This window comes from Sinorhizobium sp. CCBAU 05631, assembly GCF_002288505.1.
Classification (GTDB): domain Bacteria; phylum Pseudomonadota; class Alphaproteobacteria; order Rhizobiales; family Rhizobiaceae; genus Sinorhizobium; species Sinorhizobium fredii_C.
This window is the reverse complement of record NZ_CP023063.1, coordinates 1-113323: the sequence shown is the minus strand read 5'-3', so window position 1 is coordinate 113323 and position 113323 is coordinate 1. Positions and strand designations below refer to the sequence as shown.

105 protein-coding genes and 1 tRNA gene (1 of these 106 cut by a window edge) are annotated in these 113323 nt (G+C 64.0%); 48 read left to right on the top strand and 58 right to left on the bottom strand.

The window, feature by feature from the left end; genetic code table 11:
* From pyrC to SS05631_RS00515, 5 genes are all read right to left on the bottom strand, one after another.
* A protein-coding gene (gene pyrC, locus SS05631_RS00535; RefSeq protein ID WP_037420575.1) for a dihydroorotase crosses the window boundary here: on the bottom strand, positions 1-672 show its 5' portion. It extends 366 nt beyond the left edge of the window; 672 of the gene's 1038 nt are visible here — the first part of the coding sequence; the start codon lies at positions 670-672; its stop codon lies off the left edge, out of view.
* 145 nt (positions 673-817) lie between these two features.
* Complete coding sequence (locus tag SS05631_RS00530) at positions 818-1438, bottom strand: nucleoside triphosphate hydrolase (protein ID WP_037420577.1); 621 nt, start codon at positions 1436-1438, stop codon at positions 818-820.
* Entirely contained in the window at positions 1435-2217 is a 783-nt protein-coding gene (locus tag SS05631_RS00525) for an ATP-binding cassette domain-containing protein (RefSeq protein WP_037420579.1), read from the bottom strand. Before SS05631_RS00525 ends, SS05631_RS00530 begins: the two co-directional genes overlap by 4 nt.
* Positions 2217-3302 carry an ABC transporter permease gene (locus SS05631_RS00520; RefSeq protein WP_037420580.1) on the bottom strand — a complete coding sequence of 362 codons (1086 nt, stop codon included), beginning with the start codon at positions 3300-3302 and terminating at the stop codon, positions 2217-2219. The genes SS05631_RS00525 and SS05631_RS00520 overlap by 1 nt, the downstream gene beginning before the upstream one ends.
* 303 nt (positions 3303-3605) lie before the next feature.
* Complete coding sequence (locus SS05631_RS00515; RefSeq protein WP_037420581.1) at positions 3606-4631, bottom strand: sugar ABC transporter substrate-binding protein; 1026 nt, start codon at positions 4629-4631, stop codon at positions 3606-3608.
* Between the two features lie 263 nt (positions 4632-4894).
* Between SS05631_RS00515 and SS05631_RS00510 the strand changes: the two genes are divergently transcribed.
* Both SS05631_RS00510 and SS05631_RS00505 read left to right on the top strand, forming a co-directional pair.
* Positions 4895-6127 (top strand): ROK family transcriptional regulator, encoded by a 1233-nt coding sequence (locus tag SS05631_RS00510; protein ID WP_095677898.1) that lies wholly within the window; start codon positions 4895-4897, stop codon positions 6125-6127.
* Positions 6128-6559: an RbsD/FucU family protein gene (locus SS05631_RS00505; protein WP_037420585.1), complete on the top strand. Its 432-nt coding sequence runs from the start codon at positions 6128-6130 to the stop codon at positions 6557-6559.
* 63 nt (positions 6560-6622) lie between these two features.
* Here the strand turns inward: SS05631_RS00505 and SS05631_RS00500 are convergent, their stop codons facing one another.
* Complete coding sequence (locus SS05631_RS00500) at positions 6623-7060, bottom strand: DoxX family protein (RefSeq protein ID WP_037420595.1); 438 nt, start codon at positions 7058-7060, stop codon at positions 6623-6625.
* A gap of 220 nt (positions 7061-7280) precedes the next feature.
* On the opposite strand from SS05631_RS00500, the gene SS05631_RS00495 reads away from it, so the two are divergent.
* Positions 7281-7985 carry a Crp/Fnr family transcriptional regulator gene (locus SS05631_RS00495; protein WP_037420586.1) on the top strand — a complete coding sequence of 235 codons (705 nt, stop codon included), beginning with the start codon at positions 7281-7283 and terminating at the stop codon, positions 7983-7985.
* Between the two features lie 3 nt (positions 7986-7988).
* Entirely contained in the window at positions 7989-9854 is a 1866-nt protein-coding gene (locus SS05631_RS00490) for a CHASE2 domain-containing protein (protein WP_037420587.1), read from the top strand.
* 3 nt (positions 9855-9857) lie between these two features.
* On the opposite strand, the gene SS05631_RS00485 is transcribed toward SS05631_RS00490, so the two are convergent.
* On the bottom strand, positions 9858-10478 hold the full coding sequence (locus SS05631_RS00485; protein ID WP_037420589.1) for a FecR domain-containing protein: 621 nt from the start codon (positions 10476-10478) through the stop codon (positions 9858-9860).
* A gap of 179 nt (positions 10479-10657) precedes the next feature.
* On the opposite strand from SS05631_RS00485, the gene SS05631_RS00480 reads away from it, so the two are divergent.
* Entirely contained in the window at positions 10658-11215 is a 558-nt protein-coding gene (locus SS05631_RS00480) for a sel1 repeat family protein (RefSeq protein WP_095677897.1), read from the top strand.
* Positions 11216-11266: 51 nt separating this feature from the next.
* Here SS05631_RS00480 and SS05631_RS00475 read toward each other — a convergent pair whose 3' ends face one another.
* Positions 11267-12301, bottom strand: coding sequence for a proline racemase family protein (locus SS05631_RS00475; protein ID WP_037420611.1), 1035 nt, complete (start codon positions 12299-12301; stop codon positions 11267-11269).
* Between the two features lie 188 nt (positions 12302-12489).
* On the opposite strand from SS05631_RS00475, the gene SS05631_RS00470 reads away from it, so the two are divergent.
* The 8 genes from SS05631_RS00470 (at position 12490) to SS05631_RS00435 (ending at position 21509) form a co-directional block, all read left to right on the top strand.
* Positions 12490-13296 (top strand): phosphodiesterase, encoded by an 807-nt coding sequence (locus SS05631_RS00470; RefSeq protein WP_037420615.1) that lies wholly within the window; start codon positions 12490-12492, stop codon positions 13294-13296.
* A gap of 50 nt (positions 13297-13346) precedes the next feature.
* The gene (locus SS05631_RS00465) at positions 13347-13676 is read left to right on the top strand and encodes a YkgJ family cysteine cluster protein (RefSeq protein WP_037420618.1); all 330 of its coding nucleotides are present in this window, start codon (positions 13347-13349) and stop codon (positions 13674-13676) included.
* 160 nt (positions 13677-13836) lie between these two features.
* Positions 13837-17544, top strand: a complete 3708-nt coding sequence (putA, locus tag SS05631_RS00460) for a trifunctional transcriptional regulator/proline dehydrogenase/L-glutamate gamma-semialdehyde dehydrogenase (protein ID WP_037420621.1) — start codon at positions 13837-13839, stop codon at positions 17542-17544.
* Between the two features lie 255 nt (positions 17545-17799).
* Positions 17800-18384, top strand: coding sequence for a YigZ family protein (locus tag SS05631_RS00455; protein WP_037420624.1), 585 nt, complete (start codon positions 17800-17802; stop codon positions 18382-18384).
* Between the two features lie 93 nt (positions 18385-18477).
* Positions 18478-19464, top strand: a complete 987-nt coding sequence (locus SS05631_RS00450) for an aldo/keto reductase (protein ID WP_037420627.1) — start codon at positions 18478-18480, stop codon at positions 19462-19464.
* 43 nt (positions 19465-19507) lie between these two features.
* Positions 19508-19936: a DUF1810 domain-containing protein gene (locus SS05631_RS00445; protein WP_037420838.1), complete on the top strand. Its 429-nt coding sequence runs from the start codon at positions 19508-19510 to the stop codon at positions 19934-19936.
* A 328-nt stretch (positions 19937-20264) separates the two neighbouring features.
* Positions 20265-20942: an isoprenylcysteine carboxylmethyltransferase family protein gene (locus SS05631_RS00440; RefSeq protein WP_037420629.1), complete on the top strand. Its 678-nt coding sequence runs from the start codon at positions 20265-20267 to the stop codon at positions 20940-20942.
* 96 nt (positions 20943-21038) lie between these two features.
* A complete protein-coding gene (locus tag SS05631_RS00435; protein WP_037420633.1) occupies positions 21039-21509 on the top strand; it encodes an aminoacyl-tRNA deacylase in 471 nt (156 codons plus the stop codon).
* Positions 21510-22193: 684 nt separating this feature from the next.
* On the opposite strand, the gene SS05631_RS00430 is transcribed toward SS05631_RS00435, so the two are convergent.
* The 5 genes from SS05631_RS00430 to SS05631_RS00410 form a co-directional block, all read right to left on the bottom strand.
* Positions 22194-22270 (bottom strand) — tRNA-Arg (locus SS05631_RS00430).
* A gap of 147 nt (positions 22271-22417) precedes the next feature.
* The gene (locus SS05631_RS00425; protein ID WP_037420636.1) at positions 22418-23899 is read right to left on the bottom strand and encodes a HAMP domain-containing sensor histidine kinase; all 1482 of its coding nucleotides are present in this window, start codon (positions 23897-23899) and stop codon (positions 22418-22420) included.
* 22 nt (positions 23900-23921) lie between these two features.
* Positions 23922-25346: an FAD-dependent oxidoreductase gene (locus SS05631_RS00420; protein WP_037420639.1), complete on the bottom strand. Its 1425-nt coding sequence runs from the start codon at positions 25344-25346 to the stop codon at positions 23922-23924.
* Positions 25347-25365: 19 nt separating this feature from the next.
* Positions 25366-26166 (bottom strand): TVP38/TMEM64 family protein, encoded by an 801-nt coding sequence (locus SS05631_RS00415; RefSeq protein ID WP_037420642.1) that lies wholly within the window; start codon positions 26164-26166, stop codon positions 25366-25368.
* A gap of 288 nt (positions 26167-26454) precedes the next feature.
* On the bottom strand, positions 26455-28452 hold the full coding sequence (locus tag SS05631_RS00410) for a methyl-accepting chemotaxis protein (protein WP_037420645.1): 1998 nt from the start codon (positions 28450-28452) through the stop codon (positions 26455-26457).
* A gap of 326 nt (positions 28453-28778) precedes the next feature.
* On the opposite strand from SS05631_RS00410, the gene rpmH reads away from it, so the two are divergent.
* From rpmH to SS05631_RS00385, 5 genes are all read left to right on the top strand, one after another.
* Positions 28779-28913, top strand: coding sequence for a 50S ribosomal protein L34 (gene rpmH / locus SS05631_RS00405; protein WP_012706673.1), 135 nt, complete (start codon positions 28779-28781; stop codon positions 28911-28913).
* 20 nt (positions 28914-28933) lie between these two features.
* Complete coding sequence (gene rnpA / locus SS05631_RS00400) at positions 28934-29332, top strand: ribonuclease P protein component (RefSeq protein WP_037420648.1); 399 nt, start codon at positions 28934-28936, stop codon at positions 29330-29332.
* Positions 29332-31110, top strand: a complete 1779-nt coding sequence (gene yidC / locus SS05631_RS00395; RefSeq protein ID WP_172900160.1) for a membrane protein insertase YidC — start codon at positions 29332-29334, stop codon at positions 31108-31110. Before rnpA ends, yidC begins: the two co-directional genes overlap by 1 nt.
* A gap of 164 nt (positions 31111-31274) precedes the next feature.
* On the top strand, positions 31275-31928 hold the full coding sequence (gene yihA, locus SS05631_RS00390) for a ribosome biogenesis GTP-binding protein YihA/YsxC (RefSeq protein ID WP_037420653.1): 654 nt from the start codon (positions 31275-31277) through the stop codon (positions 31926-31928).
* Between the two features lie 135 nt (positions 31929-32063).
* Complete coding sequence (locus SS05631_RS00385; protein ID WP_037420656.1) at positions 32064-32603, top strand: DUF1269 domain-containing protein; 540 nt, start codon at positions 32064-32066, stop codon at positions 32601-32603.
* Positions 32604-32732: 129 nt separating this feature from the next.
* On the opposite strand, the gene SS05631_RS00380 is transcribed toward SS05631_RS00385, so the two are convergent.
* Positions 32733-33446, bottom strand: a complete 714-nt coding sequence (locus SS05631_RS00380; RefSeq protein WP_037420659.1) for an anti-sigma factor — start codon at positions 33444-33446, stop codon at positions 32733-32735.
* A 192-nt stretch (positions 33447-33638) separates the two neighbouring features.
* On the opposite strand from SS05631_RS00380, the gene argB reads away from it, so the two are divergent.
* Entirely contained in the window at positions 33639-34526 is an 888-nt protein-coding gene (gene argB, locus SS05631_RS00375) for an acetylglutamate kinase (protein ID WP_037420662.1), read from the top strand.
* 164 nt (positions 34527-34690) lie between these two features.
* On the opposite strand, the gene SS05631_RS00370 is transcribed toward argB, so the two are convergent.
* From SS05631_RS00370 to SS05631_RS00355, 4 genes are all read right to left on the bottom strand, one after another.
* Positions 34691-35467: an isocitrate lyase/phosphoenolpyruvate mutase family protein gene (locus SS05631_RS00370; RefSeq protein ID WP_037420666.1), complete on the bottom strand. Its 777-nt coding sequence runs from the start codon at positions 35465-35467 to the stop codon at positions 34691-34693.
* Positions 35464-36543: a trifunctional transcriptional activator/DNA repair protein Ada/methylated-DNA--[protein]-cysteine S-methyltransferase gene (locus SS05631_RS00365; RefSeq protein ID WP_037420669.1), complete on the bottom strand. Its 1080-nt coding sequence runs from the start codon at positions 36541-36543 to the stop codon at positions 35464-35466. Before SS05631_RS00365 ends, SS05631_RS00370 begins: the two co-directional genes overlap by 4 nt.
* A 74-nt stretch (positions 36544-36617) precedes the next feature.
* Entirely contained in the window at positions 36618-37532 is a 915-nt protein-coding gene (locus SS05631_RS00360) for an EamA family transporter (protein ID WP_037420672.1), read from the bottom strand.
* 49 nt (positions 37533-37581) lie between these two features.
* Positions 37582-38382: a sterol desaturase family protein gene (locus SS05631_RS00355; protein WP_050988278.1), complete on the bottom strand. Its 801-nt coding sequence runs from the start codon at positions 38380-38382 to the stop codon at positions 37582-37584.
* 158 nt (positions 38383-38540) lie between these two features.
* On the opposite strand from SS05631_RS00355, the gene SS05631_RS00350 reads away from it, so the two are divergent.
* Entirely contained in the window at positions 38541-39254 is a 714-nt protein-coding gene (locus SS05631_RS00350) for a pyrimidine 5'-nucleotidase (RefSeq protein ID WP_083854110.1), read from the top strand.
* Between the two features lie 15 nt (positions 39255-39269).
* Here SS05631_RS00350 and SS05631_RS00345 read toward each other — a convergent pair whose 3' ends face one another.
* Positions 39270-40169 carry an LOG family protein gene (locus SS05631_RS00345; protein WP_037378215.1) on the bottom strand — a complete coding sequence of 300 codons (900 nt, stop codon included), beginning with the start codon at positions 40167-40169 and terminating at the stop codon, positions 39270-39272.
* A gap of 303 nt (positions 40170-40472) precedes the next feature.
* Between SS05631_RS00345 and dapD the strand changes: the two genes are divergently transcribed.
* The 3 genes from dapD to SS05631_RS00330 all read left to right on the top strand — a co-directional run bounded on the left by dapD (position 40473) and on the right by SS05631_RS00330 (position 43771).
* Positions 40473-41330 (top strand): 2,3,4,5-tetrahydropyridine-2,6-dicarboxylate N-succinyltransferase, encoded by an 858-nt coding sequence (gene dapD, locus SS05631_RS00340; protein WP_037420677.1) that lies wholly within the window; start codon positions 40473-40475, stop codon positions 41328-41330.
* A gap of 2 nt (positions 41331-41332) precedes the next feature.
* Positions 41333-41716 (top strand): DUF805 domain-containing protein, encoded by a 384-nt coding sequence (locus SS05631_RS00335; protein ID WP_037420680.1) that lies wholly within the window; start codon positions 41333-41335, stop codon positions 41714-41716.
* Positions 41717-41869: 153 nt separating this feature from the next.
* Positions 41870-43771, top strand: a complete 1902-nt coding sequence (locus tag SS05631_RS00330) for a DEAD/DEAH box helicase (RefSeq protein WP_037420683.1) — start codon at positions 41870-41872, stop codon at positions 43769-43771.
* A gap of 15 nt (positions 43772-43786) precedes the next feature.
* On the opposite strand, the gene SS05631_RS00325 is transcribed toward SS05631_RS00330, so the two are convergent.
* Positions 43787-44698: a LysR family transcriptional regulator gene (locus SS05631_RS00325; protein ID WP_037420686.1), complete on the bottom strand. Its 912-nt coding sequence runs from the start codon at positions 44696-44698 to the stop codon at positions 43787-43789.
* Between the two features lie 136 nt (positions 44699-44834).
* On the opposite strand from SS05631_RS00325, the gene SS05631_RS00320 reads away from it, so the two are divergent.
* From SS05631_RS00320 to SS05631_RS00300, 5 genes are all read left to right on the top strand, one after another.
* Positions 44835-45650: an alpha/beta hydrolase gene (locus SS05631_RS00320; RefSeq protein WP_037420689.1), complete on the top strand. Its 816-nt coding sequence runs from the start codon at positions 44835-44837 to the stop codon at positions 45648-45650.
* 44 nt (positions 45651-45694) lie between these two features.
* The gene (locus tag SS05631_RS00315; protein ID WP_037420693.1) at positions 45695-46900 is read left to right on the top strand and encodes an efflux RND transporter periplasmic adaptor subunit; all 1206 of its coding nucleotides are present in this window, start codon (positions 45695-45697) and stop codon (positions 46898-46900) included.
* 127 nt (positions 46901-47027) lie between these two features.
* The gene (locus SS05631_RS00310) at positions 47028-50213 is read left to right on the top strand and encodes a multidrug efflux RND transporter permease subunit (protein WP_037420842.1); all 3186 of its coding nucleotides are present in this window, start codon (positions 47028-47030) and stop codon (positions 50211-50213) included.
* Positions 50214-50372: 159 nt separating this feature from the next.
* The gene (gene dapE, locus SS05631_RS00305; RefSeq protein ID WP_037420696.1) at positions 50373-51566 is read left to right on the top strand and encodes a succinyl-diaminopimelate desuccinylase; all 1194 of its coding nucleotides are present in this window, start codon (positions 50373-50375) and stop codon (positions 51564-51566) included.
* Positions 51553-52149, top strand: coding sequence for a hypothetical protein (locus SS05631_RS00300; protein WP_037420699.1), 597 nt, complete (start codon positions 51553-51555; stop codon positions 52147-52149). The genes dapE and SS05631_RS00300 overlap by 14 nt, the downstream gene beginning before the upstream one ends.
* Positions 52150-52168: 19 nt before the next feature.
* Here SS05631_RS00300 and truA read toward each other — a convergent pair whose 3' ends face one another.
* From truA to def, 3 genes are all read right to left on the bottom strand, one after another.
* Positions 52169-52912 (bottom strand): tRNA pseudouridine(38-40) synthase TruA, encoded by a 744-nt coding sequence (gene truA / locus SS05631_RS00295; protein ID WP_037420705.1) that lies wholly within the window; start codon positions 52910-52912, stop codon positions 52169-52171.
* Entirely contained in the window at positions 52912-53847 is a 936-nt protein-coding gene (gene fmt, locus SS05631_RS00290; RefSeq protein ID WP_037420708.1) for a methionyl-tRNA formyltransferase, read from the bottom strand. The genes truA and fmt overlap by 1 nt, the downstream gene beginning before the upstream one ends.
* Before the next feature lie 82 nt (positions 53848-53929).
* A complete protein-coding gene (gene def, locus SS05631_RS00285; RefSeq protein WP_037420711.1) occupies positions 53930-54454 on the bottom strand; it encodes a peptide deformylase in 525 nt (174 codons plus the stop codon).
* Between the two features lie 116 nt (positions 54455-54570).
* On the opposite strand from def, the gene SS05631_RS00280 reads away from it, so the two are divergent.
* The 3 genes from SS05631_RS00280 to SS05631_RS00270 all read left to right on the top strand — a co-directional run bounded on the left by SS05631_RS00280 (position 54571) and on the right by SS05631_RS00270 (position 59370).
* Positions 54571-55776: a DNA recombination protein RmuC gene (locus SS05631_RS00280; protein WP_037420714.1), complete on the top strand. Its 1206-nt coding sequence runs from the start codon at positions 54571-54573 to the stop codon at positions 55774-55776.
* Between the two features lie 51 nt (positions 55777-55827).
* On the top strand, positions 55828-56727 hold the full coding sequence (locus tag SS05631_RS00275; protein WP_037420717.1) for a ribokinase: 900 nt from the start codon (positions 55828-55830) through the stop codon (positions 56725-56727).
* Positions 56728-57009: 282 nt separating this feature from the next.
* Positions 57010-59370 (top strand): methyl-accepting chemotaxis protein, encoded by a 2361-nt coding sequence (locus SS05631_RS00270; protein ID WP_037420844.1) that lies wholly within the window; start codon positions 57010-57012, stop codon positions 59368-59370.
* Between the two features lie 49 nt (positions 59371-59419).
* Here SS05631_RS00270 and SS05631_RS00265 read toward each other — a convergent pair whose 3' ends face one another.
* Entirely contained in the window at positions 59420-60364 is a 945-nt protein-coding gene (locus tag SS05631_RS00265; protein ID WP_037420720.1) for a nucleoside hydrolase, read from the bottom strand.
* A gap of 247 nt (positions 60365-60611) precedes the next feature.
* Between SS05631_RS00265 and SS05631_RS00260 the strand changes: the two genes are divergently transcribed.
* Positions 60612-61043 carry an Hsp20 family protein gene (locus tag SS05631_RS00260; RefSeq protein ID WP_037378185.1) on the top strand — a complete coding sequence of 144 codons (432 nt, stop codon included), beginning with the start codon at positions 60612-60614 and terminating at the stop codon, positions 61041-61043.
* A gap of 49 nt (positions 61044-61092) precedes the next feature.
* Entirely contained in the window at positions 61093-61350 is a 258-nt protein-coding gene (locus SS05631_RS00255) for a DUF1150 family protein (RefSeq protein WP_012706639.1), read from the top strand.
* Between the two features lie 144 nt (positions 61351-61494).
* Here the strand turns inward: SS05631_RS00255 and SS05631_RS00250 are convergent, their stop codons facing one another.
* From SS05631_RS00250 to lnt, 4 genes are all read right to left on the bottom strand, one after another.
* A complete protein-coding gene (locus SS05631_RS00250; protein ID WP_037420846.1) occupies positions 61495-62193 on the bottom strand; it encodes a tRNA (guanosine(46)-N(7))-methyltransferase TrmB in 699 nt (232 codons plus the stop codon).
* Positions 62194-62425: 232 nt separating this feature from the next.
* On the bottom strand, positions 62426-63694 hold the full coding sequence (gene metK / locus SS05631_RS00245; RefSeq protein ID WP_037420724.1) for a methionine adenosyltransferase: 1269 nt from the start codon (positions 63692-63694) through the stop codon (positions 62426-62428).
* A gap of 224 nt (positions 63695-63918) precedes the next feature.
* Positions 63919-64335, bottom strand: coding sequence for a helix-turn-helix domain-containing protein (locus SS05631_RS00240; protein WP_037420727.1), 417 nt, complete (start codon positions 64333-64335; stop codon positions 63919-63921).
* A 145-nt stretch (positions 64336-64480) separates the two neighbouring features.
* The gene (lnt, locus tag SS05631_RS00235; protein WP_037420730.1) at positions 64481-66076 is read right to left on the bottom strand and encodes an apolipoprotein N-acyltransferase; all 1596 of its coding nucleotides are present in this window, start codon (positions 66074-66076) and stop codon (positions 64481-64483) included.
* A gap of 497 nt (positions 66077-66573) precedes the next feature.
* On the opposite strand from lnt, the gene SS05631_RS00230 reads away from it, so the two are divergent.
* Positions 66574-67149, top strand: a complete 576-nt coding sequence (locus tag SS05631_RS00230; protein WP_037420733.1) for an NYN domain-containing protein — start codon at positions 66574-66576, stop codon at positions 67147-67149.
* A gap of 6 nt (positions 67150-67155) precedes the next feature.
* On the opposite strand, the gene SS05631_RS00225 is transcribed toward SS05631_RS00230, so the two are convergent.
* From SS05631_RS00225 to mutS, 14 genes are all read right to left on the bottom strand, one after another.
* On the bottom strand, positions 67156-68316 hold the full coding sequence (locus SS05631_RS00225; RefSeq protein WP_037420735.1) for a hemolysin family protein: 1161 nt from the start codon (positions 68314-68316) through the stop codon (positions 67156-67158).
* Positions 68317-68328: 12 nt separating this feature from the next.
* Entirely contained in the window at positions 68329-68835 is a 507-nt protein-coding gene (gene ybeY / locus SS05631_RS00220) for an rRNA maturation RNase YbeY (protein ID WP_037420738.1), read from the bottom strand.
* 17 nt (positions 68836-68852) lie between these two features.
* On the bottom strand, positions 68853-69908 hold the full coding sequence (locus tag SS05631_RS00215) for a PhoH family protein (protein WP_037420741.1): 1056 nt from the start codon (positions 69906-69908) through the stop codon (positions 68853-68855).
* 113 nt (positions 69909-70021) lie between these two features.
* A complete protein-coding gene (gene miaB / locus SS05631_RS00210) occupies positions 70022-71422 on the bottom strand; it encodes a tRNA (N6-isopentenyl adenosine(37)-C2)-methylthiotransferase MiaB (RefSeq protein WP_037420744.1) in 1401 nt (466 codons plus the stop codon).
* A 79-nt stretch (positions 71423-71501) separates the two neighbouring features.
* Positions 71502-72317, bottom strand: a complete 816-nt coding sequence (locus tag SS05631_RS00205) for a 1-acyl-sn-glycerol-3-phosphate acyltransferase (RefSeq protein WP_037420747.1) — start codon at positions 72315-72317, stop codon at positions 71502-71504.
* 135 nt (positions 72318-72452) lie between these two features.
* Complete coding sequence (locus SS05631_RS00200; protein WP_037420750.1) at positions 72453-72950, bottom strand: N-acetyltransferase; 498 nt, start codon at positions 72948-72950, stop codon at positions 72453-72455.
* Positions 72951-73033: 83 nt separating this feature from the next.
* Positions 73034-73714: a tRNA (adenosine(37)-N6)-threonylcarbamoyltransferase complex dimerization subunit type 1 TsaB gene (tsaB, locus tag SS05631_RS00195; protein ID WP_037420753.1), complete on the bottom strand. Its 681-nt coding sequence runs from the start codon at positions 73712-73714 to the stop codon at positions 73034-73036.
* Between the two features lie 166 nt (positions 73715-73880).
* Entirely contained in the window at positions 73881-74447 is a 567-nt protein-coding gene (locus tag SS05631_RS00190; protein ID WP_037420756.1) for a NifU family protein, read from the bottom strand.
* A 104-nt stretch (positions 74448-74551) separates the two neighbouring features.
* Positions 74552-75043, bottom strand: a complete 492-nt coding sequence (locus SS05631_RS00185) for a universal stress protein (protein WP_037378146.1) — start codon at positions 75041-75043, stop codon at positions 74552-74554.
* A 52-nt stretch (positions 75044-75095) separates the two neighbouring features.
* Positions 75096-76160, bottom strand: a complete 1065-nt coding sequence (gene trpS / locus SS05631_RS00180) for a tryptophan--tRNA ligase (RefSeq protein ID WP_037420760.1) — start codon at positions 76158-76160, stop codon at positions 75096-75098.
* A gap of 73 nt (positions 76161-76233) precedes the next feature.
* A complete protein-coding gene (locus tag SS05631_RS00175; protein WP_037420763.1) occupies positions 76234-76626 on the bottom strand; it encodes a VOC family protein in 393 nt (130 codons plus the stop codon).
* Complete coding sequence (gene murJ / locus SS05631_RS00170; RefSeq protein WP_037420767.1) at positions 76623-78230, bottom strand: murein biosynthesis integral membrane protein MurJ; 1608 nt, start codon at positions 78228-78230, stop codon at positions 76623-76625. Before murJ ends, SS05631_RS00175 begins: the two co-directional genes overlap by 4 nt.
* A complete protein-coding gene (locus SS05631_RS00165; RefSeq protein WP_037420770.1) occupies positions 78227-81076 on the bottom strand; it encodes a [protein-PII] uridylyltransferase in 2850 nt (949 codons plus the stop codon). Before SS05631_RS00165 ends, murJ begins: the two co-directional genes overlap by 4 nt.
* A gap of 201 nt (positions 81077-81277) precedes the next feature.
* On the bottom strand, positions 81278-84025 hold the full coding sequence (mutS, locus tag SS05631_RS00160; protein WP_037420774.1) for a DNA mismatch repair protein MutS: 2748 nt from the start codon (positions 84023-84025) through the stop codon (positions 81278-81280).
* Between the two features lie 102 nt (positions 84026-84127).
* On the opposite strand from mutS, the gene SS05631_RS00155 reads away from it, so the two are divergent.
* Positions 84128-86413 (top strand): NADP-dependent malic enzyme, encoded by a 2286-nt coding sequence (locus tag SS05631_RS00155; RefSeq protein ID WP_037420777.1) that lies wholly within the window; start codon positions 84128-84130, stop codon positions 86411-86413.
* A gap of 394 nt (positions 86414-86807) precedes the next feature.
* On the opposite strand, the gene SS05631_RS00150 is transcribed toward SS05631_RS00155, so the two are convergent.
* From SS05631_RS00150 to SS05631_RS00130, 5 genes are all read right to left on the bottom strand, one after another.
* Positions 86808-87698, bottom strand: coding sequence for a GNAT family N-acetyltransferase (locus SS05631_RS00150; protein ID WP_037420780.1), 891 nt, complete (start codon positions 87696-87698; stop codon positions 86808-86810).
* Positions 87699-87810: 112 nt separating this feature from the next.
* Positions 87811-90063: an ATP-binding protein gene (locus SS05631_RS00145; RefSeq protein WP_037420783.1), complete on the bottom strand. Its 2253-nt coding sequence runs from the start codon at positions 90061-90063 to the stop codon at positions 87811-87813.
* Between the two features lie 47 nt (positions 90064-90110).
* A complete protein-coding gene (gene lspA / locus SS05631_RS00140; protein ID WP_037420785.1) occupies positions 90111-90611 on the bottom strand; it encodes a signal peptidase II in 501 nt (166 codons plus the stop codon).
* The gene (locus tag SS05631_RS00135) at positions 90611-91468 is read right to left on the bottom strand and encodes an RNA methyltransferase (protein WP_037420788.1); all 858 of its coding nucleotides are present in this window, start codon (positions 91466-91468) and stop codon (positions 90611-90613) included. The genes lspA and SS05631_RS00135 overlap by 1 nt, the downstream gene beginning before the upstream one ends.
* The gene (locus SS05631_RS00130; protein WP_037420791.1) at positions 91465-92607 is read right to left on the bottom strand and encodes a class I SAM-dependent rRNA methyltransferase; all 1143 of its coding nucleotides are present in this window, start codon (positions 92605-92607) and stop codon (positions 91465-91467) included. The genes SS05631_RS00135 and SS05631_RS00130 overlap by 4 nt, the downstream gene beginning before the upstream one ends.
* Before the next feature lie 293 nt (positions 92608-92900).
* On the opposite strand from SS05631_RS00130, the gene SS05631_RS00120 reads away from it, so the two are divergent.
* Entirely contained in the window at positions 92901-93353 is a 453-nt protein-coding gene (locus tag SS05631_RS00120) for a carbon monoxide dehydrogenase subunit G (RefSeq protein WP_037420794.1), read from the top strand.
* Positions 93354-93375: 22 nt separating this feature from the next.
* Here the strand turns inward: SS05631_RS00120 and SS05631_RS00115 are convergent, their stop codons facing one another.
* The 3 genes from SS05631_RS00115 to sppA form a co-directional block, all read right to left on the bottom strand.
* Positions 93376-93717 carry a LapA family protein gene (locus SS05631_RS00115; protein WP_037420795.1) on the bottom strand — a complete coding sequence of 114 codons (342 nt, stop codon included), beginning with the start codon at positions 93715-93717 and terminating at the stop codon, positions 93376-93378.
* Between the two features lie 121 nt (positions 93718-93838).
* Positions 93839-94141, bottom strand: coding sequence for an integration host factor subunit beta (locus SS05631_RS00110; protein WP_037378120.1), 303 nt, complete (start codon positions 94139-94141; stop codon positions 93839-93841).
* 117 nt (positions 94142-94258) lie between these two features.
* Entirely contained in the window at positions 94259-95218 is a 960-nt protein-coding gene (sppA, locus tag SS05631_RS00105) for a signal peptide peptidase SppA (RefSeq protein WP_037420798.1), read from the bottom strand.
* A gap of 260 nt (positions 95219-95478) precedes the next feature.
* Here sppA and lptC point away from each other — a divergent pair, with 260 nt between their 5' ends.
* The 8 genes from lptC to SS05631_RS00065 all read left to right on the top strand — a co-directional run bounded on the left by lptC (position 95479) and on the right by SS05631_RS00065 (position 102870).
* Complete coding sequence (gene lptC / locus SS05631_RS00100; RefSeq protein ID WP_037420801.1) at positions 95479-96147, top strand: LPS export ABC transporter periplasmic protein LptC; 669 nt, start codon at positions 95479-95481, stop codon at positions 96145-96147.
* 16 nt (positions 96148-96163) lie between these two features.
* Complete coding sequence (locus SS05631_RS00095) at positions 96164-96727, top strand: LptA/OstA family protein (RefSeq protein ID WP_037420804.1); 564 nt, start codon at positions 96164-96166, stop codon at positions 96725-96727.
* Between the two features lie 14 nt (positions 96728-96741).
* Positions 96742-97554 (top strand): LPS export ABC transporter ATP-binding protein, encoded by an 813-nt coding sequence (gene lptB / locus SS05631_RS00090; protein ID WP_037420849.1) that lies wholly within the window; start codon positions 96742-96744, stop codon positions 97552-97554.
* 140 nt (positions 97555-97694) lie between these two features.
* Entirely contained in the window at positions 97695-99257 is a 1563-nt protein-coding gene (rpoN, locus tag SS05631_RS00085) for an RNA polymerase factor sigma-54 (protein ID WP_037420807.1), read from the top strand.
* Between the two features lie 190 nt (positions 99258-99447).
* The gene (raiA, locus tag SS05631_RS00080; protein WP_037378109.1) at positions 99448-100020 is read left to right on the top strand and encodes a ribosome-associated translation inhibitor RaiA; all 573 of its coding nucleotides are present in this window, start codon (positions 99448-99450) and stop codon (positions 100018-100020) included.
* A 171-nt stretch (positions 100021-100191) separates the two neighbouring features.
* Positions 100192-100656 carry a PTS IIA-like nitrogen regulatory protein PtsN gene (gene ptsN, locus SS05631_RS00075; RefSeq protein WP_037420810.1) on the top strand — a complete coding sequence of 155 codons (465 nt, stop codon included), beginning with the start codon at positions 100192-100194 and terminating at the stop codon, positions 100654-100656.
* 200 nt (positions 100657-100856) lie between these two features.
* Positions 100857-101624: an SDR family NAD(P)-dependent oxidoreductase gene (locus SS05631_RS00070; RefSeq protein WP_037420813.1), complete on the top strand. Its 768-nt coding sequence runs from the start codon at positions 100857-100859 to the stop codon at positions 101622-101624.
* A gap of 10 nt (positions 101625-101634) precedes the next feature.
* A complete protein-coding gene (locus tag SS05631_RS00065; protein WP_037420817.1) occupies positions 101635-102870 on the top strand; it encodes a D-arabinono-1,4-lactone oxidase in 1236 nt (411 codons plus the stop codon).
* A gap of 124 nt (positions 102871-102994) precedes the next feature.
* Here SS05631_RS00065 and SS05631_RS00060 read toward each other — a convergent pair whose 3' ends face one another.
* The 3 genes from SS05631_RS00060 to hrcA form a co-directional block, all read right to left on the bottom strand.
* Positions 102995-103351 (bottom strand): hypothetical protein, encoded by a 357-nt coding sequence (locus SS05631_RS00060; protein WP_050988277.1) that lies wholly within the window; start codon positions 103349-103351, stop codon positions 102995-102997.
* Positions 103352-103363: 12 nt separating this feature from the next.
* Positions 103364-103990: a nucleotide exchange factor GrpE gene (gene grpE / locus SS05631_RS00055; protein ID WP_037420822.1), complete on the bottom strand. Its 627-nt coding sequence runs from the start codon at positions 103988-103990 to the stop codon at positions 103364-103366.
* Between the two features lie 159 nt (positions 103991-104149).
* A complete protein-coding gene (hrcA, locus tag SS05631_RS00050; protein WP_037420824.1) occupies positions 104150-105220 on the bottom strand; it encodes a heat-inducible transcriptional repressor HrcA in 1071 nt (356 codons plus the stop codon).
* Positions 105221-105376: 156 nt separating this feature from the next.
* On the opposite strand from hrcA, the gene rph reads away from it, so the two are divergent.
* Genes rph through hemW form a run of 4 tightly spaced genes read left to right on the top strand, consistent with a single transcriptional unit; the run spans position 105377 to position 108437 of the window.
* Positions 105377-106096, top strand: coding sequence for a ribonuclease PH (rph, locus tag SS05631_RS00045; protein ID WP_037420854.1), 720 nt, complete (start codon positions 105377-105379; stop codon positions 106094-106096).
* A 52-nt stretch (positions 106097-106148) separates the two neighbouring features.
* Positions 106149-106565 (top strand): VOC family protein, encoded by a 417-nt coding sequence (locus tag SS05631_RS00040; protein ID WP_037420825.1) that lies wholly within the window; start codon positions 106149-106151, stop codon positions 106563-106565.
* A 34-nt stretch (positions 106566-106599) separates the two neighbouring features.
* A complete protein-coding gene (gene rdgB, locus SS05631_RS00035; RefSeq protein ID WP_037420828.1) occupies positions 106600-107244 on the top strand; it encodes an RdgB/HAM1 family non-canonical purine NTP pyrophosphatase in 645 nt (214 codons plus the stop codon).
* 11 nt (positions 107245-107255) lie between these two features.
* Complete coding sequence (hemW, locus tag SS05631_RS00030) at positions 107256-108437, top strand: radical SAM family heme chaperone HemW (protein WP_172900183.1); 1182 nt, start codon at positions 107256-107258, stop codon at positions 108435-108437.
* 114 nt (positions 108438-108551) lie between these two features.
* Here the strand turns inward: hemW and SS05631_RS00025 are convergent, their stop codons facing one another.
* The 5 genes from SS05631_RS00025 to dnaA all read right to left on the bottom strand — a co-directional run bounded on the left by SS05631_RS00025 (position 108552) and on the right by dnaA (position 113221).
* Positions 108552-109409, bottom strand: a complete 858-nt coding sequence (locus SS05631_RS00025) for a nuclear transport factor 2 family protein (RefSeq protein WP_037420830.1) — start codon at positions 109407-109409, stop codon at positions 108552-108554.
* A 14-nt stretch (positions 109410-109423) separates the two neighbouring features.
* Complete coding sequence (locus tag SS05631_RS00020; protein WP_037420831.1) at positions 109424-109900, bottom strand: SRPBCC family protein; 477 nt, start codon at positions 109898-109900, stop codon at positions 109424-109426.
* A gap of 73 nt (positions 109901-109973) precedes the next feature.
* Positions 109974-111242: an RNA polymerase sigma factor gene (locus tag SS05631_RS00015; RefSeq protein WP_037420833.1), complete on the bottom strand. Its 1269-nt coding sequence runs from the start codon at positions 111240-111242 to the stop codon at positions 109974-109976.
* Positions 111239-111613 carry a YciI family protein gene (locus tag SS05631_RS00010; RefSeq protein WP_037420835.1) on the bottom strand — a complete coding sequence of 125 codons (375 nt, stop codon included), beginning with the start codon at positions 111611-111613 and terminating at the stop codon, positions 111239-111241. Before SS05631_RS00010 ends, SS05631_RS00015 begins: the two co-directional genes overlap by 4 nt.
* Positions 111614-111778: 165 nt before the next feature.
* A complete protein-coding gene (gene dnaA, locus SS05631_RS00005; protein ID WP_234819747.1) occupies positions 111779-113221 on the bottom strand; it encodes a chromosomal replication initiator protein DnaA in 1443 nt (480 codons plus the stop codon).
* Positions 113222-113323 lie beyond the last annotated feature (102 nt).

Genomic DNA, 113323 nt, shown 5'->3' with positions numbered 1-113323 from the left:
CCGCTTGGCGACCGGCAGGCAGTAATAATGCGGCTTGATGCCGCCGACGAGGATGGCGTTGCGGTTGATGATCAGGTGATGCGTGGTGATCGAGCCGGCAAGGTTGGCCGCATGCTCCTTGATGTAATCGATGCCGTCCTTCGTCGTCACATGCTCCATGGTGATGCGGAGATCCGGCAGCCGCCGGCGAAGCGGGTCGAGGACCGTTTCGATGAAGACGGCCTCGCGGTCGAAGATGTCGACCTCCGGTGTCGTCACCTCGCCGTGGACGCAGAGCGGCATGCCGATCTCGGCCATGCGCTCGAGAACAGGCATCGCCTTGGTGATGTCGCGGACGCCGCTGTGCGAATTGGTGGTCGCGCCGGCCGGATAGAGCTTCACTGCCTTGACCAGACCGCTCCTGAATCCGGCCTCGACGTCGGCGGGGTCGGTTCCTTCGGTGAGATAGAGAGTCATCAACGGTTCGAACCGGTCACCGGCCGGAATGGCGGCGAGGATGCGTTCGCGATAGGCCGCGGCGTCGGCAGAGGTCACCACCGGCGGCACCAGATTGGGCATGATGACGGCGCGGGCGAAATGCCGGCTCGTGTCGCCGATGACACCGCGCAGCACGCCGCCATCGCGCAGGTGGAGATGCCAGTCGTCCGGGCGGCGGATAACGAGCTCTTGCATTTCAGCTTTCTCCCGATGCTCGCGCCCGATCGGCGCGGGCGGCGTCAAAGCCGGCCAGTGCGCTTGAAGGCGTGGTAACTCATGTGGTGAAACCGCGCCTCGATACCATCATTGCGCCGCCGAAGACAATGGCTCGAAGTATATTTCAGAAATCCCCGATCACCACATCGCTGGCGCGGCGGCTGCCGACGACGCGGCGAGCGTTCGGGATATCGTTGCCGAACGCCTTTGTCCGGGCGGTCTCCTCATCGTAGCCGTGATCGTGCCAACGTTGCAGCAATCGCTGTTTGAGTACGTCGATCCCCGGATCGATGAAGATCGAGTAGTCGAAGGCCCCGTCGAGCCTGCTCCACGGCAGTTCGTCGAGCAGCAGGTAGTTGCCCTCGACCAGCACGATCCGCGTCTCCGGGGCAATTGCCCGGGCCGAGGCAACCGCCAGTTCCCGGGTGCGGTCGAACACCGGAACGAGCACCTCGCCGTCATTGTCGCGCACCGCGGCGAGCGTCGAAAGGAAGGCCCGCACGTCGAAGGTTTCGGGCGCGCCCTTGCGCGCCAGCAGGCCCTTGTCGGCGAGGACCGCATTGTCCATGTGGAAGCCGTCCATCGGCAGCACCGCCACGCGCTCCCCCGCTTCGGCGATGGCCTCGGCGAGACCGTCGGCAAGCGTCGACTTACCGGCCCCCGGCGGGCCGGCGATGGCGACGATGAAACGGCCGGCGCCCGCCGCCCGTTTCAGGATTTCGTCCGTCAAGGACTGCACATTCATGCGGCGACTGCCTCGCCGGGCGGCGCCTTGGCGCCGGTCATGAAGGCGACCGCGTCGGACATGGTGTATTCCTTCGGATTGATCACACAGAGCCGGCGGCCGAGGCGGTGGATATGGATCCGGTCCGCAACCTCGAAGACGTGCGGCATGTTGTGCGAGATCAGCACGATCGGCAGGCCGCGGCGGCGAACGTCGAGGATCAGTTCCAGGACGCGCCGGCTCTCCTTGACGCCGAGCGCCGCGGTCGGCTCGTCCATGATGACGACCTTGGAGCCGAAGGCGGCGGCGCGCGCCACCGCCACGCCCTGGCGCTGGCCGCCGGACAGCGTTTCCACCGCCTGGTTGATGTTCTGGATCGTCATCAGGCCCAATTCGGAGAGCTTGGCCCTTGCCATCTTTTCCATGGCCGAGCGGTCGAGAGTGCGAAACAGCTTGCCGAACAGGCCCTGCTTCCGGATCTCCCGGCCGAGGAACATGTTATCGGCGATCGACAAGGCGGGCGAAAGAGCGAGGTTCTGGTAGACCGTCTCGATGCCGGCGGCGCGGGCGTCCATGGGCGAGCGGAAGTGCACCGGCTGGCCCTCGAGGCGGATCTCGCCCTCGTCGGGGGTGACGGCACCGGAGATCGCCTTGATCATCGAAGACTTGCCGGCGCCGTTGTCACCGATCACTGCGAGGATTTCGCCGGGATAGAGGTCGAAATCGGCGTGGTCGAGGGCGGTGACGCGGCCATAGCGCTTGACGAGACCGCGGGCGGTGAGAATGGGTTCCTGTGCCATTACGCTGCTACCTTTCTGATCCACTGGTCGATCGCGACGGCGGAGATGATCAGGACGCCGGTCAGGAAGACCTTCCACTGGGGGTCGGCCCCAAGCATGTTGAGGCCCATCGACACGACGCCGACGATCATCGCGCCGATCAGCGTACCTAGGATCGAGCCACGGCCGCCGAAGAGCGAAATGCCGCCGATCACGGCCGCGGTAATGGCCTGCAGGTTGTAGTCGGTCACCGCCGCCGACGGGGAGATCGAACCGTTGCGGCCGATCGAGACCCAGGCGGCGAGAGCGGCGATCAGGCCGGCGATCGTGTAAGCGCTCAGAAGCACCTTGCCGACACGGATACCGGAGAGCTTGGCGGCCTCAGGATCGTCGCCGACCGCATAGAGATGGCGTCCCCAGGCGGTGTGGTTCAGCGCGTACCAGAGACCGAAGACCAGAAGCACCATGCTGATCACGCCAAGGGTCAGGACGGCAGTGCCTATCTTGAAGCTTACACCGAAGACATGCAGCCACTGCGTCACCGCCGTCACGTCCGCCTCGCGGATCGTGGCGTTCTCAGAATAGATGAAGTTCGTCGACATGATCACGTACCACGTGCCGAGCGTGACGATGAAGGGAGGCAGCTTCAGCCGGGAAACCAGAAGGCCGTTCAGAAAGCCGCAGGCGCCGCCCACCAGGAAGCCGGCCGCCACGGCAAGCGGCGCCGGGAGGCCGTAGGTCACGGCGCAATTGCCCATGACGACGGCCGAGATGACCATGACGACGCCGATCGAAAGATCGATGCCGGCCGTCAGGATCACCAGCGTCTGCGCCGCGCCCAACATGCCGACGATGGCAATCTGCTGGAGGATCAGCGTCAGCGTGTAGGACGAGAAGAACCTGCCGCCGATCGCCAGCCCGAAAACGAGGATCGATGCGACAAGCACGACGAACGGCACCGCGGCCGGCGTCGAATGCAGGAAATGCTGGATTCTTTGGAGCGGCGTCTTGTCGTGCGTGTCGAAGGACGCCACATCCGTCGAACTGTTGACCAGGACCTTTTCGAATTCCTGGGATGGCTGTGCGGCTGTGTTTGGCTCGGCCATGGAGACTCCTCCCATAACCCCCACTCTCAAGGGGGCGCATTATTGCCGGATGCGCGGCCCGCCGGTCGTCGCGGCAGGGTTCAGAACCTTTTTCGGTCACGGCAGGTCCGGGCTATCCATCCAGATCAACCGTGGCAGTTCCGAGAAGCCAGAGCGGTACGCGCGCGAAAGCGCCTCGCGACTTTCGTCTATCCCGCTCTCAAATTTGCGCAGGTTTTGCGCCTTGTCAAAGAGATCGGCGCTTAAGCGAAGGGCGGCCGGGGCCGCCCTTCCCTGTCGGTTGCTTCTGGACCAAGCGGGCGATCAGCCCCAGCACTTCTCCGTGCCGACCTTGGTGTCGATCGATTCGACGCCGGCGGCCGGCTTGTCGGTGACGAGCGCTACGCCCGTATCGAAGAAGTCCTTGCCTTCGGTCGGCTTCGGCTTCTCGCCGGTCTCGGCGAATTTCTTGATCGCCTCGATGCCGAGCGCCGCCATCATCAGCGGATATTGCTGCGAGGTGGCGCCGATGACGCCTTCGGCAACAGACTTGACGCCCGGGCAACCGCCGTCGACCGATACGATCAGCACGTCCTTCTCCTTGCCGACGGCCTTCAGCGCCTGGTAGGCGCCGACAGCGGCCGGCTCGTTGATGGTGTGGATGACGTTGATGTCCGGATCCTTCTGCAGAAGGTTTTCCATCGCCGTGCGGCCACCTTCCTCGTTGCCGTTCGTCACGTCATGGCCGACGATACGCGGATCGTCCTCGTCTCCGATCTTGTTCGGATCCTTGGGATCGATGCCGAAGCCGATCATGAAGCCCTGGTCGCGCAAGACGTCGACCGTCGGCTGCGACGGGGTGAGGTCGAGAAAGCCGATTTTTGCGGTCTTCGCGCCCTCGCCCATGGTTGCGGCCGCCCACTGGCCGATCAGCTTGCCCGCCAGCAGGTTGTCGGTGGCGAATGTCGCGTCTGCGGCCGTCGCCGGATCGAGAGGCGTGTCGAGCGCGATCACCAGAACGCCTGCGTCCTGCGCCTTCTTGACCTGGTCGACGATTGCCTTGGTGTCGGAGGCGGCGATGAGAATGCCCTTCGCGCCATCGGCGATGCAGGATTCGATAGCGGCAACCTGGCTGTCGTGATCACCGTCGACCTTGCCGGCATAGGACTTCAGCGTGACGCCGAGTTCCTGGGCCTTGGCGGTCGCACCTTCCTTCATCTTCACGAAAAAGGGGTTGGTATCGGTCTTGGTGATGAGGCAGGCAGAGACGTCCGCCGCCTGCGACGGCGACGCGAAGGCAACGCCGAGAGCGAGCGCGCCGAGTGCGGTGGAAAGAACAGTTTTCTTCATCAAACCCTCCCAAGGTTCAAATAGGGCCGGTACCGGCCTTCAGGCTTCGCCGCCGCAGCATTCTCCTCCTGCGGGCGGCGCTTCCGAGCGTCAATCAAACACCAATTTCTCGGGGTGTCAATAAATAAATCAAATTGAATTATTATCTGGATGTGGCATTCTCCGTGCAGCAGCCGGTCCTGTGGGGCGGGGCGGCGGCCAGGTGAGCGTACGGAATGACGAGACATTCTGCGCGAAAAGTGCCAACGGGAGGAGACGGTGGCATGTCATTGATAGGGGACCCCCACCGGGGATCCGCACAGCCGGATGTGATCGACCCGAGCGGCGGGGCGAACCAGACGCGCGTGCGCGCCTATAACGAGCGGCTGGTGATGTCGCTGGTGCGTCGCCACGGCAGCCTGTCCAAGGCGGAGATCGCTCGCCGGTCCGGACTTTCCGCCCAAACCGTTTCCGTCATCATGCGGTCGCTCGAAGCCGACGGGATGCTCATCCGCGGCGAACCCGTGCGTGGCCGCGTCGGTCAGCCCTCGATCCCGATGCGCCTCAACCCGGATGCGGTCTATTCCTTCGGGGTCAAGATCGGCCGCCGCAGCGCCGACCTGGTGCTGATGGATTTTCTCGGCACCATCCGCCTGCATCTACACCAAATCCACACTTATCCGCTGCCCGACGACCTCGTCACCTTCATCGTCGAGGGCATCGAGAAGCTCGAAAGGCAGCTCAGCCCCGCAGATCGCAAGCGCATCGCCGGCGTCGGCATTGCGACGCCGTTCGAACTGTGGAACTGGGCCGAGGAAGTGGGCGCGCCCCACCACGAGATGGACCGGTGGCGCAATTTCGACCTGCAGGCTGCGGTCGCCGCGCGCACGCCGCACCCCGTCTTCCTCCAGAACGACGGCACCAGCGCCTGCGGGGCGGAACTCGCCTTCGGCGTCGGCGCCAACTATCCGGACTTCGTCTATTTTTACATCGGCTCGTTCATCGGCGGCGGCGTCGTCATCAATTCCGCGCTGTTCTCAGGCCGCACCGGCACGGCCGGCGCCGTCGGTCCGCTGCCTGTCTCGGCCAAGGACGGCAAGACGACGCAATTGCTGAAGATCGCCTCGGTCTTCGTCCTGGAAAAACTGTTGCGCGAGCGCGACATGGATCCGAAGCCGCTCTGGTATTCGGCCGACGACTGGATCGATTTCGGCGAGCCGCTCGAAATCTGGATCCAAGATTCGGCGGCAGCCCTTGCCCAGGCCATAGTCTCGGCCGTTTCCATAGTCGATTTTTCCGCCGCAGTGATCGACGGCGGCTTCCCGCCCTGGGCGCGGGCGCGCCTGCTGGCCGCGACCCGCAAGGCGCTGCAGGCGCTCGACCTTCAGGGCGTCACGGTTCCGGACCTCGTCGAGGGTGCGGTCGGGAGCCACGCCCGGGCGATCGGCGGTGCGAGCCTGCCGCTCTTCTCCCGCTATCTGCTCGACACCAATGTCCTCTTCAAGGAGCTTACCTAGATGCTAAAGGGAATCGACCCCATCCTGAGCCCGGAACTGCTTGCCGCGCTCAGGGCGATGGGGCATGGCGACGAGATCGCGCTCGTCGACGGGAACTATCCGGGCCAGGAGCATGCCCGCCGGCTGGTGCGGCTCGACGGCCATCATCTGATCCCGATCCTCGATGCCATCCTCAGCGTGCTGCCGATCGACGACTTCGTGCCGGAGGCGATCTTCCGCGCGACGGTCAAGCAGGACAGGGATGCGCTCGATCCGGTGCACCGGGACATCATCGAATGCTGCCGCAGGCACGAGCCGTCGCAGCCAGTCGTTCCGCTTCTCGGCCCGGAATTCTATCCGCGAGTCAAAGCCGCCCACACGGTCGTGCAGACCAGCGAACCGCGCCTCTACGGCAATGTCATTCTGCGCAAGGGCGTGATCTATCCCGCGTGATAATGCAAAGAACCCGCCGACGCAGCCGGCGGGTTCTTCTTTTCCAGGCGAGGAACCGGAGGCCTAAGCGGCGACCACCTTGCCGACGCGGGCGTCAACGGAGAGCGCTCCAGGGCCGAAGCCGGCAAGCACCAGGAAGGCGCCGGCAATGGTGATGTTCTTCATCATCATGATCTGGTTGAACATGGAGAGAAGCCCGTTTGCCGCTTCCGGGAAATCCGGAACGTTGATCGGGCCGCTGTGGAAGACGAAGGCCGTCACGAGGCAGAAGGCGGCGAGCAGATAGGAAGCGATGCGCGTCTGGAAGCCAACCAGAACGGCAAGACCCGCGACCAGTTCGAAAAGACCGGCGAGATAGGCAAGCGCCGTTGCCGCCGGCCATCCGGCATTGGTGATCATGCCGGCGGTGCCTGCCGGATCGGCGAGCTTGCCGAAGCCGGAGACGAGGAAGATGATCGAGAGAAGAACGCGCCCGACGAGGACGATGACATTCTGAGGCATGCGCAAAGGCTCCTGTTCAAAACTGATTTGCAGCAGGAATATCAGCATTTTGCGAATCGACCAGCCGCCATGGCAGAAACACATCGTTCACAATTTCGAGACGATCTCGTGATTTCGTCAACATTTCTCCCGATGCACTGTCCGCCCAATGCTTTTTATGTTGCAACGGCCGCGACTGTGTGAAGAATCTCCGGCGCGTAGGGCACGCAGGGGAAGTCTCATGACCGAAATTAACCGGAGTCCCGCCTTCTGGCGGTCCTTTCCGATTTTCGAAGAGTTCGACAAGGAAACGCTCTGCGAACTCGCCGACATCGCCAGTTACCGCAGGTGGCCCGCGGGCACGGTCATCTTCCAGCGCGGCGACGAAGGCAACTACATGATTGTCGTGGTTTCCGGGCGCATCAAGCTTTCGCTGTTCACCCCGCAAGGCCGCGAGCTGATGCTGCGCCAGCACGAGGCGGGAGCGCTGTTCGGCGAAATGGCGGTGCTCGACGATCAGCCGCGCTCGGCCGATGCGACCGCGGTCACCGCCGCCGAAGGCTATGTGATCGGCAAGAAGGCCTTTCTCGATCTGATCACCCAGAAGCCGAGGATCGCCGAGGCGGTCATCCGCTTCCTTTGCGCGCAGCTGCGCGACACGACCGACCGGCTGGAGACGATCGCGCTCTACGATCTCCACGCCCGGGTCGCGCGCTTCTTCCTGGCGACGCTTCGGCAGATCCACGGCAACGAACTGCCGGAAAGTGCAAATCTGCGCCTGACGCTGAGCCAGACCGACATCGCCGCCATTCTCGGTGCGAGCCGGCCGAAGGTGAACCGTGCCATTCTCTCGCTCGAGGAAAACGGCGCTCTCAAGCGGACGGACGGCATCGTCTCGTGTAATGTGGGGCGCCTGCTGATGATAGCAGATCCACCGGAGGACTAGGCGCTGACGCCATGGCCGCATCGCCGCTTCAGCCCGTTTGCCGGCGGGGTCGTTGCGAGTCTGGTCGCGGCGCTTGTTCTCTACCTCCATGCCGAGGCGGCGTTCCGCACGCCGCGTGAACTCTTCTTCGACAATCTCACCCAGTGGGTCCCCTCGCCGCGCTCGGCAGATATCACCGTGGTCGACATCGATCAGACGGCCTTCGAGGCGCGGTCGGAAAGCTGGGACAGAGGTGCGACCGCCGAACTGATATCGCGCCTGGCAGCCGCCGGCGCCAAGGCGATCGCCGTCGACTTCGTCTTCAGTTCCGACTGCGATCCGGCCTCGCCGGCCAACGTCGCGCTCGCCTCGGCGATCGGCGAAGCGCCGGTCGTCCTTGGTTTTCTCGCAGCCGACCGCACTCTTGAGCACCCCCGGCCCGTTCCACCGCTCGCCTTGCGGCGCCAGCTCGCGGTCCCCGATGAGTGGTTCATACCGGGCGCAGAGACCGCCTGCGCGATGTTCATGGACCGGTCGAAGGGGGCGACGGCGGCCTTCCTGGTGGGAGACAAGGATGCCCGGGTCCGGCGCGCGCAGGCCTACGCCATTCTCGACAACCAAGCCTTTCCGGCGCTCGGCATCGAAGCGGGCCGGCTCGGCGCGGCAAGCAGCACGCCGGTGCTCGGCGGAGAACCCGCCTGGCTGAGACTCGACCATGCCATCATTCCCCTCGATGCGGACGGCAACCTTCGTTTTGTGGCGAGTTCGCAGGCGGAAATCGCTGCCCGGACGGTCTCGGCCGCCGACATCATCGCAGGCAGGTTCGACACGGGCCGTATCGCCGGTAAGCTCGTCTTTCTCGGCAGCAGCATGCCGAGCCTCGGCGGACTGAGGCCGACCGCCTCGATGCCGCTTGAGCCCTCCGTGCAGATCCATGCCGACATCGCCAATGCGGTGGTGACGGGCTTCGTGCCCTACCGCGGTGGCGACCTGCCGCTGATCGAAGCGCTGTTCGGTCTCGCCGCCGGTGTCGTTGCCGCCTATGGCGCAACGAAGCTCCGTCCTTTGACGACCCTGACACTCGGCGCCGCGGCCGTGCTTTCCGTCAGTGCCTTTGCCGGGGCGATCTATGGCACGACCGGCTGGCTCTTCGACGCCGTCGGCATCTCGGTCGCGCTGGTGGCAATCCTCATCGTGACGAGCGCGCTGCAGCTCGCCCGGGTGCGCCGAGCCGAAGCGATCGCCCGGCAGAAATTCTCGCAATATCTGCCGCAGTCGGTGGTGGCGCGCTACATAGACGATCCGGACCGCAGCGGTGCGACGGGCGAAGAGCGACCGGTGACCGCTCTCTTCACCGATATCGAAGGCTTCTCGACGCTGTCCCAAAAGCTAGGGCCACGCGAGCTGGTGGCCTTGCTCGACGTCTATTTCGCGGAGGTGAACGCGCTCGTTGCCCGCCATGGCGGCATGGTCGACAAAGTGGTCGGCGATGCGGTCCATTCGCTTTTCAACGCGCCGGAGGATCTCGCCGACCATGTCGACAAGGCCATCCAATGCGCCATCGCCGTTCACGCCTTGACGGAAGAAATGCGGCAGCGACCGCAATTTGCCAAGCATGGTTTCGGCAGGACCCGGATCGGCATCGAGACCGGACCGGCGGTGCTTGGAGAGGTCGGTGCCGGCGGCAAGCTCGATTATACCGCCCACGGCGACGCGGTGAGCCTCGCGGCGCGTCTCCAGGAGGCGAACAAGTTCCTCGGGACGGCGATCTGCATCGGCCCGGCAGCCGCCGCCGAGTGCAACGTTGCGCTTCGGCCGCTCGGCAGGCACGAAATCCGCAGTTTCGGATCGATGGAATTGTTCACCGTCGTGGACGCCGAATGGCAGTAGCCGCTACCTTAAACCCACGCTCGCATAGGCCTCGCGGATGCGCGCCTGCCCCCATCGCGTCACCGCACCTGGCGCTGCGCCCGGCCGGTCGAAATCCACGCCCTCGCCGGCAGTCAGCGTCCGCGCGACGCCGGCGCCTTCGACGCTGACGGCACCGTGCTCGACAAAAACAGCGAAGGCAGCCGCCCGGCTGGGCCCGCAGAAGAACTTCGTGCCGCGAACGCCGATCATTCCGAAGGCGGTGCGGACCGCGACGTCGGCCTTCGGCAGCCCTTGTGGCCGGTCAAAAACCATGCGGCCGAGGCCGAGCTCGAGCGTGCCACCTTCGCCGGCAATGAAGCTGTCGATCAGCAGCTCCGTTTGGGGTCCCAGTAAGATTCGGGTCTCGCTCAGCGCGAGATCGGCAAAGCTGTTGGTGCTGGTCGTGACATAGTCACGGTCGAGAACGGCGCCGCCTGCGGCAAGCCGCTCATCCGCCTCACCCTGCCGGCGGCGAACATTGCCGCGGATTTTCTGCGCCTTGCCAACGACTGCACCGTTCGCCGCCGCAGCCCTGCGGCCGCCGATAACCGCCGCGAGCAAGCCGCCAAGCACCGCCCTTCTTCTTATCCGTGGCTCAGGCATCGGCTTCTCCCGCTGCGTCTGCAGCCCTCCCTGTTCGAGCCTTCGTTCGAGGATAGACCGAGGCATGGAGGATGCAAGACGTCTCGCTTCGAAGGCGTGCCAAGACCCTGGCTGTTTCGCTCGGAACAGGCACCGGGTCACAACCGTTCTACGATTATGGCCGGAGAACGGAGAGTATCATGAAGACCCGGATCAAACCGACCATTCGCATCGCGAGCGGCCCGCTCATTGCAACGGCGATGCTTCTGTCCATCGCCGCCACGCCCGCGGCTCGCGCCGCCGAGCTCACTGCCGCCGAGCAATGCGATCGGGAGGCCGGCAGCGAACTCGATCTCGAGCGCAACAGGGCCTTTCCGGCTGTCGCGACGCAGGATATCCGCATCGGCGTCGCACTGTCGGCCTGCCGCGAAGCCTATAACCAGAATGGCGGCGCGCGGACGCAGTTTCAGCTTGCCCGCGTGCTCGAACGCGCCGGCGAAAGGCTAAAGTCGCTTCGTATTCTCGGCGAGGCGGCGCAAAACGGCCATGCGCTGGCGATGGCTGTCTACGGCACCCGGCTGGCGGAGCGCGGCGAGCCGGAAGCGGCCTTCGAGCTCTATCAGCGCGCCGCCTCCGAGGGCAATCGCGCCGCCGCCCAGTATCTCGCCGCCGCCTATCGGGATGGTGTCGGCACGCGGGTCGACGGCGTCCTTGCGGCGCATTGGCTGGAGCGGGCGAAGACGAACGATCTCCAGTGAGGACGCTGGCTACGCGAAATCCACCGAAGCCGGCACCTCGTGTGCTTAGAGCTAGCGGATCTCGCCCGCCTGGGGCCCCCAGGTATCGGTCAGCGCAAAACCATCGGCGAGCGGATCGAACGGATCGAGCGCCAGCTGATGCAAGCCGAAGGTCCAGCCGCGGCCGGATATGGTCGGAATGATCGCCTTCCGCCCGGCGACCGTCGTCTCGGCTTCGAGGCCGACCTCGAATTCCGATCCTATGATCGAGCGCGATTTCAGGGCGTCGCCCGGCTTGACCCTGCCGCGCGCATGGAGCGTCGCAAGATTTGCCGAGCTGCCGGTGCCGCAGGGCGAGCGATCGACACGGCCGGGCCACATGGTGGTGCAGGTTCTGACGGCGCCGTCTTCCTCCGTGTCGCGGAACATCACATAGGCAACGCCGCTGATCTCGGGGATTACCGGGTGCACCACCGGTATGGTGCGATTGATGATGGCCTTCAGTGCCATGCCTGCCTCGACGATCCGGCGGGCATTCGCCTTTTCGATCGTCGTGCCGATCTGGCGGACGTCAACCAGAGCGTAAAACACGCCGCCGAAGCAGAGATCGAGCTTGATGCGGCCCCATTCCGGCGTGTCCAGCTCGACATCCAGCTCCTGGACGAACGACGGAACCATGGTGAGCTTCACCCGCTCACAACGGCCGTCGCGGCAGCTGGCCGTCGCCTTCACGAGACCCGCGGCGGTGTCGAGCATCACCACGGTTTCCGGCTCCTTCATCTCGATCATGCCGGATTCGAGCAGCGCCGTCGTCACGCAGATCGAATTGGAGCCGGACATCGCATGCGCCTGGTCGGCCTGCAGGATGATGAAGCCGGCATCGGCCCCCGGCCGCGTCGGCGGCAGCAGCAGGTTGACCGAGCCAATCGATCCGGAGCGCGGCTCGAGGCAGAGGAACCGGCGCAGGCTGTCATCCACCGTGTTGATGTGGTTCAGCTGCTCGGCGATAGAATTGCCTGGGATCTTCGGCACGCCGCCGATCGCCACCTTGCCGATCTCACCCTCGCAATGGACGTCCAGCAACTGGATCGTGCGCTTCCATCTCATGACCGTCTCTCCGGATATCGACTGATATATCAGCGTCAGCAACCCATAGCGCGTTCGCCATCGAGCCGCAAGAGACTGCCTGCCGGCCCAGTCGCAAGCGTGCCTGATCGATCCACCCAAAGATGCCGCTTGACCGGCGGAGCCAAGGGGAGGAGCGTGCCGTCAGATCAGTATTGCGACGCCCCCTCATGACAAAGTTCATCATCTTCACCGATCTTCACATGGTTCCCGACGGCACGACGATCATTGGGATCGACCCCTATCGGCGGCTCGCCAACGGCATCGACCATGTCAATCGCTACCATGCCGATGCCGACCGGGTGATTTTTGCCGGCGACCTCACGCACCAGGCGGACCGTGCCTCCTATGAACGGTTGAAGGATCTGCTTTTCGAGTTGATCCCGCCCGCGGCCGTGATGCTCGGCAATCATGATCGGCGCGAAGTTTTCCTGGAAGTGTTCCGGGAGGCCGCGAGAGACGAGAACGGCTTCGTGCAGCAGGTGATCGATTTTCCCGATTGCCGGGCTGTGTTGCTCGACACGCTGTTTGCACCGCCTTACGACTATCCGATGAGCCATGCCGGCCAACTCTGCGAGAGGCGCCTCAACTGGCTCGACCGGCAGCTCGGCAGCGCCGACGACCGGCCGGTCCTCATCTTCATGCACCACCCGCCGCATGCCAGCGGATTTGCGGGCATCGACATGATCCGGCTGATCAACGAGGAGCAATTCTACGGGCTCGTGAAACGGCACGGCAATGTACGCCACATCTTTGCCGGACATGTGCATCGCACCATCAGCGGCTCCAGCCGCGGCATTCCCTTCTCGATCTTCAAGAGCCCGGTCCACCAGCAGCCGATGCCCTTCGACATCGCGGATGCATCGCTTTCCGTCGATGAGCCGGCGGCCTACGGCATCGCGGTGGTCACCGCCGATGGCGTGCTGGTGCATACCGAAGACTACGAGATCGCAAAGCGCGACGCGGCGGTGGCGTGAGACCCGCTTGGCCAGTTCCGACGCCACCGGCTTCGTGATAGGCTGGCGCCATGACCCTCTCCCTTTCCGCCAGCCGCGACTTCGCCAGTCACGAGTTCGATTGCCAGAGCTGCGGCGCCTGTTGCGCCTATTCGGCCGAATGGCCGCGTTTCTCGCTGGAGACGGACGAGGAACTGGAACGAATACCGGCGGACCACGTCGCCGCCGACCTTGGCGGCATGCGCTGCGAGAACGAGCGCTGCACGGCGCTCGAGGGCACGCTCGGCAAATCTGTCGCCTGCAAGGTCTATCCGGTGCGACCGATCGTCTGCCGGACCTGCATGCCCGGAGACGACGAATGCCTGATGGCCCGACAACGGCTTTTCGGCGCCGCGGCTTGATGTGGAATCGTCTGGACTATTCTTCCTGATCCGTACATTTCACTACCTTGGTGATATGTATAGCGAAACATCCTGGGAGATGGCGAATTTGCCGGATGGAGGTTCGGCACCATAAAGCGTATTGTTCGGCCACGAATTCCCGCGTGGAGGATCGCGTTCGATGAGCCAGACCCGACTTCAGAAACCAACCGTTACGACCGACGCCGACCCGGCGCCGTTTGCGGACTTCGCGCCGCCGATCCGGACCCAGAGCACGCTGCGTCAGGCGATCACGGCCGCCTATCGCCGGCCTGAGACGGAGTGCCTGCCGCCGCTCGTCGAGGCCGCAACACTGCCTCGGGAAATGCGGGACGCCGCCGCACGGACCGCTCGCAAGCTGGTCGAGGCACTGCGCGCCAAGCACAAGGGTTCGGGGGTCGAGGGGCTGGTGCAGGAATACTCGCTTTCGAGCCAGGAGGGCGTGGCGCTGATGTGCCTTGCCGAGGCCCTTCTCCGCATTCCCGACACGGCGACGCGCGACGCGCTGATCCGCGACAAAATCTCCGATGGCGACTGGAAATCGCATCTCGGCGGCGGCCGATCGCTCTTCGTCAACGCCGCCACCTGGGGCCTGGTCGTCACCGGCAAGCTGACGTCGACGGTCAACGACCGCAGCCTTGCCGCGGCGCTGACGCGACTGATCTCCCGCTGCGGCGAACCGGTGATCCGCCGTGGCGTCGACATGGCGATGCGAATGATGGGCGAGCAATTCGTGACCGGCGAGACGATCGACGAGGCGCTGCGACGCTCCCGCGCGCTCGAACAGAAGGGCTTCCGCTATTCCTACGACATGCTTGGCGAAGCGGCGACGACCGCCGCGGACGCGAAGCGCTACTACAAGGACTATGAGAACGCCATCCACGCGATCGGCAAGGCTTCGGCCGGACGGGGCATCTATGAAGGTCCCGGCATCTCGATCAAGCTCTCCGCGCTCCATCCGCGCTATACGCGGGCGCAGGCGTTGAGGGTGACGGAAGAATTGCTGCCGAAGGTGAAGTCGCTCGCGACCCTCGCCAAGAGATACGATATCGGCTTCAACATCGACGCCGAAGAGGCCGACCGGCTGGAACTCTCGCTCGACCTTCTGGAAGAGCTCTGCCTCGACGCCGATCTCGCCGACTGGAACGGCATGGGCTTCGTCGTGCAGGCCTATGGCAAGCGTTGCCCCTTCGTGCTCGACTTCATCATCGACCTGGCGCGGCGCGCCGGCCGGCGCATCATGGTCAGACTCGTCAAGGGCGCCTATTGGGACGCCGAGATCAAGCGGGCGCAACTCGACGGGCTCGAAGATTTCCCGGTCTTCACCCGCAAAATTCACACCGACGTCTCCTACATTGCCTGCGCCCGCAAGCTGCTTTCGGCGACCGAGCTGGTATTCCCGCAGTTCGCCACCCACAACGCCCAGACGCTCGCCGCCATCTACCACCTGGCCGGCAAGGACTTTCACGTCGGCAGATACGAATTCCAGTGCCTGCACGGCATGGGCGAGCCGCTCTATGAGGAAGTGGTGGGCCGGGAGAATCTCGGCCGGCCCTGCCGCATCTATGCGCCGGTCGGCACGCACGAAACGCTGCTTGCCTATCTCGTGCGCCGCCTGCTCGAGAACGGTGCCAACTCCTCCTTCGTGCATCGCATCGCCGATCCGATGGTCTCGATCGACGAGTTGGTCGCCGATCCCGTGGAGATCGTCCGCGCCATGCCGGTGGTCGGCGCAAAGCACGAGAAGATCGCGCTGCCGGCCGAGCTCTTCGGCGCTGCACGCCCCAATTCGGCCGGCCTCGATCTTTCCAACGAAGCGACGCTCGCCTCCCTGACGGAGACGCTGAAGGCGAGCGCCGCGATCGCCTGGACGGCGGTGCCGCAACTCGCGACCGGCGCGGCGGGCGGCGAAACCCGGCCGGTCGTCAATCCGGGCGACCATCGCGACCGCGTCGGCTCGGTCACAGAGACGTCGGAGGAGGGTGCAAGACGGGCCGCTCGCCTAGCCGCCGATGCGGCCTCGAATTGGGCTGCCGTTCCGCCGGCGGAACGGGCCGCCTGCCTCGAGCGCGCCGCCGACCTGATGCAGGCACGCATGCCGACGCTTCTCGGGCTGATCATGCGCGAGGCGGGCAAGTCGGTGCTGAATGCCATTGCCGAGGTGCGCGAGGCGATCGATTTCCTGCGCTATTACGCCGAGCAGACGCGCCGCACCCTCGGTCGCGGCCATAGGGCGCTCGGCCCCGTCGTCTGCATCAGCCCGTGGAACTTCCCGCTGGCCATCTTCACCGGCCAGGTTGCTGCAGCCCTTGTCGCCGGCAACCCGGTGCTCGCCAAGCCGGCGGAGGAAACGCCCCTGATCGCCGCCGAGGGCGTGCGCCTTCTGCATGAGGCCGGCGTGCCGGCAAGCGCGCTGCAGTTCCTTCCGGGCGACGGCCGAGTCGGCGCCGCGCTGGTCGCAGCGCCCGAGACTGCGGGCGTGATGTTCACCGGTTCGACGGAGGTCGCGCGGCTCATCCAGGCTGAGCTCGCCGATCGGCTTTCGCCCTCCGGCCGGCCAATCCCGCTGATTGCCGAGACCGGCGGCCAGAACGCGATGATCGTCGATTCCTCGGCGCTTGCCGAACAGGTCGTCGGCGACGTCATCGCCTCGGCCTTCGACAGCGCCGGACAGCGCTGCTCGGCGCTGCGCGTGCTCTGCCTGCAGGAGGATATCGCCGACCGGACCCTCAACATGCTGAGGGGAGCGCTGCACGAATTGAACATCGGCCGCACCGATCGCTTTTCCGTCGATGTCGGTCCGGTCATCACGGCAGATGCGAAGGAGACGATCGACAAGCACATCGAGCGGATGCGCGGGCTCGGCCGCAAGGTGGAGCAGATCGGCCTCGCCGCCGAGACGCAAAAGGGCACCTTCGTGCCGCCGACGATCATCGAGCTGGAGAAGCTCTCCGATCTCCAGCGCGAGGTTTTCGGGCCGGTGCTGCACGTCATCCGCTACCGCCGCGACAACCTCGACCGGCTGATCGACGACATCAATGCCACTGGCTACGGACTGACCTTCGGCCTGCACACCCGCCTCGACGAGACGATCGCTCATGTGACGAGCCGCATCAAGGCCGGCAATCTCTATGTCAACCGCAACATCATCGGCGCGGTGGTGGGCGTGCAGCCCTTCGGCGGCCGCGGCCTTTCCGGCACCGGCCCCAAGGCCGGCGGGCCGCTCTATCTCGGCCGGCTGGTGACGACGGCCCCGGTGCCGCCGCAGCACAGCTCCGTGCATACCGATCCCGTTCTGCTCGATTTCGCCAAGTGGCTCGACGGCAAGAGCGCCACAGCGGAAGCGGAAGCAGCGCGCAACGCCGGCAGCAACTCGGCTTTGGGGCTCGATGTGGAACTCCCCGGCCCGGTCGGCGAGCGCAATCTCTATGCGCTGCATCCGCGCGGCCGCGTTCTCCTTGTGCCCGCGACCGAGAGCGGCCTCTATCACCAGCTCGCCGCGGCGCTCGCGACCGGCAACAGCGTCGTCGTCAACGCCGCCTCCGGCCTGCAATCCTCGCTCAAGAACCTGCCGCACAGCGTCGCGCTGCGCGTCTCCTGGTCGAAGGACTGGGCCGCCGACGGCCCCTTTGCCGGCGCGCTGGTCGAGGGCGACGCCGAACGCATCCGCGACGTTAACAAGGCAATTGCGGCGCTTCCCGGTCCGCTCGTGCTCGTCCAGGCGGCTTCCGGCGAGGAAATCGGCCGCAATCCGGACGCCTATTGCCTGAACTGGCTGGTCGAGGAGGTTTCCACCTCGATCAACACGGCCGCCGCCGGCGGCAATGCCAGCCTGATGGCGATCGGCTGAGACTCTGGACATACCCCTCCCCACAAGGGCCCACAAGGCGGAGGGGCTTGAGCTGCCGCACCCTTTAGGCCCGCGTTTGGTCGTTGCAGCAGGCGAGAGTGTTCCGGCATGGCAGTCGGCCGCAGCGGAGGCTCAAGCCCCTCCCCCGTGTGAGGAGGGGTTGGGGAGGGGCTAGGTGCGCCTCGGCAGGCAATTCATCACAGATGACGAAGTGCCCCCATTCCGCTATGACCGCTCCCAAACCGGAAACAGCGGATGTTCACCCTTCAGCGCATCGAGACCTCGACACAGGAAATCAAGAAGAGCCGCTTTCTGGCGATCGCCGGTCCGATCGACGACGAGCAGGCCGCAAAGGCCTTTCTCTCTGCCCATTCCGACCCCACCGCCAATCACAATTGCTGGGCCTGGCGCATCGGCCAGACCTATCGCTTCAATGATGACGGCGAGCCGAGCGGCACCGCAGGTAAGCCAATTCTCGCGGCGATCGACGGACAGTCGCTCGACCGGGTCGCAGTCGTCGTCACGCGCTGGTTCGGCGGCATCCTCCTCGGCAGCGGCGGACTGGTCCGGGCCTATGGCGGCACTGCCGCGCTCTGCCTCAGGACCGCGGAAAAGGTCGAGTTGGTCGAGACGCTGCGGGCCACGGTCGCCTGCGATTTTGCCGATCTCGCCCTCATCAAGGCGCGGCTTGCCGCTCGCGGCGTCTCGATCGCCAGCGAGAGCTTCACCGACACGGGCGCGGTGCTGGCGATCGGGCTGCCGAAGGACGCGGCAGACGCAACACGCGCACTCGTGAGCGATCTCAGCCGCGGCAGGGCTATCCTGTCGAGCGAGGACTGAACGCCTTTTCCTCGGCCTCACAATCATCATACAATTGATCGATAAGCACGCACGGCGCCGCTGCGATTTCAGGATAATGGAGGAGACCTGCAGATGAAGACGAGAATTTTGGGACGGACGGGCGCGGCGATTTCGGAGCTTGGCTTCGGCGCCTGGCAGATCGGCGGCTCCTGGGGCGATGTCAGCGAGGAGGACGGCAAGCGCGCCCTGCACGCGGCGCTCGATAGTGGCGTGACCTTCATCGACACGGCCGACGTCTATGGCGACGGGCGCTCGGAAAAGATCATCGCGGCGGTGCTGAAGGAACGCGGCGGTGAGAAGCCCTTCGTCGCCACCAAGGCCGGCCGCCGGCTCAATCCGCATGTCGCCGACGGCTATACGGGCGCCAATATCGAGCCCTTCATCGACCGCAGCCTCGAGAATCTCGGCGTCGAGACGCTCGATCTCGTGCAACTCCACTGCCCGCCGACCGACGTCTACTACCGGCCGCAGTTTTTTGAAGCACTCGACCAGCTCAAAGCTAAGGGCAAGATCCGCCACTACGGCGTTTCGGTCGAAAGGGTCGAAGAGGCGCTGAAGGCGATCGAGTATCCGGGCGTCGCCACGGTGCAGATCATCTACAACATCTTCCGCCAGCGGCCGCACGATCTGTTCTTTGCCGAGGCAAGAAAGAAGAATGTCGGCATCATCGTGCGCGTACCTCTCGCCTCCGGGCTGCTTTCCGGCAAAATCGGCAGGGACACGGCGTTCGCCGCGGACGACCACCGCAACTTCAACCGCCATGGCGAAGCCTTCGATGTCGGCGAGACCTTTGCCGGCGTGCCGTTCGAGGCGGCGCTGGAGGCGGTGGAGGAACTGCGTGCTTTCGTGCCGGCCGGCGTGCCGATGGCGCAGTTCGCGCTCCGCTGGATCCTCGAGCAGGAAGCGGTTTCCGTCGTCATCCCCGGCGCTCGCAATGCCGGCCAGGCGCAATCGAACGCGGCGGCGAGCGCCCTTCCGCCGATCGACGGAGCGGCCATGGAGGCAATCGCCGCACTTTACGAGCGGCTGATCAAGGTCCATGTTCATCAGCGATGGTAGGGGCCGCGACAGCGCCTGCCTGACGGCGGCACAAGGCAAGCCGATGAGCAACGCCTTCAATCTCGAACGTTTCGTCACGGCACAGCAAGGCGTCTATGAAACGGCGCTGGCGGAGCTCCGCGTCGGCGCCAAGCGCAGCCATTGGATGTGGTTCATCTTTCCACAGGTTCAGGGCCTCGGCCATTCCTCGATGGCGCAGCGCTACGCGATAGCGGATATCGATGAGGCGCGAGCCTATCTCAAGCACCCGCTGCTGGGCCGGCGCCTCATCGAATGCACGGAGGCGGTGAACCTGGTAGCAGGGCGCAGCGCGCTGGAGATTTTCGGCCGGCCGGACGATCTCAAGTTCCGCTCGTCGATGACGCTCTTCGAGGCCGCCGACCCGGCCGGCGGCGCCTTCGCAAGGGCGCTCGATCGCTACTACAGCGGCGTCCGAGACCCTCGAACGATGGAAATTCTCGAAAGTATCTGAAGACCGGCCAACATCAAGGCGACGCGCCCGGGATCTGGGTGACGAGAAGGATCAGAAGGGCACAGGCGCCCACCGGCGATGATCAGCATCGGCTCCTTCATCATATAGCGATGCACTCGCGGCCCTCCTTTCTCATCATGGCCTCACAATCGGTTTGCAGACGGAAATCATGTAGGAATCCGCCGGAGCCGTTTTGAGGCCGGTTCCGTGCACAACCGCGTGAACGCGCCGAAAATGCCGCCCGCGCTTGCCGCAAACGTGCCCCACTGCGCCGCTAAGTTCGAGGACACCGGGCGGGGCAGCATGGATGTTGCAAGGGAGTTCACCGATGGTCGCCAGGTTGATCACTCAGACCGTCGTCTGGTTCGGCATCATGGGAGTCGTTCTCTTCGTATCTGCCGGAACCTTCGACTGGACGGCGGCATGGATCTACCTCGCCCTCATGCTGGCACTCTCGCTCGGCACCGGGTTCCTGCTTGCCTGGCACGATCCGGCGCTGCTCAAGGAGCGATTGGCCGCACCCATCCAGAAGGACCAGCCGAGGGCCGACAAGGTGCTCATCTGCGTGCTTGTCCTGTTCCTGTTCGGCGCCTTCGCCTTCATGGCGCTCGATGCCGCCCGGTTCGAATGGTCGGCAGTGCCGCCCTGGGTGCAGGCGGCGGGCGCACTGCTGGTCGTTCTGTCGGTCGGCTTCAGCTACCGGGTCATGCGCGAAAACAGTTTTGCGGCGCCGGTAGTCAAGGTGCAGAGCGAGCGGGGACAACGGGTCGTCACCACCGGACCCTATCGCTATGTCCGCCATCCCCTCTACAGCGGCAGCCTGCTTTTCGTCGCCGGGACGTCGCTGCTGCTCGGCTCCTGGTGGGGACTGCTTGCCGCATTGGGACTCGCGGCTCTCCTCGCCATCCGCATCGGCATCGAGGAAAAGGCGCTGCGCGCCGGTCTTGCGGACTACGACGCCTATGCGGAACGGGTGCGCTATCGGCTCGTTCCGTTGGTGTGGTGACGGTCGTCGCCGCGTCCATTCGCCGTTGACTCCGCAGACGATCAGAGCAGAATAAAATCATTCCTGCGTCACTGCTCAACAGAAGGGACGCCTACGATGACCATCGCCAGGAAACTTCAGCACTATATCGAGACCGAGGGTGTCGACTACGACACTGTCCCTCACCACCGGACCGCAACGACCAGCCAAACCGCCGAGGCCGCCCATGTTCCGGGCAACAGGCTGGCCAAATCCGTGGTCGTACACCACGAGATGGGCTACGTGCTTGCCGTCGTGCCGGCCACGCACCGGGTCGAGCTCTCGACGTTGCAGGATGTGATGAACCGGCGTCTCGGCCTCGCCTCGGAGGAAGAAGTCAGCACGCTCTTCAACGATTGCGAGATCGGCGCCGTGCCGCCCATCGGATCGGCCTATGGCGTACCGGTCATCCTCGACGAGAGTCTCGACAAGGCCAATGACGTCTATTTCGAGGGCGGCGACCACCGAACCCTGGTGCATATGAGCGGCACCAGCTTCCGCAACCTGACGAGGGATGCTCAGGTAGCCCGTTTCAGCCATCCCGGTTGAACGGCGCAGCAGGCCCGTTTCGTCGCAGGGCTACGCTGTTGTCTACGCGCAAGCTAAGCAACTAATTCCGGAGTGGACTTCTGACGATGTGAAAAAGGGCGCTTGAACCCGAGAGCTTGAGCTTGGCGGATGGCTGGCGAGACGCGGTCAGCACAGCCTACTGGAGCATCTGCCGTCGCCTTCGTGCCGCGAAGGCTCAGGACCATGCCGACGAGGAGGAACGAACTGCTATATGATTGTTTTCACAATTTAATTCTTCATCGAAGAAACAACGCTCACGCCAACCGCACTCACTTTGGCCTGCCCCGGCTGAATCGACAATTTCCTTCTGCAAAAGCATTCGTTCATCAGGGGTAAGTTCAGCTTCTACTCTTGGCAAAAATGCTTGCGCGAGCGGATTACCTTACTCGGCGCTCGCCCTAAGCCAACGTGTAGCACGCAGTCGATCGAGCTCCACACCGGCGCCAAGGTGCACCGATCATCGCTTGCGCGCCAGCATGACCTCGTTGAGCCGCTTGCAAAAACCAGAATGCGGCTTGCTTTGGATCCCCCGGACCTGAGAGGTAGGTGGCGTTTCGTACCGAAGACGTGGGTGGGGTGACAATCTCGTGCCGTACGGATTGTGACCCATGTGGCAGGGACATTCCGTCATCCCCTACGTGTCCAGGAGGGACACAGAGAGAATGGCGCACCCGAAGAGATTCGAACTCCTGACCCCCAGATTCGTAGTCTGGTGCTCTATCCAGCTGAGCTACGGGTGCGTGGCTGAAGCGGTGACCACCGCTTGCGTGGCGATCCTCTAAAGCGTCCTTTCGGGGATTGCAAGCGCCTTTCGGCAAAAAACTTCATTTTTGCGACAGCGGTGGACAAGCTGGCGTTGCGCTAACATCCCGGTCGCAGGAGAGGCGTCAGGAGCGTCCCTTGGCGCGGAAAGCATCGAGGCGCACCGGGCGGTCCGGAAGCTCGATGCGGAACAGCGTGCCGGGCGTCGGCTTCTCGACGAGCGCGATCGTGCCGCCATGGGCGAGAACAAGCTCACGGGCGATCGCCAGGCCGAGCCCGGTGCCGCCGGAGCGCGCCGAGCCGCGGAAGGCCGCGAAGAGGTTCTCGCGTGCCTTGGCCGGCATGCCCGGGCCGGTATCCTCGATGGAGATCGTCACGACGCTGCCGGTCCGCACCGCCGAGACGGAGACCACCCTCGGGCGGCCGTTCTCCGGCTGGTGGTTCGTCAGTGCCTGGACGGCATTGCGGCAGATATTGTGGACGACGCGGAAAAGCTGCTCGCTGTCCGCATCGACTAGGATGTCGTCGCGGATCTGGACGTCGAATTCGATGCCGCTCTGGCGGTCAACGGCCAGGAGCTCGCCGACATCCTGGACGAGCGGGCGAAGCGCCACGAAGCGGCGATGCGGTTCGGCCTCCGCAGTCCGCCCGTAGGAGAGAACCTCCTGCGTATAGCCGACGGCGCGGTCGATGGTTCTGAGCAGCGTCGGCGCAAAGCGCTTGACGACGGGATCGTCAACATCGGCAAGCCGGTCCGAGATGAGCTGCGCCGAGGACAGGATGTTGCGCATGTCGTGGTTGATCTTCGACACCGCAAGGCCGAGCTCGGCGAGGCTCTTCTGCTGCTTCAAGGTCTTCTGCAACTCGCGCTGCATGCTAGCGAGGTGCTGACCGGCGACCGCCAGCTCGTCGCCGCCGTCGGGCGGCACGAGGACGCGTTCGGGGCTCGAAGGCTCGTCGGAGAACTCCTGCATGCTTGCCGTCAGGCGTTTTATCGGCACGATCAGCATGCGGTTGATGGCGAGAAAGATCAGCGCCGCGGTAATCAGCGAAATGACGATCGACAGCAGGAAGACGTTGCGCGAATAGACGAGCATGGCCTTGCGCAGGCTCGCATCCTTCATCACCAGCTCGATCGTCGCATCGCTCTCGCCGAGCGGCCCGTAGACGCGCATGATGCGGCTGCCGCCAAAAAGCAGCGTGTCGAACGCGTCGCGGATCGCCCCGAGGGCCGTGAAATTGGCGATGTCGTATTCGCGGTCGATCGCCGGCGGCATGTCGACGGTCGCGATCATCCGCGAGGCATCCTTGCGGCGGATGACGATCGCCTTGGTGCCGGTGGCCATCAGGGTCTCGCGCTGTACGGCGCGCGGCAGCTCGATGTTCTGCAGCCCGTCGACGACGACGGCGGCAGCGGCCACGGTGTTCAGCCGGTCCTCGAGCCAGCGGATGCGCATGTTGGCGACGGAGGGCACGAAGATCAGCACCTCCGCCAACATGACGAAGGCGATCGTCAGCAAGAGGAGCTTGCCGGAGAGTCCGCGCAGAAATCCGACGGCCGCTCGCGGCGGCGCACTCTCTTTGGCCGGACGTGCGTCTTCTACCATCACCAGTGACTATTCCCTGCCCTCAGCCGAAACGCCGCAGGATGCGGATCGCGGAGCGAACGAAGCGATTTCGCGCCAGTGGAGAATAATAGGAGATCGCCGCCTGTTTTCCAATCTCGGAAAGGGTGGGATAGGGCGCGACATAGTCGCGAAAATTCTTGAGTGTCAGCCGGTTGGCAATGGCGAAGGCCCAAAGGTTGATCATCTCGCCCGCACCGGCGCCGGCGATCCCGGCGCCGAGAATGCGCCCGCCGCGGCCGGCCACGACCTTGACCATCCCCCGGCCCAGGCCGTCCGTTCGGGCCCGGTCGTTTCCTGCCAGGTCCCAACGGACCACGTCAATCGCGCTAAAGCTTGCGCGCGCCTCCTCCTCAGTCGGTCCAACCTGGGCAATTTCCGGGTCCGTGAAGGTGACCCGGGGAACGATGTCCCGGATTTCGTGCGCCGGCAGTCGAAAAAGGATTTGCTGCAGGACGAGCCGGGCATGATAGTTCGCGGCATGTGTGAATTGCAGGCCGCCGGCCGCGTCGCCGATCACATAGACGCGGCGGTTGCTGGTGCGCAGGTCAGCGCCGACGAAAATCCGCTGCGCATCGTGGCGGATCCCGGCCGCACCAAGGTTCAGGGCCGCATGATTCGCGCTGCGGCCCGCGGCGAGCAGCAGATCGCTGCCATCGATGTCGAAGGCGGCATTTTCGCCCACGCAATGCAGCCGGATCCCCTTGCCATCGCGCTCGACCGAGCGAATGTCGGTCCTCTCGTGCAGCACTGCGCCTTCAGCGCGGACGGCATCGAGCACGATCGCCTTCAGTTCCGGGTCCTCCCTCGACAAGGCGTCCGCCCTCTCGACGACCGTGATGCTGGCTCCCAATCGGCAATGGGCCTGCGCCATCTCGAGACCGAACGGCCCGGCGCCGATGATGACGAGATGGCGCGGCAGAGGGGTGAAGTCGAACAGCGATTCGTTGGTCAGGAACGGCGTCTCCGCCAGGCCGGCGATCGGCGGAATGGCGGGCGAGGAGCCCGTGGCGATGACGAAGCGCCGGGCGCGGATGAGATGATCGCCGGCGGCGACGGTTCGGCCGTCGACGAAGCGGGCCGGCTCCTGGATGACCTCTACGCCAAGGCCGGAGAAGCGCTCGATCGAATCATGCGGCGCGATGCCCTCGATCACCGAGCGGATGCGCGCCTGCAGCCTTTCGCCGTCGATGAAGGGCTCCGCCGACAGGAGGCCGAATTCGCCGGCCTGGCGCATCGCCTGCGCCCGTCTTGCCGCCGCGATCAGCGCCTTCGAGGGCACGCAGCCGTAGTTCAGGCAGTCGCCACCCATCTTGCCCTGTTCGACGAGAACGACCGGAACGCCGAACGCGGCCGCACCGGCGGCGAGCGACAGGCCGGCCGCCCCGCCCCCGATCACGCAGATGTCCGGATTAAGAAGCTTCCCCACGCCGCCCGCCTTCCCGCCATCAGCCTTGTCGACGTGACTTTATTAGCCTGTAGGCCAGAGGCAATGCCGCAAAAAGGGCCAGCGCGAGAAGGGCGAGCGAAACTTCCTTGGTGGCGAAATCCGAAAGCGACAGCGCGTGGCCGCTCTCGCCGGCGCGGGCGATCACGTCATCGAGTTCGCAGCCCAGCCACGCATAGGCAAAGGTAGCCGGAACGATGCCGATGAGGGTGGCGGAAACGAAGGTGCGCAGCTTCACGTCGAAGAAGGCCGGCGCGATATTGACGATGAAGAAGGGAAAGATCGGCGCCAGCCGCAAGACCAGCAGGTAGAGGAATGCATTGCGCCGGAATCCTCCCGCGAGGCGCTCCAGAAAGCGTCCGGCACGCCGGCGCAAGAGATCGGCGAGGACGCCGCGCGCCGCGAGGAACAGGAGGCTCGAGCCCAAGGTAGCGGCAAGAACAGTGATCGCGCCGCCGAGGAAGGGGCCGAACAGAAAACCGGCGGCAATCGTCAGCACCGACGCCGCGGGGATTGAGAAGACCACCGCCGCGACATAGAGGACGAAGAAGGCGAGGCCCGAGCGAAGCGGATAGGCGTCGACATGGAGGCTCAGCGCCTCCTGATGACGGACGAGCGCCGACAGCGAAACATAGTTCTGCAGCCCGAGGGCGTAGGCGGCCACTCCGCCCGCAAACAACAGCGCCAGCGGCACGACCCGCCAGCGCGACGACCGGCCCCCTCCAAAAACATCGTCCTTTCGGCCCGGCGACACTCTCAGGGCCGCTCCTTCTTCCGCCCTGTTGCTGACATCCTGGCTCATGAACTTTGCTTTCGACGAGACTTGCTCCTGACTTAAAAGGACTCCGAGCCGCGGACCAGTAAAGAATGGTCGCGCCCTCAAACGTCACTGTGAAAGGGCGGCGATGACAACTCACTTTGCCGTGAGACGAAAAGAGCCCGCGGCCGGCGGCCGGCGGCTCCTTGAGATCGCTCGGGTCTGCCGTGCCGACGCTTACAGCGCCCCGCGTCTTTTCAGACGCGCAAAAGACGCTGTAACACTTGAACATCGTGCTTTCCGAAAATCGCCTCCGATTTTCGGGCCGATGCGCTAGAACTCTTCCCATTCGCTGCGGGCCGCGGCGGCCGAACCGGCGCCGAAGGCGCGGGCGACCGTTCCGATCATGCGGCGGGCGGGCGAAGCGACCGGGCGGCTCGTCTCCCTGGCCGGGCTGGCTGCACGCGCCGGCTCGCGCTCGACCTTGAAATAGGTGATGAGCGTGGCGAGAGCGTTCGCTTCGGCGGAAAGCTTGTGCGTCGCCGCATTCGCCTCCTCGACCATTGCGGCGTTGCGTTGCGTCACCTGATCCATCTGGTTGACGGCGGTACTCACCTCGCCGAGCCCTGTCGACTGCTCGCGTGCGGCGGTGGCGATCGAATGGATGTGATCGTTGATCTTCAGCACCCGCGTCTCGATCTCACCGAGCGCGGCGCCGGTCGCCTGCACCAGCTTGACGCCGGTCGCCACCTCGCTGCCGGATTTCGAAATGAGCGCCTTGATGTCCTTGGCGGCGCTGGCGGCGCGTTGGGCGAGTTCGCGGACCTCCTGCGCGACGACCGCGAAACCCTTGCCGGCGTCCCCCGCCCGGGCCGCCTCGACGCCCGCATTCAGCGCCAGCAGGTTCGTCTGGAAGGCGATCTCGTCGATGACGTTGGTGATCTGGCCGATCTCACTCGAAGCCTGCTCGATGCGCCCCATCGCCTCGATGGCATTGCGGACAACCGAGGCGGATTCGGCGGCGTTTTCCTTCGCCTCGGTCACCATGACGGTGGCCTCATGCGCCCGCTCGGTGGAACTCTTCACCGCCGCGGTGATCTCGTCGAGGGCGGCGGAGGTCTCCTCCAGCGCGGCCGCCTGCTGCTCGGTCCGCTTCGACAGGTCGTCGGCTGCCGAGCGCAACTCGGACGCGTTGCCGTTGATCGAATCCGTCGCCGAACGCACCTCGCGCATGGTCTTCTGCAGGGTCGAGAACGTCTCGTTGACATTCTTCTGCAGTTCGGCGAAGGCACCCTGGAAGCGGCCGTCCATGCTTTGCGTCAGGTCGCCGGCGGCAAGGCTCGCGATCACCCGACGCGTTTCGGCGATGCCGCTGTCGACGCTGCCGACGAGCTCGTTGACGCTGGCGGCGAAGCGGTTCAGATCGTCGTTGTCGTAATCCTTGCCGATGCGCTGGGCGAAGTCGCCGGCGGCCGCGGCCGCAACGACGATGCCGATGCTCGACTGGAGGTCGGCGCTCTTTTCGCGCAGCGCCGCTTCCTGGGCATTCAACTCGCGCACGGCGAGCCCGTTCTGCTTGAAGACTTCGACGGCCGCCGCCATGTCGCCGATCTCGTCCTTGCGCCCGGCAAAGGGCACATCGACCAAGAGGTCGCCGCTGGCCAGCAGCTTCATCCGGCCGGTCAGGTCGACGATCGGCCGGCTGAGATGATTGGTGCCGATATAGAAGGCCGCACCTATGCCGGCAGCCATGCCGAGGCCGGCCATGCCGAGGAGGACGAGAACGACGGCGTCTTCGAAGGCGGCGATCTCATCGTTGATGGCTTGAAGCGACTCACGGTCGGCGTCGACGACGACGTCGATCTCCGCCTGGAAAGCCTTGCGGTTGGCGCGGTTCGCCTCGTTGTTACCCTGCTCGTTGGCGGCCTGCGGCGAGACCTCCCGGCCGAGCCGCGCGGTTTCGGTACGGAACGTCTTGAATTCCTCGGCCCGCTTGGCGACCGCATCGAAGGCCGGCAGCCTGTCGGCCGGAACCAGCGGCCGCCAATCCTTCAGCAGCGCGTCGATCTTGTCGAGGTTCTTGAGGATGCCTTCGGCGAAAGGGGTTGCCTTCTCGATCGTCGGTGCGGCGTAGACGCCGCGCGACTCCATCACCACGGCCGTGACCAGGCGATTGAGCCGCTCGCCCTTGAAGCTCCGTTCGGACGCGTTCTGGAGTTGCTGAAGCTCGTCGTTGTATCTGGATACGATCATCAACGACATGCCGGTGATGGCGATCGCCAGCAGGCCCATGATGCCGACGATCAGGTAGATCTTTCCGCGAATTCTCATTTCCTGCTCTCCTCGCCGCCGCCACTCACGCCTAGCGAGCATGGGCACGCGGTATACACGTTTCAGTAAATTCTAAAATACCGGAGGTTAACAAAGACCTCAGCATTTCATGAAATGTGCCGGGACGAGGCGTATCCCTGATCGATATCGCCTTCTGCTCGGCTTTGCGCGGGGGAAAAGTGGCGGGAATTGACTTTACCGGACATTTGTCCTTATAAGCCGCGCACGTCCGGTCAAGCCGCGCGAAAGCGGAGCCATGCCCGGTAACGTAAACGCTCTTGCAAATTGCAAACCCAAGAAGGGCCGCACACCGCGGTATTAAATAAATGAAGCGTACCTACCAACCGTCCAAGCTTGTTCGCAAGCGCCGTCACGGCTTCCGTGCACGCATGTCCACCAAGGGTGGCCAGAAGGTCCTCGCAGCCCGCCGGGCTCGAGGCCGCAAGCGTCTTTCGGCCTGAGCCGAAGCTGCCCGAAAGCATTGTTTGGGCACATGACGTCAGAAAAAGACAAGACCACTGTCGGACGGCTGAAAAGCCGTCCGCAGTTTTTGGCGGTCAGGGCGGGAGAAGCCCGAAAAGGGCCGCACTTCCTCCTTGAAGTGCTTGACCGGGACGATCCGGAAGGCGAGGCCCGCGTCGGCTTCACCGTCACCAAAAAACACGGCAATGCCGTCGAGCGAAACCGCATGCGCCGACGCCTTAAAGAAGCCGTGCGGCTGTCCGCCGGGTTTGCAATGAAACCCGGACACGACTATGTGATTGTCGCCCGACGCGATCTCCTGAATGCACCTTTTGACGCATTGACCCGGGCGCTCAAGGATCGCATCGAAAACAAGCCGAAACCGAAACGGCCGCCGGCCGGTTCCAGGAAACCATGATGGAAAACAACCGCAATTATTTCGTGGCGATAGCGCTCTCGGTGCTGATCCTCGTCGCTTGGCAGTTCTTCTATGTCAATCCACGGATGGAAAAGGAGCGGATCGCTGCGGAAAATGCCCAGCAGACGCAGCACGCGCAGCCCCAGCAGGGCGGCGAGCCCGCCGCGCCCGGCCAGGCACTGCCCGGCGGCGCGGTCCCCGGCGAAAGCCGCGATCAGGCGGTCGCCAAGTCTGCACGCGTGGCGATCGACACGCCGGCGCTTTCCGGCTCCATCAACCTGACCGGCGCCCGTTTCGACGACCTGAAGCTCAAGGGGTACCGCGAGACAGTCGACCCGAAGAGCCCGGTCATCACCCTTTTCAGTCCGGCAGAAACCGCCGACGGCTATTTCACCGAGATCGGCTATATCGGCAGCGACGCGACCGGCTCGGTGCCGGGCCCGCAGACAGTGTGGACGCTCTCGGGCGGCGACAAGCTGACGCCGGCAACGCCCGTCACGCTCACCTACACCAACGACAAGGGCATCACCTTCGCGAGGACCATCTCGGTCGACGATCGCTATATGTTCCAGGTCGTCGACAGCATCAAGAACGCGGGCTCCGCGCCGGCCTCGCTTTCCTCCTACGGCCGGGTGACGCGCTTCAACAAGCCGACGACTCCGAGCATCTACGTGCTGCACGAGGGCTTCATCGGGGTCGCCGGCGAGAACGGCCTGCAGGAAGTCGGCTATTCGAAGGTCGAGGACGACCAGCCGGTCGAACCGGGCAAATCGACCGGCGGCTGGCTCGGCATCACCGACAAGTACTGGGCTGCGACGATCGTGCCGCCGCAGCAGACGCCCTTCGACATCCGCTTCTCTCACTTCGCCGATGGCCGCCCGCGTTACCAGAGCGATTACAAGAGCGATGCGATCACCGTCGCCCCGGGGCAGGCCGCGGAGGTCAAGAACCTTGTCTTCGCCGGCGCCAAGGAAGTACCGGTCGTCGACAATTATGAAGTGGCCTACGCGATTCCCAATTTCGACAAGCTGATCGACTGGGGCTGGTTCTACTTCATCACCAAGCCGATGTTCAAAATGATGGACTTCTTTTTCCGTCTGTTCGGCAATTTCGGCATCGCGATCCTGATCACCACGATCGTCGTCAAGCTGATCTTCTTCCCGCTCGCCAACAAGCAATATGCCTCAATGGCGAACATGAAGAAGGTCCAGCCGAAGATGGAGGAACTGAAGAAGAAGTTCGGCGACGACCGCATGGGGCTGCAGCAGGCGATGATGCAGCTCTACAAGGACGAGAAGATCAACCCGCTGGCGGGCTGCTGGCCGATCCTCATCCAGATCCCGGTGTTCTTCGCGCTCTACAAGGTGATCTACGTCACCATCGAGATGCGTCACGCGCCGTTCTTCGGCTGGATCAGGGATCTCTCCGCCCCCGATCCGACGACGATCGTCAATCTCTTCGGCCTGCTTCCCTTCGACGGGCCGGCCTTCCTGCATCTCGGCATCTGGCCGATCGTCATGGGCATCACGATGTTCCTGCAGATGCGCATGAACCCGACGCCGCCGGATCCGACCCAGGCGATGCTGTTCACCTGGATGCCGCTGGTCTTCACCTTCATGCTGGCGTCCTTCCCGGCGGGTCTGGTGATCTACTGGGCCTGGAACAACACCCTGTCGATCCTTCAGCAGGGAATCATCATGAAGCGCCAGGGCGTGAAGATCGAGCTCTTCGACAACCTGAAGGGGATGTTCGCCAAGAAACCCAAGCCGGCGGAATAGCCGGCACTTCGCTCCCCTGCGCCAGTTTGCGGCCCCGGATCACAAAGGTCCGGGGCTTTCTCATTTCCCGTGAGAGGAACCGCCGCGGCGGCCGAAGGTGCGGCTGCGCTTGACAAGCGGGGCCAAAAGCCCGATGCCGGCCCGGCAAAGAGGAAGGTCAGGACATGTCCGGGAAGAACAATCAGAACGCCTCGAGTGTCTTCGGCCGGCCATGGATCTTCATCCGCGGCGTGCCGGCGATGAAGTTCCTGCCGCCCGAGGGCCCGGTCGAGATCGCCTTTGCCGGACGTTCCAATGTCGGCAAGTCCTCTCTGATCAATGCGCTCGTCGGACACAAAGGGCTCGCCCGCACCTCCAACACGCCAGGCCGCACCCAGGAACTCAACTATTTCGTGCCCGACGGCTATTCCGGCGAGGCCGATGATCTGCCGCCGATGGCGCTCGTCGACATGCCCGGCTACGGCTACGCCCAGGCGCCGAAGGAGCAGGTCGATGCCTGGACGAAACTCGTCTTCGACTATCTGCGCGGCCGCTCGACGCTGAAACGCGTCTACCTGCTGATCGACGCACGCCACGGCATCAAGAAGAACGACGAGGAAGTGCTGTCGCTCCTCGACAAGGCGGCGGTCTCCTACCAGATCGTGCTGACCAAGGCCGACAAGATCAAGGCCGCCGGCGTACCGCGGCTGGTCGCCGAAACGCTCGAGAAAATCAAGAAGCGGCCGGCCGCCTATCCCGAGGTGTTGTCGACCTCGTCGGAGAAGGGCGCCGGGATCGAAGATCTGCGCACGGCGATCGAGCAGGCCGTCCTGCGCTAAAACCGTCATGCGCGGCACCGGTCGCCGGTGCCGCCAAAGACATCTGCCGCAACTCACTACCCGGCGACTTCGGCCGCTCTATCTCCTCGCTGGCGACGACAGGTGCTCGTCGCCTCACGGTCAGAGGAGAGAGAGATGTCCGACTTGATTGTCATTGGTTTCGACACGCCGGAGGAGGCCGACCGGGTCCTCCTGAAGCTCCACAGCCTGAAGAAGGAATATCTGATCGATCTCGAAGACGCGGTCGTCGTGGTGCGCGACGCCGAAGGCAAGGTGCATTTGAAGCAGAGCCTCAATCTCACCACCGTCGGTGCCGCCTCGGGTCTTCTGTCAGGCTCGCTCTGGGGTGGACTTGTCGGCTTGCTTTTCCTGAACCCGCTCGCCGGCTTTGCCATCGGCGGCGCGCTCGGCGCAGGCGCCGGAGCCCTCTCCGGTTCACTTGCCGACTACGGCATCGACGACGAATTCATAAAGTCGCTCGGCAGCACGATCCCGAACAATTCGTCGGCCCTTTTCATCCTAGTGCGCAAGGTGCAGCCCGAGAAGGTTCTGGCCGAACTCTCGGGGCTTCGCGGCCGCGTATTGAAGACTTCGCTCTCGCCGGAGCAGGAGCAGAAACTGCAGGCCGCCCTCTCCGAGGCACAGACGCCGTCGCCGCAGGCGGGGAGCTTTTAACTCTTCAGTTGATGAAGAAACCCCCACTCCCAGCCGCGGCGTGTGCGCGTCCAATTGGACGCGCGGCGCTGGAGAAGGTTGCGGCAGCCGGATGAAGGTCTAAAAGCATTGCCGGCATGTCTCGCGAGGTCAGCGATAGCCGGCAGTGCCGCGGGCGAGGAATGGGCCGCTCGGCAAGCCGGTCGGTGAACCGCCGCGCGGCTCGAGGCTGACGGCAAGCGTCGAGCCTTCGGTTATCTTCGTCCGCATGGCAGGAGGAACCCGGAACTCGCCTTCGCCGGACTGCGGCAACACTCCGAGGGAGATCGCCGGGTCGCTGCCCCGCAGCAGCCAGAACTCGAGGGATCTTTCGCCGTCACCGCCTGCCGCGACCGGCGTCAGGCGCAATCGCCCGGAGCCGACATCGAAGGTTGCGACGAAACCGATCGCATTGCCCTCGCCCGAAAGCTCGGCCAGCAACGGCCGACCGCCCGATCCGCCGCCGAACAGCCCCGCCAAAGAGACCATCAGGACCGCGACGGCGGCCAGCGAGGCAAAGGCGAGGCTGCGCCAGAACGACAAGGAATCCCACAATCCGATGGAATCGTCGGCCCCCGCCTGAGCCTCGAACGCCCGGTGCTCGGCGGTAGGCAAGGCGCGCGCCTGCGCGATCGTTTCATAGGCCGTATCGAAAGTGGCGAGATTGTTGCGCCAGCGGAGAACCATTGCCGCAAAATCCCTGTCCGTCGCCATGCGCGCTTCGACCTTGCGGCGGTCCTCGGCGGACAGGACGCCCAACACGTATTCCCCGGCGATCACCTCATCGCGGCGAGAATCCCCGCTCTCGGGCTTCTGCGTGGTCATCGTTCCATGTTCTCTCACATTCGAGAGATTGCACCGTAGCAGGATCGGTCAAATCACAAATCTCGTCAATCGTGAAGGCGGCCGGTTTTTCGCCATGGACCGGCGCCAATCTTCGGCGACTTGTGTTGCCTGGATCATTCCATCAGCGGGCAACATGCGCTAGATAGCAGCCGGTATATTTCGAGGGTCGCCATGTCCGCATCAGAAAGTGAAATCCAGGCACGCCTGCTGGCTCAGGCCCTGCCCTACATGCAGCGCTACGAGAACAAGACGATCGTCGTCAAATATGGCGGCCATGCCATGGGCAATCCCGAGCTCGGGCGCGCCTTCGCCAGCGACATCGCGCTTCTGAAGCAGTCCGGCGTCAACCCGATCGTCGTCCACGGTGGCGGCCCGCAGATCGGCGCCATGCTCAACAAGATGGGCATCGAATCGAAGTTCGAGGGCGGCCTGCGCGTCACCGACGAGAAAACCGTCGAGATCGTCGAAATGGTGCTCGCCGGTTCGATCAACAAGGAGATCGTCGCGCTCATCAACCAGACCGGCGAATGGGCGATCGGCCTTTGCGGCAAGGACGGCAACATGGTCTTTGCGGAAAAGGCGCGCAAGACCATCAAGGACCCGGATTCCAATATCGAACGCGTCCTCGATCTCGGCTTCGTCGGCGAAGTGGTCGAAGTGGACCGCACGCTCCTCGATCTGCTGGCGCGCTCGGAAATGATCCCGGTGATCGCGCCGGTGGCCCCCGGCCGTGACGGCCATACCTACAACATCAACGCCGACACCTTCGCAGGCGCGATTGCCGGCGCGCTCAACGCGACGCGCCTCCTGTTCCTGACCGACGTTCCGGGGGTTCTCGACAAGCAGGGCTATCTCATCAAGGAGCTTTCGGTCGCCCAGGCGCACGCGCTGATCGCCGACGGCACGATTTCTGGCGGCATGATCCCCAAGGTCGAGACCTGCATGGAGGCGATCAGGGCCGGCGTCCAGGGCGTCGTCATCCTCAACGGCAAGACCGCTCATTCCGTGCTCTTGGAGATCTTCACCGAACGCGGCGCCGGCACGCTGATCGTGCCGTGAGGTAACCGCCCCGCGAGAATTGCCCCTCTCCTCGGGGTTAACCGAGGACTAGCCCTCTTCCCGCGCGCGGGGCGAGGGGACTTAGGAGGGCGCCGCGCGTCTCCTTCGCCCCGCCTGCGGGGAGAAGGTGCCGGCAGGCGGATGAGGGGCAAACTCTTGCCAACCTATTTCCCACCCCCCCCATATACCTTCTCCGCCTCGCCGCGCAGCCAGGCGATCATCGCCCGATAGGGAAACGGTCCGTAGCTGACCCGAGCGACGCCCGCGGCGGCAAGCGTGGCGAGGTCCGGCGCGCCGGGCCGCATCATCACGTTCACCGGCAGCGGCGACGCAGCGCAAAGCTTGCCGATCAGGTCGACATCGACGAGCCACGGCGCGAAGAAGCCGCTCGCCCCCGCTTCGGCATAGGCCTTGGCACGGTTGATCGCACCCTCCAGCAAACCTGCATGGCGCGTCGTATCGTTTTCCTGCAGGAACAGGTCGGTGCGGGCGTTGATGAAGAGCGGCACGTTCTGGCGCTCCGCCATGTCGCGGATCGCCCGGATGCGGGCCGCCTGCTTGTCGATCGGATGAACCCCGCCCTTGCCGACGATCTGGTCCTCGAAATTGATGCCGATTGCACCGGCATCGATCAGTTGCGCCACATTGGCGGCACCCTGGGCCGGGTCTTCCGAATAGGCGCCTTCGAAATCGACCGACAGCGGCAGGTCGGTCGCCGCGACGATCTCGCGGGCGATCTCGACCAGCAATTGCAGCGGGATCTTCTGCCCGTCGCCGAAACCATGCGCGGCCGCCACCGACCAGCTCCCCGTGGCCAGCGCCTTGGCGCCGGCCTCGGCCACGCAATGGGCACTGCCCGCATCCCAGATATTGTAAAGAACGATCGGATCGCCCTTGCGGTGCAGCGCCTGAAAGGCACGCGCCCTTTCCTCCTGGTTCATCGCATCTCCTCCGTAAACAGTCCGACAGGTCTCATCTTTCCTTCATGCCGAAGCAGCCACTGCTTTCGCTCGAGGCCGCCACCGTATCCCGTCAGCGATCCGTCCGCGCTGACGCAGCGATGGCATGGGACAACGATCGCGATGCAGTTGGCGCCGTTGGCTCTCGCCACGGCCCGCACAGTCTCAATGGTAGCGACTTCCCGGGCAATGTCGCTATAGGATCGCGTCTCGCCGATCGGGATTTGCATGAGCCTCGCCCATACCTGCCGCTCGAAGGCGCTGCCGTCGAGAGCGAGCGGCGTCAGAAACTCACCGGACAGTCCGGCGAAATAGGCCTTGAGTTCCGTCTCGATCTGCTCGATGGGCGGCGTCCTGCCCGGCACGACGGCCGACCGCGCCGTTCGCTTCAGCCTCTCCATCTCGGCGGGCAAAGCCTTGCGATCGTGGAACTCGAGCAAGTGCAGGTGCGTCTGGTCGGCGACCGCTACCATCGGCCCGAGCGGCGTGTCGATCCAATCGGCAAAGAGCAGTTCACGGCCCTGCGCCTTCGCCGGCGCCTCGCCGATCAGCCGCGCGAAGGCAGCGCGAAAACCGCTTGGCGACTCGTAGCCCGCGTCGACCTGCGCCGCGATGACGCTCGCCCCGGCGGAAAGCTGCCGCGCAGCCTCCCCCATGCGCCGCTGGCGGGCGAGGTCGAGAAAGGTCACGCCGAGGCTTCGCTTGAACGTGCGGCGGACGGTCGACGGATCGAGACCGCGCCGCACGAGGTCGTCCTCGGTCCAGCGACGGTCCGGATGCCGATCGAGGAGCTTCAGCAGTTGTTCGACGAGCGGCTCCTTGCCGGCAGCCTGCTCCAGCGGCCGGCATCGCTCGCAGGGCCTGAAACCCGAATTGACGCAGGCCGCGATGCTGTCGAAAAACAGGGTGTTCTCCCGCTTCGGCTTGCGGGCCGGGCAGGAAAGCCGGCAGAAGATGCCAGTGCTCTTCACGCAGGCGAAGGCCTGGCCCTCATAGTCGGAACTGCGGGCCAGCAGCGCGTCGTAAAGGATGTCGTCGTTCGGCAAATCGAAAAGCATGCCCGCGTTGTAGCACCCTATGATTGAATCTTCCGCCGAAATTCGGGCGCTTATTCTACATCGGAATGCGCCGACTAGAGCACGAGCAGCATCACGACGCCGAGCACGATCAGCAGGCAACCGACGAGTTCGAGCCTGTTGATCCATTCGCGGAAGACGAAGAAGGACGAGGCGAAGGTGAACAGCATCTCGACCTGCGCCACCACCTTGACGATCGCCGCCTGCTGCAGCGTCATCGCCATGAACCAGCCGAAGGACGCCGAGGCGCCGACGAAGCCGACGATGAAGGCGGGCTTCCAGGCCGCGCCGATCCGCGTCAACTCGTCAGGCTCGCGGGCGACGATCCAAAGGAGCATGACGACGGTCTGCAGCAGGATGACGAAACCGAGCGTGAAGCTCGCCTGCATCATATAGTCCGGCGCCGGCAGGCTGGGCGCCAGCGCCAGCGAGGCCGAACGATAGGACACCGCCGAGAGCCCGAAGAACGTGCCGGAGAGCAGGCCGATCGCCGCGGTCGGGCTGAAGACCGAGGTCAGCAGCGACCGGGCGCTGAGCGTCGTGCGGGCAACGGAGATCAGCATGACCCCGACCACCGAGATGGCGATCGCCACCAGCGTCCCCTGGCTTGCCTTTTCGCCGAGAAAGATCAGCCCAAAGAGCGCCGCCTGGGCCGGCTCGGTGCGGGAATAAGCGGTGCCGACCGCGAAGTTGCGGAAGGAGAAGAGGTGAACGAGCAGGAATGTCGCGGCGATCTGCGCCAAACCGCCGATGATTGCCCAGATAAAGAAGGAGCCGTTCGGCACCGGCAGAGGGTGGCCCGAAACGCGCCAGAGCAGGAGGAGATAGAGGAGCGCGAAGGGCAGTCCGAAGCCGAAGCGCACGAAGGTGGCGCCGGTCGTGCCCATGGCGCCCTTCAGGTGCTTCTGCATGGAGGAGCGGATATTCTGCAGAAAGGCCGCGCCGATGGTGATGAGAACCCAGGTTTCCATGGTTGCGAGCTAGCACGCAGGTCAGGACATTGCCAAGAACTCAGTGGAGCTACGGTGTTTCGGTCCGCTTTTCCTGGACCTCCGCCAGATCGATGGCGTGACCGAATACGAGCGGCGGCCCGTCCTCCTCGAATGTCTTCACGCGCTGGTCGTAGCTCGGCGAGATCGTGCCCAGCACACGATCCCAGAACGAGAAATAGTTGCCGTAGTTGTACCGGAACCCCGAATGATGCTGGTCATGGAACGTCGTGGACAACAAAGGGGACGGATAACGCGTCGTCGATGAGGCGAAATACTCGAAGCCACAGTGCCCGAACATGCCGTTGAAATGCTCGAACAGTCTTTGTCCGATGAGAATCGCCGGCGGAAACGGAACGACGAAAACGATGACGGCTGAAAAGCCCTGCAATAGAAAATTGTCTAAGACATCCTCCGAATAGGTGCTCCAGATCGTTGGTGCGACACTTTTGTGATGGAGTGCGTGCAGGGGATAGAGCCACTTGGTGTGCAGCAGCCGGTGCATGAAATAGAACCAGGTATCGTAGAGGAACATGCACAGGACAAAGAGCGGCACCGCCGTCCACCAACTGAAGGCCCAGGGCGCCGGCGCGCAGCCCTTTTGCTGGGCGTAGAGGCCGATCGTCAGCGGCAGGCAGGCGCTGAACATCGACGCCAGGCTCTGGCGGATTTCCGCCTTGCGGCGCTTGTCGGAACCGCGCCCCTTCTGAATCTTCCGCTCAGGATTGCGGTCGTTGACCCAGGTCAGGCCGTAGCCGAGGGCGAAATAGGTAACGACCGTCGTGGCGTAGAATCCGAACAGAAACATGAGATAGAACAGTTCGTCCGACATCAGCACCTGCATCCCCCGAGCGAAAGCTGCGCCGGGCGGAAGATGCCATGCCTCTTTGACAATTCAAAGTAGAAATGTTCACGGCAGCAGGCGGGCCTCTGAGGCGGGGGACGCATTTTCTCGTTTGCCGCCGCCCATACCCATGTCATAACCCGCTCATGAAAAAGCTCGACCGCCTGCCGACCCACGCCGAATTCGCCCATGTCACCGAGTGGGTCTTCGATCTCGACAACACGCTCTACCCGCATCACGTCAATCTCTTCGCGCAGATCGACCGCAACATGACGGCCTATGTGGCCGAACTCCTGTCGCTCGAGCCCTCGGAGGCAAAGAAGCTGCAGAAGGAATATTACCGCGATCACGGCACGACCCTGCAGGGCCTGATGCTCCATCACGGCATCGATCCGAACGATTTTCTCGAACGGGCGCATGCGATCGACTACAGCGTGGTGCCGGCAAATCCCGATCTCGGCGAGGCGATCAAGGCACTCCCCGGCCGCAAGTTCATCTTCACCAATGGCAGCGTCGCCCATGCGCAGATGACGGCCCGCGCGCTCGGCATTCTCGACCATTTCGATGACATTTTCGACATCGTCGCCGCCGGCTACCTGCCGAAGCCGGCCGGCGATACCTACGACAAGTTCATGAGCCTGCACCGCGTCGACACGCAGCATGCAGCAATGTTCGAGGACCTGCCGCGCAACCTGCTGGTCCCGAAGGCCCTCGGCATGACGACCATCCTGCTGGTGCCGCGCAATCTCGAATATGAGTTCGCGGAAGCCTGGGAGACCTCCAGCGACGCCGACGAGCAGATCGATTACGTCACCGAGGATCTCGCCGGCTTCCTGCGCCGCGTGGTGGCGGCGGACTAAACGCCCGCCCGAACCCTACCGCCTGCCCGACGCCATAGGCACGGCGTGGGGATCCACCGACTCGTAGAAGCGGGCAATGATCTGCCACGCCTCTTCGGCGGTTTCCACGAAATGCAAGAGGTCGATATCGTTTGGGGCGATCGTGCCGAATTCGGCGAGCGCCTCGAAATTGATGATCGAGCGCCAGAACTTCTCGCCGAACAGAACGAGCGGCACGAGTGCCAGGCGACCGGTCTGCATCAGCGTCATGGTCTCGAACAGCTCATCGAGCGTGCCGAAGCCGCCCGGGAAGACCGCCACCGCCTTGGCGCGGAGCAGGAAATGCATCTTGCGAATGGCGAAATAGTGAAAGTTGAAGGACAGCTCCGGCGTGACGTAGCTGTTCGGCGCCTGCTCGTGCGGCAGGACGATATTGAGGCCGATCGACGGTGCGCCGACATCCGCGGCACCGCGGTTTCCGGCCTCCATGACGCCGGGACCCCCGCCGGTCACGATCACATATTCCTTGTGGCCGAGCTTGGCGGACTGCTCGGAACAAAGCCGCGCGAACTTGCGCGCCTCGTCGTAATAGACCGAAGCGGCTTCCAGGTTCTTGCGCTGCGTCTCGTTCTTGGCCGCCCAGGCTTCGCCGCCCGGTTCCGGAATGCGCGCGCCGCCGAACATGACGACGGTCGAGTTGATGCCGCGTTCCTCGAGCATCATCTCCGTCTTCAGAAGCTCGAGCTGCAGGCGCACGGGCCTCAGTTCCTCGCGGCACAGGAAATCGTCGTCGATATAGGCTAGCCGATAGGTCGGAGAGGCCGATTGGGGCGTCAGCGGAACGGTCGAGGCGCGCTGCCTGCTTTGCGAGCTGTCTGCCAGCGGATCCCAAACCCCGCCCTTGCCGCGCAAACTGCGCTTCTTCATGCGTCCCATATGTCCTCGTCCCGTCGTGTTCCGAACAGCCGGCACCTCGTCCGGACATGTTCTTTCATGCTTTTCAGCCATAAGTGCGTCTCTCTGCCGGAAACGGGCAGGCTTGCCAAGTCCCTCGTTCGGAGAGCGGGCCGAAAAGCCCTTCAACTTTTCGGACCCGGGCGCCGCAAGGATGCACTTTTTTCGGGCGTGAATGGGGGCTGCCGCCCTCTGAATTGCCCGCCAAATCCCTCCTTTAATCGGTTCCGATTCGAGGGATTATGCAGTAGAGCTTGCTGGACAACGCGAACATAAGGAAATCCGATGACGAACCACGACCTCGCCTCCCTGTCGCAGACGATCGAGACCGCCTTCGATGATCGCGAGGCCGTCAGCACAAGCACGCGCGGGCCGATACGCGACGCCGTAGAGGCGGCACTGAACCTGCTCGACGGCGGCAAGGTGCGCGTCGCCGAACGCGGCGCCGACGGGATCTGGACCGTCAACCAGTGGCTCAAGAAGGCCGTGCTGCTCTCCTTCCGGCTGAACCCCATGGAGCTCGTCAAGGGCGGACCGGGCGAGTCGGTCTGGTGGGACAAGGTGCCGTCCAAATTCGACGGCTGGAGCGTCAACGAGTTCGAGAAGGCCGGCTTCCGAGCCGTGCCGAACTGCGTCGTGCGGCGTTCCGCCTATATCGCCCCCAATGCAGTCCTGATGCCCTCCTTCGTCAATCTCGGCGCCTATGTCGGCGAGGGAACGATGGTCGACACCTGGGCAACCGTCGGCTCCTGCGCGCAGATCGGCAAGAACGTGCATCTTTCCGGCGGCGTCGGTATCGGCGGCGTGCTCGAACCGATGCAGGCCGGGCCGACGATCATCGAGGACAATTGCTTCATCGGCGCCCGCTCCGAGGTCGTCGAAGGCTGCATCGTCCGCGAGGGCTCGGTCCTCGGCATGGGCGTCTTTATCGGCAAGTCGACGAAGATCGTCGACCGCGCCACCGGCGAAGTCATGTATGGCGAAGTGCCGCCTTATTCCGTCGTCGTCGCCGGCTCGATGCCGTCCGGCTCGACCATGGCCAACGGCCAGCCGGCGCCGAACCTCTACTGCGCCGTCATCGTCAAGCGGGTCGACGAGAAGACCCGGTCGAAGACCGGCATCAACGAACTGCTCCGGGATTGATCATGGCCGAGGAGGGGCGGCAGCCGAGCATGACCTGGCTGTTCTTCAGCCCCTCCGGCCGGATCGGCCGCCTGCCCTTCTTTCTCTCCTGGCTTTTCTGGTTCGTCGTCGGCGGCATCATCCTGATGCAGATGCTGAAATACGAGGACCAGGACGCGGCGCTGGCGCTCTGGACGCTGGCTGTGATCGGCTCCGGCATCGCCTCGACCATTTCGATCGCCATGCTGGCGATCAAGCGGCTGCACGATATCGGCTATCCGGGCCCGCTCGCGCTCTGCCTGTTCATCCCGGTATTGAGCCCCATCGTCTTCATCGCACTCTGTCTCTGGCCCGGCGCGCCAGGCGCCAACGAGTTCGGCGGGCGCCGCAACGGCCCCGCGCGTTGACCATCCGGCCCTGTACATTCCCTCTCCCAACGCGTATGTAGCCCCGCAAATGAACAGGGCCGCGACGTTGGCCGCGGCTATCGACGCCTGAGGACGACCCGACTTATGGTCCGCTCGTCTTCGGCGCGACGACCGAAATCCGAAAGACAGGACATGACAGAGTTCGAAGGGATCGCGCCCTCGATCGCCGCGGCATTGGCGAAACGCGGCTACAACACGCTGACACCGGTTCAGGAGGCGATGCGCGACCCGGCGCTCGACGGCGCCGACGCGCTGGTTTCCGCTCAGACCGGCTCCGGCAAGACCGTTGCCTTCGGCTTGGCGCTGGCGCCGACGCTGCTCGGAACGGCAAGGCAATTCGGCACTCCGGAGGCGCCGCTGGCGCTTGTCATCGCGCCGACGCGCGAGCTGGCCCTGCAGGTCAAGCGCGAGCTTGAATGGCTCTACGAGATTGCCGGGGCGACGATCGCGTCCTGTGTCGGCGGCATGGACATCCGCAGCGAACGACGCGCGCTCGAACGCGGCGCCCACATCGTCGTCGGCACGCCGGGCCGGCTCTGCGACCATATCCGCCGCGACTCGCTCGACATCTCGGCGCTGCGCGCCGTGGTGCTCGACGAGGCGGACGAGATGCTCGATCTCGGCTTCCGCGAGGATCTGGAATTCATTCTCGAGGCGTCGCCGCCCGAACGCCGCACGCTGATGTTCTCGGCGACCGTGCCGCGCTCGATCGCCACGCTTGCCAAGAACTACCAGCGCGACGCGGTGCGGATCGGGGTTGCATCCGAGCAAAAGCAGCACGGCGATATCGAATACCGGTCGCTTCTCGTCGCTCCGAGCGATCGGGAGAACGCCATCATAAACGTGCTGCGCTACTACGAAGCCCGCAACGCGATCGTCTTCTGCTCGACCCGCGCTGCGGTCAACCACCTGACGGCCCGCTTCAACAATCGCGGCTTCTCGGTGGTCGCGCTCTCGGGCGAACTCAGCCAGAACGAGCGCACCCACGCGCTTCAGGCGATGCGCGACGGCCGTGCCCGGGTCTGCATCGCCACCGACGTCGCCGCCCGTGGCATCGACCTGCCGGGCCTCGAGCTCGTCATCCATGCGGATCTGCCGACCAATTCCGAGACGCTTCTGCACCGCAGCGGCCGCACCGGTCGGGCGGGCCAGAAGGGCGTCAGCGCATTGATCGTACCGGTCAATCAGCGGCGGAAAGCGGAGCGGCTCCTGGATGGCGCCCGCATCACCGCCGCCTGGGCGAAGCCGCCGTCGGCAGAAGACGTGACAAGCCGCGACGACGAGCGTCTGATTGCCGACGCGGCCTTCGACGAGGCGCTGCGCGACGACGAGCAAGCGATCGTCGAGGCGCTGATCGCGCGCCATGGCGCCGAGAAGCTGGCCGCCGCCTTCGTGCGGCAGTTCCGCTCGCGGCACTCCGCCCCCGAGGAGCTCTCCGAGGTCTCGCTTGCGGACGATCGGAAGAAAAGCCGCCGCGACGGACCGGCTTTCACCGGCGACGAGGGCCCCGCGCCGCGCGCGGACTTCTCAGACGGCCTGTGGTTCTCGCTCTCCGTCGGGCGCAAGCAGAACGCCGAACCGCGCTGGCTCATCCCGATGCTCTGCCGCCATGGCAAGCTCAGCAAGCGCGACATCGGCGCAATCCGCATGCAGCCGGAGGAAACCCATGTCGAGCTGACTGCCGAGGGCGCCGAGCGCTTCCTCTCCGCAATCGGCCCAAACCGGACACTGGAAAAGGGCATTCGCGTCAAGTCGCTGCCGGGCGCCCCGGACGGCTCGCGGCGGCGCGACGACAAGCAAGAATTCGCGAAAAAGCGGCCGCGGCCGGCAGAGGCTCAGCCGGAGCGTGGCCACAACGACTTTCAGCCGAAACGCAAGTACGAGAAGAAGCCGCCCGTCAGCCAGGACGCGCATCCGGAGAGGCGCGACGAAAAGGCCTGGAGCAAGAAGAAGGGGAAGCCTGACGCGAGAAAGGCGGCCGGCGACTTCAAGCCGAAAGCCAAGCGCAACAACGCCAAGAACCGGCAAGCCTGACTTCGCATTCTCGGGTTACGCGCCGTCGAGCTGCGATTGCGCGACCACTTTCACCACCCAGTCGGCGAAGACGCGCAGCCGGCTGCTCAAATGCCGGTTCGGCGGATAGACCAGATAGATCGGCATCGGGTCGACCTGCCAATCGGCGAGCACCGGGACCATGGTGCCGGCGCGGAGATCGTCGCGCACCATGAACTGCGGCGCCTGGATGACGCCCATCCCCGCCCGCGCGGCCGCGACATAGGTCGTCGCCTCGTTCGCTGCGACTGTATAGCGGCAATTGACCTCGATTTCCTCGCTGCCGCGCCGGAAGTGGAAGGGCATCTGCTGACCGGTGGTCGGCCGGAAATAGCCGACGGCATAGCAGTTCTTCTCGAGGTCGGAGGGATGCTGCGGCGCCGGGTGCCTTTCGAGGAAATCCGGCGTGGCGCAGGTGATGAACTTCATCTCCGTGATGCGTCGGGCGATCAGCGACTGGTCCGTCAGCGCACCGCCACGGATCGCACAATCGACGTTCTCGGCCAGATAATCGACGTTGCGGTCGGACACGCCGAGATCGATCTGGATATCGGGGTACTTGCGGTGAAACTCAGGGAGCGCCGGAATGATGATCAGATTGGCGAAGGCGCTCGCGGTTTCGACGCGCAGCCGGCCCTTCGGCAGGCTCTGGGCACTCGACAGGCTGCCATCCAGTTCGTCAATGTCGGAGAGCAGGCGCGCGGCGCGTTCGTAGTAGAGCGCACCGTCCGGCGTTACCAGAACCCGCCGGGTCGTGCGATTGAGAAGCTTGGTGCGAAGATGCGCCTCCAGGCCTTGAATGAGATTGGTGACGGTCGCCTTCGGCATGTTGAGCGAGGCGGAGGCCCGGGTGAAATTGCCGGTCTCCACCACTCGAAGGAACACGCGCATGGCCGTAAGCTGGTCCATTTTCAATAGCCAATTGTTCGAAATACCGAATAGTGTAATCAACACCCACGGACTATTCCAGAAGAAAGACAATGTTAGGATGTGACCGTCGCGGGTTGTCCCTCATCTAGGGATTCACCCATTGTCGAGGCAAGAGATGGACACGCATTTTACCGAAGAGACGATGCAGACGGGCCAGGGCTCGTGCCGCGCACGCGTCTACAAGGGTGCGTCGTTGCTCGCGCCGCCGCCGGTCGTCCTGCATCTGCACGGCGGAAGCTTCACGGGAGATTCGGTCGCGGCCGGAGAGAAGGTTGCCGGGGCCCTCGCCGCTGCCGGTGCGGTCGTCGTCTCGCCGGAATATCCGTCGGCCTGCCTCAACCCGTTTCCGGCGGCTCTCGACACCGCCTATGCCATGCTGGCTTCCATGCGCAGCCGCTGCCCGCAGTTCGCGCACAAGAAGTCGCTGCTGTTCGTCGCGGGCGAGGAGGCAGGCGGCAACCTCGCCGCCGGCTTGGCGCTGATGGCGCGGGACCAGTTTCTGACCGACCTCAAGGGCCAGATCCTGCTGTCACCGCTGCTCGACCCCTGCCTGGCGACGCCGTCGTTCCGCAAGTTCTGTCCGCAGAGCTCGGTCCAATCGATCGCCGACGGCTGGCAGCAATATCTCGGTGAAGGCAGCGGCCTGACCCACCCTTACGCGGCGCCCGGCCATTGCACCCGGCTCGGCGGTCTCGTTCCGGCCCTCGTGGTCACCAGCGAGGAGTGTCCGATGCGCGACGAGGCAAAGGCCTATGCCGAGCGCCTGCGCGCAGCCGGCGTTCCGGTGGAGATGCACGTCCTGCCCGGCCGTGCCGCCTGGGTCCCGGCCAATGTCTCGGCCCAGAAAAGCTGGCCCGAACAGGAAGAAATCATATCCGGCATTTTCTCCCGCTTCTTCGAGAAGGCGGGAGCGAAGGCCACACAGAAGTAAGCAGACATTTTTTAGAGCCGGCTCCCAACCGGCAAGGAGAGATCATGACGTCGAGCGTTACTCGCCGCGCCCTGTGGGGTGCCGGCCTCAGCATTCTATTGTCCGTCGCCGGCGGCGGTGCCGTCCTTCTCGGCCTGCCTGACCGCCTGCAGGCGGATGCCACAACTGAAGCGGCGCCCGCCGCGCCGCCGGCCGTGCCGGTTTCCGTCGCCCAGGCGGAAACGCGCCGGATCACCACTTGGGAGAGCTTCTCCGGCCGGCTCGAGGCGATCGAGCGGGTCGAGGTTCGCCCCCGCGTCGGCGGGGCGATCCTCAGCGCCCATTTCCGGGAGGGTGCGCTCGTCGAGAAGGGCGACCTGCTCGTGACCATCGACCCCGAACCCTATGCGGCAGCGGTCGAGCGCGCGGAAGCGGAGGTCTCGGCGGCGGAGGCGCGGGTGGCGTTTGCGAAAACCGAGCTCGAACGCGGCCGCAAGCTGGTTTCCACCAGCGCCATTCCGCAGAGCGGCGTCGACCAGCGGCTCAGCGCCTATGACGAGGCGCAGGCGAATGTCCGGTCGGCGAAGGCGGCGCTGCGCTCCGCGCGGCTCGACCTGCAATATACCGAGGTGCGCGCGCCGATCGCCGGACGAGTCGGCAGGCTGGAGGTGACGGCCGGCAACCTCGTCGCGGCGGGCTCCGCCTCGCCGGTGCTGACCACGCTCGTCTCGGTCGACCCGATCTATGCGAGCTTCAACGTCAGCGAGGAAGTGGTCGCGGCAGCGCTCGCCAAGCTCTCCGCTTCCGCCGGTGCCGAGTCGATCGAGCAAATCCCCGTACAGATCGGCACCGCCGCCGACGAGGGCACGCCGATCAGCGGCCATATCCAGTTGATCAACAACGAGGTGGATGCCGCAACCGGCACGATCCGCGTGCGGGCGGCGCTCCAAAATGCCGACGGCCGGCTGATCTCGGGCCAGTTCGTCCGCATCCGCATCGGCGATCCGGCGCCGGCAGAGAAGCTGGTGATCAGCGACCGCGCCATCGGCTCCGACCAGGACAAGAAATTCGTGCTGGTCGTCGGCTCCGACAACAAGGTCGAATACCGGCAGGTCACCCTCGGCCCGACGGCGGACGGCCTGCGGATCATCGAGACCGGCCTGAAGCCCGGCGAGAGCATCGTCGTCAACGGTCTGCAGCGCGTCCGTCCGGGCGTCGTCGTCGCGCCGCAGCCGGCCGAGCAGGCAACCGCGTCGATCGCCAAACCATAGTTAGGCGCGCCCTGCCGCTGAGAGGCAGGGAAGCGCTTCGACATCCAACGGCATGCATCGGCGCGCGGCGGACGCTTTTCCGCCGCAGAAGCTCTTTGTTTGCCTGAAGTTCCCAAGGGGGATCGTTATGAACTTCTCACGCTTTTTCGTCGACCGCCCGGTCTTCGCGGGCGTTCTCTCCGTGCTCATCTTCGTCGCCGGCCTGATCGGCATGACCGGTCTGCCGATCTCCGAATATCCGGAGGTGGTGCCGCCGCAGATCGTCGTTCGCGCCCAGTATCCGGGCGCCAACCCGGCCGTCATCGCCGAAACTGTCGCCACACCGCTCGAAGAGCAGATCAACGGCGTCGAAGGCATGCTCTACATGCAAAGCCAGGCGACCGCCGACGGGCTGATGACCCTTACCGTCACCTTCGAGCTCGGCACCGATCCGGACCAGGCCCAGCAGCTGGTGCAGAACCGCGTCTCGCAGGCCGAGCCGCGGCTGCCGGAGGAGGTGCGCCGGCTCGGCGTCACCACCGTCAAGAGCTCGCCCGACCTGACGCTCGTCGTGCACCTGATCTCGCCGAACGGCCAGTACGACATCAACTACCTGCGCAACTACGGCGTCCTGAACGTCAAGGACCGGCTGGCCCGCGTCGAAGGCGTCGGCCAGGTCCAGATCTTCGGCGGCGGCGACTATTCGATGCGCGTCTGGATCGACCCGGAAAAGGCCGCCGAGCGAGGCCTTGCCGCGAGCGACATCGCCAATGCAATCCGCGGGCAGAACGTCCAGGCGGCCGCCGGCGTGATCGGCGCCTCGCCCTCCGTTGCCGGCCTCGACCTGCAGCTCTCCGTGAACGCCCAGGGGCGTTTGAGGACGCCTGAGGACTTTGCCGATATCGTGCTCAAGTCGGGCGCAAATGGCGAGATCACCCGCCTCGGCGACGTTGCCCGCGTCGAAATGGGCGCGGCGGACTACTCGCTGCGCTCGCTACTCGACAACAAGGCGGCCGTCGGCATGGGCGTCTTCCAGGCGCCGGGCTCGAATGCCATCCAGATTTCCGAAAACGTGCACAAGGCAATGGCCGAGCTGAAGCAGACCATGCCGGAAGGCGTCGACTACGAGATCGTCTACGACACGACGCAGTTCGTCCGGGCGTCGATCGAATCGGTCGTCCATACGCTGCTCGAAGCGATCGCGCTCGTCGTGCTCGTCGTCATCGTCTTCCTCCAGACGTGGCGCGCCTCGATCATTCCGCTGGTCGCGGTGCCCGTCTCGATCGTCGGCACCTTCGCGGTGATGTATGTCTTCGGCTTCTCGATCAATGCGCTCAGCCTCTTCGGCCTGGTGCTGGCGATCGGCATCGTCGTCGACGATGCGATCGTCGTCGTCGAAAACGTCGAGCGCAACATCTCTCAGGGTCTCTCGCCGGTGCAGGCGACCTATCGCGCCATGCAGGAGGTGTCCGGGCCGATCATCGCGATCGCGCTGGTGCTCGTCGCCGTCTTCGTGCCACTCGCCTTCATCACCGGGCTGACCGGGCAGTTCTACCGCCAGTTTGCGCTGACGATCGCGATTTCGACGGTGATCTCCGCCTTCAACTCGCTGACGCTGTCGCCGGCGCTCGCCGCCCTTCTCCTGAAGGACCATCACGCGCCGAAGGACCGCCTGACGCGCATCATGGACGCGCTGTTCGGCTGGTTCTTCCGCGGCTTCAACCGCTTCTTCGGGGCGAGCTCGGAAGCCTATGGCCGCGGCGTCGGCGGCATTCTGACGCGCAAGTCGCTGATCATGGGCCTTTACGTCGTGCTCCTCGGCGTCACCTTCGCGCTGTTCCGCTCCGTTCCTGGCGGTTTCGTGCCGGCGCAGGACAAGCAATATCTGATCGGTTTTGCGCAATTGCCGGACGGGGCGACGCTGGACCGCTCGGAGGACGTCATCCGGCGGATGAGCGACATCGCGCTGAAGCACCCCGGCGTCGAACATGCCATCGCCTTCCCGGGCCTGTCGATCAACGGCTTCACCAATTCCTCGAACTCCGGCATCGTCTTCGTGTCGCTGAAGCCATTCGAGGAGCGGAAGACGCCGGAACTCTCGGGCGGCGCGATCGCCATGCAGCTGAACCAGGAGTTCGGCGCGATCCAGGACGCCTTCATCGCCATGTTCCCGCCGCCGCCAGTTCAGGGGCTCGGCACGACCGGCGGCTTCAAGCTGCAGATCGAGGACAAGAATGGCCTCGGCTATCGGGCGCTGGACGACGCGGCCAAGGCCTTCCTGGCGCAGGCTGCACAGACACCGGAACTGGCCGGGCTCTATTCGAGCTACCAGATCAACGTGCCGCAGCTCTATGCCGATTTGGACCGCACCAAGGCGCGCCAGCTCGGCGTCGCGGTCACCGACGTGTTCGAGACGCTGCAGATCTATCTGGGTTCGCTCTACGTCAACGACTTCAACGCCTTCGGCCGCACTTACAGCGTGCGCATCCAGGCCGACGCGAACTATCGCAGCCACGCCGACGACATCGGCAAGCTGAAGGTCCGTTCGCAGTCGGGCGAGATGATCCCGCTGTCGGCGCTCTTGAAGGTGGAGCAGACGGTCGGTGCCGAGCGGGCGATCCGCTACAATGGCTTCCTCGCCGCCGACATCAATGGCGGCCCGGCACCGGGCTTCTCCTCCGGCCAGGCGCAGGCCGCCATCGAGCGAATCGCCGCCGAGACGCTGCCGCCCGGAATCTCCTACGAGTGGACTGATCTGACCTACCAGCAGATCCTCGCCGGCAATTCGGGCATCCTGATTTTCCCGCTGGCGCTGCTGCTCGTCTATCTGGTGCTCGCGGCGCAATATGAGAGCCTGTTGCTGCCGATCTCGATCATCCTGATCGTGCCTATGGGCATCATGGCGGCGCTCACCGGCGTCTGGCTGACCGGCGGCGACAACAACGTCTTCACGCAGATCGGCCTGATCGTGCTCGTCGGCCTCTCGGCGAAGAACGCGATCCTGATCGTCGAGTTCGCCCGCGAGCTCGAGTTGTCCGGAAAGAGCGCCGTCAGCGCCGCGATCGAGGCGAGCCGGCTGCGGCTCCGGCCAATCCTGATGACGTCGATGGCCTTCATCATGGGCGTCGTGCCGCTCGTCACTTCGACCGGCGCCGGTGCTGAAATGCGCTCGGCCATGGGCGTGGCGGTCTTTGCCGGCATGATCGGCGTCACCGCCTTCGGCATCTTCATGACGCCGGTCTTCTACGTGCTGATCCGCAAGCTCTCCGGCGAGCGGCCGCTGAAGCACGCGGGAGCGCATATCGAGGCGCCGCATCTCGCCCCGGGCGAATAGCCTTCTCCCGGAACACACATCCGACGGGCCGGACGATCGTCCGGCCCGTTGCGGTCTCCAAGCGCGTCGCCCTCTCATCGGGCGTGACAGCCGGGGAGCGATCGGATAAACCAGCAAACCCAGTTCCTTGGCCCACCGGCTCCGCAGGCATTCCGTTCGATGTTCCCGACCGATCCGATCTCCAATCTCTCCGCCCTTATCCGTTGCCCCTCGGTCACCCCGGCCGAAGGCGGTGCCTTGTCGGCGCTCGAAGGCATGCTGGCGCCCCTCGGCTTCACGCTCGATCGGGTAATGGCCAGGGAAGCGGGAACGCCGGATATCGAGAACCTCTATGCCCGCCTCGGCACCGAAGGCCCGCATCTAATGTTCGCCGGCCATACGGACGTGGTGCCGGTCGGCGACGAAGCCGCCTGGACCCATCCGCCCTTTTCGGCCGTGATCGCCGGCGGCGAAATGCACGGGCGCGGCGCTGTCGACATGAAGGGCGGCATTGCCTGCTTCGTCGCGGCGGTTGCCCGCCACATCGAAAAGCATGGCCGACCCAAGGGATCGATTTCCTTCCTCATCACCGGCGACGAGGAAGGACCGGCGATCAACGGCACGATCAAGCTTCTCGAATGGGCTGCCCAAAAAGGCGAGCGATGGGACGCCTGCCTCGTCGGAGAGCCGACCAATCCGGATAACCTCGGCGACATGATCAAGATCGGCCGGCGCGGATCCCTCTCCGGCCGGATCACCGTCCACGGCGTCCAGGGGCATGCCGCCTATCCGCACCTTGCCGATAATCCGGTGCGCGGCATTTTGCAGCTGACGCAAGCGCTGATGGACCCGCCCTTCGACACCGGCACCGAGAATTTCCAGCCGTCCAACCTGGAGGTGACGACGATCGATGTCGGCAATGCCGCCGTCAACGTCATTCCGGCCAAGGCCAGTGCCGCCTTCAACATCCGCTTCAACGACCGCTGGACGGCCGAAAGCCTGAAGGCGGAGATCGTTGCCCGCCTCGGCCGTGCCGGAAAGGACGGTGCGCTTCGGCCCGGCCGCGATCCGGTCAGATACGACATCGTCTGGAACGAGCGCCCGAGCCACGTCTTCCTGACGCGCAACAACGCGCTGATCGATTCGCTTTCCGGCGCGGTCGAGGCCGTGACCGGCCGCCGGCCGAAGCTCTCCACCACCGGCGGCACGTCGGACGCCCGCTTTATCAAGGACTATTGCCCGGTGGTCGAATTCGGTCTCGTCGGCCAGACAATGCACATGGTCGACGAGCGCGTCGCGGTAGCCGATCTCGATACCCTGACCGAGATCTATGAAACCTTCATCGCCCGCTGGTTCGGCCATGCCGCTGCTTGACGAGGTTCTCGCCTATATCAAGGGGCTCTGGCTGCTGATCCAGGGCAACCGCGAAGGCTATAACTGGCTGGACATCAGCGAAAGCGGCTTGTGGCGCTCCTTTTCGGCGATCCTCTGGTCGCTGCCGGCCATGGCCGTTTCCTGGGCGTCCTGGCGCCTCTATTATCTTTCGGCGATGCCGAGCGGCTCGACCGTCGGCATCGGCTTTTTCCTAAAACTGCTCGTCGTCGATCTCGTCAGTTGGCTGCTGCCGGTCATGCTCGTTGCTGGCCTTTCGCGGCCCCTCGGATTTGCCGGATTGGTCGTGCCTGTGATCGTCACCACCAATTGGCTCTCGGTGCCGCTTTCCTATGCGATGGCGATCCCGGCCGCGCTCCTCCTTCTCGCGCGTGGAGGCCATCAGCTCACTGCTCTCCTGTCGCTGATCGTCCTCATTGCGGGCGTCGTCCTGCTCTTCCGGCTGCTGCGCTCGATAACCGGCAATCAGAACCTGCTCGCTTCCGCCCTGACGGCCCTTTACCTGCTGCCGCCGATGATGCTCGCCCAATATCTTCAGCACTTCTTCGGACTGATCCCCGGCTGAGCGGGGTGAGCGCGAGCGGTCAGTAATCGACCTGCATGAAGAACAGGCCATCCGGCGGGGCAACGGGTCCGCAGGCCTTGCGGTCGCGCGCCTCGAGTGCGGCCTTGAGGTCGTCTGGCGTCCACTTGCCCTCGCCGACGAGCTTCAGTGAGCCGGCGAAGGAGCGTATCTGGTTGTGCAGAAAACTTTGCGCCGTTGCGCGAATCTCGATCAATTCGCCGCTGCGGGTGACATCCAGCCGATCGATGGTGCGCAGCGGACTGGTCGCCTGGCAATGGGCGGACCGGAACGTCGTGAAATCGTGATGGCCGACGAGATGTTGTGCGGCCGCATGCATCGCCTCATGGTCGAGCGTCTTCGGCACCCACCAGGCGCGCCGTGCCTCGAGCGCCAGCGGCGAACGGCGGGAGATGATGCGGTAGAGATAATGCCTGCGGACGGCCGAAAAGCGCGCGTCGAATTCCGGCGGAACTTCGGCCGCGTCGAGGATCGACACCCGCTCGGCGGCGAGCGTCAGGTGGGCATTGAGCGCATTGCGCAGCGTGTGGGTCTTCCATTCGCGGGTCAGGTCGAGATGCGCCACCTGGCCCCTGGCGTGGACGCCGGAATCGGTGCGTCCCGCGCCGCGGATCGAGACGGTCTCGCCGGTCAGGGACAGCACTGCCTTCTCGATCGCCCCTTGTACGGAGGGACCGTTCTCCTGCCGCTGCCAACCGACATAATCGGAGCCGTCATATTCGACGGTCAGCCGGTAGCGCGGCATCAGGAAATCCTCGTGCCGGCGGCGATCGGCGTGCCGCGCAGAAAGTCAGGCGCAGCAAGCGCCTTGCCGCCTGCCCGCTGCAGGCGCGTCGGCCGCACCGCCCCTTCGCCGCAGGCGATCGTCAAGCCGTCGTCCAGGATCGTGCCCGGCGTGCCGGCCCCTGCGGCAAGCTCCGACCCCAGCACCTTGATCCGCTCCATCCGCCCGGCGACCTGAAGTTCGAACCAGGCGCCCGGAAAGGGCGCGAGGCCGCGGATATGATTGTGAACGTCGGCCGCCGGCCGCATGAAAACGATCCGCGTCTCGTCCTTCGTAATCTTGGCGGCGTAGGCGACGCCTTCCTCGGGCTGCGGTGTCAGCGTCAGTTCGCCCATCTCGAGCCGCACCATCGCCTCTTTCATGAGCGCCGCTCCGACATGCATCAGCTTGTCGTGCAGCTCGCCGGCCGTCATCGTCTCGCCGATCGGAACAGACTTGACGAGCGCCACGGGCCCGGTGTCGAGGCCCTTATCCATTTTCATCACCATCATGCCGGTCTCACGGTCCCCGGCCATGATCGCCCTCTGAATCGGTGCGGCACCCCGCCAGCGCGGCAGGAGCGAGGCATGGCCGTTATAGCAGCCGTGGCGAGTGCCCGAGAGGATCTCCTCCGGCAGCAGCAGGCCATAGGCGACGACGACTGCCACATCGGCACCGAAATCGCGAAAGATCTGCCGATCCGCGGTTTGCCTGAGGTTGACGGGTGTCAACACCGGAACACCGAGAAGTTCGGCCGCCTGATGCACCGGCGACTTTTGCAGATCGAGGCCGCGCCGGCCGCCGGGACGCGGCGGCTGCGTGTAGACGGCGACGATCTCGTGACGCGCCTCGACGAGAGCAGAGAGCGTCGGCACGGAGAATTCCGGTGTGCCCATGAAGATGATGCGAAGCGGCAAGGCGGTGAACTCCGTCTTTCTCAAATGCCCCAAGCAGGGCAGCGGCTCCGAGTCAAACGCCTCTAGGCGCGGGGCGCGACGGTCAGATGGCCTTGGCGCCGCGCGTCTTGGCCGCCTTGGCGAACTTGCGGATCACCATGTCGCGCTTGAGCTTGGAGATGTAATCGATGAACAGGACGCCGTTCAGATGGTCGATCTCGTGCTGCAGGCAGGTGGCGAGCAAGCCGTTGGCCTCAACTACCTGCTCCTTGCCGCCGCGGTCGAGATATTCGACGGTGATCGCCGCCGGTCGCTCGACTTCGGCATAATAGTCAGGGATCGACAGGCAGCCTTCCTCGTAGACGGAGCGCTCCTCGGAGGATTTCACGATCTTCGGATTGAGGAAGACCAGCGGTTTCTTCTCCTCGCCCTCCTTCGAAACGTCGAGAACCAGAAGGCGCTTCGGCACGCCGATCTGGATCGCCGCCAGTCCGATGCCGGGAGCGTCATACATGGTCTCGAGCATATCGTCGGCAAGCCGGCGAATGTCGGCGTCGATCGTCTCAACGGGCGTCGAAACCTGGCGCAGAAGCGGATCGGGAAGGATGATGAGCGGCTTGATCGTCATGCTCCCCCATAGCCGATCTTTCCGTCGCTGCGCAAGAAAATTGCCGTGTGATGAGTTGAGCCGTTTGTTCTTGTTTTGATCTAGTTTTCAGATGCGAATCTGTTTAGGCTGCCGCCATGGAGCCCACTGCCTTCGCCATCGACCAGCCGCTGTTCCTCATCGGCACCTTTCCCCTAACGGCTGGCCATCTGCTCAGCCTCGCCGCTCTCCTGTTCGTTTTGCTGGCAATTGCGTCGGCCCGCAGGGCGCGGGCGCTTCGCGCCGACGACCGGGACCAGCAGCTATCGGCGCTGCTCGCGGCACAGACCGAAATGCAGGGACGCATCGCCGCGATGGCCGATGTCTTCGGCACACGGCAGGCGGAACTCAACCAATCGCTCAGCCAGCGCATCGACGGCATGACGCACCGGATCGGCGCGTCGATCAGCGAACAGACGAAGGCGACCCACGAGAATTTAAGGCGGCTGCAGGAGCGGCTGGCGGTCATCGACAGCGCCCAGAATAATATCCAGTCTCTCGCCAGGGACATGGCCGGGCTGCAGAGCATTCTTGCCAACAAGCAGACGCGCGGCGCCTTCGGCCAGTCGCGGATGGAGGCGATCGTTGCCGACGGCCTGCCGATGGGCGCCTTCACCTTCCAGGCGACGCTTTCGAACGGGGCGAGGCCGGACTGCATCATCCGCATGCCGAATGCCCAACCGCCGCTCGTCATCGACGCAAAATTCCCGCTCGAAGCCTGGAATGCCATGCGTGATGCGGAAAGTGCCGAGCGGCGCCAGCAGGCGGCGCAAGCCTTCCGACGCGACATGGAGGTCCATATCCGCGATATCGCCAGCAAATATCTGCTCGCCGGCGAGACGCAGGAAACCGCCTTCCTGTTCGTTCCGTCCGAATCGATCTTTGCGGAAATCCACGAGCATTTCGAAGCGACCGTCCAGAAGGCGCACCGCCAGCGCATCGTCATCGTCTCGCCGTCGCTGCTGCTCCTTTCCATCCAGGTGATCCAGTCGATCCTGAAGGACGCCCGCATGCGCGAGCAGGCGCATCTGATCCAGGGCGAGGTGGTGCGCCTGATGGAGGATCTCTCGCGGCTCGACGAACGGGTCCGGAAGCTGCAGGGCCACTTCGCGATGACCCAGAAGGATGTCGAGGACATTCTGATCTCCTCCGACAAGCTGACGCGTCGCGGCGCCAAGATCGAGGCGCTGGAACTGGAGGCCGCACCGGCGAACCACGGCGCCAGGGAGCCGGCCGACAAGAGTGAGCGGGCAGTCGACAACCGCATCGGGCAATTGAAGCTGCGGGTGGTTGACGAAGACTGACGGCCTCGGGCACTCTCCGGCACAATCAGCAACCCGACGGGACATCTCCACATGATCACTGTTCTTGGGTCCATCAACATGGACCTGATCGCCACGACCGCACGCCTTCCGAAGCCGGGCGAAACCGTTGCCGGAACGGGCTTTTCCACCGCCGCCGGCGGCAAGGGGGCGAACCAGGCGCTGGCAGCCCGGCGCGCCGGCGCTTCCGTGCGGATGGCCGGCGCCGTCGGCTCGGACAGCTTTGCGGAAGGCGCGCTTACCCTGCTCAAGGAGGCGGGCACGGACCTTGGCCTCACCAAGACCGTGAGCGAGCCGACCGGGACCGCCCATATCCTCGTCGGCGGTGACGGCGAGAACGTCATCGTCGTCGTCGCCAGCGCCAATGCGACGGTGAGCGAGAGCGACGCGGTCACGGCCCTCGAGAAAATGGCGGCCGGCGACACGCTGATGCTGCAGCTCGAAATTCCGGCGGCCTCGGTGGAGAAGGCGCTGGTGGAGGCCAGACGCCGTGGCATCCGCTCGATCATCAACATCGCGCCGTTAACGCCGGAGGCGGCCCGCCTTGGCCGCATGGCCGACATCGTCATTGCAAACGAGACCGAGTTCGAGCTTTTGGCGGGCAAAAGCGGTATTGCCGGCGCTGAGCGTGAAGCGGCAATGAAGGACCTCCACGACGAAACCGGACAGATCGTCATCGTCACCCTCGGTGCCGAGGGTGTCGCCGCCGTCCATCAGGGCGATATTCACAGCGCCAAGGGGCTGGCGATCGAACCCGTCGATACGGTCGGAGCTGGAGATACGTTCTGCGGCTATCTCGCGGCAAGCCTCGACGCGGGACTCGCCTTCCCCGATGCGCTGCGCCGTGCCGCCGCCGCCGGATCGCTCGCCTGCCTGAAAGCGGGAGCACAGCCGTCCATACCGCTCGCCTCCGAGGTCGCCGCGCGCCTTTGACTGCCGCAGTCTATTTTTGGTCCGTTTCGCGATCTGGATAGGATTTGGCGCGGCAACGATGCTCGCCGCGCAGAATCCACTTTGGACGGCCAGGAATTGGCCCGGATGTTGGCCTTAAATTAATCTTTGATGATCTATCCAGATTGCGAGGCAGCCCGCTCGCATCGGTCCGGCTCCTGCATGCCGGTCGGCATCACGCGCTCCATGATGGAGCTTCACCCACATTTGGAATGTCATGCCGCAGGCAAGAAACCTGCGGACCTCTCAGTGCGTGAGGATTTCATGTTCAACTTCCATGCAAAATCGCTGGCCACCAAGCTGATCGCCGTCACGGGCGGCACGATCGCTCTCGTGTTGCTCGCATCGAATTTCGTTCTCATTTCGCAGACCCAGGATCGTGTCGAAACGCTCGTCTTCGACGGCGCCAAGACGGAGGCCCGCGCGATTGCCGCCGAAATCGCCGGCAGCGTCGGAGAGCTGGCAGCCGCCGCCAACACGATGTCGGGCGTGCTCGGCCGCGGCCATGCCGGAAAATCCGTCGACCGCGCCGGCGCCATCAACCTATTGAAGGCCAACCTCGATCAGCATGACTTCGCCTTCGGCAGCTGGTTCGCCGAGGCGCCGAAGGCATTCGACGGCAAGGACGTCGTCAACAACACCGAGCTTGGCGGCAATGCGGAAGGCGCCTTCACGCCCTATTGGTCGAAGGACCGCAACGGCAAGGCACAGCTTTCGACCTTCCGCGCCGACTACACGGCCGAATGGTACGCGCTAGCCGCGAAGAGCGGCAAGGGTGCCATCACCCAGCCCTACATGGCCGAAGGCACCGACGTTCCGACGACGATGACGTCGATCGCCTATCCGGTGCTGTCCGACGGCAAGATGATCGGCGTCTCGGGCGTCGACATCTCGCTCGCTTCGCTTGCCGACCGGCTCGCGACGTTGAAGCCCTTCGGTTCGGGCCGCGTCTACCTGCTGTCGCAGAGCGGCAAGTGGCTCGCGGCGCCAATTCCCGATCTCCTGATGAAGGATTACGAGGGCGAGGGTGAGGATATCATCCAGAAGGCGCTCTCGTCCGACGCGTCAGGCATGATCAGGAACCTGACCTATGACGGAAACGCGCCCTTCGACCGGGTCGTCTATCCCTTCAAACTGCCCAATGTGGCTGCGAACTGGCTCGTCCTCGTCGACGTGCCGCGCACCGCCATCAATGCACCGGTCAACGATCAGACCTATATGATGATCATCGGGGGCATCGTCGTTCTCGCCGCCGTGCTCGCCGGCCTCCATCTCGCCGTTCGCCGCTTTGTCCAGAAGCCGCTCGCGGGCCTCGTCCGCGACGTCGAAACGCTCAGCAATGGCGACTATGCACAGCCGATCTCCGGGCAAGACCGCTCCGACGAGACCGGCTCGGTCGCCAAGGCCCTCGAAGGTTTCCGTCATCGGTTGGCCGACGCCAAACGCCTAGAAGGCGAAGCCCGCCACGAGCGCGAACAGGCCGAGCTGGAACGCAGCCGCTCGGAGAGCGAGCGCGCCGAGACCGGGGCGCTGCAACGCGACATCGTCGCACGTCTCGGCAAGGGTCTCTCGCATCTCGCCTCCGGCGACCTCGCCTACCGGATTGCGGACGAGTTCCCGGGCGAATACGCCCAGCTGAAGCGCGACTTCAATGCGACGATGGAGAGCCTTGAAGAGACCATCCGCACCGTCAACCACTCGGTCGTCAATATCGGCAGCGGCACCAGCGAGATTTCCAACGCCGCCAACGACCTGTCGCATCGGACCGAGCAGCAGGCCGCAAGCCTGGAGGAAACTGCAGCCGCCCTCGACCAGCTGACGTCGCAGGTGGATGCCAGCGCCGAAAACGCCAAGGTCGCGGCAAAATCCGTCGAACTGGCGAGCAGCGATGCGGAGCAGTCCGGCGCGGTCGTGCAGAAGGCGATTGCGGCAATGCAGGGCATCGAGCAGTCCTCGCACGAGGTCAGCCGCATTATTGGTGTCATCGACGAGATCGCCTTCCAGACCAACCTGCTCGCACTCAATGCGGGCGTCGAGGCCGCACGCGCCGGCGAGGCCGGCAAGGGCTTTGCGGTCGTCGCGCAGGAGGTCCGCGAGCTTGCGCAGCGCTCGGCCAATGCCGCCAAGGAGATCAAGACCTTGATCAACACCTCGGCCGGACAGGTGCGCGAGGGCGTCGATCTCGTCGGCAAGACGGGCGGCGCACTCAAGAAGATCGCCGAGCAGGTGGTGCAGATCAACGGCTTGATCCGGCAGATCTCCAGCTCCGCCTCGGAGCAAGCCGTCGGCCTCAAGGAGATCAACGCAGCGGTCAACCAGATGGATCAGGTGACGCAGCAGAATGCGGCCATGGTCGAAGAGACGACGGCGGCCAGCATGACGCTGAACGAGGAGGCCCGGACACTGAGCGGGCTGGTTGCGCGGTTCCGCGTGGTCCAGCGGGAGCCGGTACAGTCTTCCGCCGAAAAGCTGCGTGGCGCCGCCGCCAGGATGCGAACCGCAGAAGCTCCCCGCCCGGCAGCGGAACCGCCGGCGGCACGCGGCTATTCGAGCTCGACGCAGCGGGTTCTCATCCAGACCTCCGGCGCAAACGCCCTCGCTCAAGGCAATTGGGAAGAGTTCTGATCGAACCAGACAAGACTAAAGCGGCGCCCGACGGGCGCCGCTTTCATTTTCAGAGGCGCGCCAGGCGATCGGTCAGGAGCTCGAAGAATCCCTCGTCGTCGATATGGCGCATCACCTTGGCATTGTGCTTTCGGCCGGTGACCTGCCACCAGTCGACGACGGTCATGCCGGTGGTCAGCGCCGACGCCGTCTCGATCTCGACATTGCAGTCGCGGCCGGTGAAGAGCTCCGGCCGCAAGAGATAGGCGATCACCGTCGGATCGTGCAAAGGCCCGCCATCGGTGCCGTATTTCTCGATGTCGAAGCGTTCGAAGAATTCCAGCATTTCAGCGAGCGCGACCGCCGCCGGGCGGCCGATGGCGCGGATTTTCTCGACCCGGACCTTATGGGTGAGGACGCGATGCGTCACGTCGAGCGGTATCATGACGATGGGAATGCCGGAGCGGAAGACGATCTCGGCGGCTTCCGGATCGACATAGACGTTGAATTCGGCCGCCGGCGTGATGTTGCCGCCTTCAAAGAAGCCGCCGCCCATCATCACCAGCTCCCGCACCCGCGGCGCGATTTCCGGCGTCCTCGTGAGCGCCAGGGCGATATTGGTCAACGGACCCAGCGTGCAGAGCGTCACTGTGTCCGGCGCTTCGGCAAGCAGCGTCTCGATGATGAAGTCGACGGCGTGCTGCTCCTGCAGCGGCAGGGTCGGCTCGCTGAGTTCAGGACCGTCGAGGCCGGTCTTGCCGTGCACATGTTCGGCCGTCACCAGCGGCCGCGCCACGGGCCGCTCGGCCCCGGCAAAGACCTTGATGTCGGTCCTGTTGCAAAGTTCGCAGACGATCCGCGCATTGCGCGACGTCAGCGTCAACGGCACGTTGCCGGCAACCGTGGTGATGCCGAGCACGTCGATTTCCTCCGGACTGCCGAAGGCCAGCATGATGGCGGCCGCATCGTCCTGTCCCGGATCCGTGTCGATGATGATCTTTCTCGCGCTTGTCACTGTCTTCCTCCTGCGAGTCGGATGGTATCGGATCGCCAGGCCATGACCTGGTGAGGTGAGCCGGTCACGGGGAGACTTGAGCAGCCTGCGCGTGCGCCGGGGAATTGGACCTCCGCAGCGGACTATGATTTGCGTCAGCGGCCGAGGCAAGCCGCTTGCACTCGTTGCGCACAGCTACCATATTGCTGTCGAAGGATGCTGCCTGGCAGGTCCGAAAGATGGTCGCTTGAGCTCACAAGGACTTGGAATGAGCAGGATTACGCCCTTTACGAGCCCGCTGCTGGTGGGCTTCGACAGCATGGAAAAGACCCTCGAGCGGATCGCCAAGGCGAACGACGGATACCCTCCCTACAATATCGAGCGCATTCGCGGCGATAGCGCCGCCGGTACGCCGGAACGGCTGCGGATCACGCTTGCCGTCGCCGGATTCTCCGAAGAGGATCTGGAGGTCACGACGGAGGAAAACCAGCTCGTCATCCGTGGCCGCCAGGTCGAAACCGGCGAACGGGACTACCTGCATCGCGGCATCGCCGCCCGGCAATTCCAGCGGACCTTCGTGCTTGCCGACGGCATGCGGGTGCTCGGCGCCGAACTTCGCAACGGTCTTCTGTCGGTCGATCTGGTGCGCCCCGAGCCGGTCCGTATGGTAAAGAAAATTAACATTTCGGTCCCAGAATAGGATAACCGGCGGGATTTTCCTCCCGCGTCGGCGACCACGGAGCATGACCATGGGACTGAAAACCATCACCTCATCGCTGTCGAAAAACGACCTTGCGCATCTCGGCGCCGGCGAAGTCGGCTATATCCGCAAGATGCGGTCGGAGGAGGTCTCCCGCTGCTTTCCGGAAGCGCCCGAGATGGGACCGGGCATCGATCTCTGGGCCCTGTTTGCGGCGGACGGCACGCCGATCCTGTTGACCGACAACCGCTCGAGCACCTTCTTCAAGGCCGCCGAGGACGACCTTCGCACCGTCAGCCTGCATTGAGCGGCTGAGGCGTTCCAGCTGAATCTGGCGCCTCATCCAGCTGCCGCCACCTTCTCCCCGAAGCGACGGGCAGAAGGAACAAGGGGCTATGTCCCACCGCCCATTTTCCGCACTAGCTGGGGTAAGGCCAAAGCGCAAAGTGTCCTAAACGCGCCGAAACGTCAGATAGGCCGAACTTCTGCCTTCCCGTCGGGCCTTGGCCTCGTAGCGCGTGCTCGGCCAGCCGGCAAACGGGGTCAGCCAATCGGCCGATCTTTCCGCCGTCCAGTCGAAGGCGGCGTGGTCGCGGCAATGGATGAGCGTCCAATTGACATAGTTGTCGATGTCCGAGGCGAAGCAGAAGAGGCCGCCGGGTTTCAGAACGCGCGCGAAGCGGTCGAGATTGACCTTTGAGACGAACCTCCGCTTCCAATGCTTCCGCTTCGGCCAGGGATCGGGATAGAGCAGATCGATCTGATCGACGGAAGCCTCCGGCAGCCAGTCCAGCACCTGCGTGGCATCGTCGTCATAGAGGCGGACATTGTCGATCTCCCTCGCTTCGATCTGGCCGAGCAGCTTTGCCATGGAATTGACGAAGGGTTCGACGCCGATGAAGCCGGTGGACGGATCCTCCGCCGCCCGATGAATGAGATGCTCGCCGCCGCCGAAGCCGATTTCCAGGCGAATCCGCTTGACCTCCGCGGGAAACAGCGCCGACAGATCGTCCGGCGACGGTTGCTTGAGATCGAGCCTCAGGACCGGCAGCAGCGTCTCGAGCTGCGCTGCCTGGCGTTCCCGCAACGGCTTGCCCTTGCGGCGCCCGAAGAAGGCCTCCGTCGATCTGGCACCACGCGGTTCGGTCATATTTGTTCTTCCTTGGATCATGACGATTTTCGGTCTCATTCGACCGAAGATCACAAGCATGATCGACTTCATTATGTCCAGACGCCGGCGCCTGACCGCTCACATCTTCCCGCGCAAGCAGAGGGGCGGAGGCTCCTTCGAGCATCCGCCCCGATCTGCTTTTCACTTGCGTTCAACCGCGGCAACACCGTGGCGCTGACGCCAGCCTCTTCGGCCCACCCGTGTGTGAATATCAAGCGGCGCGGCTGCTGATCGGCGCAGAATCGAGCGAGATCGCTTCCTTGAGCGGCTTGACGAGGTCGAGCTTCTCCCAGGAGAAGGAGCCGTCGCGGCCAGCCTTGCGGCCGAAGTGGCCATAGGCGGAGGTCTTGGCATAGATCGGCTTGTTGAGGTCGAGGTGGCGGCGGATGCCGGTCGGCGAAAGGTCCATCGTCTTGCGGATGGCCTTCTCGACCTGGTCTTCCGAAACCTTGCCAGTACCGTGCAGGTCGACATAGATCGACAGCGGCTGGGCGACGCCGATCGCATAGGAAAGCTGGATCGTGCAGCGTTCCGCGAGGTTGGCCGCCACGACGTTTTTCGCGAGATAGCGGGCGGCATAGGCGGCCGAGCGATCGACCTTGGTCGTGTCCTTGCCGGAGAAGGCACCGCCGCCATGCGGTGCGGCGCCGCCATAGGTGTCGACGATGATCTTGCGGCCGGTGAGACCCGCGTCGCCGTCCGGTCCGCCGATGACGAACTTGCCGGTCGGGTTGATGTACCAGGTGCAGTCGTCGGCGATCTTCACGTCGTCGAGGGCCTCGCGGATATAGGGCTCCACGACCTTGCGGACCTTGGCGGAATCCCAGCTGTCGTCGAGGTGCTGGGTCGACAGGACGATGGAGGTGACTTCGCTCGGCTTGCCCTCGACATAGCGTACTGTCACCTGGCTCTTGGCGTCCGGGCCAAGCTTGGCAACGTCGCCCTCGCCCTTCTTGCGGGCGGCGGCGAGCAGATTGAGGATGCGGTGCGAATAGTAGATGGGCGCCGGCATGAGCTCGGCGGTCTCGCGGCAGGCATAGCCGAACATGATCCCCTGGTCGCCGGCCCCCTCTTCGCCCTGCTTGTCGGCGGCATTGTCAACGCCCTGGGCGATGTGCGCCGACTGGAAGTGCAGCAGCACGTCAATCTTCGCCGTCTTCCAGTGGAAGCCGTCCTGCTCGTAGCCGATGTCGCGGATCGCCTTGCGGGCGGCCGCCTTGAACTTCGAGGGGTTGATGACGTCGTTGCCGTTCTTGTCCTTTTTCAGAAGGCTCGGCGGCAGGCGTACTTCACCGGCGATGACGACGCGGTTGGTGGTCGCCAGCGTTTCGCAAGCAATGCGCACGGTCCACGGGTCGACTCCGCATTTCGCCGCTTCGCGGTAGACCAGGTCGACGATCTCGTCGGAGATGCGGTCGCACACTTTGTCCGGATGACCTTCGGCAACGGATTCGCTGGTGAACAGGTAATTTGCGCGCATACGGGAAGTCCCCTCAATGAAAGAAGCATGTTCACTGTTAGTGGTTTTGCCACCGAAAAACAAGCGCACAAGGACATAAATATATCTTTATATCGATATCGCGACGATGATTGGAACGGCATTTCTCCAAGCCGCGCCGACCGACAAAAACAGTCTCAGGAGCCCCCGGCACCTACGAAAAAAGCGGCCCTGGGCCGCTTTTTTCGTAAGGTCGGAAAGTTCTGCTATTCGCTCTCGGCTTCGGCCGCCAGTGCCTTCACCAGATCCACCAGCTTGCGGCGGACCTTCGGATCGGAAATCTTCACGAATGCCCGGTTGAGCTGCAGGCCTTCGGAAGAGGAGAGGAAGTCCACCACATAATTGGAGCTCGGCGCTTCCGCTATGCCTGATCCGGCGCCGCCCTCGCCCGGAGCATCCTCGAAAAAGAACGAGACCGGGACGTTGAGGATGGAGGAGATGTTCTGCAGCCGGCTCGCACCGACGCGGTTCGTTCCCTTTTCGTATTTTTGGATTTGCTGGAATGTGATCCCCAGACTCTCGCCGAGCTTCTCCTGGCTCATGCCAAGCATCGTCCGGCGAAGGCGAATCCTGCTACCGACATGAATGTCGATCGGGTTCGGCTTCTTCTTGTTTTCAACCATAGTCGCGTTCCTGAACACGCTGTTTCGATGGCCACAACCCATCATTGACGCAGCAATTGATGAACAGCCTGCCAGCGAAAGCAGGGCTCCAGTGGCAGGCATGGGTTGATGGTGAAATACACTATGCAATTTTAGGGGTTTTAGGTCAATTCGTCCAAAAATTAAAACCCCTGCGCGAGATTACCGCAACCAACAATAGAAACGCCGCCGTGAACCAGAAGATCCTGCCACGCATCGTGCTGTCGGTCATGGTGGGCATCCTGCCCGGCAGAATTGTGTCCGTCACTCCCTTGTAATTGTATCCTAATCCTACCACTAAAACACCACGTGCATCAACAATTGCTGATATACCGGTGTTGGCGGCTCGGATCATTGGCGTGCCGGTCTCGATTGTGCGCAGCCGAGCCTGATGGAGATGCTGGCGCGGGCCGGGCGTGTCGCCGAACCAGGCGTCATTGGTGACGTTCAGGAGAGCGTCGGAGAGCTGCGCATTGCCGTCGATTTCGTCGGCAAAGATCGCCTCGTAACAGATCAGCGGATAGAATGTCCTGCCGCCGGGCAGCGTCAGGACCGAACGGTTCGGCGCCGCCGAGAAGCCACCAGGCATATTCGCGGCAATCGAACTCAAGCCCCAGGAATTGAGGACGTCCTCGAACGGCAGATACTCGCCGAATGGAACGAGATGCACCTTGTCCGCCGCGCCGACGATCTGGCCGCGGTCGTCGATCACGTAGATCGAATTGTAGTAGCGCGGCGGCAGGCCCGCCCCCGCGTCCTCGGCCCGCACGGCGCCCGCCACGAGGATTTGCCCCTCCTGGAGAACCTCCGCGATCCGGGTCAGCGCGTCGGGATTGTCCGTCAGGATGAAGGGGATCGAGGTTTCCGGCCAGACGATGATATCCGGGCGCTTGCCGCCCGCCTGCGGCGGCGCGGCGGTCAAGGACAGATGCTCCTCGAAGATCGCCGCGCGCTCGCGGTCGTCCATCTTCTTCGCCTGGTCGATCACCGGCTGCACAAGACGAACTGTGCGTTCCGGCATCATCGGCTGCGGCGCCGGCAGGGAAAGCCGGTGATAGCCGTAGCCGATATGCGCAGCGAAGAGCAGTGCAGCGGCGGCAAGGCCGATCCGCGCGCCCCTGCCGGTGCCGACGAGGGCCGGAGCGGCAAACACGAAGACCGCAAGCATATTGATCGTCGCCACATTCAGGACGCTCGCCGATTGCATCATCAGCGGCATCGGCATTGCCGCATAGCCGATCGCATTCCAGGGGAAGCCGGTAAAGAGGAAGCTGCGCAGCCATTCAGAGAGGCCGAAGCCGACCGCAAGCGCAGCAATACGTCCGACGCCGTCTGACCAGAGGCAGCGGGCGATGATCACGGCGAGCGCATAGAACAGGGCGAGCGCGGCGGGAAGGCCGATGACGGCCAGCGGCAAGGCCCAGGCGAAGAGATCCGCCTCCACCAGGAGCGCGTTGCCGAGCCACCAAAGACCGCCGAGGAAATAGCCGAAGCCGAAACTCCAGCCGATCGCAGCCGCCGGCAGGAGCCGCCGGACGACGCCGTCGTCGGGATGGGTCGGTACCCCGTCGATCAGCCAGACGAGCATCGGAAAGGAAATGAAGGCCGCCGCGAAGATGCCGAAAGGCGGCTGGGCGAGCATCGCCAGCACGCCCGCGAGGAAGCCGACCAAGGCGCGAGACGCCCCGGAGAGCAATATGATCCTGCCTGCCAGTTTTTCCATGCAGCCTCCAAGTCGCGCCGGCGAAAGGCCTCGCGCGTAAGATCAATCGAATCAGTGCCGGCAGTTTTCCAAAAAACCGCTTGCTTGTCCCGTGGCCGTGGCGGCGCCGCGCCGCTGCTGCATGGTTTGGCCTTGGGTCGGTTCCGCTTCACGAAATCATGCAGCAGATCGTGGCGAGATGAAGAGAGAGGACAATTACCCGGATCACCGCCCGACTGGTTGAGATAGAAGCCGGATTAACCACAGCCGGCAGAATTCACGCTCCGGCCACCGCTGGTTGTTCCCTCCTGGGGACGATGCCGTTAGTCTGGTCCAACTACTCGGCACTGGGCCCATGTGACGCGTCTACTGCATCACTCCTAAAATTCGAGAATTGATTTGAGGAGGAAATCATGCAGCAATTCAAAGTGCTACAGCGACCTTTGCACGTCTCTTGACCGCGCGGCGTTGTAGGACAGGCGATCCAGAACAGCATCTCGGACAAAAAAGGGGTCCCCATGTTCGATACCCGCGAAAAGATCGCGCTTTTCATTGACGGCGCCAATCTCTACGCGACATCGAAGAGCCTCGGCTTCGACATCGATTACCGGAAGTTGTTGACCGCATTCCACAAACGCGCCTATCTGCTGCGCGCCTACTACTACACGGCGCTCATCGAAGACCTCGAATTTTCCTCGATCCGGCCCTTGATCGACTGGCTGGACTACAATGGCTACACGGTCGTGACCAAACCGGCCAAGGAATTCACTGACGCCCAGGGCCGGCGCAAGATCAAGGGGAGCATGGATGTAGAACTCGCGATCGACGCGATGGAACAGTGCCGCGTCGTCGACCATTTCGTCCTCTTCTCCGGCGACGGCAATTTCACCACCCTGGTGGACGCGTTGCAGCGCAGGGGACGCAAGGTTTCCGTCGTTTCGACGCTCACGACCCAGCCGCCGATGATCGCCGACGAACTGCGCCGCCAAGCTGATCATTTCATCGATCTCATCACATTGCGCAGCGAGATCGACCGCCATCCACAGGCGTCGCCCCAGACCGCCAAGCCGGTCGACGAAACGCTCACCACCTAAAACATATCATTCCGCCGAGCTCGGAGGCGGGGCGTTTGCCTGAGCGCCGCCATTCGCCGGCAGCGCATCGGGCAAGATTTCCTTTTCGGGCTTGACCACTCGCCGGCGTGCCGGCGGCCGCTTGCGCATGATGCGCACCCGCTTTACGCGACGCGGATCGGCGTCGAGGATTTGGAACTCGAAGCCGGGAATGGCCTGCACCACCTCGCCGCGGACCGGAATGCGGCCGAGCGATGCGAAGACCAGGCCGCCCAGCGTGTCGACGTCCTCGAGCTGCTCGCGCACGTCGAAATCCCGACCGATCGCCTCGGCAATCTCCTCGAGCTCGACACGCGCGTCCGCCACGAAAACGTCGTCCGACGAGCGGGCGAACATCACCTCGTCGTCGTCATGCTCGTCCTCGATGTCGCCGACCACCATCTCGACAATGTCTTCGAGCGAGACCAGCCCGTCGGTGCCGCCATACTCGTCGATGACGAGCGCCATCTGAATGCGTGCGGCCTGCATGCGTTGCATCAGGTCGGAAGCGAGCATCGAAGGGGGCACGAAGAGGACCTGGCGAATGATGCCCGCCTCCTCGACCGATTTGTTCAGGTCGACGCGCGATAGATCGAAGCCCGGCCTCGGCGGGCGCGGCGTCTTCTCCACCTTGTCGGCGACGACCGGATGCGCTGCCTTCCCGTTGCGGCGGCGGTTGCGGGCCTGCCGGGTCACATAGGCGAGCAGGTCGCGGATATGGACCATGCCGCGCGGGTCGTCGAGGCCCTCGCTATAGACCGGCATGCGCGAACGGCCGGATTCTTCGAAGAGAACCATGAGTTCGCCGATCGTGATGCTCTGATCGACCGCTTCGATATCGGCACGCGGCACCATCACGTCCTCAACGCGGACCTCGCGGAAGCGGAGGATGTTGTTGAGCATCGCCCGCTCTTCGGGCGAAAAGGCGGTGTTGCTGTCGGCATCCGTCATCAGCGCGTCGGCGAGATCCTCGCGCAGGCTTGACGCACCCGCACCGCGCCACAGGCGGGCCGCACGGCTCCAGAAGGATGAGGTGGATTTGTTGCCCTCTGGTCGGGCGGTGGTACTACTACTGCCCGCGTCGGCGTCGCCGGAGGCATCGGCCTCCTCGCTGGCAACCGTTGCCGGCTGTGTCTTGAAGTCGCTCATTGTTCCAAACTGTCAATCCGGGGTCCGGTCCCCGTAGGGATCAGATAGGCCAAGACGCGCCAAAATGCGAGTCTCCAACCCTTCCATTCTTTCCGCTTCGTCGTCTTCAATATGATCATAGCCGAAAAGATGGAGGAATCCATGGACGAGAAGATGCGTCAGATGCTCGTCGAAAGATTTCTCCAATTCATCGGCTTCGCGCTTCAGCGTCTCGTAGGCGACGATAATGTCGCCAAGCATCGGCCCCGGCATCCTGCCGGGCGTCACCGGGAAGGCGGGGAAGGACAACACGTTGGTCGGCTTGTCCTGGTTGCGCCATTCGGCGTTGATCTCCCGCATAGACCGATCGTCGGTGAAGACCAGCGACAGTTCCGGCGGTTCCGCCGGGAACGGCTGCTTCTCCTCGGTGGCGAGAAAATCCGCGGCCGCGCCGAGAATGCGCGCAGAAAGGGCCTGCAACCGGTCCTCCGGCGGCCAGTCTCCTTCATCGACGCTGATCTGAATATCCAAAGCCGTCATGACTGGTCGCGACCGCCTCAGCGGTCGCTCTGTTCGCTTTCGTCGTGAACGGCCGTATGGCTTTCATAGGCCCTGACGATCCGCGCCACCATCGGATGGCGCACCACGTCGGCATCCTTGAAGCGGATCACCGACACGCCTTCGACGCCCTTGAGGATCTGCAGCGCCTCGACGAGACCGGATTTCACGCCGCGCGGCAGGTCGACCTGGCTCGGATCGCCGGTGACGATCATCCGGCCGTTTTCGCCGAGGCGCGTCAGGAACATTTTCATCTGCATCGACGTCGTGTTCTGCGCCTCGTCGAGGATGACGGCGGCATTGGCGAGCGTCCGGCCGCGCATGAAGGCGAGCGGCGCGATCTCGATCACGCCGGCCGAAATCGCCCGTTCCACCTTGTCGCCCGGCATCATGTCGTAAAGCGCATCGTAGAGCGGCCTGAGATAGGGATCGACCTTCTCTTTCATGTCGCCGGGCAGGAAGCCGAGCCGCTCGCCCGCTTCGACCGCCGGCCGCGACAGGATGATGCGGTCGACCGCGCCGCGCTCCAGCAGCTGGGCCGCATGGGCGACGGCGAGATAGGTCTTGCCGGTGCCGGCCGGGCCGACGCCGAAGACGAGCTCCGCCCGCTCCATGGCCCGGATATAGGCGTCCTGCATCGGCGTGCGCGCAGCAATCGTCTTCTTGCGCGTCGAAATCTGCGCCATCGTCAACTTGGCTTTGCGCTCCATGGTCGGCAACTGCAGCTGGTCGTCGGCCGCGACCGCCATGCGGATCGCCCCTTCGACGTCGGACGTATCGATCGAAGCCCCACTTTGCAGTCTTCCATAGAGATAGTCGAGCGCGCGCCGCGCCTGGTTGGTCGCCACGATGTCGCCGGAGATCGCAACGGAATTGCCGCGCGGCCTGGCATCGACGCGCAGCCGTTCCTCAAGCAATTTCAAATTCTGGTCGAATTGGCCGAAGAGCTCGCTGGCGAACCGATTGTTCTCGAACGTGAGCACGAAGTGATTGGCGTCTGTCGCGGTTGTCTTGGAATGGCGCGATGAGGTTGAAATCATTTCGTGTCCGTTCAAGCGGTTCTGGCTCCTCACTCTCGATCTCGGCACCGCGCGTGAAATGACGCGCAGAGAATGTTCTAACGCCTTAACTCAGCAAAAGCTCCCGAGAAGGCTCTCGTGCCCCTGCTCTATTCGATCTTCTCGGCAAACAGGCTGTTCGGGCCGGCCTTGGTGATTCGTACCTTGATAATGTCACCGATTTGCGATCGTTTTGCATCAACATTCACGGGCTGCAGCCAGGGCGAGCGGCCGACTAGCTGACCCGGCATGCGGCCGGGCTTGTCCAGAAGCAGGTCTATCTCTCTGCCGACGCAGGCGGCGGCAAAGTCGCGCTGCTGTTTGAAGAGCAAAGTCTGCAATCTTTCCAGTCGCTTGGCCTTTACGTCTTCGGGAACCTGGTCCTTGAGATCGGCCCCCGGCGTACCCGGGCGACTTGAATATTTGAAAGAGAAGGCCTGTGCATAACCCACCGCCTCGACGAGACGCATCGTGTCCTCGAAATCCTGGTCGGTCTCGCCCGGGAAGCCGACGATGAAATCGCCGGAGAGCGCCAGATCGGGTTGAACGGTGCGAATCCGCTCGACAAGGGCAAGATATTCGGCCGCCGTATGGCGCCGGTTCATCGCTTTCAGGATGCGATCGGACCCGGATTGGACCGGCAGATGCAGATAGGGCATCAGCTTGGCCATCGATCGGTGCGCCTCGATCAGGCTCTCGTCCATGTCGCGCGGGTGGCTGGTCGTGTAGCGCAGCCGCGCAAGGCCGTCGATCTCGGCGAGGCGCCTCAGAAGGTCGCCGAGGCCCCAGTCGCGTCCGTCAGGCCCCGTTGCGTGCCAGGCGTTGACGTTCTGGCCGAGCAGCGTGATCTCACGCACGCCGCCGTCGACCAGCTTTTCCGCCTCAGCGACGATCTGCGCCACCGGGCGCGAGACTTCCGAGCCGCGTGTGTAGGGCACCACACAGAAGGTGCAGAATTTGTCGCATCCTTCTTGCACGGTGAGAAAGGCGGTGACGCCGCGGGCACGGGTCTTGGCCCTGTCCGGCGCCGGCAGATGCTCGAACTTGTCCTCGATGGCGTAGTCCGTCTCGACGACGCGCTCGCCGCTCCTCGCCCGCTTCAACGCCTCGGGCAACCGGTGGTAGGTTTGCGGGCCGATGACGAGGTCGACCGCCGGCGCACGCCGTAGTATCTCGTTGCCCTCGGCCTGGGCGACGCAGCCGGCGACGCCGATCACCATTTCACGGCCCGCGCTCGCCTTCGCCTTCTTCAGTTCGCGCAGCCGGCCCAGTTCGGAATAGACCTTTTCGGCGGCCTTCTCGCGGATATGACAGGTGTTGAGCAGCACGAAATCGGCATCTTCCAGCACGTCCGTCGCAATATAGCCGTCCCGCGTGAGCGCGTCGGACATACGGTCGGAATCGTAGACATTCATCTGGCAGCCATAGGTCTTGACGAAGACCTTGCGCGCCGGAGCGTGTTCCTCGCCCGCCACGGGCGATTTCGGCAGAAGAGCGGTTTCCTGGGTCATGCGGGTTCTTTAGTGCAAAGCGGCCCAAAGTTGAAGCATTTTCGGCCGGCACCCAAGGCGGCGGGGCGGCTCGTTATCGCTAGGCCGCGGTCCTCTCGCGGGCCGGCGCCCGGCCTCTCAGCCGGTCCGACAACATGTTGCGGATCCGCTGCTCGACGAGGCGGCTGATGGTCTTGCGGCTGGAGTGCCGGTCGTAATCCACCGCCTCGCCGAAATCCACTTCCACGTCGATCGCCCCTTCCCGAAGGACCCCGACGAGGTGCGGCAGCAGCCCGATGTCGCCCGGCCAGGCCGCGATCGGCCGGTAGTAGCGGCCCATGGGCATGCCATGGATGCCCGTATAGGAAATCGCCACCGGCTGGACATGCACGACGCCGGTCGGCGACTGCGGCACGGCCGAGGCGGCTGCGCCGAACAGCGAGGTCTTGATCTCGAGAAGGCGGTTGCCGTCCGAAGTCGTGCCCTCCGGAAAGAGCACGACGACCTCGCCGTCCGCGAGCCGGCGGCCGATCTCGCTTACCTGGTGGCCGGTTGTGCGTTTCTGCTCCCGTTCAATAAAAACCGAGGCCTGCAGGCGGGCAAGGATACCGAAGACGGGCCAGTCCCTGACGTCCGACTTGGCTACGAAAACGACATCGGCAATGGACGACAGGACCATTATGTCCTTCCAGGAGACGTGATTGGCGCTTATCAGCAGCGGCCGCCGCCGATCCAATTCCCCGTGGACCCGAACGCGAAGGCCGAGCAGACGGCAGGCGATGCGATGCCAGAACCGCGGCAGGAAGCGGCGCGGCTTCATATCCAGCCAGAGGCAGACAAGTTGGACCGGCATCAGCAGCAAAGAGACGATCGCCAGCAGGATGGCGTAGAGCGCGACCCGTATCCAGTTGATCATCCGGAAAGACTTTCTGATCCGACCACTTCGACGGGACTGGAGCGGGTGCGCTCAATGCGTCCGCGCCGCCGCTCTATCGGATTGATTTGCCGCATTTATGCGACGGCAGGTGAGTCCACCTGCCTGCAAAATGCTCTAGCGAAGATCGAGCCGCATGACAAGGGCGGCCGTGCTCGACCCGCCCGCTCCCTGATAATAGGCCTTGCGCTCGCCGACCTTCGCGAAGCCGAGCTTGCCGTAGAGTCCGATCGCTGCCAGGTTCGTCTCATCGACTTCGAGGAATAGCGTCTCAGCGCCCTTGACGGTCGCCTCGCGCATCACCGCCTGCATCAGCCGCCAGCCGAGACCGGAGCGGGCAAAACGCGGATCGACGCCGATCGACAGGACCTCGGCCTCACCCGCGGCGGCACGCGACAGCACGAAGCCTCCGAATGCAGGTCGAAACGTGCCATTCGTCTGGCGGGCAGCGAAGCCGAAGACCGTTTCCTGCAGCAGGAGCGCATGAATTTCGCCGTCGCTCCAGGGCTTGGCGAAACGCTGGCTGTGCAGAGTTGCCGCCGCGATCAGGTCCGCCTCCTCCAGTGGGAAGATGTCGAATTCAGTTCGGCGCGTGAAATAGTCGGTGAAGCTCATCTCTGTCCTGCGCATCCGGCTCGACGGTACCGCGCCCTCCTCATCCAGGGCGCCGGCCGGCTGTCTCGATTGGCTGAACGGGTCTATCCTGCCGTCGCCCTCCTGACGGCGAAGCCCGCCTGAGGCTTTGCATCCGGGCCCCGCAAGTAGAGCGGTTTCGGCTTGGCCGAGGCTGGATCGGCCGTAGCGCCTAGCCGGCCGACGAGGCCGATATCGATGGCGATATCGATCTCGTCCGGCTTGCCGACCGTATCGGCCGAGGCAACGAGCGGTGCGCAGGAGCCGCAAATAACGCCGACGAAACCGGAAAAGCGGTCGCGCGCTGTGGCGAGCGGCAGGATTTCGGGCTCGCCTTGCGCCTCGCCGCACGCGCTAAAGGCCTGGACATAGACCTCGTCCCGTTTCGCGTCGATGACCGCCAGCACCGGCTGCCCCGGCTGCTTCTCCCTGGCGCTCTCGGCAACAAGCTGGAGCGTGGTGATACCGAGGGCCGGCTTGCCGAGGGCAAGCGCCAGGCCGCGCGCCGCTGCGACGCCGACGCGAATGCCGGTGAACGACCCCGGCCCTACGGTGACGGCGATCCGGTCTATGTCCGCAAGTTCCCTGCCGGAGGCGAAGAGCGCCTCATCGACGAACTCCATCAGGCGCTCGGCATGACCGCGGCCGATGTCGGCGCCGGCATGGGCCAGCACTTCGCCGGCCGCGCCGTCATAGACTGCAGCCGCGCAACCGCTGCCCGAGGTATCGATGGCAAGGACCAACATTGTGAGACGCCATGACCTCCCTGCGCTGCTTCGCCGGCCCGCGAAGAGGCTCTTCCGCTGCAAGGCGCGACCGCAGCCGTCGCCTGTCGTCGGTGTCCGAAAATCTTGGGGCTGCAACAAGCCTAAGTCGGTACGAACCCTATCCGCCTATCCCGCTCGGCCGGCTTCAGACCGATTCGACCGATTCGACCTCGGGCACGAAATGGCGCAGCAAGTTCTGCACGCCGTGCCTGAGCGTCGCGGTCGAGGACGGGCAACCGGAGCAGGCTCCCTTCATGTTCAGGAACACGGTGCCGTCCTTGAAACCCCGGAAGGTGATGTCGCCGCCATCCTGGGCGACGGCCGGGCGCACCCGCGTGTCGAGCAGTTCCTTGATCGTCGCGACGATCGCCTCGTCGCCCTCGTTATAGAATTCGCCTTCCTGATCCGTCTCTTCGGCTCGGCCGGCGCCCGACATGATCGGCTGGCCGGACATGAAATGCTCCATAATCGAGCCGAGGACCGCGGGCTTAAGGTGCTGCCACTCCTGCCCTTCCTTGCTGACGGTGATGAAGTCGTAGCCGAAATAGACGCCGCTGACGCCGGGAATCGAGAAAAGCCGTGCCGCCAGCGGCGAACCGGCGCGCGCCTCTTCCTCGCTTCGGAATTCGGCGGTTCCGTTCTCCATCACCACCTTGCCCGGCAGGAACTTCAACGTGGCCGGATTCGGCGTGGCTTCGGTCTGGATGAACATGGTTCTCTCCGTTGCGCCGGGAGCACTCTCAACCGGCTCTTTAGAATTGTTCAAAAATATAGGGGCATCGCTCCGGCGCCGCAAGGGCGCGTTCTGCCGCACTGTCAGGTCAGCGCGTCGATCTCCTCGTCGGTCAGAAGATCGGGAATGACCGTGACCGGAATCGGAAAGGCCGCCGCCTTGCCTGCGATCGACGATACGAGCGGCCCGGGCCCTTCTTTCGCCGATCCCGCGGCAAGCACGAGGATGGCGATATCCCGATCTTCCTCGATCAGCGCGTATATCTGCTCCGTGGCGATCCCCTCGCGAATGACGATTTCAGGCTCGATGCCGATCCTCTCGCGTACCGTCTGCGCGACCTTGGCCAGCGTCGCCTCGGCCTCCTCGCGCGCCTCCGCCCGCATGATTTCCTCCACCCCCAGCCATTGCTGGAAGTCGGCGTCGGAGATCACATAGAGCAGCACGAGACCGCCATTGGAGTTCTTGGCGCGCATGCCTGCATAGTGCACGGCACGGCCGCATTCTGGCGTGTCGTCGATCACCGCCATGAACTTGCGGCGATGACCTTCCAGTCGTGAGAGTCGGGTGGAAACCATGCGGCGAACATTACATCGCCGCATGCGTCCCGCAAGCTCTCATTTCGGCGGACTACTGCAAAAAGCCGATGATCTCGCGAACCTCGCGCATGGTCTTTTCCGCCCGCGCCCGCGCCCGCTCGCCGCCATTCCTGAGGATCGAGTCGATATGCGCCGTGTCGTCCATCAGACGACGCATCTCGCCGGTGATCGGCGACAGCACTTTGACGGCGAGATCGATGAGGGCCGGTTTGAAGACCGAGAATTGCTGACCGCCGAACTCCGCGAGAACCTCATCCTTCGTCCGGTCGGCAAGGGCCGCATAGATGCCGACGAGGTTTTCCGCTTCCGGGCGGCCCTTCAGCCCCTCGGCTTCGCTCGGCAGCGCATCCGGATCGGTCTTGGCCTTGCGGATTTTCTTGGCAATCATCTCCGGATCATCCAGCAGATTGATGCGCGACAGGTCCGACGGATCGGACTTCGACATCTTCTTCGTGCCGTCGCGCAGCGACATGACGCGGGGCGCCGGTCCGCCGATCAGCGGCTCCACCGGCGGGAAATAGGCATGGATCGGTTCTTCGCCGACGACAATGTCGACGCCGTAGCCGCGCGTCCGGATGTGCTCCATGAAGTCGATGTTGAACTTCTGGGCAATATCGCGGGTGAGCTCCAGATGCTGCTTCTGGTCGTCACCGACCGGAACATGGGTGGCGCGGTAGACGAGAATGTCGGCCGCCATCAGGCTCGGGTAAGCGAGCAGGCCGAGCGAGGCGTTCTCGCGGTCCTTGCCGGCCTTGTCCTTGAATTGCGTCATCCGGTTCATCCAGCCGATGCGGGCGACGCAGTTGAAGATCCAGGCAAGCTCCGCATGCTGCGGCACCGCCGACTGGTTGAAGACGATATGCTTCTCGGGATCGATGCCCGAGGCGACGAAGGCGGCCGCGATCGAGCGGATCTGACCCGGCAGGTCGTCATGCACCAGCTGCGCGGTGATGGAGTGCAGGTCGACGACGCAATAGATGCAGTCGTTGTTCTCCTGCAGGGCGACGAATTTTCGGATCGCGCCGAGATAATTGCCGAGATGCAGATTGCCGGTCGGTTGAACGCCGGAAAATACGAGCGGCCTGAATTCGTTCATGTCGTCCTCATCGGGCTTGTGGAGGGCCCACCAATTGATATCGCCGCGCTTATGCACGGCGCGCCAAATGCAATCAAGAGGCGGGTTGCAGGAGGTCCCAACGATTGCCGAACGGATCGGTGAAGACGGCGACAATGCCGTAGGCCTCATGGCGCGGCGTCTCGAGGAATTCGACGCCGGCGGCAAGCATCATCGCATGGTCGCGGGCAAAGTCGTCGGTGAAGAGGAAGAAGCCGACGCGGCCGCCGGTCTGATTGCCGATCGCCGCCTTCTGCCGATCGCCCTCGGCCTTGGCGATGAGCAGCGCCGTTTCGGTCGCGCCTTTCGGCCGCACCAGCACCCAGCGCTTGCCGCCGCCTAGATCGGTGTCCTCGATCAGATCGAAGCCCAAGCGACCGCAATAGAAGGCGATGCCCTCGACATAGTCCGGGACGAGAATGGCGACCCGGGCAATGGTCTGCCTCATGGCTCGCCGGTCCCCTCACCCGCCCTCGAGGCAGCCGCCGGAACAGCTTTGCGCTTCAAGCTGCGGTGTATCATCCCCAGGCTGGCGCCGCCGAGCCCAAAGGCGGCGGCGAAATAGATCGACATCGCAACCGCCACCAGGCCGCATACGGTTGCGGCGCGGATCGCCAGTGGCGCGGCGGAGGAAAGGGGGAAGACCAGCCACTGGATGGCGTAGTGGAGCGCCGCCGCCATGATCGCCGCGGCGATCACAAGGCGCGGAATGCGGGTGAGTAGCGGAATGTCGCGGCCCCAGTGGCCGCGCCAGGCGAGCGTCGCAAAGAGCAGGAGGGCGTTCACCCAGCCGGCGACGATCTCGGCGGTGGCGATGCCGCTGGCGCCGAGCGAGGGAAACAGCGCCAGCGCCAAGGACACGTTCACCGCCACCGAGATCGCCGCGAAGATCATCGGCGTGCGCGTGTCCTCCCGCGCGAAGAAGCCCGGGATGAAGGCCTTGATCAGCACGAAGGCCGGCAGGCCGAGACCGTAGATCGCCAGGATATGCCCGACGACGACGGTCGATTCGGGCGAGAACTTTCCGCGTTCGAAGAGCAGCCGGACGATCGGTTCCGACATGACCAGCAGCGCCGCGGCCGCCGGCAGGGTCAGGAACAGGGTGAACTCGACGGAGCGGTTCTGGAGGTTCGACGCCTCGTTGAGATTGCCGGCACGAAGCGCCCGCGACAGTTCCGGCAGGAGCACGGTTGCGACGGCGATGCCGACGACGCCGAGCGGAAGCTGGTAGATGCGGTCCGCATAGACGAGCGACGAAACCGCCCCTTCCTGCGCCGAGGCGATATTGGTGTTGATCAGCAGGTTGATCTGGGTGATGCCGCCGGTGATCGCCGCCGGCAGCGCCAGCACCAGCAGGCGCCGGACATTGGCGGTCAGGCGCGGACGGCGGAAGCCGATCCGGATGCCGGCGTTGCGGACGGCGATCCAGACGATCGCCAGCTGGACAAGGCCGGCCGCCATGACGCCCCAGGAGAGGCTGTAGCCGACGGCAACCGCGTCCTGGCCGCTATACCAGGCATAGGCAAGCGCGCCGATCAGGATGAAGTTGAGGAACACCGGCGCGATCGCCGCGGCGAAATAGCGGTGCAGCGAATTGAGCATGCCCGCCATCATCGCCGCCAGCGACATGCAGGCGAGATACGGGAACATGATCGTCGCGAAGGTGACGGTGCTTGCGAATTTCGCCGGATCGTCGGCGAAACCGGGAGCGATCAGTTCGCGCACGATAAACGGCATCGCCAGTTCCATGGCGATCGTCAGAAACAAAAGGACGGTGAAGAGCACGCCGAAGACTTCTTCGGAGAAGCGGCGGGCGCCGTCCATGCCGCGCGCCTCGATCTCCTTGGCGAAGAGCGGCACGAAAGCCGAGTTGAACGCACCCTCGGCGAAAAGCCGGCGAAAGGTGTTGGGGAGCCGGAAGGCCGTGTTGAAAGCGTCGGCGACCGGTCCGGTGCCGAGGGCGGCCGCCATGAAGGTCTCGCGCACGAAGCCGAAGACGCGGCTTCCGAGCGTCGCGCCGCCGACGGTTGCGAATTTCTTGACGAGGCTCATGTTTCGGCTTTTGTCGTTCTGGAAGCCTGCGACGTCCGCGGCGGATGGGCGGGAGCGATGATGCCGGAGGGCATGCGCTCGCGCGCCTCGTCGACCTCGCCGGCCAGCACTGCCTTGAGGCGCGCGGCAATGTTACTCTGCCGGTTCTCATTGATGATCTTCGCGCCGACCAGGTCGGTCACATAGAAGGTGTCGATGACCTTCTCGCCGAAAGTGGTGATATGGGCCGAGGCGATATCGAGCGAGAGGTCGGAAAGCACCGCGGTGATCTCGGAAAGCAGGCCGGTCCGGTCGAGGCCCTCGACCTCGATGACGGTGAACTTGTTCGACAGCGTATTGCTGATCGTCACCTCCGGCGTCACCGTGAAGGCCTTGCTGCGCCTCTTCGCCCGGGTGCGGCTGGCGATCACCTCCGGCAGCCGCTTGCGGCCGGAGAGCACGTCCTCGATCAGCTTGCCGATGCTCGCCGCGCGCCGCATCTCGTCCTCGTCGACCGAGAACTCCCGGTTGACGAGGATCGTATCCAGCGCCCGGCCATCCGAGGTCGTATGGATCTGCGCGTCTACGATGTTGGCGCCCGCGGCGGCGCAGGCGCCGGCGATGACCGTCAGCAGCCGCGGATGGTCCGGCGAAAGCACGGTGATCTCGGTGATGGCATGGAAATGATGGGTGCGCACCATCGTCGCCAGGGTCTTGCCGGCCTTATCCGCCTCGCGGATGAATTCGGCGTGCCGCACCTGATCCTCGAGCGCCACGGTCAGGAGATAGGGCTGGTAGTGAAGCCGGACATAGGCGTCCCGCTCCTTCTTCGACCAGTCCTTGAGCGCGTCTGCAAGCATATGGGCGGCGTGCTTTGCCCGCTCCTTGCGCGACAGTTCCGAGAAGCCGCCGGAGAGAAGAAGCTCGGTTTCGTAATAGAGCGTGCGCAGCAACTGCCCCTTCCAGCCGTTCCAGACGCCGGGGCCGACCGCCCGGATGTCGCAGACGGTCAGGATGAGCAGCATCTTCAGGCGCTCGAGCGATTGCACGCGCTCGGCGAAGTCGAGGATGGTCTTGCGGTCATTGAGGTCGCGGGTCTGCGCGACCATCGACATGGTCAGATGTTCCTCGACCAGCCAGACCACCGTCTCGGTCTGCTTCGGCGACAGGCCGAGACGCGGGCAGAGCTTGCGGGCAACCTTGGCGCCGGCGACCGAATGGTCCTCGGGCCGGCCCTTGGCGATGTCGTGCAGCAGCACGGCGACGTAGAGCGCCTCGCGATCCTCGATGCCGGGCATCAGCATGGCCGTCAGCGGGTGCGCTTCCTCCTCGAGGCCGCGATCGATCCGCGACAGCACGTCGACCGTGCGCAAGAGGTGCTCGTCCACCGTGTAGTGATGATACATGTTGAACTGCATCATCGAGACGATCTTGCCGAAATCCGGGATGAACCGGCCGAGCACGCCCGACTCGTTCATGCGCCTCAGGATCAGTTCCGGATTGCGGCGCGAGGTGAGGATCGACAGGAACAGCCGGTTGGCCTCGTCGCTTTCGCGCAAATGCGGGGTGATCAGGCCGAGCGAACGGGTCACCTGCTTCAGCGCGTTCGGATGGAACTCCAGCCCGTGGATATCGGCAATATGGAACAGGCGCAGCAGGTTGATCGGATCCCGTTTGAAGACGTCCGGGCTTGCGAGCGCGATGCGGCCGCCATCGTCGACGAAATCGAGCGTACCGGCAATCTTGCGCGTGCGGTGCCGGAAGCGGCTGAAGACGCCCGAGATCCCCGGCGTATCCTTGGCCTGCTGGTCCTCGAGCGCGGCGCAGAAGATGCGGGTGAGATCGCCGACGTCCTTGGCGACGAGGAAGTAATGCTTCATGAAGCGTTCGACGGCCGAGAGGCCCGGATGGTCGTGATAGCCGAGCGCTTCGGCAATCTCGCGCTGGATGTCGAAGGACAGGCGTTCCTCCGCCTTTCCGGTCAGGAAGTGCATGTGGCAGCGAACTGCCCAGAGGAAATCGTCCGATTTCTGGAAAAGCTTGTATTCCTGCCGCGACAGGACGCCGAGCTTGACGAGGTCGGCCGGATCCTTAACCCGGTAGAAATACTTGGCGATCCAGAACAGCGTGTGCAGATCGCGTAAGCCCCCCTTGCCCTCCTTGACGTTCGGCTCGACGAGATAGCGGGTGTCGCCCGCCTTGCGGTGGCGCCCGTCGCGTTCGGCGAGCTTGGCAGCGATGAATTCGGGGCCAGTGTTGCGGACGATCTCGTGATCGAAGCGCTGCTCGAGTTCGCCAGCCAGCGCCTCGGAACCGCAAATATAGCGGCATTCGAGGATCGCCGTGCGGATCGTCATGTCGGCGCGCGACAGTCGGATGCATTCGTCGATGGTGCGCGTCGCATGGCCGACCTTGAAGCCGAGGTCCCACAGGACGTAGAGTGTGAATTCGATGGCAGGCTCCGCCCAGACCGCCTTTTTGGGCGGCAACAGGAAGAGCAGGTCTATGTCCGAGCCCGGCGCCAGGGTGCCGCGGCCATAGCCGCCGACCGCGGTCACGGCGAGCCGGGAAGCCGCCGGCGCATGGGCGGCGTCGAACACCTCGTTCAGCACGAAATCGTGCAGCACGGTGATCAGTTGATCCTGCAGCCAGGATATGCGCTCGGCGCATTTGATGCCGGCCCCGTCGACGGCAAGCAGTTCGCGCGCCTTGGCTCGGCCTGCATTGTTCGCCTCCTTGAAGGCGGCGAGAAGCGCGCGGCGCATCGGCTCGCGCTGCTCGGCATGGGCCGAGGCGATGAAGCCGCACTTGGCCCGAAGTGCGGCGACGTCGAGAATTTCAGGGAAGGAAGTTTCGTGTTTGGCCATTTAGTGCCGGGAGGCGTCCTGTCCGACTGATCGTAATGGTTCGCTGCATGTGCAAGCGCCGGAATCATGCAGCATTTCAAGCACTACCGCATGCCCTCGTGAAAAGGCACGCGGCGCTGTATAGCCTTTTTGCCGGTCGATTGACAGGGAAAATCGGGGCGCTGCGCAACGGCCCGGGCGCGTCGAGACGCGCCTCTCAAGTCAGCGGCCGGCGAGGTCCTTTTTCAAGGCGTAGAGCGCATCCAATGCGTCGCGCGGCGTCATGTCGTCGGGATTGAGCGCCCTTAGCGCCTCTTCGACCCTGGAGGGGCCGGAGGCCCTCGCCGCCTCTTCGCGCCTGACCGCCACCTGGAAGAGCGGCAGGTCGTCGATCAACTGGCTCGCCGGATTCTTGCGGTCGGCATCCTCAAGCTTGGCAAGCACGTCCCTCGCCCGCGCGACGACGGAGGCGGGAAGCCCGGCAAGGCGGGCGACCTGAATGCCGTAGGATCGGTCGGCCGCGCCCGGGCCGACCTCGTGCAGGAAGATCACGTCGCCGTCCCATTCCTTGACCCGCATCGTCGCATTGGAGAGCCGCCCGAGCTTTTCCGACAGCACCGTCAGTTCATGGAAATGGGTGGCGAAGAGCCCGCGGCAGCGATTGACCTCGTGCAGATGCTCGACCGCCGCCCAGGCGATCGACAGGCCGTCGAAAGTCGCGGTGCCGCGGCCGATCTCGTCGAGGATGACGAGCGAGCGGTCGGTCGCCTGGTTGAGGATCGCCGCCGTTTCGACCATCTCGACCATGAAGGTCGAGCGGCCGCGGGCGAGATCGTCCGAGGCGCCGACCCGTGAGAACAGCCGGTCGACAATGCCGATATGGGCAGCGTTGGCGGGCACGAAGGAGCCCATCTGCGCCATGATGGCGATCAGCGCGTTCTGGCGCAGGAAGGTCGACTTGCCGCCCATGTTCGGACCGGTGAGCAGCCAGATGGCGCCGGCCTCCGGACCGTCCGGAGGCGACAGGTCGCAGCCATTGGCGACGAAAGGATTGGCCGCCCGGCGCCTGAGCGCCTGCTCGACGACCGGGTGGCGTCCGCCGTCGATCGAAAACATCCGCGAGTGATCGACGAGCGGCCGGGCATAGTTCTGCTCCTCGGCAAGCACGGCAAGCCCCGCCGAGACGTCGAGCGTCGCGAGCGCCAGCGCCGCCGCCTTGATCGCGTCGGCCTCGGCGACGACCTCGCGGGCCATCGCCTCGAAGGCCTCGAGCTCGATCGCCAGCGCCCGATCGGCGGCATTGGCGATCTTCGTCTCGAGCTCGGCAAGTTCCGTGGTAGTGAAGCGCATCGCATTCGCCATGGTCTGGCGATGGATGAAGCGGGCACGGCCGGCATCGGTGTCGGTCATGGCGCCGGCATTGCCGGCCGTCACCTCGATGAAATAGCCGAGCACATTGTTGTGCTTGATCTTCAGCGACTTGATGCCGGTCTCTTCGCAGTATTGGAGCTGCAAGCCGGCAATGACGCGACGCGACTGGTCGCGCAGCGCCCGCATCTCGTCGAGTTCGCCGCTTGCCCCTTCGCGCAGGAAGCCGCCGTCCCGCTTCAGAAGCGGCAAGTCTTCGGCAAGCATTGAATCGAGGCGCTCCAGCAGGGCTGCCGGCAAGGCGGCGAGCGCGGCTTGCGCTTCGGTAAGCTCCGACGAAAGCCGCGCCTCCGCAAGCAGCGCCGAGGTCGCCGCCGCGGCCCGAAGTCCCGCCTGAATGGCGCCGAGGTCGCGCGGGCCGCCGCGGCCGAGCGCGAGCCTAGAAAGGGCCCGCGGCATGTCCGGCGCGCGCCGCAAGGCGTCGCGGACGTCCATGGCGAAGCTTGGCTGGTCGATAAGGACCTCGATCGAATCGAGACGGTGATTGATCCGCTCCGGGTCGGTGAGCGGCGACATCAGCCGCTCGGCGAGCAACCGCGCGCCGCCGCTGGTGACTGTGCGGTCGAGGGCTCTCAACAGGCTACCGTCGCGGGAGCCGGACAGCGTCTTGACGAGTTCCAGATTGGCGCGGGTTGCCGGGTCGATGAAGAGGGTCGAGGCGGCGCTCTCCCGCTCCGGGATGCCGAGCGCCGGTCGTTCTGCGAGCTGCGTCTTCTCGACATAGGAGATCGCGGCGGAAGCGGCGGCAAGTTCGGCGCGCGAGAAGGTGCCGAAGCCGTCCAGGGTCTTTACGCCGTAGTACCGGCCGATCCGGCCTTCCGCCGTGGCACTGTCGAAGAGGACCGCCGGCTGCGGCACCGCCACCCGGCCGAGCACGTCGAAGACCGGGCGCAGTTCCGGATCGTGGAAGACGGTATCCGGCAGGATCAGCTCGCGCGGCTCGACGCGCAGAATATCGGCGAGCAGCCGGCTTTCCGCCGTCTCGGCAAGACGGAAAATGCCGGTGGAAATGTCGATCCAGGCAAGCGCATAGGCCGGATCCGAACCGCTGCGGATGCGGGCGAGCGCCATCAGATAGTTGGTTTCCGAAGGCGAGAGCAGCTTGTCCTCGGTGATCGTCCCCGGCGTTACCAGCCGCACGACATCGCGGCGTACCACCGATTTGCTGCCGCGCTTCTTGGCTTCGGCGGGGTCCTCCACCTGTTCGCAGACTGCGACCCGGAAGCCGAGCGCGATGAGCTTCTGCAGGTAGTCGTCGGCGGCGTGCACCGGCACCCCGCACATCGGGATGTCTTGGCCGAGATGCTGGCCGCGTTTGGTAAGCGTAATGCCAAGCGCGCGCGAGGCTTCCACCGCATCCTGGAAGAACAGCTCGTAGAAATCGCCCATCCGGTAGAACAACAGCGAATCCGGATTGTTCGCCTTGATCTCGATGAACTGCTCCATCATCGGCGTGGCAGTGGAGCGGCTCTCCTCGCTCGCCAGATCGGACACGGAAAGGACGTCGCCCGTGCGGCTCGATGCGTCAGGCATGAAATTCATGATTGTTCCAAAAAAAGAGATGTCACACTATCCGCAAGCATTTATAGACGACAACAACAAAGAGGCTGATCGAAAGGGTCGCCCACAGGAGGTTGAGGAAACATGCCGGCTACCGACAAGTCCGACCGCACGAGGACGAGCGTGACTGAACAGGAAGCACTCGACTTCCATTCCCAGGGTCGTCCCGGAAAGCTGGAGATCTCGCCGACCAAACCGATGGCGACGCAGCGCGACTTGTCGCTCGCCTATTCGCCGGGCGTCGCCGTCCCCGTCAAGGCGATCGCCGAGGATCCGGCGACGGCCTATGATTACACGGCGCGCGGCAACATGGTGGCGGTGATTTCGAACGGAACGGCGATCCTCGGCCTCGGCAATCTCGGGGCGCTTGCCTCGAAGCCGGTGATGGAGGGCAAGTCGGTGCTCTTCAAGCGTTTCGCCGACGTCGATTCGATCGACCTCGAGGTCGATACCGAGAATGTCGACGAATTCATCAACTGCGTGCGCTTCCTCGGCCCCTCCTTCGGCGGCATCAATCTCGAGGACATCAAGGCACCGGATTGTTTCATCATCGAGCAGCGACTGCGCGAGGTGATGGACATTCCGGTGTTCCATGACGACCAGCACGGCACGGCGATCATCGCCGCCGCCGGTCTCATCAATGCGCTGGCGCTGACCGGCCGCGACTTCAAGACGACCAGGCTCGTCTGCAACGGCGCCGGCGCTGCCGCCATCGCCTGCATCGAGCTGATCAAGGCGATGGGCTTCAACCCGCAAAACATCATCCTCTGCGACACCAAGGGAGTGATCTACAAGGGCCGCACCGAGGGCATGAACCAGTGGAAGTCGGCGCATGCGGTCGAAACCGATCGCCGGACGCTAGCCGAGGCGGTCGAGGGCGCGGACGTGTTCTTCGGTCTCTCGGCAAAGGGCGCGCTGTCGCCCGACATGGTGCGCTCGCTCGCGCCGAAGCCGATCATCTTCGCCATGGCCAATCCGGATCCGGAAATCACTCCGGAAGAGGTCGCCCAGATCCGCGACGATGCAATCGTCGCGACCGGCCGCTCCGATTATCCGAACCAGGTCAACAACGTCCTCGGCTTTCCCTATATCTTCCGCGGCGCGCTTGACGTGCGCGCTTCGACGATCAACGACGCGATGAAGATCGCCGCGGCGGAAGCGCTTGCCAGCCTCGCCAAGGAAGACGTGCCGGACGACGTCGCCGCCGCCTACCAGGGCAACCGGCCGCGCTTCGGAGCGCAATACATCATTCCGGTGCCCTTCGATCCGCGCCTGATCTCGGCGATCCCGATGGCGGTCGCGAAGGCGGCCATGGAGACGGGCGTCGCGCGCAAGCCGATCACCGATCTCAATGCCTACGGGCAGCAGCTTTCGGCTCGGCGCGATCCGATCGCCTCGACGCTGCAGCGCATCTACGAGCGCGTCCGCCGCCAGCCGAAGCGCATCGTCTTCGCCGAAGGCGAGGAAGTGCAGATGATGCGCTCGGCCATCGCCTATGCGAACCAGCAGCTCGGCACGGCCATCCTGCTCGGGCGCGAGGAGCAGATGCGCGAAACCGCCGAACGGGAGGGCATAGACCTCGACCGGCCGGGCATCCAGATCGTCAATGCGCGCCTGTCGAAGCGCGTCGGCGCCTATACCGATTTCCTCTATGCCCGCCTGCAGCGCAAGGGCTACCTCTTCCGCGACGTGCAGCGGCTGATCAACAACGACCGCAACCACTTCGCCGCCTCGATGGTCGCGCTTGGCGACGCCGACGGCATGGTCACCGGTCTCACGCGCAATTATTCGACGGCCCTCGAGGACGTCCGCCGCTGCATCGACGCAAAGCCCGGCCACCGGGTGATCGGCGTGTCGATCGCGCTCTGCCGCGGCCGCACCGTGCTCGTCGCCGACACCGCCGTGCACGACATGCCGTCGGCCGAGGAACTCGCCGATATCGCCGAGGAAGCCGCAGGCCTCGCCAAGCGGCTCGGCTACGTGCCGCGTGTCGCGATGCTGGCCTATTCGACCTTCGGCCATCCGTCGGGCGAGCGCTCCGAGCGGGTGCGCGAGGCCGTGAAGATTCTCGACCGCCGCCGTGTCGACTTCGAATATGACGGCGAAATGGCCGCCGACGTGGCGCTCAATCACCGGGTGATGGAGCAATATCCGTTCTGCCGGCTTTCCGGCACCGCCAACGTGCTGGTGATGCCCGCCTTCCACTCGGCCTCGATCTCCACCAAGATGCTCCAGGAGCTGGGCGGTTCGACGGTCATCGGCCCGCTGCTCGTCGGCTTCGACAAGTCGGTGCAGATCGTCTCCATGTCGGCCAAGGACTCCGACATCGTTAACCTGGCCGCAATCGCCGCCTACAATGCCGGGACCTGACGGGGCGGATGCGCCGTTTCGGCACGGCCCACCCTGTCGTAGTCAAGCGCATTTGTGAATCTGTACAGTAACGGTACAAAGTCTCCAAATAAAACAAGAGCCCACTTCTTGAGAAGGAAGTGGGCTCAATACATTGTGACCAACCTACAGCTTACGTCATCAAAAATACGGAACTTTCCGCGATCGCGGCTCCCTCCAGCCGCAGCGGCGGTTGCCCCCTTCTTTTTTACACCGCTTCGTAATGAAATTGAGATCCAACCACGAGGATATATTTCCGTCTCATTATGTTAGAAGTCAAACATACACTTAATAAGTGGTTAACGGTTAAACTGCGACGTAAAAGGCATGGCTTCGCCGAGCATGATCTTCTTGAACGATCGGCGTGATGGGGAGATCAGGAGACGGATGAAGAAAAACGTCCCGCGTCGGCACCGTAGTAGTTGAGATAGCGACCGGAAATATTGCTGATCGGCAGAACGATCAGCACGTCTGTCGTGCGGAAAGCGTGATCGACCACGGCACCGTCGCCGACCATGGCACCAAGCCGCATATAGCCCTTGATCAGCGGCGGCAGGGCCGCAAGCGCCTTTTTCGGATTGACCGCCTCGGACGGCATCAGATCCATCGTGCGATAGAGCTCCGGCCGGGCGGCGACCGCCCATTCGTCGCGAGCCAGAATATTGTGGTGCAGGAAGGAGAGCGCCAACGCGTGCTCCGCCGGAACCACGCCCGGAAGCGAACCGCAGCCGAACATGGCGTCGATGCCGTGCCTCAGCGCATAGGCCCAATTGCCCTGCCAGAGCAGTTCCACCGTGCGCTTGGTCCGGTACTCCGGCAACACGCAGGATCGGCCGAGTTCCATGAAGCGCTTGTCCGGATGCCGGGCGAGAAGATCGCCGATCGCGAACTCGGAGGCCGAATAGAAGCCGGTCGCGCGCACGGCAACCTCCTGGCGCAGCAGGCGATAGGTGCCGACGATCTGCTCCTCGGCATCGCCTTCGATCGACGTGTCGAGGACGAGCAGGTGGTCGCAGATCGCATCCCAGCCGTCGACATCGCGTTTGCGCCGTTCTGCTTCGGGCGCCACCTGCGCCTTCATCTCCTCGACGAAAACCCGGTAGCGTACCGCCTGCGCCGCATCGATCTCCGCGGCCGTACGGGCAAGGCGCGTTTCGAGATTGACGATACGGCCGAGAACATCGGTTGCCGGTGCCGCAATCGTCTTGCGGACGCAAGCCTGTGAAGTGTCAACCACGCTCGTCGAATCCAGAAGGTCGATCGTCATGCCGTGTCATCCCGAATCGTCAGTGTCCGTCGGGCTTAGACCACGTTTCTGCAACAACATAGTGACACGAAAACGCAAGACAACCCCGAGGCGGGACAATGCCGCGCGGCGGCTAGGCTTGCCCGACCCCAAGCAGCCGAGCGACTTCATTGAGGAACTGCTGCGGTTCGACCGGCTTTGTGAGAACGGCGTCGACGCCGGCCGCAAGCAACAGCCGATGAAGATCGCTGCGGACGTCGGAGGTCAGAACGATCACCGGCAGGCGACGTCCCGTTCCGGGCGCTTCCTCCGCGCGAAGGCGCCGCAGCAGGGCAAGACCGTCGCCGCCCGGCATGTTGACGTCCGTCACGATAAGCGCCGGGGCACCCTTCTCTCGCAACACGGCCTCGAGCGCGGCGAAATCGCCAACAGGGTGGACGGCGTGCCCGGCTCCTTCGAGCATTTTCCGCAGGATCAGGGCGTTCACCGGATCGTCCTCGGCGAGCAGCACCGGGCGGCCGTGATCTCGGACCGTTGCCGCCTTCGGCGGCTCCGCCCTCAGGATCGGCCTGTTGTCGTTGATCCCGTCGCGCCTTTCGATGCCCGTCATGCGGCCGAGCAACACCTCGACCAGCGATTTCTCCCGCAAGGGGCGTATCAGCCAGGCCTCGTAGCCGCCCATCCTGCTGAGCGGATGGCTGCTGCGCTCTTCGGGGCTGATCAGGCAGGTCTTGCGCAATCGCTGCCGCCCGAGCGCCGGCTCTAGGGAGAGGAGTTCGCGCAACTGCGCCGCATGGCGGTGATCGACGATAATATCCGTCAGCGGCAAGCGATCGGCGAGCGCGTCGGCTGCGACAGCGCGCGCGGCCGAGAGGGTTCCGGCAGGGTGGCACTTGCCGCCGAGCGTCTCGATCGTCGCCGCAAGCGCCGTCGAAGCAGGACCGTCGGGAGCGAGCAAGAGTACATGGGTGTCGGCAAGGACACCGCGGCGGGGCTGAGCCGCCGAACCGGCTCCAGCGACCGGGAAGCGAATTTCGAAGCGGCTTCCCTCTCCCGCGATGCTCGACGCGGTCAGGCTGCCGCCGAAAGCCTCCATGATGCGGCGGGATATCGCCAAACCGAGACCCGTTCCCTTGGAGCGCTGGGCGTCGTCGCCGGCCTGTTCGAACTCATCGAAGACACGCGCCAGTTCGTCGGCCGACATGCCGAGGCCGCTGTCGTCGACGCGGATGCGGACGATCCCCGCTTCGAAGCCGGCCGTGACGAGGACGCCGCCGGTCTCGGTGAATTTCACGGCATTGCCGATAACGTTGAACAGCACCTGCCGCAGCCGCGCCGCATCGAAGGCCACGCAGCGCGGCACACTCGCATCGATCGCGGCGCCGATTTCGATGCCTTTCTCATGGGCACGATGCGAGAGCATCTCCACGACGTTCTCGATGACGAGGCGCAGGTCTTGCCCGGACGGATGCAATTGAAAGCGCCCAGCCGAGAGCGAGGAGAAGTCGATCAGGTCCTCGACCAGTTGCACCAGGGCGTGGCCCGACTGCTGCATGTCGGCAAGATAGTTCCGCTGCTCGGCCGACAGTTTCGTCTGGGCGAGCAGATGGCTCATGCCGAGAATGCCGGAAAGCGGCGTGCGGATCTCATGCGTGACGGTCGCAAGCAGCCGCGATTTCGCCTGGCTCGCCTCTTCGGCGCGCTGCCGCGCCTCCTCCCGCCGGCGTGCCGCCTGCGCTTCCTCCGTTATGTCGCGGGCGATGCTGTGGCGCATCAACCGGCCGGTTGCCGGGGCGCGGATCACGACATTGTGCCAATCGAAAAGGCGCAAGCCCGCCGGCGTCGCCAAGCGGACGACGAAACGGTCGGGATCCGGCCGCGTTTCGAACTCGAGGCCCAGCGAGGAGCAGGTCAGCCCCCGCACGTCGGCTCGCCCGCACATTCGCGTGAACACCCGGTTCGCCTGGACGATCCTGCCGTCCATGCCGCGGACGAGAGCAATGTCGCCCAGCGCGTCATGGATCGTCGAAAGCAGCTTCGCCGTCTCGGAACACAGCGCATCGGCTGCGGCCCTGCCCGCCTCCGGAACCTGCCCGGAGGCCGTGCCATGGCTGGAGAGCAGCAGAAAGCCGCCAACAAGGGCACTGAGGGCCGCAAGGACCGGCAGCAGATAAAGATCGGCGCGCGCGCCGACGACCAGCAGAACGCCCGCAGCAGCGAGGCCGGCGAGCGCAAGGAGAAGTCGCCCGACGGATGCTTCGCCGCCGATCGCCGGCCGCAAGCCACCACCGAGCGTAGTCGCCTTCGAGAACGTGATTCCAGCCGCTCCGGATCGCGCGCCCGAGCCGGCTTGGTTCCGATGCTTGACCGATGGAAGCTCGCTCATGCCTTCAACCTGGCATGGCAAGCCTTCCGAATGGCTTCAACGGACGTCTAAAGTTTTAGCGACCGCGGTTTTTTCGCCTGCAACAGCTCGTCCAGAATGATCGCACCGGCCCCGAGGGTGATGAAACTGTCGGCGAGATTGAAGACGGCGAAGGACCAGGTGGCGGTGTGGAACAGGATGTAGTCGATGACATAGCCGAAGAGCAGCCGGTCGACGAGGTTGCCGAGCGCGCCGGCAATGATCATCGCATAGCCGAGATGGGCGAAGAAGCGGTCCTTCGGAGTGCGGCGCCACAGCCAGAGCACGAAAGTGACGACGGCGAGACGAATGCCGACGATGAACCAGCCTTCCATGCCGGAGAGCATCGAGAAGGCGACGCCGTAATTATAGGTGCGGTAGAGCGCGAGCATCGGGATGACCGACACCGCCTCCTGGAAGGGCAGGAAGGCTTCCACCAGATACTTGATCGCCTGGTCGGCAACGAGCGCGACGAGAATGAAAAGCGCGATCGGCAGCGGCCGGGAAAAAAGGGTGTTGCGTTCACTCATCAGCGCTCATCCAATGAAAGAAGATGGCGGCGCGCCTCGAACAGCATGATGCCGGTGGCAATCGCCAGATTGAGCGAGTCGGCCCGGCCCGCTTGCGGAATGCGCGCCAGTGCGCCGGCTTCGCGAGCGAGCTCGACGGGCAGGCCTGCCTGCTCGTTGCCCATCAGCAGGACGACCGGCTTCGACCGGTAGTCTATGGTGCGATAGTCGACGGAGCCCGCCAGATGCGTCGCCACCACCTGGACGCCGGCCGACTTCTGCCAGCGGACGAACTCCTCGGCACTGGCCCGCGCGATCGGCAAGGCGAAGACCGAGCCCATCGTTGCGCGCACCGTTTCGAGCGAGAAGGGATCGGTGGTCTCGCCGACCAGGATGATGCCGGACGCTCCGGCGGCGTCGGCGGTTCGGATGATCGTGCCGAGATTGCCGGGATCGCGCACCCGGTCGAGCGCCACGTAGGTCTCGCCCTCCTGAGGGCGGATATCCTTCAGCGGCCGGTAGAGTTGCTCGAAGATGCCGACCACCATCTGCGGGTTGTCGCGGCGGGTGATCGTCGAGATCACCTTCTCGCTGACCTCGAGGACGAGCCCGCCCTTTGCCACCGCCTTTGCCGCTATCTGCTCGACCTGCGGTTTGCCTTTGGCCGCCTTGGCATAGACGAGCGTCTTGATCTTCCAGCCGAGATCGAGCGCATCGATCACCAGCTTCAGCCCTTCGGCCATGAAGGAGCGCGTCTCGTCGCGATGCTTCTTCTGGGAGAGCGCGCGGATATCCTTGATGATCGGATTGGTGAGGCTGGTGACCTCCTTGACCTGGCCGACGCGCGGCGTGCCGTGATCGCTTCTGTCAGAATTCATTTGGGTACCCAGCGGCTGAAGAGGGAGGTGGACAGCGCCCGACCGGGCGCCGTGCCGTCGAGACCGCCCTCGCGGATGATGAGCTCGCCCGATTCCACCCGGCCGCCGCGCCCGCGCATCGTCTCGCGCATGAGCTCGTGGATCGAATAGAAGCTGGCGCGGATCGAATAGGCGGTGAGCACCAGGCCGCGAGCATCCTCAGACAGGATTTCGCGGCAGATGTCGAGCATCGCCGCCAGATGGTCGAAGAGCTGCCAGACCTCGCCGTTCGGACCACGGCCGAACTTGGGCGGGTCGGTCAGAATGATGTCGTAGCGGCTGCCGCGTCGCTCCTCGCGCTGGATAAACTTCATGGCGTCGTCGCAGATCCAGCGGATCGGCAGTTTCTCGGCGCGCGCCATGGCTTGGTTCTCGCGTGCCCAGCCGATTGCCTTCTTGGAAGCATCGACATGGGCCACCTCCGCGCCGGCCTTCGCCGCGATCAGCGAGGCGACGCCGGTATAGCCGAAGAGGTTGAGCACCTTCAGCGGCCGGCCGGCCGACGCGACCTGGTCTTTCATCCACGACCAGTGGGCAAGCTGTTCGGGGAAAACCCCGACATGCCGGAACGAGGTGAATCGGCCGAGAAAATCCGTGTCGAGAAGCTGCATCGGCCAGGTTTCCCCGAGCGCTTCCTGCGGGAAACGCCAACGGCCCATGCCATCCTCGTCGGTGTCGCCGGTGAAGATCGCATCCGCCTTTTCCCAGACGCCAGAGGGCAGCGCCTTCGGCCACAGCGCCTGGGCTTCGGGCCGGACGATGCGATAGGGCCCGTACTGTTCCAGCTTCTCGCCGTCGCCGCTGTCGATCAGGTGGTAGCCGGCGGTCGGCCGCGTCTCGAGGATGAGCGGCACCGTCTCGGCCGGCTTCGCGCCGCTCCGCGGCTCCACGCGGCGCGGCGGCGTGCTCTCCTGTGCGGCCGAACGCGGCAATTTCTGCGGCGCCGCCTTTGGCGACGGCAGCCCGCCGGCCTTGCCCTTCTGAGGACCGCCCTTTGCCGAAGAATGCCTTTGCTCGTGACGACCGCCACGCGCCTCTGCGCCGCGTCCCTTGGCCGCCGTGACCGAGGCGTTCTTCGATCGCCGATCTTTTTCCTTCACGCGCTGATCCTTGGATTTCGCTCGATCACCGGCACATCCCTTTTGCCCGGCCAGCAGAGGGAATGTGCCCTGGCCGCGCGCCCGGACGGATGCGCGACTTGCTCAGTGCGTGCAATAGCATCGCGGATGCTCTTGGCAAAGCCGTTTCCGGTCTGCGAAGATCGGTGACTTCACTACAGCGTCGCGCGCCTCAGGCGCGCAAAGGTCGCTGTAGCACTTTGAATTGCTGCATGTCTTTGTCCTTAAAATCGAGGTCGATTTAGGGACACATACAGTAGAAGGGAGGAAGCTCTATGGACATTACGGGAGAGGAGCGGATCGCGGCACGGCGGGAAGCGGTTTGGCGATGCCTGAACGACCCCGAGATCTTGAAGCGGTGCATTCCCGGTTGCCAGGCGATCGAGGCGGTCTCGCCGACGGAACTCACGGCCGTCGTGAAGGTCAAGATCGGTCCGGTTTCGGCGACCTTCAACGGCACGGTCATGCTCTCCAACCTGAATCCGCCTGAAAGCTACAGGATATCGGGTGAGGGAAAGGGCGGCATCGCCGGTTTTGCCAAGGGGGGCGCGGATGTCATGCTTGCCGAAGCGAGTGACGAAACGGTGCTGCGTTACGACGTCAAGGCCGAAGTCGGCGGCAAGCTCGCTCAGCTTGGCTCCCGCCTGATCGATTCGACGGCCAAGAAGCTCGCGCAGCAGTTCTTCGCCAATCTGAACCTCGCCGTCAGCGGCGAGCCGGCGGGCTGAAGCGCGCCCGCATCTCGGCCAGTCAGTTCTGCGGCGCCGGCAGGCTCGATTGCGCCAACCTTTCGGCCTCGCTGCGGTGCTTTTCAGCCTCGCGATGCCATTTCAGCGCCTCATGGGCCTCGTTGCGCGCCCGGCGGCGGTACTTGCCCTGGCTGAACCAAACCACGGCGGCCCCAAGGAACAGGCCGAGGACGACCGCCAGAAATAGGAAGAGGAAAAACGGCGCGGATACGGAAAGCACGTTGTCGGCCGGATCGAAGGGATTGAGCGACAATGTAACGGTCTGTCGGTTGGCGACGCTCAAGGCGACAAGGATCACCCCGAGCGGTACGAGCACGACGATGTTGACGATTTTCTTGAACATGCACCGCTCCGGCTATGGCACCGGCTCGGAATGCTCTGCGGCAGGCACGGTGCGCTGTTGGAATGAGAGGGGCGACCGCCGCTTTCAAAACGTACGGCGCTGTCGTCGCTGCGCCTCTCGCTCAGTCTTCATCCTGACCGTTCATACCTGGATTGAGCCGTTCGCGCAGCTCCTTGCCGGTCTTGAAGAACGGCACCCATTTCTCCTCGACGAAGACGGAATCGCCAGTGCGCGGATTGCGGCCCGAGCGCGATGGCCGGTTCTTCACCGAGAAGGCACCGAAACCGCGCAGTTCGACCCGGTTTCCGGCCGCGAGTGCGTCAGTGATCTCATCGAGGACCGCATTGACGATATTTTCAACGTCGCGGTGATAGAGATGCGGATTGCGCGCGGCCACAATCTGCACCAGTTCTGACTTGATCACTTTCGCCCCCTGGTCTTTTGCTTTTTGTGAATGTTTGTGACGCTTGGAAGACCTCACCGGACGCCCGGAGCATGGGTGAGGCCCCATCTCGCCTCAGGGCGGCATTTCTAGCCTTCCTTATTGAGCATCAACCTGCCAAACCGAAACAAGACCGTCAAGAAACAACTTGTCGCCGCCAATCTTTTCGATCCCGTTCATCGCCGGAAAAGCATCATATCCCAACAGCTTGAGCCAATTGGATACGACCGTCGAAAGCCCGAAGGGGAAGGAGCCGCCCGGATCCTTCCAATCGACGACGGGCAGGTCCTTCGACACCTTGCGCTCGGCCAGAAATGCCCTGATCTCGTCGTCGCCACCGATCGTGTCGACGAGTTTGTCCCTGAGAGCCTGCCGCCCGGTGAAGATCCGGCCGTCTGCCAGCGCCAGCGCCTCCGGCCGCGGCAGCTTGCGCCGCTCGGCCACGAGATCGACGAACCAGTTGTAACTGTCGTCGATCATCGTCTGGATCATCGCCCTTGCCTCGGGGCTGGGCGGGTGGAACGGCGAGGGCTCGGCCTTCAGCGGCCGCGACTTTATCGACTCCAGCGACACGCCGACCTTGTCCATCAGTTCCTTGACCTGCGGATACTGGAAGATGACGCCGATCGAGCCCGTGATCGAGGTTTCGCCGGCGACGATGCGGTCGCCGGCAAGCGCGATCATGTAGCCGGCGGAGGCGGCAAGCGTCCTGACATCGGAGACCACCGGCTTCTTGGCTGCGACTTTGCGGATCGCCTTGTAGAGCACCTCTCCGCCATAGGTGGTGCCGCCCGGCGACGATATGGTCACGATCAGAGCCTTGGCGGAATTGTTGTCGGCAATGCTCTCCAGCCTCTCGACCAGCTCCCGATCGTCCTGGATGACGCCCGTCACGGTCACGCGGGCAACGTGCTCGCGGGCCCGTCCGCTGACCTCCGTCCAGCCCGAAAGGGCAACGAGCGCGAAACCGCCCAGAACGAGGATGGCAGCCGCCGCCCAGCGCCAGAAGCTCAGCTTCCGGCGCAGGCTGCGGCGATCGGCAACGGCGAGTTCGTCCATGGGCATCTCCCAAATCTTGGCGCGGGTCCTGTCAGTTTCCTCAGGAACATGCTATCTGCGCCCGCGGTGGCAGGCTAGATAGGCGCGGCTGGCGACGGAGGAAAGTCGAAAGCCCGCGTTTTTCGCAGTCCCTTCAAACTTTTTGCCGCTCCATTGCCGGACGATAACAAAATAACCATATTCGCCGTGACCTACGCCATTGCATGTAAATGCGGATCTTGCGGCTATCGCAAGATCCGAACGGAACCGACAGGCTCTTGATGCTGAACCAAGCGCGTTTTCCCGATATCGTCGCCGATACGGGCACGAGCTCCGTGGATGCCTATGCATCGGCGGCGCGACACTCCGCGCGGGTGAAGCGCCTGAAGATCGTCCTGCCGCTCGCGGCCGGCGTCATCGCTCTCGTCTTCGCGGCCATTTCCTTCATCCGCGCCTTTCTCCCGGAGGAACTGCAGCTCGAAACCGCGACGATCGAAAACGGCAAGATCGTCATGCAGAATCCGGCGATTTCCGGCCGCAACCGGCAGGATATCAGCTATTCCATGAAAGCCCAGCGGGCGCTGCAGGACATTGCCAATCCGGACATCATCACGCTCGAGAAGATCCACGCCGAGATGCCGGTCAATGAGACTTTGGTGGCGACGGTCGACGCGACGAGCGGCATTTACGATCGCGGCGGAAATACGCTCGATATGAACGCGCCGTTCACTATTTCGATGAATAATGGCGTCAATGCCGATTTCCAGTCGGCATATCTGGATATCGACGCCGGCGAAATGGAGACCAAGCATCCGATTGCCATCAGCATGAACGGCGGATCGATCATTGCGCAGTCGCTGCGAATGACAGATAAGGGACGTATTGTAACATTCGAAGGCATGGTCCGGGTCAATGTCGAACCCAGCGCCATCCGCAAGAACGCCAAATAGGACCTGGTGCACCCCCATGTCGGTCACATCTACCGTTTCTTTTAAGGTATCCGCCACCCTGGCTGCCGCCGGGCTCGGCGCTTTGATCATTGCTTCCGGCGCCTTGGCGCAGGCCACATCCAGCCGCATGAAGGGCATGCAGCTTTCCAACGACCAGCCGATCCAGATCGAGAGCGACAAGCTCGAGATCAAGGATCCGGAAAGCAAGGCGATCTTCACCGGCAATGTGAAGGTCGTGCAGGGCACGACGACGCTGCAGGCCGGCAACATGACCGTCTTCTACAAGGCGACCGAAGGCGCGACGATCACCAGCGGCAACGCCGATATCGACCGGATCGAGGTCAGCAACAAGGTGTTCTTGAGCTCCGGCGCCCAACAGGCCACGGGCGATACCGGCCTCGTCAACCTGACCAACCAGACGATCGTGCTCAAGGGCGAGAAGGTCGTGCTGTCGGAGGGCAAGAACGTCTTCGTCGGCTGCCAGTTGAATGTGCAAATGGATACGGGCGAAGCCCAGCTCGAGGCCTGCGGCGGCCGCGTGCAGATTCAGCTCGATCCGCAGTCCCGCAAGCAGAATTGATGCAAGATTCGGACGTGCAGATCCCCTTTCTTCCCAAACGCAAACGGGTCAAGAAACCGTCGGCGGCAGCCGTTGCTGCGCGCACGGTCGACAAGGCGCGCTATGACGGCACGCTGATCGCCCGCGGCCTGACGAAATCCTACCGCTCGCGGCGCGTCGTCAACGGCGTCTCGCTTGTCGTGCGCCGCGGCGAGGCGGTCGGTCTGCTTGGGCCGAACGGCGCCGGCAAGACGACCTGCTTCTACATGATCACCGGATTGGTCCCCGTCGACGAGGGAGCGATCGAGATCAACGGCAACGACGTCACCACCATGCCCATGTACCGCCGGGCGCGGCTCGGCGTCGGTTACCTGCCGCAGGAAGCCTCGATCTTCCGTGGGCTGACGGTGGAGGAAAACATCCGCGCCGTGCTCGAAATCCACGACAAGAATGTCGAGCGGCGCGAAAACAAGCTCAACGACCTGCTTGGCGAATTTTCGATCACGCATTTGCGCAAATCACCGGCCATCGCCCTTTCCGGCGGCGAACGCCGCCGCCTCGAGATCGCCCGCGCCCTTGCAACCGACCCGACCTTCATGCTGCTCGACGAACCCTTTGCGGGCGTCGATCCGATCTCGGTCGCCGATATCCAGGCGCTGGTCCGGCACCTGACCTCGCGCGGCATCGGCGTCCTGATCACGGATCACAACGTCCGCGAAACGCTGGGGCTGATCGACCGCGCCTATATCATCCATGCCGGTGAAGTGCTGACCCACGGGCGCGCCAATGACATCGTCACCAATCCGGATGTGCGCAGACTTTATCTCGGCGACAATTTCAGCCTGTAACCGTGCGTGCAGGCGAATTACCGCTTCACAACGCCTCGGCGCTTGACCAAATCCCAGTAATAAGCAATTTTTGGGCCAACTAAGAAATGGCCCGTCCACGCTAGACCGGCCCGAAGAATTGACGGGAGTTTCGCGTCTGCATGGCTTTGTCCGCCAGCCTTCATTTGCGACAGTCACAGTCGCTGGTCATGACCCCGCAACTGATGCAGTCGATCCAGCTGCTTCAGATGACGCATCTCGAACTCGGCCAATTCATCGCCCAGGAAGTCGAAAAGAACCCGCTGCTGGAGTTTCAATCGGCCGAGGAGGCAGGCTCCGGCCCAGACCGGTCCGAACGCGACGAGGCAGGCCTTGCCAGCGAGACGGGCGGCGGGGCGGAGGAGAGTGGCAGCCAAAGCGACCTCTATGACAGCACCATGTCGAGCACCGGCGAGAGGCTCAGCGAAGAACTCGACGCCGACTTCGCCAACGTCTTCCAGGACGATACGGCTCCGCAGCGCGCGGATGCGCCGGAGCTGCTCGGCCAATGGAAATCGATGCCGGGCGCCGGCGGCGGCGATGATGGCGAAGGATACGATCTCGACGATTTCGTCGCCGGCCGGAAAACGCTCCGCGAGACGCTGCTCGAGCAGATCCCCTTTGCGCTTGCCGCCGCGCGCGACCGGCTGATTGCCCAGCATCTCATCGACCAACTCGACGAAGCGGGCTATCTGCATGCGGAGATCGGGGAAACGGCGGCAAGGCTTGGCGTGGCCGCGCAGGACGTGACGCGCGTCCTTTTCGTCCTGCAGCAATTCGATCCGCCCGGCGTCTTCGCGCGCTCGCTCAGCGAATGCCTTGCCATTCAGCTGCGCTTGCGCAACCGCCTCGACCCGGCCATGGAGGCGCTTGTCGCCAATCTCGAGCTTCTGGCGCGCCGCGACTTCGCGAACCTCAAGAAGATCTGCGGGGTGGACGAGGAGGATCTCGTCGACATGCTCGCGGAGATTCGCAAGCTCGATCCGAAGCCGGGGACAAGCTTCGAGACCAGCATCACCGAGGCGATCATACCCGATGTCGTCGTCCGCTCGGCACCCGATGGCGGCTGGCTGGTCGAGCTTAACCCTGACGCGCTGCCGCGGGTCCTCGTCAATCACGACTATTTTGCCGAGGTTTCACGCCACAACCGGAAAAACAGTGCCGAGCAGGCTTTCCTCAGCGATTGCATGCAAAACGCCAATTGGCTGACGCGCAGTCTCGACCAGCGCGCCAGGACGATCATGAAGGTCGCGAGCGAGATCGTGCGGCAGCAGGACGCTTTCCTCATCCATGGCGTCGACTACCTGCGGCCGCTGAACCTCAGGATCGTCGCCGACGCGATCAAGATGCATGAATCGACGGTGAGCCGCGTCACCTCGAACAAATACATGCTGACCCCGCGGGGTCTTTTCGAGCTGAAATACTTCTTCACCGTGTCGATCGGCTCGGCGGAAAACGGCGACGCCCATTCGGCGGAATCCGTCAGGCACCGCATCCGCACGTTGATCAGTCAGGAAAGCGCCGATGCGGTGCTGTCTGACGACGATATCGTCGATGTCCTCAAGCAAGCCGGGGTCGACATCGCACGGCGCACCGTCGCCAAATATCGCGAAGCGATGAACATCCCCTCCTCGGTCCAGCGGCGCCGCGAGAAGCGCGCGCTTGCCAAGGCAGCCGGGTTCTGATTGGGGTTTTTTTGCGGCTGCAATTGACTCGCTGCGACGCAGGCGATATGAGGCCGCCGCGAAATGCCGAGCCAGTCACTCCACTTCGGCGGCTCCACGCGCCCCGTCCGCCCCCTCGTTGAAACGCTTGGATGACGAAGGCGCTTGGAATAGACTGGATACGCAAGTCACGAACGAGAGAGGAAACTCCATGAGTGTGCGTGTATCCGGTAAACATATGGAAATCGGCGAATCGTTTCGCTCGCGCATAGGCGAGCAGGTCCGCGAGGCCGTAACCAAATATTTCGACGGAGGATATTCAAGCCAGGTCACTGTGGAAAAATCCGGCTCACGCTTCAGCGCCGACTGCAAGCTTCATCTCGACACGGGCGTGGTCTTGCAGGCAAACGGTCAGGCGAATGAACCACAGCTGGCCTTCGACGCGGCTTCGGAGCGCATCGAAAAGAGGCTCCGGCGCTACAAGCGTAAGCTCAAGGACCATCATAACGGCAATGGTCAGAATGCTACCGAGGTGGCCTACAGGGTAATGGACTCGGTTCCTTTCGAGGACGAGGAAGTTCCCGATGATTACGCACCGACCATCGTCGCCGAAAGCACGAAGCAATTGAGGACAATGTCCGTCGCCAACGCCGTCATGGCGCTCGACATGACGGACGAGCCGGTGCTGATGTTTCGCACCCCCGGCAAGGAAGATCTGAACATCGTCTATCGGCGCAATGATGGAAACATTGGCTGGATCGACGCCGCCAATATCAAAGGATGAGGGGGTTCGGGGAATGCCGGCGCGGTCGGCCTTCCCCGCCGCTCCGATCGGCGGGCCAGGAAAATTCGTCTTTTCTGTGAATGCGACCCACCAGCCTAAAGATGGTTGGAGCCATTGCGGCAAATTTGTGTTGAAGTTGTCAGGCTCTGACCGGCAAACGAGGATAAAAGAATGGCATTGGCAGGCTTGCTGCACCAAAATGCGATCATCCCGGCCATGAGGGCCAACTCGAAAAAGCAACTCCTTCTGGAATTGGCAGCAAAAGCATCGAAGCTCACCGGTCTGCCGGAACGGGAGATTTTCGACGTCATCCTGCAGCGCGAACGCCTCGGCTCGACCGGCGTCGGCAACGGCATTGCCATCCCGCACGGAAAGCTCAGCAATCTTTCTTCGCTCGTCGGCATCTTCGCACGGCTTGAAACGCCGGTCGATTTCGAAGCCCTTGACGACCAGCCGGTGGACCTCGTCTTCCTTCTGCTCGCCCCGGAAGGCGCCGGCGCCGATCACCTCAAGGCGCTGTCGCGCATTGCGCGGGTGCTGCGCGACCATGACATGGTGACGCGCATCCGGGCGACCGATTCCGCCAGCGCCATCTATATGCTCCTCAATGAGGACACGACCTCGCACGCCGCGTAAAAGCGGCCGTAGTGGAGCGGGCCGGATTCACTTGCGCTTCGCTGACCGAGACCGATCGTGTTTCCGTCCGCGTCCGGATTGATCAAACAATTCAAGCGTTCCGCTGCTCTCGCCCACCCGAAAAGGGCTATCGACAGCTTCCCCGTCGTCAACAATAATCCACTCCGGCATTCGATCGGCGATGCGGGGAGGACGACATCATGACGGGCAGGCTTTCGGGCAAGGTCGCGTTGGTCAGTGGCGGCGCCGGCGGCTGCGGGCTGGCGGCCTCCGAGCTTTTCGCGCGCGAGGGCGCCAAGGTCGGCATCGTCGACCTGCCGAAGAGCAAAGGCGAGGAGGTTGCAGCCGCCATTCGCGCCCGGGGCGGTGAGGCCGTGTTCGCGGCCGCCGACGTCTCGGTCTCGGCCGACGTGAGTGCGGCGGTCCGCCCCGTCGAGGATGCCTTCGGCCCGATCACCGTCCTCTTCAATCATGCCGGCATTCTCGCCGTCGGACCCTTCCTCGAAACCGAAGAGGCGGAGTGGGACCGGCTGATGGCGGTGAACGTGAAGAGCATGTTCCTGATGACCAAGGCGGTGCTACCGGGCATGATCGGCGCCGGCGGCGGCAGCATCGTCTGCACCTCGTCGATCTCGGCAGTCGCGGCGACGCCGATGGAGGTGCTCTACGACACGACAAAGGGCGCCTGCCACATGTTCGCCCGGGCGATCGCCGTCGAGTTTCGCGACCGCGGCATTCGCTGCAACGCCGTCTGCCCGGGCTTCATCGCCACCGATCACGGCAAGCGCGAGCTCGCCGGCCTCACCAAACACGGCGTCGATGTGTCCGAAGCGGCAATCGCCGCCCAGCAGGGGAGGATGTGCGATCCGATGGAGGTCGCCAATGCCGCGCTGTTCCTGGCGAGCGACGAGGCGAGCTTCGTCAACGGCACGCATCTCTTCGTCGACAATTGTTTCACGGCCGTCTGAGGAGACAAGCATGCTGCAAGCGGGTGGTCATTGGCGCAACTGGGTCGGAAATCAGTCCTGCATCGTCCGTCACAGGGGCGTGCCGGAGAGCGAAGCGGAACTTGCCGAGATGGTGCGGGAAGCGACGTCCGCCGGTCTCAACGTTCGCTGCGCCGGCTCCGGCCATTCCTTCACACCGGTCGCGCTGACGAGCGGCCTGCATCTGACGCTGTCCGGCATGCAGGGCGTCACCCAAATCGACCAAGCACGCAAACGGATATCGGTCAGCGCCGGAACGACGATCAACCAGCTCGGCAAGGCGCTGAAACCGAACGGCCTGTCGCTCATCAACCAGGGTGACATCGACAGCCAGGCGCTCGCCGGCGCGCTCACCACCGGCACGCACGGCACCGGCGCGGCGCTCGGCAACATGGCGTCGCAGATCGTCGGCATGCGCCTGGTGCAGCCGGACGGCTCGATCCTCGTCGTCGACGAGACGACGCCGGATCTCCTGGAGGCCTCCCGCGTCTCCGTCGGCATGCTCGGCGTCATCTCGGAAATCACCCTTCAGGTGATGGACAGCTACAACCTTCATGAAAAGCTGTGGCGCTGCGACTTCGACGAATGCATGGAGCAGCATGACGAGCTCGCCGCGAAGCATCGCCATTTCGGCTTCTTCTGGTGCCCGGTTCCGGAAAGCCGCCATTGCTACTGTCTGCCGGATACATCATCCGTCTCGACGACGGAAAAGACCGCCGATGTCTGCGAAATGAAGGTGATCGACATCACCGAGCGCCCGCCGATGGACGGGGCCTTCGAGCGGATCGCCTATTCCTCGGAAATCTACCCGATCGAATATGTCCCGAACTTCCACGAACTCGAATATGCGGTGCCGGTCGCACACGGCAAGGAGGCCGTCCGCGCTGTGCGCCAGCTGATGCTCGAGAAGCACCCGACCTGCATCTACCCGATCGAATACCGCTTCACCGCTGGCGATTCCGGCTGGATCAGCCCATTCTTCGAGCAGGATTCGATCACGCTTTCGGTCTCCGGCGAACCGGGCACCGACTATTGGGACTATCTGAAGGACGTCGACACGATCCTGCGCCAATATGGCTCGCGCCCGCATTGGGGCAAGCTGCACTTCTTGGGCGCCGAAGACGTGACGGCGCTCTATCCGCGCTCCGGCGATTTCCGGGCGCTACGGGCGAAGGTCGATCCGGAGGGCCGCTTCCTGAACGACCATCTCCGGCAGCTTTTTGGGTAGGACCCCTGCGAGGTCGTTTGCAAGCAAGCAACGTCAAACGCCGCTTCACCTTACGCGGTCGCTCCAAACGCGGGTCGGAGGAATAGCTGCGGCACTGAGCCCGGGCAAGCAGCACACCAAAATATCAGACGCTCAATAACGACCCGTCGTACCAAACATCCTCATAGTTCCCGCTTATCAGAAATCGCCATCCGGGCGGCAAAGCAAGATACTTCTGAATCTCAGGATACCAACCAGCCAAATGCCGCACATGCAGTGGTTTAAAGAAATCCGTGTCCGCAGATAGCATTTCATCGGCCCATATATACCAGCCGGTGGTGTCGCCTTCGGGCGGATGACGCAAGCCATTTATGGGCGTTTTACCATCCCAGCCGTTCAGAGCAATCCCTACCTTCATCCCTGGTGGTGAAAGGTAGTAAGCCGTGCCGTATTTCGCGCAGATTTCTTTCTGCGCATTTTCGACTGCGTCGGTCAGGTCCAACCTCCTCCGCCCTCAGGCGGCAGGCGTCTCGCTTTCCGCGGCGGCGACCTTCGGGCCACCCTTGGCGACGCCGACCATGGCCGGGCGCAACACGCGCTCGCCGATCGTGTAGCCGGCCTGGACCACCTGGACGACCGTGTTGTTCGGAACCTCGGTGTTCGGAACCTCGAACATCGCCTGGTGGAAGTTCGGATCGAATTTCTGGCCGGTCGGGTCCAGCTGCTTGACGCCGTGGCGCTCGAGCGCCGCCAGCATGGAGCGCTCGGTCATCTCGACGCCTTCGATCAGCGCGGCGAGGCCGGCATCGGCGGATTCCCTTGCTTCGGCCGGAATGGCTTCCAGCGCGCGGCGCAGATTGTCGGAGACGGCCAGCATGTCGCGCGCAAAGCCGGCGACGGAATAAGACTTGGCGTCCTTCACCTCGCGCTCGGTGCGCCGGCGCAGATTGTCCATCTCGGCGGCGAGGCGAAGATATTTATCGCGCAGCTCCGCACTTTCAGCCTTGGCGAGCTCCAGCGGGTCCGGCGCAGCGGCAGAAGTCTCGGCCTCCGGCTTCTCCACCGCGTCCGGCGCGGCGGCCTTTGCAACCTCTTCCGGCGCTGCGGCCTCAGCTCCGTTCTTGTTCGTTTCGTCGGTCATGACGGTCTCCGAATGTCTTGTCTTTGGCGTGTTCGGCATCATCAAACCAGCGGAAGTCGCTTTGCTTGAACGTTCTGTTGCCTGGATTTGAAGCCGATATCGAGGTTTGAGCCCGAAAAATCAAGGGTCCAATCGGTCTATTCGTCCAAAAGGATTCGCTCAGCGCGACAGTCGCGACATGAGCTGGGCGGTGTAATCGACCATGGGCACGATCCGGGAGTAATTGAGCCGCGTCGGGCCGATGACGCCGACGGCGCCGACGATCCGGTCGTCGCTGTCGCGATAGGGTGCGACGATCAGCGACGATCCGGAGAGCGAAAACAGCTTGTTTTCCGAGCCGATGAAGATGCGCACGCCCGGACCGCTTTCGGCAAGATTGAGAAGCTCGATCAGGCTGTCCTTCTTTTCGAGATCGTCGAACAGCATGCGCAGCCGCTCGATGTCCTCGCTTCCTTCCAGGCCCTCGAGCAGGTTGGCACGTCCGCGCACGATCAGGCGCGCCGGCTTCTCGTCGCCCTCGCTGCCCGACCAGATCGCAAGGCCACGCTCGACCAGGTCCTGCGACAGCGCGTCGAGTTCGCCGCGCACGGTCTTCTTGACCTTTTCGAGCTGGGCGCGCAGTTCCGGAATGGTCTGCCCGGCAAGATGGGCATTGACGAAGTTCGCCGCCTCGGTGAGCTGCGCGCTGGTGACGCCCGCCGGCAGCTCGATGATGCGGTTCTCCACCTGGTCGTGATCGCCGACGAGGACCGCAAGCGCCTTGGTTGGCGCGAGCCGGATGAATTCGACGTGTTTCAGCACCGGATCGCTTTTGGTGGTGATGACGAGGCCGGCGCCGCGGGACATGCCGGAAAGCATCTGGCTTGCGTCAGTGAGAAGACTTTCGACCGGTTGGTCCCGCCGCACCTGCCGCTCGATCGAGGTCCGCTCCTCGGCGGAAAGGTTGCCGACCTGCATGAAAGCATCGACGAAGAAGCGCAGGCCTGTCTGGGTCGGCAAGCGGCCCGCACTGACATGCGGCGAATAAATGAGCCCCAGATCCTCGAGATCGCTCATCACGTTACGCACCGAGGCGGGCGACAGCGACATCGGCAGGAGGCGGGAGAGATTGCGTGAACCGAGCGGCTCGCCGCTTTCCAGATAGGTTTCCACGATGCGGCGGAAGATCTCGCCGGAGCGCTCGTCCAGCGTCGATGCGATCCCCTGCTTCTGAGGGTTGCGCAGTACCATGTCACTCCATGCAAACAACCGTTCGTGTCGCCGAAGAATATAGTGATCCGCCGGGGCAATGGCAAAAGGGAAAAATCACCGTCCCGGCCCGATATCAGGCGGTTCCCTTTGGGGGCGCCATGATCTAGAAGGCTGCTGAGAACACAGGAGTTGAAGATGCGGCCATCCGGCAGAAAAACCGACCAAATGCGCAAGGTTTCCTTCGAGCGCAATTTCTCCAAGCATGCGGAAGGGTCCTGTCTGGTGCGCTTCGGCGACACGCACGTGCTCTGTACCGCGAGTCTCGAAGAGAAGGTCCCCGCCTGGCTGCGCAACGGCGGCAAGGGATGGATCACGGCGGAATACGGGATGCTGCCGCGGGCGACCGGCGAGCGGATGAAACGCGAGGCCGCCGCCGGCAGACAGAGCGGCCGCACACAGGAGATCCAGCGGCTGATCGGCCGTTCGCTCCGGGCCGTCGTCGATCTGCCGGCGCTCGGCGAGCGGCAGATTTCGATCGACTGCGACGTGCTCCAGGCGGATGGCGGCACCCGAACCGCCTCGATCACCGGCGCCTGGATTGCCCTGCACGACTGCCTGAAATGGATGGAAGCGCGCAACATGATCAAGGTCGAGAGGGTGCTCAAGGACCATGTCGCCGCCATTTCCTGCGGCATCTTCGCCAACCAGGCGGTGGTCGATCTCGACTATCTGGAAGACTCGGCCGCTGAAACCGACGCCAATTTCGTCATGACGGGCAGCGGCGGTCTCGTCGAGATCCAGGGAACGGCGGAAGGAAAACCCTTCAGCGAGGAAGAGTTCGCAAGCCTGATGCAACTCGCCAAGGACGGCATCGCCGAGCTCGTGGCGCTGCAGAAGCAGGCGATCGCCGGCTAGCGGTAGGCGGGGCGCGCGCGCCCGCTTTGGCTGACAGAAGAGAGGATTGGCATTGGCTCCGGCTCTTGAAGGCATCCTCGAAACCGCACTCTATGCGCACGATCTGGATGCGGCCGAGGCATTCTACGGCAACGTGCTCGGACTGACGCGAATCACGCGGGCCGGCAACCGCCACGTCTTCTTCCGTTGCGGCGACGGCGTGCTGTTGATCTTCAATCCGGCGGAAACGGTGAAGCCACCCGCGGCCGGCGCGCTGCCCGTGCCGCCGCATGGCACGCAAGGCAACGGGCACATGTGCTTCCGTGTCGCGGCGCAGGCGCTCGATGCCTGGAAGGCGAAGCTGGAGGCGGCGGGAGTTGCAGTCGAGGCGGATGTCCGCTGGCCGAACGGCACCCGCTCCTTCTACTTCCGCGATCCGGCCGGAAACAGCCTTGAATGCGCGGAACCCGGCCTCTGGGCCATCGATTGATGACGCTTTGAACGTTTGGACGGAACGAAACTCGATGCGCAAACTCGTTGACAAGGCACTCGTGGTGGCAAGCCACAATGCCGGCAAGATCCGCGAAATCCGTGACCTGATCGGACCGCTCGGCTTCGAGGCAAGATCGGCCGCCGATCTCAATTTCATCGAGCCGGACGAGACCGGCACGACCTTCGAGGAGAACGCGACGATCAAGGCGCTCGCCTCTGCCAAAGCCTCCGGCCTGCCGGCACTTTCGGACGATTCGGGCCTTGCCATCGATGCGCTCGGCGGCGCTCCCGGCGTCTACACCGCCAATTGGGCGGAACGCGACGACGGCAGCCGCGACTTCGCGATGGCCATGGAAAAGGTCGAAAAAGAGCTCAGGGAGAAAGGTGCGACGGAGCCGGGCGAGCGTACCGCCCGCTTCGTCTCGGTGCTCTGCCTTGCTTGGCCGGACGGGCATGTCGAGCTCTTTCGCGGCGAAGTCGAAGGCTACGTCGTCTGGCCGCCGCGCGGCACGAGCGGCTTCGGCTATGATCCGGTCTTCCAGCCCAAGGGCTACGCCACCACGTTCGGAGAAATGAGCGCCGAAGAGAAGCACGGCTGGAAGCCGGGCGACGCGGACGCGCTCTCGCATCGCGCCCGCGCCTTCAAGCTGTTTGCCGAGACCTGCCTCGGCGCCTGAGAACGAGAATGATCCAGACGGCCCCGCTTTCGGCAATCGGTGACGGCATGGACCCGGGCTTCGGCGTCTATGTACACTGGCCGTTCTGTGCCGCCAAATGCCCCTATTGCGACTTCAACAGCCATGTGCGCCACCAGCCGGTGGACCAGCCGCGCTTCGTCGCCGCATTTCTACAGGAGATGGCGGCGGTGCGGGCGCTGTCAGGCCCGAGAACGGTGACCAGCATTTTCATGGGCGGCGGCACGCCGTCGCTGATGGACCCGGCGACCGTCGCCGCGATCCTCGACGGCACAGCGAAGCACTGGCATGTGCCGGATGGCATAGAGATCACCATGGAGGCCAACCCCTCGAGCGTCGAGGCGACACGCTTCCACGGCTATCGTTCTGCCGGCGTCAACCGTGTGTCCCTCGGCGTCCAGGCGCTGAACGACCGCGACCTGAAATTCCTAGGCCGGCTGCATAATGTCGAGGATGCGCTGAAAGCGGTGCGGCTGGCGCGCGAAATCTTCCCGCGCATGTCCTTCGACCTGATCTATGCGCGGCCGGACCAGACAGTCGACGAATGGGAGCGCGAGCTGAAGGAGGCGGTTTCCTACGCCGTCGATCATCTGTCGCTCTACCAGCTCACCATCGAAGAAGGCACGCCCTTCTTCGGGCTGCACAAGGCCGGCAAGCTGATCGTTCCGGATGGCGAACAATCGGCGGTGCTTTACGAGGCGACCCAGGAGATCACGGCGGCGATCGGCATGCCGGCCTACGAGGTCTCCAACCATGCCCGGCCGGGGGCGGAAAGCCGGCACAACCTCACCTATTGGCGCTATGGCGACTATGCGGGGATCGGACCCGGCGCCCACGGGCGGCTTACGGTTGGCGGCAGCAAGATCGCGACCGCAACGGAACGGAACCCGGAGGCGTGGCTGCGCCTCGTCGAAGAACGCGGCGAAGGCATCACCGAACAGGAGCCGCTCGACCTCGAAGCCCAGGCCGACGAATTGCTGCTGATGGGCTTGAGGCTTCGGGAAGGCGTCGATCTTGCCCGCTGGCAGAGCCTCTCCGGCCGGGATCCGGATCCGGAGCGCGAACAGTTCCTCATCGATCACGGCTTCGTCGAGCGGCTCGGCAATTCACGCCTGCGCTGCACGCCGGCCGGCATGCTGATCCTCGATGCGGTGGTCGCCGACCTCGCCTGCTGACGGCTGGGAGGAAACGGAGCGCGGATTGCCCCTCTCCTCGCATGCGGCGCAGGCGGGGAGAGGGGACTGATGGCGACGCGGCATAGCCCTTCGCCCCGCCTAAGGCGGATGACGTCAGCTCTTCTTCACCGGCGCGACTATTCCCCAGGTGATGCCAAAGGGATCGCGCAGCTGACCGTAATGGTCGCCCCAGAAGGCGATCTCCAGCGGCATCGTCACCTCCGCCCCCGCCGCGACGGCCCGCTCCCACCAGAAATGGGCGTCGTCGACGAGGAGGTGCAGCACAAACCCCTCTGGCGCCTTCCAGGGAATGCCGAACTCCGGGAAGGGGTCGTTCAGCATCAGCGCGCCGCCGTTGATCGTCAGATGGCAATGGATGAGGCGCTTGCCGTCCTCGGCATATTTTCGGTCCTCCTCCTTGGCGGCAAAGGCGCGGGCATAGAATTTGGCGGTCGCGTCCGCATTCTCGACGTTGAGATAGGCGATAACGCCCGCCATCGGCGGATGCGGGGGCGCGTTCCAGTCGATCTTTGATGTGGGCTCGAGATCGACCGCCGCCTTGAGGCTGCCGTCCATGTAGAAGGGGACGGATTCGTGCTGGTGGGCGATCTTCCAGCCCTTGTCGGTGCGTTTCAGGCCGAGCGTCTGGCGATACCAGAGCGCGACTTTCGATCCGTCCTGCTTCTCGCCGGAAAGATGGGCCAAGGACGTGGCGAAGGCGACGTCGCCGCTTGCGGAAATGTCGAGCTCCTGTAGCCGGTAGCCGAGCGGTCCTCTCCAGGTCGAGAACCATTGCTCAAGTCCATCGGCGTCGGCGTCCGAGCCCTTCAGCGGCGGCGCCAGCGAAAAGACGAGACAATCCTTGGTGCCATGCGAGAGGACGCGATCGGCATCCTTCTGGCGCAATGCCTCCGCCCAGTCTTCGATCACCGCCCGAATCTCCGCGGTGCTGCTGCTCTCGGTGCTGGACATATTCCGTCCTCCGCTCAGAGTTTTGCGACAAGGGCCGCGAGCTGGTCGGCACACTGGCCCCAGCCCTCGTGAAAGCCCATCTTCTCGTGGGCCTCGCGATCGGCGACGCTCCAGTGGCAGGCGCGGGCGGTGTAACGGGTCTTGCCGCCCTCCTCCTCGAAGGTCAGGATCGCCGTCATGAAGGGCTTTTCGGAGGGCTTCCAGGCTTCCGTATAGGCGTCGGTCATGACCAGCTTCTCGTTCGGCACGACTTCGAGATAGACGCCCTGGTTGGGATAAAGCTCGCCCTCCGGCGAGCGCATGACGAAACGGTTGGTGCCGCCCGGCCGGACATCGAGCTCCGCTTCCGTGATCGTCCACGGCAAGGGCGCGAACCATTGCTTCAGCAGCTCCGGATCCGTGAAGGCGCGATAGACTTTCTCACGCGGCGCGTCGATCAGGCGGATCAAAATCAGTTCGCGTTCGTTGGCGACGTCGGCTGCTGCGGTCATTTGCAATTCCTCCTTGATGGGTTCGAACCTAGGACGATGGGGGAGATCGAGTCCCGACAGCGGCAGAAGATTTTTATTGCTGACCTCCGCGCGAGGTGCCCGCCTCTCCTGCAAGATGGTCGAGCTGCTTGCGGATATAAGCTGCCTCCGCCGCGTTGGTCGCAAGCGCGATCGCCTGGTCGAAGGCAATCCGCGCCTCGCGCGCCCGGCCCATCTGCTTGAGCAGGCCGCCGCGCAGGCCGTGGAAATAGAAGTAGCCGGAGAGCCTGTCGGCGAGCGGCTCGACCAGTGCCAGCGCCGCCTCCGGCCCCTGTCGCTTCGAGACGGCCACCGCGCGGTTAAGGGTGACGACCGGGGACGGCTGCAGACGCTCGAGCGCCTGGTAGAGCAGGTCGATCTCCTCCCAATCCGTCCCTTCCGGCCGCTCGGCGCGCGCGTGCAGGGCCGCAATTGCCGCCTGGATCTGGTAGGGACCGGGGCGGCGATGGCGCATCGCCTTGTCGATCATCGCCAGCGCCTCGGTGATCATCGGCCGGCTCCACAGCGAGCGATCCTGATCGTCGAGGAGGACGATGGCGCCATGCGCGTCGAAGCGGGCACGAGCGCGCGAATGCTGGAGAAGCAGGAGCGCCGTCAGCCCCATTATTTCGGGCTCCGCCGGAAACAGGCGCAAGAGCAGTCGGGAGAGCCGGATCGCTTCGTCGCAGAGATCCGCGGACACGCCCTCGGGGCCGTTCATGCCCGAATAGCCCTCGTTGAAGACGAGGTAGATCATCGTCGCGACGGCCGCGAGCCGCTCAGCGCGGTCCGCGGCGTCCGGCGTTTCGAACGGGATGCCGGCCGCAGCGACCCGCGCCTTGGCACGGGTGATGCGCTGTTCCATCGCTGCCTCGCTGACGAGAAAGGCGCGGGCGATCTGCTTGACGGTAAGGCCGGAGACGATGCGGAGCGCCAGCGCGATCTGCTGTGTCGCCGGCAGGGCCGGATTGCTGCAGACAAAGAGCAGCCGCAGGATGTCGTCGCGATAATGCGCGCCGTCGAGACGGTCGGCAAGCTCGCTTTCCCGGTCCCCGAGGTCGGAGAGAATGTCCTCCGGCGGCAGGGGCGTCTCGCGCGCTTGCCGCCGGACCTTGTCGATACCGCTGTTGCGGCCGACGAAAATCAGCCAGGCGGCGGGATCGCGCGGCGGTCCGTTCGTCGGCCAGGTCTTCAATGCCCGGATACAGGCCTCCTGGAAGGCTTCCTCCGCCAGATCGAGATTGCGGAAATAGCGCAGCAGCGCGCCCATGGCCTGCGGCCGCGCGGAAACAAGGGCAAGGTCGATCCAGGCCGTGTCGGTCATGGGGCAAGCTCGCCCGGTTTGTAGAGAGAAAGCGGGCGGATCTCGTAGGAGCCGGCGGCCGGATTGGCGGCACTCAGCTCGCGGGCAAAATCCAGCGCCTCGTCGAGCGATGCGCAATCGATCAGGTAGAAGCCGAGCAGTTGCTCCTTGGTCTCGGCGAAGGGTCCGTCCATGACAACGGTCTCGCCTGGCCGGTGGCGCAATGTGGTGGCCGCGGTCGTCGGCAGAAGCCGTGCAACCGGGCCGAGTTTGCCGGCTTCGACATATTTGCGCTGGACCGCCGTCAGGTCGCGCATGACCTGGTCGTCCTCCTCTTTGGTCCAGGCACTGGTGACGTCTTCCGTATTGTAGCAAAGCACCGCGTAAAGCATCGAGACCTCTCCCGCTTCGATTGAATAGACGAATGACGAAAGAGATAGCCGACAAGCGCGGCGAAAAAAACACGGGGCAAGCCGCATGCCACGCACACCCGCGGGTGCCGGCCAACAAAAAGCCCGGTCGAACCGGGCTTTTCGTAAATACAAGCTTACCTATCCCTATTCATTGATCAGGCGCTTGAGCAGCTCGATCTCGTGGCTGAGCTTCGTGTCGCCCGCGATCAGTTCCTCGATCTTGCGCACCGCGTGCAAGACGGTCGTGTGATCGCGGCCCCCGAAGCGGCGGCCGATTTCCGGGAAGGAGCGCGGCGTCAGCGTCTTCGAAAGATACATGGCGATCTGGCGCGGCTTGACGATGACGCGGGTGCGGCGGTTCGAGACCAGTTCCTGGCGCGAGACGTTATAATGCTTGGCGACGATGCGTTGGATGTCCTCGATGCGAACGCGGCGCGGCTCACCGGCATTGACGAGATGGCCGAGGAGCTCGTCGACGCGCTCGATCGACAGCTGCGGCTCGAAGGAGCGGCGGAAGAGGAGTTGGTTGAAGGCCCCTTCCAGTTCGCGGCCGCTGGCGGTGACGTTGCGCGCCACATGGGACAGGATTTCCTGCGGAATATCGAGCGACCCATCGTCCTGACGGGCCGCTTCGAGGCGGCGCTTCAGCATTTCGAGGCGCATCTCGTAGTCCGGGCCCTCCATCTCGATCGCCACGCCGCCCTGCAGGCGCGAGCGAACGCGGCTATCGAGCGATTCCAGTTCCCAGGGCGCCCGGTCCGCCGCCACGACCACCTGCTTGGCCGAGTCGAGCAGCATGTTCAGGAGATGGCAGAATTCGTGCTGGATCGACTTGCCCTGCAGGAACTGCATGTCGTCGATGACGAGAAGATCGATGTTGCGCAGCGATTCCTTCAGCGACAGCGCGTCGTTGTCACGGATCGCGGTGGCGAAACGCCACATGAAATATTCGGCCGTCAGATAGACGACGCGCGGCGCCCTGGCGCTCTGCAGAGCCGCAAGTGCGATCGCCTGCAGGAGATGCGTCTTGCCGAGGCCGACGCTCGAGTGAATGAACAGCGGATTGAAGCGCACGGCGCCGGCGCCGGCCTCCGCGATGGTGCGAGCGGCAGCGAGCGCAACGCGGTTGGAGGAGCCTTCGACGAAGCTCTCGAAATTGTAGCGCTGGTCGAGCGGCGAGCCGAAAAGCGGCGCCTGGGCCGGCTTTGCGGCGGCGGCGACCGTGGCGGCGGCAGCGGCGACCGGCTGCGGCGAGGCCGTGCGGCGGACCGGGGCAGCGGGCGCAGGTTCGGCTGCCGCAGTCGCTGCCTCCTCGTGAACCGCCGGACGCTGGCCCCGGGTCGCGGTGCGGACGAGGATCTCCACTTTCAGGATCTCACCGTCTTCCTGCTGGAAAATATTGGTGATCAGATCGAGATAGCGATTGTTGATCCACGACTTCAGGAACGTCGTCGGCACCGACAGGCGCACGACGCTTTTCGATACCGAATGGAGCTTGAGACGCCCGAACCAGCTGGCGAAGACATCCGGACCGACCTGGGCTTTTAGACGCGCACTTACCCGCTCGAAAAGTGCGTCATGCCGCATGTCGTGCTTTTCCCCCGCCGCCTGAGACTGATTGCTTCCGGCCTGAAATCCTTCAGACGCCGTCGCCAAATTCATCTGCATGTTGCCGCCTTCCAATATCAT

What these genes read in the sequence shown, in the direction of transcription:
- SS05631_RS00410 (WP_037420645.1), bottom strand. Translation starts at nt 28,452, where the DNA reads ATGAGAATTCGCGGAAAGATCTACCTGATCGTCGGCATCATGGGCCTG.
- SS05631_RS00270 (WP_037420844.1), top strand. Translation starts at nt 57,010, where the DNA reads ATGTTCAACTTCCATGCAAAATCGCTGGCCACCAAGCTGATCGCCGTC.
- SS05631_RS00445 (WP_037420838.1), top strand. Translation starts at nt 19,508, where the DNA reads ATGAGCAACGCCTTCAATCTCGAACGTTTCGTCACGGCACAGCAAGGC.
- SS05631_RS00200 (WP_037420750.1), bottom strand. Translation starts at nt 72,950, where the DNA reads ATGAGCTTCACCGACTATTTCACGCGCCGAACTGAATTCGACATCTTC.
- trpS (WP_037420760.1), bottom strand. Translation starts at nt 76,160, where the DNA reads ATGAACGAATTCAGGCCGCTCGTATTTTCCGGCGTTCAACCGACCGGC.
- SS05631_RS00300 (WP_037420699.1), top strand. Translation starts at nt 51,553, where the DNA reads ATGCCGCTGCTTGACGAGGTTCTCGCCTATATCAAGGGGCTCTGGCTG.
- SS05631_RS00020 (WP_037420831.1), bottom strand. Translation starts at nt 109,900, where the DNA reads ATGACCGCAGCAGCCGACGTCGCCAACGAACGCGAACTGATTTTGATC.
- SS05631_RS00415 (WP_037420642.1), bottom strand. Translation starts at nt 26,166, where the DNA reads ATGAGCCAGGATGTCAGCAACAGGGCGGAAGAAGGAGCGGCCCTGAGA.
- SS05631_RS00320 (WP_037420689.1), top strand. Translation starts at nt 44,835, where the DNA reads ATGGACACGCATTTTACCGAAGAGACGATGCAGACGGGCCAGGGCTCG.
- SS05631_RS00475 (WP_037420611.1), bottom strand. Translation starts at nt 12,301, where the DNA reads ATGAGATGGAAGCGCACGATCCAGTTGCTGGACGTCCATTGCGAGGGT.
- SS05631_RS00145 (WP_037420783.1), bottom strand. Translation starts at nt 90,063, where the DNA reads ATGAGCGAGCTTCCATCGGTCAAGCATCGGAACCAAGCCGGCTCGGGC.
- SS05631_RS00365 (WP_037420669.1), bottom strand. Translation starts at nt 36,543, where the DNA reads ATGCTTTTCGATTTGCCGAACGACGACATCCTTTACGACGCGCTGCTG.
- SS05631_RS00425 (WP_037420636.1), bottom strand. Translation starts at nt 23,899, where the DNA reads ATGGTAGAAGACGCACGTCCGGCCAAAGAGAGTGCGCCGCCGCGAGCG.
- SS05631_RS00025 (WP_037420830.1), bottom strand. Translation starts at nt 109,409, where the DNA reads ATGTCCAGCACCGAGAGCAGCAGCACCGCGGAGATTCGGGCGGTGATC.
- SS05631_RS00250 (WP_037420846.1), bottom strand. Translation starts at nt 62,193, where the DNA reads ATGACCGAACCGCGTGGTGCCAGATCGACGGAGGCCTTCTTCGGGCGC.
- SS05631_RS00435 (WP_037420633.1), top strand. Translation starts at nt 21,039, where the DNA reads ATGACCATCGCCAGGAAACTTCAGCACTATATCGAGACCGAGGGTGTC.
- SS05631_RS00310 (WP_037420842.1), top strand. Translation starts at nt 47,028, where the DNA reads ATGAACTTCTCACGCTTTTTCGTCGACCGCCCGGTCTTCGCGGGCGTT.
- metK (WP_037420724.1), bottom strand. Translation starts at nt 63,694, where the DNA reads ATGCGCGCAAATTACCTGTTCACCAGCGAATCCGTTGCCGAAGGTCAT.
- SS05631_RS00465 (WP_037420618.1), top strand. Translation starts at nt 13,347, where the DNA reads ATGACCCTCTCCCTTTCCGCCAGCCGCGACTTCGCCAGTCACGAGTTC.
- raiA (WP_037378109.1), top strand. Translation starts at nt 99,448, where the DNA reads ATGAGTGTGCGTGTATCCGGTAAACATATGGAAATCGGCGAATCGTTT.
- rpmH (WP_012706673.1), top strand. Translation starts at nt 28,779, where the DNA reads ATGAAGCGTACCTACCAACCGTCCAAGCTTGTTCGCAAGCGCCGTCAC.
- SS05631_RS00485 (WP_037420589.1), bottom strand. Translation starts at nt 10,478, where the DNA reads ATGCCTGAGCCACGGATAAGAAGAAGGGCGGTGCTTGGCGGCTTGCTC.
- SS05631_RS00315 (WP_037420693.1), top strand. Translation starts at nt 45,695, where the DNA reads ATGACGTCGAGCGTTACTCGCCGCGCCCTGTGGGGTGCCGGCCTCAGC.
- SS05631_RS00205 (WP_037420747.1), bottom strand. Translation starts at nt 72,317, where the DNA reads ATGATCAACTGGATACGGGTCGCGCTCTACGCCATCCTGCTGGCGATC.
- SS05631_RS00280 (WP_037420714.1), top strand. Translation starts at nt 54,571, where the DNA reads ATGGAGCCCACTGCCTTCGCCATCGACCAGCCGCTGTTCCTCATCGGC.
- SS05631_RS00345 (WP_037378215.1), bottom strand. Translation starts at nt 40,169, where the DNA reads ATGGGACGCATGAAGAAGCGCAGTTTGCGCGGCAAGGGCGGGGTTTGG.
- SS05631_RS00380 (WP_037420659.1), bottom strand. Translation starts at nt 33,446, where the DNA reads ATGACCACGCAGAAGCCCGAGAGCGGGGATTCTCGCCGCGATGAGGTG.
- SS05631_RS00505 (WP_037420585.1), top strand. Translation starts at nt 6,128, where the DNA reads ATGCTAAAGGGAATCGACCCCATCCTGAGCCCGGAACTGCTTGCCGCG.
- def (WP_037420711.1), bottom strand. Translation starts at nt 54,454, where the DNA reads ATGACGATCAAGCCGCTCATCATCCTTCCCGATCCGCTTCTGCGCCAG.
- lspA (WP_037420785.1), bottom strand. Translation starts at nt 90,611, where the DNA reads ATGAGTGAACGCAACACCCTTTTTTCCCGGCCGCTGCCGATCGCGCTT.
- SS05631_RS00275 (WP_037420717.1), top strand. Translation starts at nt 55,828, where the DNA reads ATGATCACTGTTCTTGGGTCCATCAACATGGACCTGATCGCCACGACC.
- SS05631_RS00185 (WP_037378146.1), bottom strand. Translation starts at nt 75,043, where the DNA reads ATGGTTTCCACCCGACTCTCACGACTGGAAGGTCATCGCCGCAAGTTC.
- SS05631_RS00260 (WP_037378185.1), top strand. Translation starts at nt 60,612, where the DNA reads ATGAGCAGGATTACGCCCTTTACGAGCCCGCTGCTGGTGGGCTTCGAC.
- SS05631_RS00150 (WP_037420780.1), bottom strand. Translation starts at nt 87,698, where the DNA reads ATGACGATCGACCTTCTGGATTCGACGAGCGTGGTTGACACTTCACAG.
- SS05631_RS00450 (WP_037420627.1), top strand. Translation starts at nt 18,478, where the DNA reads ATGAAGACGAGAATTTTGGGACGGACGGGCGCGGCGATTTCGGAGCTT.
- rdgB (WP_037420828.1), top strand. Translation starts at nt 106,600, where the DNA reads ATGCGCAAACTCGTTGACAAGGCACTCGTGGTGGCAAGCCACAATGCC.
- grpE (WP_037420822.1), bottom strand. Translation starts at nt 103,990, where the DNA reads ATGACCGACGAAACGAACAAGAACGGAGCTGAGGCCGCAGCGCCGGAA.
- SS05631_RS00190 (WP_037420756.1), bottom strand. Translation starts at nt 74,447, where the DNA reads ATGTTCATCCAGACCGAAGCCACGCCGAATCCGGCCACGTTGAAGTTC.
- SS05631_RS00480 (WP_095677897.1), top strand. Translation starts at nt 10,658, where the DNA reads ATGAAGACCCGGATCAAACCGACCATTCGCATCGCGAGCGGCCCGCTC.
- ybeY (WP_037420738.1), bottom strand. Translation starts at nt 68,835, where the DNA reads ATGACGGCTTTGGATATTCAGATCAGCGTCGATGAAGGAGACTGGCCG.
- SS05631_RS00225 (WP_037420735.1), bottom strand. Translation starts at nt 68,316, where the DNA reads ATGAGCGACTTCAAGACACAGCCGGCAACGGTTGCCAGCGAGGAGGCC.
- SS05631_RS00120 (WP_037420794.1), top strand. Translation starts at nt 92,901, where the DNA reads ATGGACATTACGGGAGAGGAGCGGATCGCGGCACGGCGGGAAGCGGTT.
- SS05631_RS00510 (WP_095677898.1), top strand. Translation starts at nt 4,895, where the DNA reads ATGTCATTGATAGGGGACCCCCACCGGGGATCCGCACAGCCGGATGTG.
- hrcA (WP_037420824.1), bottom strand. Translation starts at nt 105,220, where the DNA reads ATGGTACTGCGCAACCCTCAGAAGCAGGGGATCGCATCGACGCTGGAC.
- SS05631_RS00175 (WP_037420763.1), bottom strand. Translation starts at nt 76,626, where the DNA reads ATGAGGCAGACCATTGCCCGGGTCGCCATTCTCGTCCCGGACTATGTC.
- SS05631_RS00015 (WP_037420833.1), bottom strand. Translation starts at nt 111,242, where the DNA reads ATGACCGACACGGCCTGGATCGACCTTGCCCTTGTTTCCGCGCGGCCG.
- SS05631_RS00335 (WP_037420680.1), top strand. Translation starts at nt 41,333, where the DNA reads ATGGCCGAGGAGGGGCGGCAGCCGAGCATGACCTGGCTGTTCTTCAGC.
- SS05631_RS00135 (WP_037420788.1), bottom strand. Translation starts at nt 91,468, where the DNA reads ATGAATTCTGACAGAAGCGATCACGGCACGCCGCGCGTCGGCCAGGTC.
- SS05631_RS00470 (WP_037420615.1), top strand. Translation starts at nt 12,490, where the DNA reads ATGACAAAGTTCATCATCTTCACCGATCTTCACATGGTTCCCGACGGC.
- SS05631_RS00530 (WP_037420577.1), bottom strand. Translation starts at nt 1,438, where the DNA reads ATGAATGTGCAGTCCTTGACGGACGAAATCCTGAAACGGGCGGCGGGC.
- sppA (WP_037420798.1), bottom strand. Translation starts at nt 95,218, where the DNA reads ATGGACGAACTCGCCGTTGCCGATCGCCGCAGCCTGCGCCGGAAGCTG.
- mutS (WP_037420774.1), bottom strand. Translation starts at nt 84,025, where the DNA reads ATGAATTTCATGCCTGACGCATCGAGCCGCACGGGCGACGTCCTTTCC.
- SS05631_RS00515 (WP_037420581.1), bottom strand. Translation starts at nt 4,631, where the DNA reads ATGAAGAAAACTGTTCTTTCCACCGCACTCGGCGCGCTCGCTCTCGGC.
- lptC (WP_037420801.1), top strand. Translation starts at nt 95,479, where the DNA reads ATGCTGAACCAAGCGCGTTTTCCCGATATCGTCGCCGATACGGGCACG.
- SS05631_RS00370 (WP_037420666.1), bottom strand. Translation starts at nt 35,467, where the DNA reads ATGAACCAGGAGGAAAGGGCGCGTGCCTTTCAGGCGCTGCACCGCAAG.
- SS05631_RS00230 (WP_037420733.1), top strand. Translation starts at nt 66,574, where the DNA reads ATGTTCGATACCCGCGAAAAGATCGCGCTTTTCATTGACGGCGCCAAT.
- tsaB (WP_037420753.1), bottom strand. Translation starts at nt 73,714, where the DNA reads ATGTTGGTCCTTGCCATCGATACCTCGGGCAGCGGTTGCGCGGCTGCA.
- SS05631_RS00440 (WP_037420629.1), top strand. Translation starts at nt 20,265, where the DNA reads ATGGTCGCCAGGTTGATCACTCAGACCGTCGTCTGGTTCGGCATCATG.
- SS05631_RS00165 (WP_037420770.1), bottom strand. Translation starts at nt 81,076, where the DNA reads ATGGCCAAACACGAAACTTCCTTCCCTGAAATTCTCGACGTCGCCGCA.
- SS05631_RS00155 (WP_037420777.1), top strand. Translation starts at nt 84,128, where the DNA reads ATGCCGGCTACCGACAAGTCCGACCGCACGAGGACGAGCGTGACTGAA.
- SS05631_RS00325 (WP_037420686.1), bottom strand. Translation starts at nt 44,698, where the DNA reads ATGGACCAGCTTACGGCCATGCGCGTGTTCCTTCGAGTGGTGGAGACC.
- rpoN (WP_037420807.1), top strand. Translation starts at nt 97,695, where the DNA reads ATGGCTTTGTCCGCCAGCCTTCATTTGCGACAGTCACAGTCGCTGGTC.
- SS05631_RS00360 (WP_037420672.1), bottom strand. Translation starts at nt 37,532, where the DNA reads ATGGAAACCTGGGTTCTCATCACCATCGGCGCGGCCTTTCTGCAGAAT.
- SS05631_RS00330 (WP_037420683.1), top strand. Translation starts at nt 41,870, where the DNA reads ATGACAGAGTTCGAAGGGATCGCGCCCTCGATCGCCGCGGCATTGGCG.
- SS05631_RS00095 (WP_037420804.1), top strand. Translation starts at nt 96,164, where the DNA reads ATGTCGGTCACATCTACCGTTTCTTTTAAGGTATCCGCCACCCTGGCT.
- SS05631_RS00455 (WP_037420624.1), top strand. Translation starts at nt 17,800, where the DNA reads ATGTTCACCCTTCAGCGCATCGAGACCTCGACACAGGAAATCAAGAAG.
- SS05631_RS00525 (WP_037420579.1), bottom strand. Translation starts at nt 2,217, where the DNA reads ATGGCACAGGAACCCATTCTCACCGCCCGCGGTCTCGTCAAGCGCTAT.
- SS05631_RS00500 (WP_037420595.1), bottom strand. Translation starts at nt 7,060, where the DNA reads ATGCCTCAGAATGTCATCGTCCTCGTCGGGCGCGTTCTTCTCTCGATC.
- dnaA (WP_234819747.1), bottom strand. Translation starts at nt 113,221, where the DNA reads ATGCGGCATGACGCACTTTTCGAGCGGGTAAGTGCGCGTCTAAAAGCC.
- SS05631_RS00010 (WP_037420835.1), bottom strand. Translation starts at nt 111,613, where the DNA reads ATGCTTTACGCGGTGCTTTGCTACAATACGGAAGACGTCACCAGTGCC.
- ptsN (WP_037420810.1), top strand. Translation starts at nt 100,192, where the DNA reads ATGGCATTGGCAGGCTTGCTGCACCAAAATGCGATCATCCCGGCCATG.
- SS05631_RS00350 (WP_083854110.1), top strand. Translation starts at nt 38,541, where the DNA reads ATGAAAAAGCTCGACCGCCTGCCGACCCACGCCGAATTCGCCCATGTC.
- miaB (WP_037420744.1), bottom strand. Translation starts at nt 71,422, where the DNA reads ATGACCCAGGAAACCGCTCTTCTGCCGAAATCGCCCGTGGCGGGCGAG.
- SS05631_RS00065 (WP_037420817.1), top strand. Translation starts at nt 101,635, where the DNA reads ATGCTGCAAGCGGGTGGTCATTGGCGCAACTGGGTCGGAAATCAGTCC.
- putA (WP_037420621.1), top strand. Translation starts at nt 13,837, where the DNA reads ATGAGCCAGACCCGACTTCAGAAACCAACCGTTACGACCGACGCCGAC.
- SS05631_RS00240 (WP_037420727.1), bottom strand. Translation starts at nt 64,335, where the DNA reads ATGGTTGAAAACAAGAAGAAGCCGAACCCGATCGACATTCATGTCGGT.
- truA (WP_037420705.1), bottom strand. Translation starts at nt 52,912, where the DNA reads ATGCCGCGCTACCGGCTGACCGTCGAATATGACGGCTCCGATTATGTC.
- dapD (WP_037420677.1), top strand. Translation starts at nt 40,473, where the DNA reads ATGACGAACCACGACCTCGCCTCCCTGTCGCAGACGATCGAGACCGCC.
- SS05631_RS00255 (WP_012706639.1), top strand. Translation starts at nt 61,093, where the DNA reads ATGGGACTGAAAACCATCACCTCATCGCTGTCGAAAAACGACCTTGCG.
- SS05631_RS00520 (WP_037420580.1), bottom strand. Translation starts at nt 3,302, where the DNA reads ATGGCCGAGCCAAACACAGCCGCACAGCCATCCCAGGAATTCGAAAAG.
- argB (WP_037420662.1), top strand. Translation starts at nt 33,639, where the DNA reads ATGTCCGCATCAGAAAGTGAAATCCAGGCACGCCTGCTGGCTCAGGCC.
- dapE (WP_037420696.1), top strand. Translation starts at nt 50,373, where the DNA reads ATGTTCCCGACCGATCCGATCTCCAATCTCTCCGCCCTTATCCGTTGC.
- lnt (WP_037420730.1), bottom strand. Translation starts at nt 66,076, where the DNA reads ATGGAAAAACTGGCAGGCAGGATCATATTGCTCTCCGGGGCGTCTCGC.
- rph (WP_037420854.1), top strand. Translation starts at nt 105,377, where the DNA reads ATGCGGCCATCCGGCAGAAAAACCGACCAAATGCGCAAGGTTTCCTTC.
- murJ (WP_037420767.1), bottom strand. Translation starts at nt 78,230, where the DNA reads ATGAGCCTCGTCAAGAAATTCGCAACCGTCGGCGGCGCGACGCTCGGA.
- yidC (WP_172900160.1), top strand. Translation starts at nt 29,332, where the DNA reads ATGGAAAACAACCGCAATTATTTCGTGGCGATAGCGCTCTCGGTGCTG.
- SS05631_RS00070 (WP_037420813.1), top strand. Translation starts at nt 100,857, where the DNA reads ATGACGGGCAGGCTTTCGGGCAAGGTCGCGTTGGTCAGTGGCGGCGCC.
- SS05631_RS00115 (WP_037420795.1), bottom strand. Translation starts at nt 93,717, where the DNA reads ATGTTCAAGAAAATCGTCAACATCGTCGTGCTCGTACCGCTCGGGGTG.
- SS05631_RS00495 (WP_037420586.1), top strand. Translation starts at nt 7,281, where the DNA reads ATGACCGAAATTAACCGGAGTCCCGCCTTCTGGCGGTCCTTTCCGATT.
- SS05631_RS00385 (WP_037420656.1), top strand. Translation starts at nt 32,064, where the DNA reads ATGTCCGACTTGATTGTCATTGGTTTCGACACGCCGGAGGAGGCCGAC.
- SS05631_RS00355 (WP_050988278.1), bottom strand. Translation starts at nt 38,382, where the DNA reads ATGTCGGACGAACTGTTCTATCTCATGTTTCTGTTCGGATTCTACGCC.
- yihA (WP_037420653.1), top strand. Translation starts at nt 31,275, where the DNA reads ATGTCCGGGAAGAACAATCAGAACGCCTCGAGTGTCTTCGGCCGGCCA.